Origin of the sequence: Flavobacterium piscinae, assembly GCF_004122145.1 — a bacterium.
Classification (GTDB): Bacteria; Bacteroidota; Bacteroidia; order Flavobacteriales; family Flavobacteriaceae; genus Flavobacterium; species Flavobacterium piscinae.
In genome coordinates, this window is sequence record NZ_SBKQ01000002.1 from 173014 (window position 1) to 288356 (window position 115343).

114 protein-coding genes and 1 tRNA gene (2 of these 115 only partly in view) are annotated in these 115343 nt (G+C 29.8%); 80 read left to right on the top strand and 35 right to left on the bottom strand.

Features of this window, described 5'->3' with window-relative positions:
• The 6 genes from EQG68_RS02280 to EQG68_RS02305 form a co-directional block, all read right to left on the bottom strand.
• A protein-coding gene (locus tag EQG68_RS02280; RefSeq protein WP_129463164.1) for a T9SS type B sorting domain-containing protein crosses the window boundary here: on the bottom strand, positions 1–2088 show its 5' portion. It extends 1392 nt beyond the left edge of the window; 2088 of the gene's 3480 nt are visible here — the first part of the coding sequence; its start codon is at positions 2086–2088; the stop codon falls past the left edge of the window.
• A gap of 64 nt (positions 2089–2152) precedes the next feature.
• Positions 2153–3547, bottom strand: coding sequence for a DUF389 domain-containing protein (locus EQG68_RS02285; protein WP_129463165.1), 1395 nt, complete (start codon positions 3545–3547; stop codon positions 2153–2155).
• A gap of 5 nt (positions 3548–3552) precedes the next feature.
• Positions 3553–4620 (bottom strand): mannose-1-phosphate guanylyltransferase, encoded by a 1068-nt coding sequence (locus EQG68_RS02290; protein WP_129463166.1) that lies wholly within the window; start codon positions 4618–4620, stop codon positions 3553–3555.
• A gap of 591 nt (positions 4621–5211) precedes the next feature.
• Complete coding sequence (locus tag EQG68_RS02295) at positions 5212–5814, bottom strand: SprT-like domain-containing protein (RefSeq protein WP_129463167.1); 603 nt, start codon at positions 5812–5814, stop codon at positions 5212–5214.
• 15 nt (positions 5815–5829) lie between these two features.
• The gene (locus tag EQG68_RS02300) at positions 5830–6507 is read right to left on the bottom strand and encodes an SDR family NAD(P)-dependent oxidoreductase (RefSeq protein WP_129463168.1); all 678 of its coding nucleotides are present in this window, start codon (positions 6505–6507) and stop codon (positions 5830–5832) included.
• Between the two features lie 85 nt (positions 6508–6592).
• On the bottom strand, positions 6593–7729 hold the full coding sequence (locus EQG68_RS02305) for an acyl-CoA dehydrogenase family protein (protein ID WP_129463169.1): 1137 nt from the start codon (positions 7727–7729) through the stop codon (positions 6593–6595).
• Between the two features lie 91 nt (positions 7730–7820).
• Here EQG68_RS02305 and EQG68_RS02310 point away from each other — a divergent pair, with 91 nt between their 5' ends.
• From EQG68_RS02310 to EQG68_RS02385, 16 genes are all read left to right on the top strand, one after another.
• Positions 7821–8894: an anhydro-N-acetylmuramic acid kinase gene (locus EQG68_RS02310; protein WP_129463170.1), complete on the top strand. Its 1074-nt coding sequence runs from the start codon at positions 7821–7823 to the stop codon at positions 8892–8894.
• Positions 8895–8974: 80 nt separating this feature from the next.
• On the top strand, positions 8975–10201 hold the full coding sequence (locus EQG68_RS02315) for a Glu/Leu/Phe/Val dehydrogenase dimerization domain-containing protein (protein ID WP_129463171.1): 1227 nt from the start codon (positions 8975–8977) through the stop codon (positions 10199–10201).
• Between the two features lie 10 nt (positions 10202–10211).
• Entirely contained in the window at positions 10212–11588 is a 1377-nt protein-coding gene (gene nhaD / locus EQG68_RS02320; RefSeq protein WP_129463172.1) for a sodium:proton antiporter NhaD, read from the top strand.
• A gap of 57 nt (positions 11589–11645) precedes the next feature.
• Complete coding sequence (locus tag EQG68_RS02325) at positions 11646–12341, top strand: MotA/TolQ/ExbB proton channel family protein (RefSeq protein ID WP_129463173.1); 696 nt, start codon at positions 11646–11648, stop codon at positions 12339–12341.
• A gap of 1 nt (position 12342) precedes the next feature.
• Positions 12343–12735: an ExbD/TolR family protein gene (locus tag EQG68_RS02330; protein WP_129463174.1), complete on the top strand. Its 393-nt coding sequence runs from the start codon at positions 12343–12345 to the stop codon at positions 12733–12735.
• 159 nt (positions 12736–12894) lie between these two features.
• Positions 12895–13731: an energy transducer TonB gene (locus tag EQG68_RS02335; protein ID WP_129463175.1), complete on the top strand. Its 837-nt coding sequence runs from the start codon at positions 12895–12897 to the stop codon at positions 13729–13731.
• A gap of 56 nt (positions 13732–13787) precedes the next feature.
• A complete protein-coding gene (locus EQG68_RS02340; RefSeq protein WP_129463176.1) occupies positions 13788–15008 on the top strand; it encodes a bifunctional folylpolyglutamate synthase/dihydrofolate synthase in 1221 nt (406 codons plus the stop codon).
• A gap of 69 nt (positions 15009–15077) precedes the next feature.
• A tRNA-Val gene (locus EQG68_RS02345) sits at positions 15078–15152 on the top strand.
• A gap of 272 nt (positions 15153–15424) precedes the next feature.
• Positions 15425–16660, top strand: a complete 1236-nt coding sequence (locus tag EQG68_RS02350) for a site-specific integrase (RefSeq protein WP_129463177.1) — start codon at positions 15425–15427, stop codon at positions 16658–16660.
• 216 nt (positions 16661–16876) lie between these two features.
• Positions 16877–17923: a helix-turn-helix domain-containing protein gene (locus EQG68_RS02355; RefSeq protein ID WP_129463178.1), complete on the top strand. Its 1047-nt coding sequence runs from the start codon at positions 16877–16879 to the stop codon at positions 17921–17923.
• Between the two features lie 90 nt (positions 17924–18013).
• Positions 18014–19009: a T9SS type A sorting domain-containing protein gene (locus tag EQG68_RS02360; protein ID WP_129463179.1), complete on the top strand. Its 996-nt coding sequence runs from the start codon at positions 18014–18016 to the stop codon at positions 19007–19009.
• 10 nt (positions 19010–19019) lie between these two features.
• Positions 19020–19433 carry a hypothetical protein gene (locus EQG68_RS02365; protein WP_129463180.1) on the top strand — a complete coding sequence of 138 codons (414 nt, stop codon included), beginning with the start codon at positions 19020–19022 and terminating at the stop codon, positions 19431–19433.
• 39 nt (positions 19434–19472) lie between these two features.
• The gene (locus EQG68_RS02370) at positions 19473–20411 is read left to right on the top strand and encodes a DUF2268 domain-containing putative Zn-dependent protease (protein ID WP_129463181.1); all 939 of its coding nucleotides are present in this window, start codon (positions 19473–19475) and stop codon (positions 20409–20411) included.
• Positions 20401–20814 carry a hypothetical protein gene (locus EQG68_RS02375; RefSeq protein WP_129463182.1) on the top strand — a complete coding sequence of 138 codons (414 nt, stop codon included), beginning with the start codon at positions 20401–20403 and terminating at the stop codon, positions 20812–20814. The genes EQG68_RS02370 and EQG68_RS02375 overlap by 11 nt, the downstream gene beginning before the upstream one ends.
• 15 nt (positions 20815–20829) lie before the next feature.
• On the top strand, positions 20830–21477 hold the full coding sequence (locus EQG68_RS02380; protein WP_129463183.1) for a hypothetical protein: 648 nt from the start codon (positions 20830–20832) through the stop codon (positions 21475–21477).
• A gap of 426 nt (positions 21478–21903) precedes the next feature.
• Entirely contained in the window at positions 21904–22971 is a 1068-nt protein-coding gene (locus tag EQG68_RS02385; protein WP_129463184.1) for a trypsin-like serine protease, read from the top strand.
• A 45-nt stretch (positions 22972–23016) separates the two neighbouring features.
• Here EQG68_RS02385 and EQG68_RS02390 read toward each other — a convergent pair whose 3' ends face one another.
• The 3 genes from EQG68_RS02390 to EQG68_RS02400 are packed head-to-tail and all read right to left on the bottom strand — an operon-like array spanning position 23017 to position 24992.
• Positions 23017–23373 carry an SdpI family protein gene (locus EQG68_RS02390; RefSeq protein ID WP_129463185.1) on the bottom strand — a complete coding sequence of 119 codons (357 nt, stop codon included), beginning with the start codon at positions 23371–23373 and terminating at the stop codon, positions 23017–23019.
• Between the two features lie 28 nt (positions 23374–23401).
• Entirely contained in the window at positions 23402–23938 is a 537-nt protein-coding gene (locus tag EQG68_RS02395; RefSeq protein WP_129463186.1) for a hypothetical protein, read from the bottom strand.
• Between the two features lie 16 nt (positions 23939–23954).
• Positions 23955–24992, bottom strand: a complete 1038-nt coding sequence (locus EQG68_RS02400; RefSeq protein ID WP_129463187.1) for a carboxypeptidase-like regulatory domain-containing protein — start codon at positions 24990–24992, stop codon at positions 23955–23957.
• A gap of 145 nt (positions 24993–25137) precedes the next feature.
• Here EQG68_RS02400 and EQG68_RS02405 point away from each other — a divergent pair, with 145 nt between their 5' ends.
• The 49 genes from EQG68_RS02405 to EQG68_RS02645 all read left to right on the top strand — a co-directional run bounded on the left by EQG68_RS02405 (position 25138) and on the right by EQG68_RS02645 (position 73808).
• Positions 25138–26454, top strand: a complete 1317-nt coding sequence (locus EQG68_RS02405) for a serine hydrolase domain-containing protein (RefSeq protein ID WP_129463188.1) — start codon at positions 25138–25140, stop codon at positions 26452–26454.
• A 5-nt stretch (positions 26455–26459) separates the two neighbouring features.
• Positions 26460–28718 carry a S41 family peptidase gene (locus tag EQG68_RS02410; protein ID WP_129463189.1) on the top strand — a complete coding sequence of 753 codons (2259 nt, stop codon included), beginning with the start codon at positions 26460–26462 and terminating at the stop codon, positions 28716–28718.
• A gap of 8 nt (positions 28719–28726) precedes the next feature.
• Positions 28727–29578: a carboxypeptidase-like regulatory domain-containing protein gene (locus EQG68_RS02415; RefSeq protein WP_129463190.1), complete on the top strand. Its 852-nt coding sequence runs from the start codon at positions 28727–28729 to the stop codon at positions 29576–29578.
• On the top strand, positions 29578–30288 hold the full coding sequence (locus EQG68_RS02420; RefSeq protein WP_246011615.1) for an SDR family NAD(P)-dependent oxidoreductase: 711 nt from the start codon (positions 29578–29580) through the stop codon (positions 30286–30288). Before EQG68_RS02415 ends, EQG68_RS02420 begins: the two co-directional genes overlap by 1 nt.
• Positions 30228–31235, top strand: a complete 1008-nt coding sequence (locus EQG68_RS02425; protein ID WP_164975369.1) for a hypothetical protein — start codon at positions 30228–30230, stop codon at positions 31233–31235. Before EQG68_RS02420 ends, EQG68_RS02425 begins: the two co-directional genes overlap by 61 nt.
• Positions 31236–31247: 12 nt before the next feature.
• Positions 31248–32501 (top strand): thioredoxin family protein, encoded by a 1254-nt coding sequence (locus tag EQG68_RS02430; RefSeq protein ID WP_129463193.1) that lies wholly within the window; start codon positions 31248–31250, stop codon positions 32499–32501.
• Positions 32502–32504: 3 nt separating this feature from the next.
• On the top strand, positions 32505–33242 hold the full coding sequence (locus EQG68_RS02435; RefSeq protein ID WP_129463194.1) for a TlpA family protein disulfide reductase: 738 nt from the start codon (positions 32505–32507) through the stop codon (positions 33240–33242).
• Between the two features lie 58 nt (positions 33243–33300).
• The gene (locus EQG68_RS02440; protein WP_164975370.1) at positions 33301–34416 is read left to right on the top strand and encodes a dienelactone hydrolase family protein; all 1116 of its coding nucleotides are present in this window, start codon (positions 33301–33303) and stop codon (positions 34414–34416) included.
• A 99-nt stretch (positions 34417–34515) separates the two neighbouring features.
• Positions 34516–35118, top strand: a complete 603-nt coding sequence (locus tag EQG68_RS02445; RefSeq protein WP_129463196.1) for a hypothetical protein — start codon at positions 34516–34518, stop codon at positions 35116–35118.
• A 7-nt stretch (positions 35119–35125) separates the two neighbouring features.
• The gene (locus EQG68_RS02450) at positions 35126–35764 is read left to right on the top strand and encodes a hypothetical protein (protein WP_129463197.1); all 639 of its coding nucleotides are present in this window, start codon (positions 35126–35128) and stop codon (positions 35762–35764) included.
• 8 nt (positions 35765–35772) lie between these two features.
• Complete coding sequence (locus EQG68_RS02455) at positions 35773–37515, top strand: CocE/NonD family hydrolase (protein ID WP_129463198.1); 1743 nt, start codon at positions 35773–35775, stop codon at positions 37513–37515.
• A 33-nt stretch (positions 37516–37548) separates the two neighbouring features.
• On the top strand, positions 37549–38196 hold the full coding sequence (locus tag EQG68_RS02460; protein ID WP_129463199.1) for an alpha/beta hydrolase: 648 nt from the start codon (positions 37549–37551) through the stop codon (positions 38194–38196).
• A 48-nt stretch (positions 38197–38244) separates the two neighbouring features.
• A complete protein-coding gene (locus EQG68_RS02465; RefSeq protein ID WP_129463200.1) occupies positions 38245–38931 on the top strand; it encodes a DUF6624 domain-containing protein in 687 nt (228 codons plus the stop codon).
• 49 nt (positions 38932–38980) lie between these two features.
• On the top strand, positions 38981–39580 hold the full coding sequence (locus EQG68_RS02470; protein WP_129463201.1) for a GNAT family N-acetyltransferase: 600 nt from the start codon (positions 38981–38983) through the stop codon (positions 39578–39580).
• A gap of 15 nt (positions 39581–39595) precedes the next feature.
• A complete protein-coding gene (locus EQG68_RS02475) occupies positions 39596–40270 on the top strand; it encodes an HAD family hydrolase (RefSeq protein ID WP_129463202.1) in 675 nt (224 codons plus the stop codon).
• Between the two features lie 2 nt (positions 40271–40272).
• Positions 40273–40614, top strand: a complete 342-nt coding sequence (locus tag EQG68_RS02480) for a n-acetylglutamate synthase (RefSeq protein WP_317125508.1) — start codon at positions 40273–40275, stop codon at positions 40612–40614.
• A 225-nt stretch (positions 40615–40839) separates the two neighbouring features.
• Positions 40840–41061: a hypothetical protein gene (locus EQG68_RS02485; RefSeq protein WP_129463203.1), complete on the top strand. Its 222-nt coding sequence runs from the start codon at positions 40840–40842 to the stop codon at positions 41059–41061.
• Positions 41062–41063: 2 nt separating this feature from the next.
• Complete coding sequence (locus tag EQG68_RS02490; RefSeq protein ID WP_129463204.1) at positions 41064–41846, top strand: helix-turn-helix transcriptional regulator; 783 nt, start codon at positions 41064–41066, stop codon at positions 41844–41846.
• A 74-nt stretch (positions 41847–41920) separates the two neighbouring features.
• Positions 41921–43639 carry a serine hydrolase domain-containing protein gene (locus EQG68_RS02495; RefSeq protein ID WP_129463205.1) on the top strand — a complete coding sequence of 573 codons (1719 nt, stop codon included), beginning with the start codon at positions 41921–41923 and terminating at the stop codon, positions 43637–43639.
• Positions 43640–43900: 261 nt separating this feature from the next.
• Positions 43901–45598, top strand: coding sequence for a serine hydrolase domain-containing protein (locus EQG68_RS02500; RefSeq protein ID WP_129463206.1), 1698 nt, complete (start codon positions 43901–43903; stop codon positions 45596–45598).
• Between the two features lie 131 nt (positions 45599–45729).
• Complete coding sequence (locus EQG68_RS02505) at positions 45730–46074, top strand: hypothetical protein (protein WP_129463207.1); 345 nt, start codon at positions 45730–45732, stop codon at positions 46072–46074.
• Between the two features lie 124 nt (positions 46075–46198).
• On the top strand, positions 46199–47551 hold the full coding sequence (locus tag EQG68_RS02510) for a serine hydrolase domain-containing protein (RefSeq protein WP_246011617.1): 1353 nt from the start codon (positions 46199–46201) through the stop codon (positions 47549–47551).
• 63 nt (positions 47552–47614) lie between these two features.
• The gene (locus EQG68_RS02515; protein ID WP_129463209.1) at positions 47615–48859 is read left to right on the top strand and encodes a hypothetical protein; all 1245 of its coding nucleotides are present in this window, start codon (positions 47615–47617) and stop codon (positions 48857–48859) included.
• A 6-nt stretch (positions 48860–48865) separates the two neighbouring features.
• A complete protein-coding gene (locus tag EQG68_RS14990) occupies positions 48866–49186 on the top strand; it encodes an alpha/beta fold hydrolase (protein WP_164975371.1) in 321 nt (106 codons plus the stop codon).
• 151 nt (positions 49187–49337) lie between these two features.
• A complete protein-coding gene (locus tag EQG68_RS02525; RefSeq protein WP_164975372.1) occupies positions 49338–49706 on the top strand; it encodes a MarR family winged helix-turn-helix transcriptional regulator in 369 nt (122 codons plus the stop codon).
• Positions 49703–51037 (top strand): serine hydrolase domain-containing protein, encoded by a 1335-nt coding sequence (locus EQG68_RS02530; RefSeq protein WP_129463211.1) that lies wholly within the window; start codon positions 49703–49705, stop codon positions 51035–51037. The genes EQG68_RS02525 and EQG68_RS02530 overlap by 4 nt, the downstream gene beginning before the upstream one ends.
• Before the next feature lie 105 nt (positions 51038–51142).
• Positions 51143–51511, top strand: coding sequence for a hypothetical protein (locus EQG68_RS02535; RefSeq protein ID WP_129463212.1), 369 nt, complete (start codon positions 51143–51145; stop codon positions 51509–51511).
• 6 nt (positions 51512–51517) lie between these two features.
• Entirely contained in the window at positions 51518–52012 is a 495-nt protein-coding gene (locus tag EQG68_RS02540) for a LysE family translocator (RefSeq protein ID WP_222845196.1), read from the top strand.
• A 323-nt stretch (positions 52013–52335) separates the two neighbouring features.
• Positions 52336–53739, top strand: a complete 1404-nt coding sequence (locus tag EQG68_RS02545; protein ID WP_129463213.1) for a DUF4932 domain-containing protein — start codon at positions 52336–52338, stop codon at positions 53737–53739.
• Between the two features lie 25 nt (positions 53740–53764).
• Positions 53765–54985 carry an aspartyl protease family protein gene (locus EQG68_RS02550; RefSeq protein ID WP_129463214.1) on the top strand — a complete coding sequence of 407 codons (1221 nt, stop codon included), beginning with the start codon at positions 53765–53767 and terminating at the stop codon, positions 54983–54985.
• A 46-nt stretch (positions 54986–55031) separates the two neighbouring features.
• Positions 55032–55508 (top strand): OsmC family protein, encoded by a 477-nt coding sequence (locus EQG68_RS02555; protein ID WP_129463306.1) that lies wholly within the window; start codon positions 55032–55034, stop codon positions 55506–55508.
• The gene (locus EQG68_RS02560; RefSeq protein ID WP_129463215.1) at positions 55501–55791 is read left to right on the top strand and encodes a DUF1272 domain-containing protein; all 291 of its coding nucleotides are present in this window, start codon (positions 55501–55503) and stop codon (positions 55789–55791) included. Before EQG68_RS02555 ends, EQG68_RS02560 begins: the two co-directional genes overlap by 8 nt.
• A 145-nt stretch (positions 55792–55936) precedes the next feature.
• Entirely contained in the window at positions 55937–57217 is a 1281-nt protein-coding gene (locus tag EQG68_RS02565; protein WP_129463216.1) for a M20 metallopeptidase family protein, read from the top strand.
• Positions 57218–57283: 66 nt separating this feature from the next.
• Positions 57284–57763: a helix-turn-helix transcriptional regulator gene (locus tag EQG68_RS02570; protein ID WP_129463217.1), complete on the top strand. Its 480-nt coding sequence runs from the start codon at positions 57284–57286 to the stop codon at positions 57761–57763.
• A gap of 88 nt (positions 57764–57851) precedes the next feature.
• Complete coding sequence (locus EQG68_RS02575) at positions 57852–59111, top strand: aspartyl protease family protein (RefSeq protein ID WP_129463218.1); 1260 nt, start codon at positions 57852–57854, stop codon at positions 59109–59111.
• A 192-nt stretch (positions 59112–59303) separates the two neighbouring features.
• The gene (locus EQG68_RS02580) at positions 59304–59849 is read left to right on the top strand and encodes a helix-turn-helix domain-containing protein (protein ID WP_129463219.1); all 546 of its coding nucleotides are present in this window, start codon (positions 59304–59306) and stop codon (positions 59847–59849) included.
• A gap of 88 nt (positions 59850–59937) precedes the next feature.
• Entirely contained in the window at positions 59938–61398 is a 1461-nt protein-coding gene (locus tag EQG68_RS02585; protein WP_129463220.1) for a serine hydrolase, read from the top strand.
• A 77-nt stretch (positions 61399–61475) separates the two neighbouring features.
• Positions 61476–61817: a YciI family protein gene (locus tag EQG68_RS02590; RefSeq protein ID WP_129463221.1), complete on the top strand. Its 342-nt coding sequence runs from the start codon at positions 61476–61478 to the stop codon at positions 61815–61817.
• A gap of 4 nt (positions 61818–61821) precedes the next feature.
• On the top strand, positions 61822–62280 hold the full coding sequence (locus tag EQG68_RS02595) for a DUF1569 domain-containing protein (protein ID WP_129463222.1): 459 nt from the start codon (positions 61822–61824) through the stop codon (positions 62278–62280).
• Position 62281: 1 nt separating this feature from the next.
• Positions 62282–63517, top strand: coding sequence for an RNA polymerase sigma factor (locus EQG68_RS02600; protein WP_129463223.1), 1236 nt, complete (start codon positions 62282–62284; stop codon positions 63515–63517).
• Between the two features lie 72 nt (positions 63518–63589).
• Entirely contained in the window at positions 63590–64975 is a 1386-nt protein-coding gene (locus EQG68_RS02605; protein WP_129463224.1) for a thioredoxin family protein, read from the top strand.
• Positions 64976–64994: 19 nt separating this feature from the next.
• Entirely contained in the window at positions 64995–66746 is a 1752-nt protein-coding gene (locus EQG68_RS02610; RefSeq protein ID WP_129463225.1) for a hypothetical protein, read from the top strand.
• A gap of 56 nt (positions 66747–66802) precedes the next feature.
• Complete coding sequence (locus EQG68_RS02615; protein WP_129463226.1) at positions 66803–67420, top strand: hypothetical protein; 618 nt, start codon at positions 66803–66805, stop codon at positions 67418–67420.
• Positions 67421–67438: 18 nt separating this feature from the next.
• A complete protein-coding gene (locus EQG68_RS02620) occupies positions 67439–69931 on the top strand; it encodes a hypothetical protein (protein WP_129463227.1) in 2493 nt (830 codons plus the stop codon).
• Complete coding sequence (locus EQG68_RS02625) at positions 69931–70779, top strand: RteC domain-containing protein (protein ID WP_129463228.1); 849 nt, start codon at positions 69931–69933, stop codon at positions 70777–70779. The genes EQG68_RS02620 and EQG68_RS02625 overlap by 1 nt, the downstream gene beginning before the upstream one ends.
• Before the next feature lie 89 nt (positions 70780–70868).
• Positions 70869–71156 (top strand): helix-turn-helix domain-containing protein, encoded by a 288-nt coding sequence (locus EQG68_RS02630; RefSeq protein WP_129463229.1) that lies wholly within the window; start codon positions 70869–70871, stop codon positions 71154–71156.
• An 11-nt stretch (positions 71157–71167) separates the two neighbouring features.
• Positions 71168–72094, top strand: coding sequence for a transcriptional regulator (locus EQG68_RS02635; protein WP_129463230.1), 927 nt, complete (start codon positions 71168–71170; stop codon positions 72092–72094).
• 482 nt (positions 72095–72576) lie between these two features.
• Positions 72577–72966 (top strand): P-loop NTPase family protein, encoded by a 390-nt coding sequence (locus tag EQG68_RS15335; protein WP_317125509.1) that lies wholly within the window; start codon positions 72577–72579, stop codon positions 72964–72966.
• A gap of 215 nt (positions 72967–73181) precedes the next feature.
• Complete coding sequence (locus tag EQG68_RS02645; RefSeq protein ID WP_164975373.1) at positions 73182–73808, top strand: hypothetical protein; 627 nt, start codon at positions 73182–73184, stop codon at positions 73806–73808.
• A 36-nt stretch (positions 73809–73844) separates the two neighbouring features.
• Here the strand turns inward: EQG68_RS02645 and EQG68_RS02650 are convergent, their stop codons facing one another.
• The 26 genes from EQG68_RS02650 to EQG68_RS02775 form a co-directional block, all read right to left on the bottom strand.
• Entirely contained in the window at positions 73845–75305 is a 1461-nt protein-coding gene (locus EQG68_RS02650) for an amidohydrolase family protein (RefSeq protein ID WP_129463232.1), read from the bottom strand.
• 10 nt (positions 75306–75315) lie between these two features.
• Positions 75316–76500 carry a hypothetical protein gene (locus EQG68_RS02655; RefSeq protein WP_129463233.1) on the bottom strand — a complete coding sequence of 395 codons (1185 nt, stop codon included), beginning with the start codon at positions 76498–76500 and terminating at the stop codon, positions 75316–75318.
• 7 nt (positions 76501–76507) lie between these two features.
• Positions 76508–77494 (bottom strand): SH3 domain-containing protein, encoded by a 987-nt coding sequence (locus EQG68_RS02660; protein WP_129463234.1) that lies wholly within the window; start codon positions 77492–77494, stop codon positions 76508–76510.
• A gap of 349 nt (positions 77495–77843) precedes the next feature.
• Positions 77844–78518, bottom strand: a complete 675-nt coding sequence (locus EQG68_RS02665) for a PoNe immunity protein domain-containing protein (RefSeq protein ID WP_129463235.1) — start codon at positions 78516–78518, stop codon at positions 77844–77846.
• 13 nt (positions 78519–78531) lie between these two features.
• The gene (locus tag EQG68_RS02670) at positions 78532–79476 is read right to left on the bottom strand and encodes a hypothetical protein (protein WP_164975374.1); all 945 of its coding nucleotides are present in this window, start codon (positions 79474–79476) and stop codon (positions 78532–78534) included.
• 103 nt (positions 79477–79579) lie between these two features.
• On the bottom strand, positions 79580–79987 hold the full coding sequence (locus tag EQG68_RS02675; RefSeq protein ID WP_129463237.1) for an SMI1/KNR4 family protein: 408 nt from the start codon (positions 79985–79987) through the stop codon (positions 79580–79582).
• A gap of 2 nt (positions 79988–79989) precedes the next feature.
• On the bottom strand, positions 79990–80859 hold the full coding sequence (locus EQG68_RS02680) for an HNH endonuclease signature motif containing protein (RefSeq protein ID WP_129463238.1): 870 nt from the start codon (positions 80857–80859) through the stop codon (positions 79990–79992).
• A gap of 42 nt (positions 80860–80901) precedes the next feature.
• Positions 80902–81318, bottom strand: a complete 417-nt coding sequence (locus tag EQG68_RS02685; RefSeq protein WP_129463239.1) for a hypothetical protein — start codon at positions 81316–81318, stop codon at positions 80902–80904.
• Positions 81319–81336: 18 nt separating this feature from the next.
• Positions 81337–82392: a polymorphic toxin-type HINT domain-containing protein gene (locus EQG68_RS02690; RefSeq protein ID WP_129463240.1), complete on the bottom strand. Its 1056-nt coding sequence runs from the start codon at positions 82390–82392 to the stop codon at positions 81337–81339.
• A gap of 135 nt (positions 82393–82527) precedes the next feature.
• Positions 82528–83202 (bottom strand): PoNe immunity protein domain-containing protein, encoded by a 675-nt coding sequence (locus EQG68_RS02695; protein ID WP_129463241.1) that lies wholly within the window; start codon positions 83200–83202, stop codon positions 82528–82530.
• Between the two features lie 14 nt (positions 83203–83216).
• On the bottom strand, positions 83217–83471 hold the full coding sequence (locus tag EQG68_RS02700) for a hypothetical protein (protein WP_129463242.1): 255 nt from the start codon (positions 83469–83471) through the stop codon (positions 83217–83219).
• Positions 83472–83521: 50 nt separating this feature from the next.
• Positions 83522–84139 carry a hypothetical protein gene (locus EQG68_RS02705; protein WP_129463243.1) on the bottom strand — a complete coding sequence of 206 codons (618 nt, stop codon included), beginning with the start codon at positions 84137–84139 and terminating at the stop codon, positions 83522–83524.
• A gap of 42 nt (positions 84140–84181) precedes the next feature.
• Entirely contained in the window at positions 84182–84610 is a 429-nt protein-coding gene (locus EQG68_RS02710; protein WP_129463244.1) for a hypothetical protein, read from the bottom strand.
• Between the two features lie 14 nt (positions 84611–84624).
• A complete protein-coding gene (locus EQG68_RS02715) occupies positions 84625–85800 on the bottom strand; it encodes a Hint domain-containing protein (protein WP_129463245.1) in 1176 nt (391 codons plus the stop codon).
• Positions 85801–85835: 35 nt separating this feature from the next.
• Positions 85836–86225 (bottom strand): hypothetical protein, encoded by a 390-nt coding sequence (locus EQG68_RS02720; protein WP_129463246.1) that lies wholly within the window; start codon positions 86223–86225, stop codon positions 85836–85838.
• Between the two features lie 18 nt (positions 86226–86243).
• The gene (locus EQG68_RS02725) at positions 86244–88511 is read right to left on the bottom strand and encodes a Hint domain-containing protein (RefSeq protein ID WP_129463247.1); all 2268 of its coding nucleotides are present in this window, start codon (positions 88509–88511) and stop codon (positions 86244–86246) included.
• A 133-nt stretch (positions 88512–88644) separates the two neighbouring features.
• Positions 88645–89115 (bottom strand): hypothetical protein, encoded by a 471-nt coding sequence (locus tag EQG68_RS02730; protein ID WP_129463248.1) that lies wholly within the window; start codon positions 89113–89115, stop codon positions 88645–88647.
• Positions 89112–89705 (bottom strand): hypothetical protein, encoded by a 594-nt coding sequence (locus EQG68_RS02735; RefSeq protein ID WP_129463249.1) that lies wholly within the window; start codon positions 89703–89705, stop codon positions 89112–89114. Before EQG68_RS02735 ends, EQG68_RS02730 begins: the two co-directional genes overlap by 4 nt.
• 258 nt (positions 89706–89963) lie before the next feature.
• Complete coding sequence (locus tag EQG68_RS02740) at positions 89964–90461, bottom strand: hypothetical protein (protein ID WP_129463250.1); 498 nt, start codon at positions 90459–90461, stop codon at positions 89964–89966.
• A gap of 340 nt (positions 90462–90801) precedes the next feature.
• The gene (locus tag EQG68_RS02745) at positions 90802–91005 is read right to left on the bottom strand and encodes a hypothetical protein (protein ID WP_129463251.1); all 204 of its coding nucleotides are present in this window, start codon (positions 91003–91005) and stop codon (positions 90802–90804) included.
• A 101-nt stretch (positions 91006–91106) separates the two neighbouring features.
• Entirely contained in the window at positions 91107–91829 is a 723-nt protein-coding gene (locus tag EQG68_RS02750; protein WP_129463252.1) for a hypothetical protein, read from the bottom strand.
• A 2-nt stretch (positions 91830–91831) separates the two neighbouring features.
• Positions 91832–93892 (bottom strand): hypothetical protein, encoded by a 2061-nt coding sequence (locus EQG68_RS02755; RefSeq protein ID WP_129463253.1) that lies wholly within the window; start codon positions 93890–93892, stop codon positions 91832–91834.
• Between the two features lie 58 nt (positions 93893–93950).
• Positions 93951–97658 (bottom strand): hypothetical protein, encoded by a 3708-nt coding sequence (locus EQG68_RS02760; protein ID WP_129463254.1) that lies wholly within the window; start codon positions 97656–97658, stop codon positions 93951–93953.
• Positions 97659–97959: 301 nt separating this feature from the next.
• Entirely contained in the window at positions 97960–98625 is a 666-nt protein-coding gene (locus EQG68_RS02765) for a response regulator transcription factor (protein WP_129463255.1), read from the bottom strand.
• Complete coding sequence (locus EQG68_RS02770; protein ID WP_164975375.1) at positions 98622–99275, bottom strand: sensor histidine kinase; 654 nt, start codon at positions 99273–99275, stop codon at positions 98622–98624. Before EQG68_RS02770 ends, EQG68_RS02765 begins: the two co-directional genes overlap by 4 nt.
• Positions 99276–100024: 749 nt before the next feature.
• The gene (locus EQG68_RS02775; RefSeq protein ID WP_129463257.1) at positions 100025–100336 is read right to left on the bottom strand and encodes a hypothetical protein; all 312 of its coding nucleotides are present in this window, start codon (positions 100334–100336) and stop codon (positions 100025–100027) included.
• 379 nt (positions 100337–100715) lie between these two features.
• On the opposite strand from EQG68_RS02775, the gene EQG68_RS02780 reads away from it, so the two are divergent.
• From EQG68_RS02780 to EQG68_RS02850, 15 genes are all read left to right on the top strand, one after another.
• Positions 100716–101087: a hypothetical protein gene (locus EQG68_RS02780; protein WP_129463258.1), complete on the top strand. Its 372-nt coding sequence runs from the start codon at positions 100716–100718 to the stop codon at positions 101085–101087.
• Between the two features lie 11 nt (positions 101088–101098).
• Entirely contained in the window at positions 101099–102346 is a 1248-nt protein-coding gene (locus tag EQG68_RS02785) for a hypothetical protein (protein ID WP_129463259.1), read from the top strand.
• Between the two features lie 9 nt (positions 102347–102355).
• Positions 102356–103171, top strand: a complete 816-nt coding sequence (locus tag EQG68_RS02790; protein ID WP_129463260.1) for a hypothetical protein — start codon at positions 102356–102358, stop codon at positions 103169–103171.
• A 35-nt stretch (positions 103172–103206) separates the two neighbouring features.
• Positions 103207–104307: an alpha/beta hydrolase gene (locus EQG68_RS02795; protein ID WP_129463261.1), complete on the top strand. Its 1101-nt coding sequence runs from the start codon at positions 103207–103209 to the stop codon at positions 104305–104307.
• Positions 104308–104319: 12 nt separating this feature from the next.
• The gene (locus EQG68_RS02800; RefSeq protein ID WP_129463262.1) at positions 104320–104508 is read left to right on the top strand and encodes a hypothetical protein; all 189 of its coding nucleotides are present in this window, start codon (positions 104320–104322) and stop codon (positions 104506–104508) included.
• Between the two features lie 50 nt (positions 104509–104558).
• Complete coding sequence (locus tag EQG68_RS02805) at positions 104559–105275, top strand: hypothetical protein (protein ID WP_129463263.1); 717 nt, start codon at positions 104559–104561, stop codon at positions 105273–105275.
• A gap of 103 nt (positions 105276–105378) precedes the next feature.
• Positions 105379–106341 (top strand): endonuclease/exonuclease/phosphatase family protein, encoded by a 963-nt coding sequence (locus EQG68_RS02810; protein ID WP_129463264.1) that lies wholly within the window; start codon positions 105379–105381, stop codon positions 106339–106341.
• A gap of 20 nt (positions 106342–106361) precedes the next feature.
• Positions 106362–106802 carry a hypothetical protein gene (locus EQG68_RS02815; protein WP_129463265.1) on the top strand — a complete coding sequence of 147 codons (441 nt, stop codon included), beginning with the start codon at positions 106362–106364 and terminating at the stop codon, positions 106800–106802.
• Positions 106803–106856: 54 nt separating this feature from the next.
• Positions 106857–107756, top strand: coding sequence for a DUF6731 family protein (locus EQG68_RS02820; protein WP_129463266.1), 900 nt, complete (start codon positions 106857–106859; stop codon positions 107754–107756).
• A gap of 845 nt (positions 107757–108601) precedes the next feature.
• Positions 108602–110140 (top strand): T9SS type A sorting domain-containing protein, encoded by a 1539-nt coding sequence (locus tag EQG68_RS02825; protein ID WP_129463267.1) that lies wholly within the window; start codon positions 108602–108604, stop codon positions 110138–110140.
• 592 nt (positions 110141–110732) lie between these two features.
• Positions 110733–111023, top strand: coding sequence for a helix-turn-helix domain-containing protein (locus EQG68_RS02830; RefSeq protein WP_129463268.1), 291 nt, complete (start codon positions 110733–110735; stop codon positions 111021–111023).
• 98 nt (positions 111024–111121) lie between these two features.
• A complete protein-coding gene (locus EQG68_RS02835; protein WP_129463269.1) occupies positions 111122–112369 on the top strand; it encodes a type II toxin-antitoxin system HipA family toxin in 1248 nt (415 codons plus the stop codon).
• A gap of 155 nt (positions 112370–112524) precedes the next feature.
• Positions 112525–114072 carry a type I restriction-modification system subunit M gene (locus EQG68_RS02840; RefSeq protein ID WP_129463270.1) on the top strand — a complete coding sequence of 516 codons (1548 nt, stop codon included), beginning with the start codon at positions 112525–112527 and terminating at the stop codon, positions 114070–114072.
• Positions 114073–114093: 21 nt separating this feature from the next.
• Positions 114094–114948 (top strand): DNA damage-inducible protein D, encoded by an 855-nt coding sequence (gene dinD, locus EQG68_RS02845; RefSeq protein ID WP_129463271.1) that lies wholly within the window; start codon positions 114094–114096, stop codon positions 114946–114948.
• Positions 114938–115343, top strand: the beginning of a protein-coding gene (locus EQG68_RS02850) for a restriction endonuclease subunit S (protein WP_129463272.1). Its footprint extends 788 nt past the window's final position; the window shows 406 of its 1194 coding nt (coding positions 1–406); it begins with the start codon at positions 114938–114940; its stop codon lies off the right edge, out of view. The genes dinD and EQG68_RS02850 overlap by 11 nt, the downstream gene beginning before the upstream one ends.

The window sequence follows — 115343 nt, forward strand, 5'->3', positions numbered from 1 at the left end:
GATAATTCTATACAACAAGGGTGGAACACCTGAGGCATCTACAATGACATCTCTCAAATTGTTACCACAAGAGAAGCTGTAAATATTGTTTATTCTTGGTAAACCGGTAAATTCGAACTCGTATAGAAACTCATTACAATATTGAGCTGTGCTTCCACTACTCACAACCTGATAGCGTTTCATAATTCTAAATTCGCCAAAAAAGGAAAAATTAAGATTAATTGTGTTGTTTGTCAAACCAATTGAATTAGTTGCCGAAAGTTGAGTGCCATCAACGTAAATAACTCCTGTAACAGGATGTCCCCAGTTTCCTGATTCAGGATAAAATTTTTGTAACCAAAATGATGGGGCTGCAAAATTATTGCTTGTGTGATACAATCCTATATCAAAGGATCCACAATTTTCAATTAACTCAACATTTGTGGTGAAAAAATATCCTTCAATTGTTACATTAGTAGTTGATTGAGCTCCACACTCGTCAATCCATTCAAAAACATAATTACCCGCTGGTAATCCTGTGAGAATTAAATCACCATTTGTATTAATATTGGAACTCACATCATACGGAAGAGGAAAAGTAAAACCCTGCGGAGCAGTAATTAAATCAACCGATTGAAACGCATTTAATCCATTCAAATTTAATGACCCAAAACCAACTTCGCAACCTTCAATAACAAAAATAATAGGAGTTTGTGCATTTGGGTTAGCAACAATAATTTGAATTTCAAATTCATTTTCGCACTCATCCAACGCTACGAGTATATACGTCCCAGGTGACAAAAATCCTGTTATTGGAAAACCATCTTCACCAATTGGCAAGATATAAGGGATTGTATTTGCTGTATAGGTATCAGGTGCACTTATTATCGTAGCACTAACTGCTCCGTCGATAGAATAATTTTCCCCTTGACATGCCTCATCAATCTTATTGGCAATTGGTGGTTCAGGCTCAGGGATTTCTACTTGAATTGTAAGTTGAAAATCATTTCCGCAAATATCTAAACCAGTTATAACATAATTGCCTTCTACTAAAAAACCGGTTACGGGAAAGCTATTGCCTCCTAATGGTAAAACATATGGGATAGCATTTGCTATAAAAGTGGCAGGAGCACTAATAATTGTTGCACTTTGAGCATTCGCTATATAATATGATATCTCTTCGCAATTTTTTTCAAGCTCCACAGCGGCCGGGAAAGGACTATAGTGCGTTAATGAACCATTTCCGGATAATTCATTTCCACAGCCATCCGAAATAATGTATGAAAAACTGTAGGTTTCGCCCTCAAAAATTTGATAGCCTTGAACAATAAAGAATTCTTCTCCCAGTGAATTAGTTGTTTGATTAATAATAATCTGATTGGCATTTGGAGGATTTAAAGTGAATTGAATTGTAAGCGGATATACAATCATTCCATTTCCCGGTAGAACAGACAGTGATACTATTGAAGTTGTACAGTTTAACAACTCAGCTTCGGCACTTACCTCTACCGTTAAGTTTACTTCTGATGATGTTAACACAAAAGTTTGTACATAGGCATCGCCGCAATTATCAAAAACTCTAACTACATAAATGCCCGCAGTTAATCCGGTAAACACATTACTTGTTTGCAAAGGAGCTGTTACGGGCCCGGAAATAATTTCATACGATTGTGCTGTTCCGGTGAGTACATTAACGTTCATAATTCCATCAGACCCACATAATTCATTTTGACCGATTATTTGATAGGTTAACTCAATTGTTAAATCCAGAATTACCGCATTTTGCTCTTGCGAATTACTTAAATCTCCAACAATTTGAGTTGCCACTACCACATAAGTTCCAGAAGTCAATCCATTTAAAGATGTTGTATTTATAACAGCTACCGGTGAAATTAAATCAGGCAATTTATAAACAGAATAAGTAACGGCTGCTCCATCAGTAATTCCCGAAACTGAGAAATTTAGTGTTCCATTTGCAGTACAGGTTTCATTTGTTGCTACTACTTGAAGAGTAAAATCATTGAGTTGAGCAAATGAAAAATTTATTATCGAAAGATAAATAAAAAGTGACAACAAAAAATTACATTTATTTGAAATTTTTCTATTCATCTTAATATATTTTAATATTTAATATGCTTATTTTGAATTAATTAATAAAAAATACTAAATTGAATTAATTTAATTTTTGTATCGTTAATTTTTCATTTTGAAGCTTGAGCCTTAACCATTTCTGAATTTTTTGTTCTTGGGATAAAATTTGATTTTGATTTAAATTGTTATTCCATTTTATATATATAATTGGAACTGTGTCTATTTTTGTAAAATTCGTTTTAAGTAATCTAGAATAAGCAACTTCAGCAACTTCATTATAATTTATTTTAATTTCATTTGCTATTTGATCGAATGGTATTTTACTTTTTTCAGACAAGTAAAGCTGTTTTTGTAAATCGATTATTTCTTTTTCTTGTTTTACTAATAGCTCTTCCTTTTTGTTCAAAATCTGTTGCGTAGTATAATAGGTTGACTCTAATTTTTCCAACATATTTTGTGTTTCCAAATTTTCAACACTTTGCGTTATTTCAAATTTAACACCCGAATAACCTTGTTTTTTTAATTTTTCACTCCATTCTTCGACATCCTGATTTGTAACGGATTTACCTACTGTAGCAAAAGAAACCGTTTTGTTTTGAAAATTTACTTTTTGATTAAGAATCACTACGTCTTTGTCAAGGCTAAAGGTTGTAATAATGGTGTTCACCTTTTGCTCAAAATCTGTCTTTTTGTATAAACCATAAAACATATAGATACTTGGAGTTAAAATAAGGAATGCAACCAAATATAGTATACGTGAAATTCGTTTACTTTTAGAAGAGTTCAAATACTCCTGCATTGGAAATTTTAATGATTTAACGATTATAAAGGTCGCTAAGGCAATAAAAATTGTATTAATGGTAAACAAAAACATTGCTCCTCCAAAAAATTCCCATTTTCTTGTTGCTAATCCAAAACCTGCGGTACAAAGCGGTGGCATTAAGGCAGTTGCAATCGCTACTCCTGCAATGGTATTAACTTGTTTATTTTTTCTGCTTAAGGCAACAATCAATGCAAAACCACCTGCAAAAGCAATAATTACATCTCTTACATCAGGGTAAGTTCTAGCGATAAGCTCTGGTGTTTCTTTTTGAAAAATCGGAATACTAAAAAATAAAAAAGACGTAAACAAAGCCAAGACAACCATTATCCCAAAATTCTTGATTGCTTTCCGCATTAAATCCACGTCGTTAATTCCTAGCGACAGGCCTATACCCACAATTGGTCCCATTAATGGTGAAATTAACATCGCACCAATTACAACTGCAGTTGAACTCGTGTTGAGTCCGGCAGAAGCGATAAGAATTGAAAAAATTAAAACCCAAGCTCCTTGTCCTTTTATTGAAATTCCGGCTTTTACCTCTTCAATAGTAGTATCATGATTGGTATCTTCACGAATGTCTAAAGTCGATTTTAATAAAAGTTTTATAGATAACCATAAGCTTTTAACTGGAGTATTGGGCGAAGTATTTTCCATATAATTTAGAGTTTTTCAGTAGGTAGTGAACCTACAACTTTTTTAATATCTTGCTCCTTCCCTTTAGGATAGATTAGTAAAACATCACCATGCTCTACCACAATGAAATCATTTAAACCATCGATAATAACTAATTTTTTATTCTTTGTTCGAATGATATTATTGGATGCGTTTTCTAAAACAACAGTAGCATTAACAACAGCATTATTTTGTACGTCTTTATCTAATTTTTCATGTAACGAACCCCATGTGCCTAAATCATTCCAATCGAAAGTAGCGGGTAAAACATACACATTATTTGCTTTCTCTAAAATAGCATAATCAATCGAGATATTTTCAGCTGCGGCATAATTTTCATTAATAAAATCTTTTTCTGTAAGAGTATTATATTTTTCAAATCCATCTAAAAACAATTGATTCATTTGCGGCTGAAAAACTGAAAAAGCTTCTGTTATCGATTTAACCGACCAAATAAAAATTCCGCCATTCCAAAGAAAATTGCCACTTTCTAAAAATGACTTAGCTGTTTCATAATCGGGTTTTTCTCGAAATTGATTTACTTTTTTTATCGAATTTGAATCGTTTTTATCAAATTCGATATAACCAAAACCGGTATTGGGAAAAGTAGGCTGAATGCCCAATGTCATTAAAGCATCATTTTTAAGACAATAATCAAAACAATGCTGCAAATTGTCGATAAAAGCGTTTTCATCTTCAATCCAATGATCACTTGGAGCGACCACCATCACAGCATCTGGATTCATTTTTTGAATTTTTAATGAAGCATACAAAATGCAAGGAGCTGTATTTCGCATCGCCGGTTCTAACAACACTTGTTCTTGCTTAACCATTGGCAATTGCTCAAGTACCAATTCATTGTACCGCTCATTAGTTAAAATCAAAATGTTTTGTGTCGGAATTAATTTTGACAAACGGCTAAACGTTTTTTGAATCAACGTTTCCCCCGAACCCAACATATCGTGAAATTGCTTTGGAAATTCAGTTGTAGAAACTGGCCAAAAACGCGAACCTACTCCGCCGGCCATGATTATTGCATAATAATTTTTATTCATTTTATTTTTTTCTGCAAATGTATTTGTGAAAATGTAGCTTTTTCAATTACATTCTATTAAATGTATGTTTCATTCGATGAAATATTTAAATGTAAAGATAAAGAGTTATTTCTATTTGGATATTGACTTTAAAAAAAAAGAACTCAATTTAAGTATTATATTGAAAACAAATAGCAATTGTAAGCCTGCAAAAATGAATAATGAAAATATGGTTCTTAAATTATAATCTACAGAATCAAAAAGTGGAAAATCTTCTACCGAATTGACCATATGTAAATAGTAAAAAAATAATTCTATGAAAATCAACGAACCATAAACATGAATTAATGAAAGAATAGAAATTAATAGAACTTTGAAAAAATCAAATACAAAGTAAAACAATCCTGCTGTTAGAAAAATTAGACACAATAAAATAAAACCATCACGAAATGTAATCACATAATAAGTGTCGTGAATATTTATATCCATCATTTCATTTTTATTGATGGTTAAAGACAATACCAAAAATAAAATTGAAGCTAGAAGCAACAAAAAATAAGATTTGTTTTTAAGCAATTTTAAAATCATCAATCGTTATTCTTAACCCGTTAATCAACCCGGAATAATCTCCACCTCAGCATTCGCATTAAACAAATATAACTTTCCTGTTTTTACTTCCAAGCATTCATAGCGTTTGACCCGCAGCCCTTTTTTTTGAAAAACTCTTCCGTTTTTAATTCTGAAAAAGCTTCCGGAAGGCACTTCATGAATAAAATGTATATCGGGTTTTCGTTCGTCAAATTGCTTTAATGCAAAAGCCAATCGAGCATCGGTATCGCTACTGGCCGTTGGATTTCGAAAATGATTGGCCACTAAAGGCAAAACCGAATTCGGAAAAATTTCCGGCCGAATAAACGGTATCATCAAACGTTGAAAGGTGATTTTCCATTCGTTGCCATGCGGTTTTATCATTCTCCCATATTTTTCAAAAGCAGCCAAATGAGCAATTTCATGCACCAGAGTAATTAAAAAACGGTATTTATTCAAATTGGCATTCACCGTAATTTGATGTTTCCCGGAGGGATGTCTTCTATAATCGCCATGCCGAGTGACTCGCTCATTCACAATTTTTAAATGAACAGAGTGGATTTTGATTAACTCAAAAACCGATTCAACGGCGTGTTCGGGGAGATATTTTAACAGGACTTCGCTCATTCAAATGATAAAGATTTAAGGCGTAGATGAACTTACTTGCAGCACTTTCCCATTATAATATTTATTTCCGTTTAACGAAAAATCATAAATGTAATCGGCCATATCTTTCGCAGAAAGTGGGGCTTGATAACCCGGGAAAGCTTCTTGTAACATCTCGGTTTGAACAGCACCTAAAGCTAAAACATTAAATGAAATACCATGTTCTTTGTATTCTTCTGCCAACAATTCAGACAACGTAATTACAGCTCCTTTACTGGAGGAATAAGCAGCTAATCCGGGAAATTTCATACTCCCTTGAACGCCACCCATTGAACTTATGGTCACCACATGACTTCCTTTTTGTAAAAAAGGCAAACAAATGCGAGTCAAATTAGCCACACCATATACATTGACTTTGTAAACCGATTCAAAATCAGCTTGTAATAATTGCGAAAAAGGTTTGAGCAACAAACTTCCCGCGTTGTGAATTAAAACATCAACATTTTTCCATGTTTGAGTAATAAATTCTGTGATCACATTCAATCCGGATTCTTCCGATAAATCAACAGAAAGGCAAGTTATGTTGGCATGTTCAATTAATTCTTTGGGCGTTTTTCGGGAAATGGCCAAAACCTGATGACCGGCATTGGCAAATTGTAAAGCCAATTCAAATCCAATGCCACGTGATGTTCCGGTAATAATGATGTTTTTCATACAATTTTTATATGTGCTAAAAATACAAAAACCCTTTAAGATAGTACTCAAAGGGTATTAAAATATGTTGATTTGTGAATAACTTCTAAACCAAACCTCTCGAAATCACAATACGTTGAATTTCAGAAGTTCCTTCATAAATCTGTGTGATTTTAGAATCACGCATCATTCTTTCCACGTGATATTCGGCTACATAACCATTTCCACCATGAATTTGAACGGCTTCATTTGCCACTTCAAGAGCAATTTCAGAAGCATACAATTTGGCCATTGCACCGGAATGTGCAATATCTTTTCCTTCATCTTTTTCACAGGCTGCTTTCATTACCAATAATTTGGCAGCTGTAATTTTTACATACATATCCGCCAATTTAAAAGCGATAGCTTGGTGTTTGAAAATTTCTTTGCCGAATGCTTTTCGCTCTTGTGAATATTTTAAAGCTAATTCATACGCTCCTGTTGCAATGCCTAGAGCTTGTGAAGCAATTCCAATCCGCCCACCATTTAACACATTCATCGCAAAAGAAAACCCAAAACCATCCGCTCCAATTCTGTTTTCTTTGGGTACTTTAACATCCGTAAACATTAAGGAATGTGTGTCACTACCACGAATTCCCATTTTCTTTTCTTTAGGACCAATTTCAAATCCGGCCCACCCTTTTTCAACAATAAAAGCATTAATTCCTTTATGTCCTTTTTCAATATCAGTTTGAGCAATTACTAAATAAGTGGAAGCAGTTCCTCCATTGGTTATCCAGTTTTTGGTTCCGTTTAGCAAATAATAATCGCCCTTGTCAATGGCAGTAGTTTTTTGCGAAGTGGCATCACTTCCCGCTTCAGGTTCAGACAAACAAAATGCACCAATCACTTCCCCTTTCGCTAATGGAACTAAATATTTCATTTTTTGTTCTTCCGAACAATATTTTTCCATTCCAGCACAAACCAACGAATTGTTCACCGACATGATTACCGCTGCCGAAGCATCAACCTTAGCAATTTCAGTCATCGCCAAAACATACGAAACACTATCCAGTCCGGCACCACCGTATTTTGGATCAACCATCATTCCCATGAATCCTAATTCGCCCATCATTTTCACCTGTTCGGTAGGAAATTTAGAATGTTCGTCGCGTTCAATAACGCCGGGTAATAATTCTTGTTGAGCAAAATCTCTGGCTGCTTGTTGAATCATCAAATGTTCTTCGGTAAGATTGAAATCCATATCTGTAATATTGAAGGTTTGTTTTCTTAAATTTGAGGGCAAAAATAGTACAATTACCACTAATTCTCAAACGTTTTCGTATTTTTAAGCCATGTTTAAAGAATCCTATCAAGTTATTGGTGTCATGAGCGGTACTTCGCTCGACGGAATTGATGTCGCTCACCTTTATTTTTCGGTTAAAAACGGCGTTTGGGACTACCAAATTGGAAATTGTGAAACCATTCCATATCCTTCTGAATGGTTAAACAAATTGAAGCATGCCTTACATTATTCGAATGAAGAATTGCTAAATCTCAATAATGATTACACCCAATATTTAGGTAAAATTATCCGCAATTTCATTAAAGTAAATGGAATTGAAACCCTCGATGCAGTATGTAGCCATGGTCACACGATTTTACATCAGCCACAAAACGGATTTACTTTACAAATTGGGAATTTACCTAAAATCGCCGAAATAATAGGTGAAACTGTTGTTTGTGATTTTCGAGTGCAAGATGTGGAATTGGGCGGTCAAGGTGCTCCGCTCGTTCCAATTGGAGACAGAATGTTATTTTCTAAATATGATTATTGTTTGAATTTAGGTGGATTCTCAAACATTTCCTTTGAGGAAAACGGAAAGCGAATAGCCTTTGATATTTCTCCGGTGAATACTGTTTTAAATTATTATGCCAATCAATTAGGTCTTGATTTTGATGATAGAGGCGAAATAGCTCGTTCGGGAAAAATAAATCAAACTTTACTCGTTGAATTAAATTCCATTGATTTTTATCAAAAAAAACACCCGAAATCATTGGGAATTGAATTTGTAAATTCAACAATTTTTCCATTAATCAATTGTTTTACCATAGCAATAGAGGATAAATTACACACATTTGTAGAACATATTTCAATCCAAATTGCCATGGCTTTATCAAAAAAAGAAGGAAAAATGTTGGTTAGCGGTGGTGGTGCTTATCATGTTTTTCTGTTAGAACGAATGAAATACTATTTACCAAAAATGGAAATCATTGTTCCTGATTCCAAAACTTTGGAATTTAAAGAGGCACTTATTTTTGGACTGTTAGGTGTTTTGCGATTGCGAAATGAAATCAATGTTTTAAGCAGTGTTACCGGAGCAAAACAAGACCATTGTTCGGGTTTTGTTAATAAACCTAAATTGTAAATAAAACTCTTGAAAACTTTAATGAAAAAATAAAATAAATCGAATTTGTTCAATTAAATTTGCATCACAAACAAACCAAAATGAAAGAATTACTCAAAAAATTTGAGAACAAAGAACCTGAAATAATTTTTAATTGGAAAGACCCTGAAACTGATGCAGAAGGTTGGACAGTGATTAACTCACTTCGTGGAGGAGCAGCAGGAGGAGGAACCAGAATGCGAAAAGGACTTGATATGAATGAAGTACTTTCGCTTGCCAAAACCATGGAAGTGAAATTTTCTGTTTCGGGCCCCGCTATAGGCGGTGCAAAATCAGGCATCAATTTTGACCCAACCGACCCAAGAAAAAAAGAAGTATTACAACGTTGGTATAAAGCCGTATCCCCTTTATTAAAAAGTTATTACGGAACCGGTGGCGATTTAAATGTGGATGAAATTCATGAAGTAATTCCCATAACAGAAGAATGTGGGGTTTGGCATCCGCAAGAAGGCGTTTTCAATGGCCATTTTAAACCCACCGAAGCCGATAAAATTAATAGAATTGGTCAACTCCGTCAAGGCGTGATTAAAGTAATTGAAAATCCTAAGTTTTCGCCGGATGTAAACCGAAAATATACCGTTGCCGATATGATTACCGGTTTTGGTGTTGCCGAAGCAGTTCGTCACTATTATGACATTTATGGTGGAAGTGTGATTGGCAAAAAAGCCGTCGTACAAGGTTTTGGAAATGTTGGTTCAGCTGCTGCCTTTTATTTAGCAGGTATGGGTGCAAAAATAGTCGGAATTATCGATAGAGAAGGCGGAATTATCAATGAAGATGGTTTTACTTTTGAAGAAATTAAACGTTTATTTTTGAATAAAGACGGGAATAAATTGGTTGCTCCAAACATGATTCCGTTTGAAAAAATAAATCAACAAATTTGGAATATTCAAGCAGAAATTTTTGCTCCATGTGCAGCCTCACGATTGGTCCAAAAAAGTCAGATAGATCAAATGATTGCTTCGGGATTGGAAGTAATTTCAAGCGGTGCCAATGTACCGTTTGCTGACAAAGAAATTTTCTTTGGCCCAATTATGGAAGAAACCGACTCTAAAGTAAGTTTAATTCCAGACTTTATAGCCAATTGTGGAATGGCTCGTGTTTTTGCCTATTTCATGGAAAAGAAAGTCCAAATGACGGATGAGGCGATTTTCTTTGATACTTCTGAAACCATTAAAAAAGCAATTGAAAAAACACATGCTTTAAATTCATCCAAATTAAATATTAGTGCAACTGCATTTGAAATAGCCCTAAAACAATTAACTTAAATCTAGAAAAATGGCAATATTAATAATACTTTTATTTGTTATCGGTTACATGTCGATAACGTTAGAACACCCTTTAAAATTGGACAAAACAGTTCCTGCTCTTTTAATGGCTGCTGTAATGTGGGCTTTTTTGTCTTTTGCTTTTAATAACGGATGGTTGTCTGTAATTGATGCTCACGGACATGTATTCAATATGAATGTGGGTGATGCAGAAGCTAATCATGAAGGTTTTCTGGAAAATTTAATGCATCATTTTGGAAAAACTGCTGAGATTTTGGTTTTTTTGATTGGGGCAATGACTATTGTTGAAATCATTGATCTACACAGAGGGTTTGATGTAATCAAAAACAGAATTAAAACAACCAACAAAGTTCGTTTACTGTGGACAATGGGTATAGTCGCTTTTATTCTTTCCGCAATTATTGACAACTTAACAGCTACAATTGTTTTAATTACTTTACTGCGTAAACTTATTCCTAAAAGAGAATATAGAATTTGGTACGCCTCCCTCATTGTTATTGCTGCCAATGCCGGTGGAGCTTGGTCTCCCATTGGCGACGTAACAACAACTATGCTTTGGATTGCAAATAAAGTAACGGCTATAGGTTTAGCTGAATATGTAATTGCACCATCAATTTTGTGTTTTATAGTTCCTTTTTTAATCGCTTCTCGATTAAAACCTTTTCAAGGTACAACTGAACGCAAAGCTTTTGGTATTAATGAAGAATCAGAACGACTTTTAAGCAGCAAAAAAATGCTTTACATTGGTTTAGGTGCTATTGTTTTTGTTCCGGTTTTTAAAATGATAACCGGTCTTCCACCTTATGTAGGCATGATGTTTAGTTTGGGTTTTGTGTGGTTAGCATCTGAATATGTAACGCCGTTTGATAATTTTAACAAAAACGATAAACATTTATATTCCGGTCACAAAGCATTAACAAAAATAGAATTTTCAAGTATTTTATTCTTCTTGGGAATTTTAATGGGTGTAGCGGCTTTAGAAAGTATGGTTTTTGGACAAATTAATGGAACTGATACAGGAACTTTGCGTTATGCAGCTGAATCTTTATCAAATGCTGTTCCTAATATGGATATAGTTGTTATTCTTCTTGGTATTTTATCTTCGATTATTGACAACGTACCGTTAGTTGCTGCTTCTATGGGAATGTATACCTATGAAGTGGATCATCCAATATGGCATTTTATTGCCTATTCGGCTGGTACGGGTGGTAGTATGTTAATTATCGGTTCAGCAGCCGGTGTAGCTGCCATGGGTATGGAAAAAATTGATTTCATTTGGTACCTCAAACGAATCACTTGGCTAGCCTTTGCAGGATTCATAGCAGGAGCTTTAACATTCATGTTTATTGAACATTTCATAAGATAAACAATTTAAAATAGTATTTTAGCGTTATCGTTTAATCAATCAAAAATAATTTAAAATATGCAACCAACAGATAGTTTAGCAACAGCACAAAATGCTTTATTAGAGGATCAACCCATCGAAAAAACACTATCCATTTGGGATTTAATCACCAGTGGTGGAATTGGAGGGCAACTCATCATGATTACATTGGGTTTGTTGCTTTTTTTCGCTTTGTATCTTTATTTTGAAAGATTAATGGCCATTAATGCCGCTTCTAAAATTGATGTGAATTTTATGAATAACATCAAAATGAATATCCTCAACGGAAAATTAGATGCCGCCAAAATGCTATGTGCTCAAACCAATTCGCCGGTTGCTCGTTTGACAGAAAAAGGAATTTCTCGGATCGGAAAACCATTAGAAGATATCAATACAGCCATAGAAAATGCCGGTAAACTGGAAATTTATAAACTAGAGAAAAACGTGAGTATGCTCGCCACCATCTCCGGTGCTGGCCCAATGATTGGTTTCTTAGGAACCGTAATTGGTATGATTCTTGCCTTCCATAAAATGGCTAGCGGTGGTGGACAAATTGAAGTAGGTGCTTTGGCAGAAGGAATTTACACTGCCATGACAACTACAGTTGCCGGATTAATAGTTGGAATTGTCGCTTTCATGGGCTACAACCATTTAGTGGTTAAAACCGACAAAGTAGTGCACCAAATGGAAGCCAATGCAACTGATTTCCTTGACCTTTTAAACGAACCTTCTTAATATGAATATCAGAGGTAGAAATAAAGTATCACCGGAATTCAACATGTCGTCTATGACAGACATAGTGTTTTTGTTGCTGATTTTTTTTATGTTAACTTCCACTATGGTCACCACCAATGCATTGGATCTAGTGTTACCAAAAGCAAAAGGTAAAACAGACAGCAATAAAAATATTTCGGTCAGTATCAATAAAGATTTAGAGTTTTTTATTGACAAAGACAAAGTGCAAGAAGCCGATTTGGAAGCTCGATTATTAGCTCTGTTTTCCAACCAAGAAGATAAAGCATTAATTCTTAGAGCCGAAGAAGGTGTGCCAATTGAAAAAGCAGTCAATGTGTTAGACATCGCCAACCGCAACCAAATAAAAGTAGTATTGGCCGTTCGACCAAAATAATTAGAAGCTAATCCTGCTGTCCGTTCTTAGTTTTTTTGAATAAACCCTTTTTTTGTAAGCCGTTTCAATAGCTTCTAAAGTCGCTTTGAAACAGCAACAAAAAATAGTGTTTCTTTCAAAAAAAGCTATCCACTACCATCAGGGCTAAAAAGAGAGACCATGAAATATTTAGAAACCGAACACGAAAAAAAATCATTTGCCATTACTACAGCAATTATGGCAGTGTTGCTTTTATTATGCATTTTTCTAGGGTTAACATACATGGATCCACCACCGGAAAACGGAATCGCTATTAACTTTGGAAACACTGACGCGGGTTCTGGAAACACCAACACCACAGAACCTGTAAAATCAGAACCAAGAGAGGTTAATGAACAACCGGTTGAAGAATCCACATCAGAACCGACTACACCAAGTAAAGCCTCAGAAAATGTCATAACTGCGGATAACGAAGCGGCCATTGCTTTAAAAAAACAAAAAGAAATAGCCGATGCAAAAGCGAAAGCAGAAGCCATAGCAAAAGCAGCCGAAGAGAAAAAAAAGAAAGAAGAAGCCGATAAAAAAGCAAAATTAGATGCTTTAATTGGTGGTGTTAAAAAATCAGAAGGAAAAACCACAGGAGGAGATGGAACATCCACCACACCGGGTAATCAAGGAAAAATTGACGGCAGCATCTATTCCAACAGCTATTATGGCAGTGGAAAAGGTGTTGGCACCGGAAATGGATCTTGGGGATTAAACGGAAGACGGCTTTCCAGCCCGGGAGCGGTTAAAGCGGACTGTAATGATGAAGGAACAATTGTAGTAGAAGTAAAAGTAAACAAAAACGGAGGGGTAACCAACGCAAAATACAGTCCGAGTGGCTCAAATACTACGAGTACTTGCCTTAAAGAAGCTGCCATTAAATCAGCCTACAAATACAAATGGAATAACGATGAAAATGCTCCGGATACTCAAATTGGATTTATCGTTTTTAATTTTAGTAATGGAGAGTAAAAAATTTAATTTACTACCTTTAAACCTCACATTTGTGGGGTTTGTTTTTTAAACCAATGAATTATCAAGAAACTGTCAATTGGCTTTTCAATCAGCTTCCAATGTACCAAAACCAAGGAGCATCGGCCTATAAACCGAACCTTGACAACACGATTTTATTAGCCAATTATTTAGACAATCCGGAAAAAAAACTCAAAACCATTCATGTTGCTGGAACTAATGGAAAAGGTTCAACTTCTTCCCTACTCGCTTCCGTTTTACAAGAAGCAGGTTATAAAGTAGGATTATATACATCCCCACATTTAATAGATTACAGAGAACGTATTAAAATAAACGGAAAAGAAATTTCAGAGATCTTTGTTATCGATTTTGTTTCAAAACACAAATCGTTCTTTGAATATCACCAATTGAGTTTCTTCGAGATGACTGTTGGATTAGCATTTGACTATTTTGTAAAAGAAAAAGTCGATATTGCAATTATTGAAGTAGGCATGGGGGGCCGATTGGATTCCACTAACATTATCACACCCTTAATTTCAGTAATCACAAACATTGGTTTAGACCATACTCAATTTCTGGGAAATACATTGGGAGCCATTGCCTTTGAAAAGGCTGGTATTATTAAATCCAAAATCCCAGTAGTGATAGGTGAATATACAGCCGAAACTAAAACTGTATTCAAAAAGAAAGCAACAGAAACAAATTCACAAATTTATTTTGCCTCTGAATTAGTAGAAGATCTTTATCCCACAGCATTATTGGGAGATTATCAAATTCAGAATAGAAAAACCGTGATGCAAAGCATTCGCATTTTACAACAGCAAAACGAATTGATCATTTCTGAAGAAAATATAAAAAATGGATTTTTAAACGTCGTTCAAAATACCGGTTTAGCAGGGAGATGGCAACAATTGGGCGAACACCCTAAAATAATTTGCGATACCGCTCATAACAAACACGGACTATCAATTGTGCTTAAACAATTGGAAAAGGAAATATTTGAACAACTTCACATCGTCTTAGGTGTTGTAAACGATAAAGATTTAACTGAAATTTTACCTTTATTTCCTAAAAATGCGTTGTATTATTTCTGCAGTCCAAAAAATTTACGGGGCTTACATCCAGAAATTCTAAAACAAAAAGCGGATGAATTTGGACTTAACGGAAAAGTATACAATTCTGTTTCAGAAGCTTATACGATGGCAAAGGAAAAATCAACTGCAAATGACTTAATTTACGTGGGTGGAAGCACTTTTGTTGTGGCAGAAATTTTGTAATTTTTTTTCCTTTTTGTTTGCAGATACCAAAAACTGTTCTATATTTGCACTCGCAATCAAGTACTAATCGGGCGATTAGCTCAGCTGGTTCAGAGCACCTCGTTTACACCGAGGGGGTCGGGGGTTCGAACCCCTCATCGCCCACACATTTAAAAACAAATGGTTACAAAAGCCGATAAATCTTAAGATTTATCGGCTTTTTGCTTTGGGACATATACCAAATTATTCATTCAATCTTAATGCGAAAGGGACAAAATCGAGACCCTAAAAATTTCTACAATTTTGGGTCTCGCTAAATTCTCTCAAGCACTGTAAATACTGTACTAACAACCTGTTTAATACTGGTTCAAAATATGTACATCTTGTTTGCTAAAAGTTTAAAAATTAAATTGAATACTAATTAAAAGGTCACCACCATGAAAGCAAAAATCACTGTGCATATTTATGCGAAATCTTCAAAAGCTAACAAAAACGGTCAATTACCAATTTATTTCAGGCTAACTGTAAACGGAGAACGTTTTGAATTCAGCACCAAGAAGTTCATTGAAAAATCAAAATGGTCTGCTACACAATCAAAAATGAAAGGCAACTCAGAAGAAGCCAGGTCATTAAATAATTATCTGGATTTACTCAAATCAAAGGTTTTTGACATTCAAATGGAATTAATTCATAAGAATGAAGAACTATTAATAGAAAATTTTAGATCAAGACTGACCGGAACACATGAACGTGAGCGAATGATTATTCCAATTTATCAAAGCCATAATGATAAAATTAAAGATTTGATTGGGAATGGTTATGCTTATGGAACTTTGGAGCGATTTAAAATTTCCTTGAAACACTTGCAGGAATTCATTCTTTGGAAATACAACGTGAATGATATTAGCATCAATAAAATTGACTATGCTTTTGTAACGGAATTCGAATTCTATTTGAGAAGTGTAAAAAAATGCAACAATAATACAGCTGTTAAATATGTTAGAAACTTTAGAAAAATCATCAAGATATGCCTAGATAATGACTGGCTGGATAAAGACCCAACTACTCGATATGAAGGCAAGATGAAAGAAGTAGAACGAGATTTTCTAACTGAAGAGGAATTATTGAAAATCTATAATAAAAAGATATCTTCCGAAAGACTGCAATTAGTGAGAGACATTTTCATTTTTTCATGCTATACCGGCTTAGCCTATATTGATGTAAAAGGATTGAAAAAGGATCATATTGGTATTGGCATTGATGGGGAGAAGTGGATTTTCAAAAAACGACAAAAAACAGATACAAAATCTAAAATTCCAATCTTACCAATAGCTGAAGAAATTATTGAAAAATACAGTAATCACCCTAAATGTTTAAATGATGATAGTATTTTACCAATTCTAACAAACCAAAAAATGAACGCTTATTTAAAAGAGATTAGCGATTTGTGTGACATACCAAAAGAAATAACCTTCCACATGGCTAGACACACATTTGCAACTTCGGTAACATTGACTAATGGTGTCCCTATTGAAACTGTTAGCAGAATGTTAGGACATAAAAATCTTCATACGACTCAACATTACGCAAAAGTTTTAGATAGAAAAGTTAGCGAAGATATGAAAGCTTTGAAAGATAAATTTAAATTAAAACAAAAATTAAAGTATCGATAATCAATCTTTTAATTAAAAAATAACTCTCGTAAGAAATTGCCTTATTACGATAAAAAATGTAAAATAACGCTTTATTAAAACTGTAGGTTATAGAATGAACTGTTAATTTTATAATATATATTAATTTATAATTAAATTAGATAAATGTTAATTTATATTTAAAACTATTAATTTTTTTTGGACTATTTTGTAGTTATTTAGATTTTTGAAATAAAAATGCTTTTAGACAGACCTGGAATTTTTATTTTATTTAGCAGTACTTTAATTTCATCTATATTCTTGTGTATTTATTTACTTTTTAAAAAAGGAATAAATAAAAGTTTGAAGTTATTTCTCTTTGCGATTTTATTTTTTTGTTTAGATAATCTAAGACAATTTTTATACATATATGGTACAAAATTAGATTTTAAGCCACATATAATACATTATTTTCATTTTACTTTATTAGTTCCAGTTCTAATTTTATTATCAATTGATTCAAAAATTGAAAAACGTAAAATCTTTTTATATGCTTTACCTTTTCTATTTGAATTTTTACTTTCATTTTTAATATTAAACAATGTTATTAATTACAATTCATATATAAATTGGTTTGCTCCTATTACAATTGATTTGACATTCTTTTTATTTATGATTTATATCTACTCTAAATACAAGAAAGTTTTAAACAATTCTTATGCATTAAAAATTATTATAACATTTCTTCTATTATCTCTTTTAACATCTTTTCTTAGAATATTTGAATTTATAGCAATAATTTCAAATTTTGAGTATTTTACAATTGCCTTTTATTTTGAATTAACTTTCAATTTTTTTGTCTTATTAATAATTACTTTCTATATAACTTCATATATAATAGAAAATCAAATAAAAATTAAAAAGAATAGTAATCAAATTAACCAAGTTAAAAAATATGATACTTTTTTTGACGATTCAGATATTCTAAATCTAATTGAAACTGAAGAAAAATTTTTAGACCCAGAATTAACTATTGAAAAACTTGCTGTAAGTTATAACATTGATTCAAAAACACTTTCAAATTTGATTCGTAAAAAACATGATTTAAATTTTAATGGTTATATTAATAAATTGCGAATAGATTTCTTTTTAAAATTAATAAGAAATGGAGAACATAATAAATTGACAATTTTTGCAATTGCAGAAAAGTCTGGATTTAAATCAAAATCTACTTTTAATAGGGTCTTTAAAGAGTATTACAATCAAACACCTAAAGAATATATTTCTGAAAATATAAAGTATTAAGTATCAAAAAAAAAAAATGATACTTATTATTTTAAAATTGAAAAGGAGATTATATTGATTATTATAAAATTTGCATAAATCAATTTAATCATGAAAAAACACTTTTTATTTATCTTACTTGCTACAAATTCTTTTTTTGCTCAAACCCAACTTCAAGCTTTAGATATAGCAATACTATTAAATCAAACTGATGCACCAGACGACTTCGCATTTGTAACTTTTGTTGATATAGCTCCTAATACTGTAATTTATTTTACAGATTGTGGTGCAGATTCTTCAGGCTTTGCTAATCCATGTGTTGAAGGAGCTTTGAAATATACAGTTCCAAGTAGCGGTTTAACTATGGGACAGATTATTAAATATTCTGATAATCTATCTAATTTTGTTGCCTATAATGATTCTAGGATAACCGGTTCATTTGCAACAAGTACAGCCGGAGACCAAATAATAGCTTTTCAGGATTCTAATTCGGCAATTGGTTCTAGTAATGCTGCAAATAATCCATTGTTTTTATTTGCATCAAGCACAGCATCTACAGTTTTTAGTGGTGATAAAAATAATAATAATGAAACTGGGTTACCATTAGGGCTTACTGAAACAGGACTTCCAAGAAGTGCCATGGGATTGGGTGTTAGCAATTTACCAAGCGACGAATTTGACAATGCAGTTTATATAGGTCCTTATTCTTTTAGTACCATTGCGGAAGCTAAAAGTACAATTACAAATCCTATAAATTATTTTCAAAACAATAATATTACTGAAACAGCTTACATGGATGCTTTTAATAATATTCCACTAACAATAACTATTGGAAGTTTAAGTTCTCAACAGTTTGACAAATATAATTTTAGAGTTTATCCTAACCCAGCCAAAAATTCTATTAATTTTGAGAATACTTCAGAAGTAATTATCGATAAAATTGAAATTTTTGATGTTAATGGCAAATTAGTTGAATCCTATAATAATTATAATAAATCTTACCTATTAAATAAAATAGAAATAAGTGACTTAAATTCAGGTTTTTATTTCTTAAAAATTTATGTTGAAAACAAAATTATTGATAAAAAAATTCAAATAATTAATTAAAAAAAATATTATGAAAAAAATTCTATTAAATTCATTTGTTTTAATTGCAACAATATTAATTATAAGTTGTAATTCTGAAGAAAATAATAATAACCCTAATAATGAGTTATTAGGAACTTGGAATCTGTATAGAACTACTGGAATGATTCCCAATGTACCTGTTTTTAATAATGGTCAAGTTATTTGGGTTTTTAACAGTAACAACACAGTAGATATAACTAATACAATAGTATCTACAGATCCTAACTATATTTACACTCTATTGCCTACAGGAAATTACAGTTATTCCATTGATATTTCAAATGGAAATTTATTAACTGTAAATGGACAAAATATTGGAAAAGTTGATATAAACGGTAACATAATGTTATTAAATGATAACGTTGAGTTAGATGGCTTTTTAACTGAGTTTCATAAGAACTAGTTTTAAAATTAATAGGTAAGATATTTAATTTTATATTTTATGAGAATATTCTTTTTTATAATATTTTTCAATTTTTCTTTTAGTTCTTATACTAACAATATACATAGGACAGATATAGATAATTTTTGGAAAACAGTAGATTTACTTAAAAATGCTGAAAATTATTCAGATAGTCTAAAAGTTATTGAAGATAATTATATAAATAAGGGGACATCACAATTGCAAAAGTTTTTTATTGAAAAAAAAATATTACCAAGTGAATTATTAAAGTCATTAAAAAATAAACCCTTATTTTGGGAATCTATAAGAAGAAAGACAACCAATTTAGATAAGTATTTTTATGAATTAGATAAACTATTTGAATCCTATAGTTCTAAAATATCTAATTTCAAACAGCCAAATATATATTTTATTATTGGTCCATTAAGGACAGGTGGTACAGTAATCAATGGTGAAATCGTTATTGCTACTGAAATGGTAATAATAGATGAAGAAGTTGTAAAGAGTGAAATAGATTCGAATTTATTATCCATAGTTAGTGGAAATATACTTATTGACTTAATATCTCATGAAATTGTTCATACTTTACAAAAAGGAAAGTTAAACAGTCTGTCAGATTTTGTTATAAACGAAGGAGTAGCTGATTTTATAAGTATAAAAATAATTGGGAGTAAAAACCTAAACCCTTCAACTTACAATTATGGATATGAAAATGATTGTTATTTAAAGAATAAATTTATCATTGCCTGTAATAATAAAAGTAAATCATTAAAAGATTGGCTATTTAACAGAAATTCTTTGTTAGAAATCCCACCAGATATTGGATATTATATTGGCTTTAGAATAGCTGAAGATTATTATTTAGAAAGCACCAATAAAGAGGAAGCAATAAAAAATCTGTTAAACAGAAAAACTTATAAATATATATATAAAAACAGTAACTATTTATTCACTAAATGTAATTACGATGAAGGATAAACTAAGTATTTTGTTAAGTATTATGTTATTTATGGCTTTAACTACATCATGTGAAAGGCCAAATTGTAAAACAGATAATATTATATTTAAGAATTTTAATCCCGAAGATATTGAGTACAAAAATGAACTTTTGAAACAAATAGAAAATTCTAATGAGGATGAAATTAGATTTTGGTTAAAAAAAATTGACCAAAATAATATAGAATTTTATATACAAGATGATAAGGATTTATGTGCTTGTCTTTCTGGAGAAATTGAAGAGAAATCAAAATTTAGAAACATTATTGAAAATGAAGGGAAAGGTTATATTGGTAGTGAATTTATCGGTTTGGAATATCACACTATTAAAAATGAAAATAACTTAAGTTTTTTTGTAGAAAATTATAGTTTTATCTCAGATTAATTTAAACTTTAATATATGATTAAAGTACTTTTTTTATTAATTATTGTTTTTCTTTATTGTCATTCTGTAAACAATATTTTTAAAGAACTTAAATATATTCTAGCAATTTCAATATTTATTTTTTTACAAATCATTTTATCTCTTTTAAATTTTTATTCAAATCTTGAATTCATACAATTAAAAATGATTCTGACATTATTGGTGCCAACTTTAATCATTATATTTCATTTTCAACATAACAAAAATTCATTTATTAAAATTAGCTATAAAAATTTAACATTAATCCATTTTGTACGAATTCCGATTGAATTTATTTTATATCACAACTATAAAGAAAAATTGATTCCAAAAATTATGACTTTTGAAGGATTAAATTTTGATTTGTTTTTTGCATTAACAACTTTATTAATTTACTATTTACTAAATAAAAATATTATACATAAAAAGATACTTTTAGCTTGGAATATATTTGGTTTAATATTTGTCTTAAATATAGTAATAATTGCAGTTTTATCTACTCCTACTCCTATTCAGAAATTTGGTTTTAATCAACCTAATTTAATGATATTTAATTTTCCATATATTCTTCTTCCTAGCTTTATAGTGCCTATAGTTATTTATTCTCATATTATATCAATTTTAAAAATTAAACACAAAATTTAAAGTGATGTTTAAAAAGTATAAAATTAATATAACAAAAGCTATTTTGCTATTATTTTATATATGTATGATGATAGAAAATGGCTATATAATTTTAGCAGACATTATAACTTTAGTAATTATATTCTCAACAATAGTTTACAGAAACTTAATATGGAATTTAATTATTTATCTTTTTGTATTTATTAATTTTTTATCTTTTATTTTAAATGAAGATATTAGAAATACTAAAATTTTTGCAATAAAACTTTGTCTTTTTATTATTTCTATTTTTCTTTTTTTGTATCAATTTGCTATCATAAAAAATACTAAACGTTAACAATTTTTCATAAAAATAAATAGTAGCAAAAAAAGAAAATAATACTTTTTCGTGTAAAAATTATAATAAACATCGATTAATGAAAATTAATTTTACACGAAAAAAACATCATGAAAAATTTTTTTTTACTCTTTATCATTTCACTTAATTTTTTTATTTCTTTTTCTCAAGTAGATAAGAATATTTTAGTAATTGGAGGACAAAATGCTAATGAAGGTCAGTTTCCTTGGATTGCTGATCTTTATGTTCAAGATTTTCATGCCTGTGGTGGTGTATTAATTGCCCCTCAATGGGTACTCACGGCTGCACATTGCATCGATGATTCATATCCTATAAACAAGATTAGATTAAACAGTATAAATACTTTAGGACCATTAAATCCATTAGGAGGAGAAGAAAGAAACGTTCTACAAACATATATACATCCACTGTGGGATCCTTTTGCTGATTTAGGCAGTGGTGTAGATCTCGCATTAATTAAATTATCTTCTCCAATAAATAACATAAATCCAGTAACATTGCCGACTACTCAAGAGAGTTCCACTTTATATAATAGTATATTAAACGCTTATATCTCTGGTTGGGGTCTCACTCAACAAAATAGCAATGGAAACTTATCTGATATACTACAATGGGCAAATGCAAATATTTATGAGTTTAATGCTTGTAATAATGTTACACCTTTTACAATAACCCAAAACTATTTTTGTATAGGATATACATTAGGAGAATCTCCCATAGGAGCCGCAGCAGGTGATAGTGGAAGTCCTTCATGGATCATAGATAATAATGGCAACATAAAAGTCATAGGAATTGTTCATGGTGGTGAGTTAGTCTATACAGATTTAGATAAACCTGGATTATTTGTTAGAATAGGTAACTTTAGAGATTGGATTGATTCAACCATCAATGGTCAATTGAGTTTAGAATCAATAAATGAATTGAATAATTGCTACACTTTAATCAAAGATGGAAAATTATATATTGAAAATTTAAAAAATGTTGAAAGTTTAGAAATCAATATTTTTGATTTAACGGGTAAAAAGATTTTTCATGAAAATAATAATATAATTGATAATTCAACTTCTGTGAATATCGAAGATTTAAAAAATGGGGTTTATATTATTAATTTAAGTGATAAAAATGGAAATTATCATAGTATGAAATTTTTAATTTAAAGAAATTACAAAAAAGAATGATTTATAAAAATCATTCTTTTTTAATTATTTATTCTTATATTTATTATGAATAGCTTTTTCAACTCTAATTATTACTAAAATAGCGGTTAAAATTACAAGACTTATCCCAAAAAAGACACCTTTAGTTTGACCATAATTAAATACAAGTCCAAATAAACTACTGAAAGTAAGTAAACTGCCAATTTTGATCATTTCTCTTGCGGAATATTTTTGAGCAAACTGCCATATCTCTTGGCTCTTCATTGAACTATTAGTCCTGTAACCATATAAAAAATTAATTTTATTGGGTGGAAATTTTAACATAATTAAACCTGCAACAATAAAAACAAATCCAGTTATTACTGGAATAATAAAAATTGGATTTTCGATAATTTTTCCCATTTTATTTTCGTGTTTTTTAAAAAATAATTTACTTTATAATATATATCTTATTTTTTTTTATATCTATAGAAAAATCTAATATTAAGTTCTCATTATTTTCGATTTTATTTAAATCAAAACTATAAACTTTGAAATTGTAAATATTATTATCCTTTTTTGAAAGCTTTATAAAATTTCCCAAGTTTTGATCTTTGAGTTTTAAATATAGTTTTGTTATCCTTTTATTTGATTTTGAAATCTCAATTGCTTTTTTTATTCGATTAATCTCAGCTTTTAATTCTAAATTATATTCTTCTTTTATATTATTATAACCTAATGAATCAATGTAATTCCAAACTTTACTATTATGCTTTTCAATTGATTCAATTGACTCTTCAGATAGAACATCACCAGAAACAGCTTTAATCTTAAAAGGAAATTTTCTTTCTATGATTTTTTCGGCGTTAAGGTTAACAAAATTACCTATACTATAAGTCCAAATTTCAAGTGAATCTTTTTGCTTTTGAGCATTGACATCTAAGATAATGCTAATAAATAAAATAAATATGTAAATATTACATTTCATATATTATATTTTATTGTCACATTCCATAATCAGCAGGAAGCATTTCACTAATTTTCTTTTTTGTCATATCTCCAGAAAAAATAATATTTTCAATTTCATTGTTTAATCCATAAAAGTCAATCAAAAAATTATTAGTGTAGAAAATGATTTTTGATTGATACTTTCTTCTATATAAAATATTCAATTCTGAAATAAAATTTTTAGGTTTTAAATCTTTCTCAATTTTAAAAACACTTACATTATAAAAATTATTTAAACTATTTATTTTTAAATAATTGTTAGGATCAATATTAAAAGAACCATCAAACAAAAGATAACTTTTATCAGACCAATCATTTTTTGAAATCCACCTAAAAAATTGAAGAGTTGAATTTTCATATGCTTTTTCTCTTCTTTTAATTATTCTTTTTTCATTGTTTATTTCAATAAATCTCGAAATCCCGGAGTAAAATGATTGTATTATTTGACTTTTTGAAAGAGATTTGGAAGTAAATTTGACTTCAAAATCTTCAAGTTTGTAAATAATTTTATAACCTAAATAGTCATTTCTTATAATTAAATCTTCATAACTTTTTGCATAAAAAGTATGTTTATTATAATCATAGTCAAAAATCAAATCATCCTCATTAACAATAATACATTCTTTCCAAAACTTCTTTTCACCTAAAAAATTTTCTTTAAAAGATTTTAAAAAATCTTTTCTTGAGAATAAATGGTTTTTAACAATTATTTCATTTAAAGACTCTATTTCAGGTTGTAAATAGACTTGGTGAATCTTATCTTTAAATATCGTATAATTTTTAAAATAAACTTCTTTATAACCAATATAACTAATTACAAAAATTGAATTTATTTGATTAGTAAGTTTTAATTCAAAATATCCTTTTTCATTTGACACAGTTCCTATTGTTGTGCCTTCAAAATAAATATTTGCACCATACAAAGGATTTTCATTCTCATCCAAAACGGTACCTTTAAGAATTATCTCTTGAGAAAAAGAAGAAAGATTTATTAGAAAAAAAAAGATATTAATTTTAAAAAAAAGATTTTTCATTTTAATTTTTATTCAAAAATAATATTGAAAACATTAAAACAGCTAATCTATATTGTAAAAAAGGTGTTATAAATGAGATTTGATACTTAATGCATTCAATAAAGTGGTTTTTATTTTTGTTTACGTGTTAACATTGCAATAAAAAATGTTGTCAACAAAAAAAATAATACACTTAGTTATAGCCCTAAATCTTTTTCAAGTGTTACAGGCTCAAGAATTAAATACAAATATTAATCAGTATCTTAATGAATACATTAAATGCAATGATTTTAGTGGTGCAATTTTAATATCAAAAAAAGGTAATATTATTTATGAGGACTCTTTTGGTTATGCCAATAAAGAACTACAGGTTAAGAATACTTTAAACACAAAGTTTAATCTCGCTTCAGTTTCAAAACAATTTACTGCTGTTGCAATCATGCAATTAATTCAAGATGAAAAATTAAAATTAGATCAGACTATTGATACATTTTTTCCTAAGATTCCTAAATCAAATTTAATAACCATTAAAATGCTTTTGAACCATAGTTCTGGTTTACAAATTGATTTTGATGAATTATATTTAAAGTATGCTGATATTGATAGTACGAATGTTTTTAAAACAATTGAAGAAAAAACATTACTCTTTCCTCCAGGTGAAAGTATAGCTTATAGTAATATTGGGTATTTCTTATTGGCAAAAATTGTTGAAAAAATATCAGGATTGGAATTTGAAGATTTCTTAAAAAAAAGAATCTTTAAATATGCAGATATGAATCATAGTGGTGTTTGCAATAACGATTCTATTATAAAAAACCTGGCATCATATTATTATAAAAGTGAAGATGGATTTAAAAAAAATCCATTTATAAATTGGAAATACAACATTGGTCATGATGGCATATATTCAACAATTGAAGATTTATATAGCTGGAACAATACTCTTTTTAAATCAGAGAAAATTCTATTAAATGATTTTAAAAACTTAATGATAGGTACTTACAATGATCAAAATTTTGGTTTTGGATATGTTATTAATCCTTTTTATAGTCACAATGAAAAATTTATAGGTCATGATGGTATGTTTTTTGGTTCAATAACTTCCTATAATTATTTCCCTGAAAAAGATATATTCATTGTTGTCCTTTCAAATAATCAATCTCCATCTTATTTATTAGCCTATGCGTTGTCTGCAATTATGTTAGGTAAGGATGTTAAAACTCCTTATAAACATAACAAGATTGAATTAGATTTTATCAGTATTAAGAAGTATGAAGGGAGTTATGGAAAAATAAAATTTTTTGAAGAAAACGGAGTATTATATTATCAAAATTCAAACATAAGATTAGTTCCAGAATCTAAAACTAAATTTTTTAGAGAAAGTGACCCTAATATAACCTATAAATTTGTAACTGATAAATATGGTGTAGTTAAAAAAGTTATAATCTCAAAATATGGAGTTGAAGAAATAATTAATAAATAACAAAGATGACAAGAATAATTATTTTGCTTATTATATTTTTTTACAAAGCTGCTTTTGCTCAAGAATCATTAAAAGAGTTTAAAGAAAAAGCAAATCTTAATTTTGAAAAAAATCTAGATGATGAGTCTAATTTAAACTGGAAAAGTTTTAAATTAGGTAACTATACTATTAAATTAGATAGTATTTACAAGATTGAAGGGAAATTTTCTCTCAAAATAGAGTCAAATAGTATAAAAAATGACAGTACAAATTATGCTTTAGTATATAATGATTTAATAAAAAGAGTCGTTGCAGATAGCATTGAGATTTCGGCAAATATTAAATATAAAGGAATAAATGATAAAGTTGGATTAACTTTAATACTTTTAAAGAATAATAAACCTATCATACAAAAAGATATACCAAGAAAATGCAAAACAGAAATTTCAGATTGGGAAAAAATAAATATTAAAATCCCATATAACTCTTATGACGTTGATTATATTCGATTTGGTTTTTATACTACTGGTCATGGTACACTTTGGGTAGATGATGTAAAATTAACCTTTGATGATAAAGAATTAAATCGTTTAGAGATTTTTACACCAGAAAAGCCAAAAGCTCAATTAGATACGGTTTTTAATAATGGAACTTCTATTAAAAATATTAAGTCTAATAAAACCGTAAATCAAAAACTTATTAAGCTATGTAAAATTTGGGGTTACTTAAAATATTATCACCCAAATGTCCATAATGGTAATCTGAATTGGGATGCAGAACTTATAGAAAAAATACCGCAAATTCTTGCAATTAAAGACAATAAAGCAGAAAGTGATTTTTACATTAAATGGATCAAATCTCTTGGTGAGTTTGAAATTGAAAATAAAGTTATTGATTCAAGCAATGTTATATTTTACCCATCGATTGACTTCATTCATAACTCTAAATTCTCAAAAGATCTAATTAATAAACTTGAAAAAATAAAAATCGCTAAAAGACAAATCAGCAATTACTATGTTGAATTTGCTGAGCGTGTGGGTAATCCAGTTTTTAAAAATGAAGTAGAATATTCTACATTTAATCATCCAGACCAAGGTATTTATCTAATCACATTGTTTAGATATTGGAATATGATAAATTATTTTTTTCCATATAAAGATATAATTAATCAAGACATTGAGAATAATGATTGGGAAAATTTTTTAAATGAATTTGTACCAAAATTTCTGAATATTAAAAATCAATTAGATTATCAATTAACATGTTTAGAATTAATTGAAAAAATTAAAGATTCACACGGCATAACCTATTTCAAAAAGAATGTCATAAATGAACATTTGGGTAAATACTTTTTAAATGAAAATGCCAACTTTATATTAAACAAACAATCTGGAACCAAACTAGTAGTTACAGGTTATTATAACAAAGATTTGGTATCAGAAAATAGTTTAAAAATCGGTGATGTGATAAAAAAAATAAATGGGAAAAAAATTAGCAAACTATTTTCAAAAAACTATAGATATACTCCAGCTTCAAATAATTCTGTAAAAGAAAGAGAAATGTCAATGAGTCTTTTAAGAAGTAAAGATAGTATTACAGATATAGAAATCGAAAGGGATAAAAAAAGAATGAAGTTTAAAATTAAAACTTTTAAAGGATTAGATAGAACTATTAAATTCACATACAACGATACTTGTTTCAAGTATATAAACAAAAATATTGCCTATTTAAATGTTGGTTCATTAAAGAAAGAATACCTACAATATATTTTTACAGAAATAAAAGACACAAAAGGATTAATAATTGATTTAAGATATTACCCAAAAGAATTTGTTGTTTACAATTTAGCAATGTACTTGGCTTCTAAACCCAATGAATTTGTAACACTTTCAAGAACAGAAAATAATTTACCTGGATTGTTCTTTTATGGAAACACTGTTAAAGTTGGTGAAATTAATAAAACACCATATAAAGGCAAAGTAATAGTTTTGGTCAATGAAAACACTCAAAGTCAAGGAGAATTTACAACAATGGCTCTTTCATCTATTGAAAATGTAAAAGTTCTCGGAAACATAACAGCGGGTGCCGATGGTAATTTATCTTCCATCCTACTTCCTGGTGAAGTTAGAACAATGATATCTGGTATTGGGATTTATTATCCAGATAAATCGCAAACACAAAGGGTTGGCATTAAAATAGATTATTTTGTACATCCAACAATTAATGGAATTAAGGAAGGTAAAGATGAACTACTAGAAAAAGCAATAGAATTAATAAATAATTAAAGTTTAAGATGAAAAGAATATTTTTTGGAATAATATTAATAACTCAAATCGTTACAAGTCAAAATATACTTAATGGGAAAATTTTAAGTAAAGACAATAATGAACCTATTTCTTATGTAAATATTGGTATTATTAATAAAGATGTAGGTACAGTTTCTGACGAAAATGGTGATTTTGAATTAATACTTGTCTTAGGTAATGAGTACTATGTAAATGAAACGAATGAAAAAGATTCAATATTAATTTCTTCCATTGGTTTCAAAAGCCAAAAGTTTACTGTTTTAGAATTACAAAAAAAATTAAAAGAAACAAAAAAAATTTATTTAGAAACCGATACTATTTTTCTTAATGAAGTGGTTATTTCTTCTTATAAAAATTTAAAAGAAGAAATCATTGGAAAAACTCATAAATCTAAAACAGAAGCAGTATTTAAAGATTGTCCTCTTGGTTATGAAATGGGAACTAAAATAAAAATTGGAAAAAGTCCAACAATAGTAAAATCATTTAATACATATATCATTAAAAACAATTTAGGTTTTAAAAAATTCAGGCTCAATTTTTATAGCATAAAAAAAGGGAAGCCTTCAACTAAATTATTTAATAAAGATATAATTTTCGAAATTCCGTTAAAAGAGGGAGATTTCAAGTTGGATTTAGAAGAATATGATATCATATTGAAAGAAGACTGTATTGTTACCATTGAAACATTAGATAATGACAAAAATGGAGACACATTGAATGAAATTTCATTTTCAGCAAAACTATTAGGTGGTAGTATATATTATCGAAAAACAAGCCAAGGCAAATGGAAAAAAACTAAAATGGCTTCTATAGGGTTTAACTTAAATGTTTTACAATAATGACTTCTTTAATCATTGGTTGTTCCTCAGGTATTGGATTTGAATTAGCAAAAAAGCTGATTGAAAGAAATAACAAAATAATTGGTGTTGCGAGAAGAGAAGAAAATTTATTAGCATTAAAGGGAATTAATCCTGAAAAGATTGTTGTTTATGCATTGGATATTACTGAAGAAAAAGGTGTTGATAAAATAAAATCAATACTAAAAAATAATAACGATTTTGACCAGATTATTTTTAGTGCAGGGTACGGTGATTTAAACGAAAAATTAAACGAAATAATAGAGTTAGAAACCATAAATCTGAATGTCACAGCTTTTACTCAAATCATGTGTCTTGGGTATGACTATTTTAAACAAAAAGGGAAAGGTCATTTAATCGCTATTACCTCTATTGCAGGAATAAGAGGGAATAAATTAGCTCCATCTTATAACGCAACAAAAGCCTATCAGCTAAATTACCTAGAAGGCCTTATGCAAAAAGCTTCAAATGAAAACAATAAAATTGCAATAACAGATGTAAGACCAGGTTTTGTAGATACAGCAATGGCTAAAGGAGACCATCTTTTTTGGGTAGCAAGTCCACAAAAAGCTGCAGAACAAATCCTGAATGCAATCTTGAAAAAAAATAAAATTGTTTACATAACTAAAAGATGGTTTCTGATAGCTTTGATTTTAAAGATTTTACCAAAATGGTTATATCTGAAATTATGAAAATAAGAACTATCCTTTATAATTTATTCAAAAGCTTAAGGCTAATAAAAATGAAATTTTTGTTTAAAATAATCACAATCCAAATTTTAATCTGTTGCAACAATTTAGTTGCTCAAAATAATAGCACATTAGTTTTAACAGAAGAAAATTATAGTGAAGCGATAGCTAATTATAAACCGTTAAAAAACGAATCAATTTCAGATAGTGAATTCGACTACGGCACAATGATTATTTTAGAAGTTCAAAAAACGAAAAGACTTGATTTATTGGAATATTCTAATCTACTAACTGCTTTCTTAACGTTAAAAGAATCCACAGAAAACATCCATTTTATACTAAAAAAGTTTATAGAATCAGATACTAATTGCGAATACACTTTAGCATTTGAAAGACAATTTTTGGAAAACAAGAAATATGAACCTATAAAAAAAGAGTTAAAAGAGCGAATAACATTATGTAAGGCAAAAAACGATAGTGAAACAAAATTCGATTTAGAAAAGTACTGCAAAGAATATAAGTTGGATTGCAAACTCGTTAAAATTATCCAATCAGTAAAAATAAATGATGAAAAATTTCGAAAAAGCACAGACAAAAATTGGGCAAAAAAACAAGTGGAATTGGATTTAAAAAATCAAAAAATTATAGACTCTCTTTACAAAATCCACAAAACTTATATTGGTAAAACATTAGTCGGAACGAAATTTGAGAATATCATGTGGAGTGTTGTGCAACATGGGAGCGTTGACTATATGGAAAAATACTTACCAATCATTCATAAAGAATATTTAAATAAAAATTTTTCAGCAACACCTTTAAAAATGCTGCTAGATAGGTTTTATGGTTTAAAATATGGTTATCAGTTTTTTGATACTCAACAAGGGTTTGGGTTTGAATCTTCAAATGAGGATGAAATAAAAAAAATAAAAAAGAAATATCAATTAAATTAAAAGTAAAAAATTATGACTTTATCAATATATTCAAGACAATGGAATATTTCATTTTTCCAATTTATTGGTGTAAAAAATATAATTGCTTTTTGTACTTCAAAGGTTATTATAATGATACTTTTATTTGGTTTTTGCCAACGATTAAAAGCACAAGAACTTGATATAATAGAACAAGATTATGAAAAGGCTTTAACTATCGCTAAAAAGGAAAATAAATTAATTTTTATAGATTTTTATACAACTTGGTGTGCACCATGTAAAAAACTTGAAAAATTGATATTTCAAAATGATTCTATTCAGAAAATTATAGGCAAAGATTTTGTTTTACTTAAATATGATGCTGAAAAAGATATAGCTTTCAATTTATCAAAGAAGCACCATGTATCGAGCTATCCTACAGCTATAATATTAAACCAAAATGGATATGTTATTAATAGAAAATATGGTTTTCCTGGTAAAGATCTTTCTGAACTAAGTAATATGGTTCTCGAATTCACAAACAAATCAATTGAATTAAATAATGAGAATTTTATTATAGAAGGCTATTCTAATACAATTGATATTTCAAATTATCCAAAGTTTTATATCGATTTCATTAATAGAACAAATACTAAATTAAATATTTCTGAGATAGACTATTATTTTAATAATACAAAAGATAAATTTTCAGAGGAGTACTTCTCTACATTAATCTATTTTGGCCGTGATGCGACTATAAATCTAGCTGATATTGTATTAAATAATAAGCAAAGATATATTGACCTTTATGGTGAAATGGATGTAGAAACATTATTATTCTTTCTAGCCTCTGCAAAATTTAAAAACGCAATTTCTGAGATTAATCAAGAAAAATATGATGAAGCTGTTATGTTTATTAAAAAAGCATTAAGTGAAGAATGGGTAAACGATATTCTTCCTATGTATAAATTAGATTTTTTAAAGGCTCAAAATAAATGGGAGGAAATACTCAAAATTAATGAAAAATTAAAAAATGATGGTGAATTTGATAATAGCTATATCAATGATTTTAGTTGGGAGGTTTATGAAAAATGTAACAATCAAGAGGTTATAAAAAAATGTATTGTTTGGATGAAAGAAGTAACAGATCAAGAACCCAATTATGCTTATTTAGACACATACGCTCATCTTTTGTATAAATCTGGAAATAAAACAGAGGCTAAAAAAATTACCAAATTAGCTATAGAGACAGCAAGTAAAGAGAATAAAGAGTTTAAAAGCATTGAAAAATTAATCAATAAACTTTAAATCATGAAAAATCTATTCAATCAAAAAACAACAATCATTTTGTCCATATGCTTTTTTTTAGCATGTCAGACTATTTTCTCACAAGATTATTATCAATCACCAAAAGGAGAACTTTACACAAAATCAAAGGTCGATTCCATTTGCAATGCAATGAATGATCGATTGAAGAAAAAGGGTGTTGATATGGTTTTTAAAGTTGATATTTTAGACACTATTAAACAAGGGGATAAAACCATTTATAAATATAAATTGAAAGGAGAAAGCCTAGCTGTTACTAAAAATACTAATGAATATGAAACCTTAATTAATAAACCTTTACCAGGATTTTCATTTAAAGATATTGATGGAAATGTTATAGAATCAAAAGAACTGATTGGAAAACCTTTGGTAATAAATATGTGGTTTACAACCTGTGCCCCATGTATTGCAGAAATGCCTGAACTAAATAGGATAAAAAACGAAAATCCAGATGTTTATTTTATTGCTATAACATTTGATAATAATGAAAAAGTAAAAAAATTTTTAAAGAGAAAAACCTTCAATTTTATACAAATAGCGAATCAAAAACAATATTGTGATTTATTTACAAAACAATTTCCAATAAGCATTTTTGTAGATAAAGAAGGAACAATAAAAAAGATTGAAGAAGGTATGCCCTTAGTTTACAATAGAGAATTAAAGGAAGTTACTGATAAGGTAAACCCAGCCAATTTTGAAAAGGCTCTTGAATTAATCAAATAAGACTTAACACTATTGATATTGTATTTTACATAGAAACAAAAACATTTTGATGAAAAAAATGAGCAACATTTTACAATCTATCTTTTCTTTTACCATAAATCTGATAAAAACGCAGGATAAAAAAAGAGAAACTAAATTTAGTCTAATTCGATATAATGAAAAAGGACACAGAATTGTTAAAAGTAATATACTAACATTACTAGTATTAATTATTTGTTCTATTTCTTTCGGACAAAGAGCACAAATTATAAAATCATTTAATCATCATTCGGTTGTACTAAAGAATGATACAATAAACTATCATACCTACTCCAAAATCAGTATCGACTCAACAAAAAATCTATTAGTATACCTTCAAGGCTCAAAAGCAAGCTCTCTATACCAAATAAAGGAAGAAGAAGGGAAAACCTATTTTGGAACAGTCATTCCTCTTGATTTTAAACTCCTACCTGATGATTATCTGCTTGTAGTGATTTCTAAAAAAGGGTTCCCTTTTTTAACTGAAATGGACAAAGAATTTCCCGTTCCGAAAATTTATTATGAGAATCAAACTCTAGCTTACAGAACGTTCCAAGCTGACCAAGTAATCAATGATATTGTTAAAAATCATAGAAATCAATTTAAAAAAATCATAGCACTTGGACATTCGGAAGGGAGTGATGTTGTTGCGAAAGTGGGAACGATAAATAAAAAAATAACTCATTTTGGATATTGGTCTGGAGGTGGAAACACTCAGTTTATAGACTTTATCACGTTTGTTAAAAACAAAGTAGATAAGGGATTTTTGAGTGAAGAAGAGGCTCAGACAGAAATCAATTCAATCCTTGCAGATTTGAAAAAAATAATGACAAATCCTAACTCGATAGATAATTTTTGGCAAGGATATACTAATAGTTACAAAAGATGGAGTAGTTTCTCAGAGCCACCAATTGATAATCTATTAAAAATCGATAAACCAATTTTTGCAGCTATTGGTTCAAAAGACCAGTCTGTAGCACTAGAATCTGCATACTTAATTCCTATAGAATTTATTAGACAAAAAAAAGAGAATTTAACTTTCAAAGTTTATCCAGGTTTGGATCACGGATTTGGAAAAGAATTGGAAAACGGAAAATTTGAAAAACATTTTAATGATGTATTTCAGGATTTCCTGAATTGGGTTAATGATAATTGAATAGAAAACATATGCTTACAAAATTTAAGATGATTCCTAAAAAACATAGACAAGTATATTTTAAAAATATAAAAAATTAAAAATCAAATGAAAGTACAAATGAAATCCATTTTAGCTATCTTACTATTACTAAGCATTAAATGCATATCTCAAGAAACCATAAAAACATCAGTTCAATATGGTGTAAAAGACATTGAGTTGCAACAAGTTCTTCTTTTTCAAAATATAACTATAGAAACATTCACTTTTGAACAAGAAAAGATTAAAAACAAAAGTTATCAAGTTTTTGTAAAAGAATATATTAAGGATAGTTTGGTTAGTAAATCCTTGTTGTTTGACGGTACAGAAACGGATTATTTTAAAATAAAAGACAACAAACTTACTTTTAAAATATTTGCCCAAGTTTTTGATGAAGAAATCAAATTACAATTAACAGCAAATGGCTTTTCCAGTGCTCAGAAAAAATTTGATCTTTTGCAAAATAGCCACAACTATGCAGTTAAAGACTTTTTTGGCTCAAACCAATTTGTAGAAAATCCATTAAATGAAGAGTTTGCTTTACTAGCTATAATCACTCCTACCATTCGACCTGATGGTTCCGGATCCTATTGCAATGTAGTTCAAGCCAATATTAAGCCAGAAGAGCTAGGAAAACATTTTAATATTCCTCATTATTTTTTGGTAACTATTAAGTTTATTTGATTTAAAAATGAAAAATAATTATAAATATATTTTTACATTTTTCCCTACGATTGGAATTCTAATTTTTATTTTGTTGTATTTATTTTCTTCTAAACTATATCCTGGTGGTTCTCAAAATGATTTAAACTCCATAGGGTTTGATTGGATAAATAACTATTGGTGCAATTTAATGAATGAAAATGCAATGAATGGTCAAGTAAATCCTGCAAGACCTTATGCGATAACTGCGATGATTATTCTATGTATCGCTTTATCACATTTCTTTATTTTATTTGCTCAAAAAATAGCACAAATCAAATTTTGGAAATTCACAATTCAAACTTTTGGAACAATTACAATGGTTTTTGCAGTTTTTATTTTCACGAGTTATCACGACTTAATGACAACTTTGTCAAGTGTTTTTGGAGTATTTGTAGTCGTTGGAATAATATGGGAGTTATATAAAAGTAATTTACATGCTTTTAAAATCAGTGGATTATTTTGTATTTTGTTATTAGGAATTAACAATTATATCTATTATACCGAACACTTAATCAAACACTTACCGTTAATTCAAAAAATTACATTTGCCATTGTTTTGACTTGGATAATGGGTTTAAATTATAATATCTATATTAATTCAAATCTATATTCAACTTCTAAATAGATAGCTAAATGAAAATATTTCTGAACTTTTTCGTATTCCTTCTAATCAGTTGTAATTCTTCAAGTCAAAAGAATAAATCTATACAATTTAAAAACTTAAACTCTCAATATAATATTCAAGATGTTTTAATCAAAACAAGAGATGGAGCAAAAATTTCAGCAATCATTTGCCGAAAAAATGGAGCAACAGAACCTAAAACTGTTATTCTACAAAGCACCATCTACGTGAGAGATAAAGGAAGAGATCTAAACACCATAAAAGAATCCGCGGATCGAGGCTTTATTGGAGTAATTGCTTATACAAGAGGAAAGCGTTTTAGTCCAAATGAAATTTTACCTTATGAAAATGATGCAAACGATACATATGATGTAATTGATTGGGTTAGCAAGCAAAAATGGTGTGATGGACGTGTTGGAATGTTTGGAGGTAGTTATAATGGATTTACACAATGGGCTTCTACTAAAAAATTACATCCCGCACTTAAAACAATTGTTCATTATGTCGCCAATAGACCTGGATTGGGTTTGCCCATGGAAAACAACGTTTTCATAAATCCAAATTACGAATGGTCATTCTATGTAGGAAATAATAAATATTTAGACACCGTAGCTGGAAATGATAGGCAACGCTTTAGAAATATGATGTTCAAATGGTGGGAAACAGGTGTAGCCTATAATAAAATGGATAGTATTGATGGCACACCCAACAGACTTTTTCAGCGATGGGTAAGCCATCCATCATTTGACGAATACTGGCAAAAAATGGCACCATACAAAGAAGATTTTTCCCAGATTAATATTCCTGTACTTTCAATTGATGGTTACTATAACGATTCCCAAAATTCAGGACTATACTATTTACGTGAACATTATAAATATAACCCTAATGCAGAACATTATTTAATTATTGGACCTTACAGTCATTTTGGAGCACAAAGAAATGGTTCAAAAGAAATTAATGGTTATAGAGTTGATAAAGATGCTTTGATAGATACAAATGAAATAACATATCAATGGTTTGATTATATTTTTAATAATGGTAAAAAACCAGTTCAATTAAAAGACAAAATTAACTATCAAGTTATGGGTGAAAATGAATGGCGAAGTGCTTCATCGATTGAAAAAATGAGTAATAACCGCTTAAGATTATATTTAACAGATAAAAAAAATGAGAAAATATACTCGTTAAGTCCTCAAAAGCCTTCAAAAAAGAATTTTCTATCTCAAAAAGTAGATTTTGCCAATAGAGAAATTGGAAACAACAATTATTATCCAGACCCAATAATTAGAGATGAAATGGACTTAAGTAATGGGTTTAACTTTATTAGTGAACCTTTTAAAGAATCTGTTTTAGTGAGCGGTTCATTTATAGGTGAACTTATGGTTAGTATCAACAAAAAAGATTTTGATTTTGGAGCTACACTTTATGAGGTATTGCCTGATGGGAAGTTATTTCATTTGTCATACATAATAGGTCGAGCAAGTTATTCAAAAGACATAGAAAATAGAGAATTGTTAAGACCAAACGAAATTACGAAAATCCCATTTTCAAACACTCATTTGGTAAGTAAGAAATTGAGCAAAGGAAGTCACTTGCTTATCTATCTAAATGTGAATAAAAATGCATTCTCTGAACTTAACTATGGAACTGGAAAAACAGTAAGCCAAGAAACCATAAAAGAAGCTAAAGAACCTCTAGAGATAAAATGGTATAATGATAGTTTTGTGGAAATACCTATTTGGAAAGATTAAATTAATATAAATACCATTACAAAAGAATATTCCATGTATAGACTTCAATTAATAATAACAATAATTCTACTTTACAACTCAACTATTTGTTGCCAGGTTAATAAAGACAACTATATTTTTTTTCTCCATAATAGATTTTTAGAAGAACATGAATTGAACGAAGCTCATCCTGAATTTGGAAGAGTTGAATACAAAGAAATAGTAGGCGAATTCGAGAAAAATGGATTTAAAGTGATTACTGAAAAGAGAAACGGTAATGTAAATGCTCGGGATTATGCCGTTGGTATCGTAAACCAAATTGATAGTTTATTGAAAAAAGGCGTTGAACCAAAAAGAATAACAATTGTTGGTACTTCTAAAGGAGGTTACATTGCCCAATACGTTTCAACTTTGGCAAATAATTCAGAGCTAAATTTTGTATTTGTAGCATGCTTCAGAAATAGCGATTTAATAGAAATTCCTGAAATAAATTTTTGTGGAAATATTTTGAACATTTATGAAAAAACCGATCCTTTTGGAGTATCTGCACTCAAAAGAAAAGAAAATTCCAGTTGTGAAATAAGACATTTTAAAGAAATAGAATTAAATACCAAAATGGGTCATGGATTCTTATTCAAACCCCTAAAAGAATGGATAAAACCCACCATAAAATGGGCAAATGGTAATTACTCACTTGAGTAAAAAATACAATTAAACTAAAATCATTGTTTCAAATAAAAACTACTAAACATGAAATTATTATCAAAAACTATTGTTGTACTACTTTTAATAACAAGCTGTGGAAAACAACAAGATGAAAAAGGTGTTTCAAAATTTAATGAAGATTTAGCAGATGAACTCCATAAAATGGCTGTTATAGACCAAGTAGCTGCTTATATTCCACAAGGCATATATAAAGAATGGCCAACCGAGAAGTGGGAAAAATTCAAAGACAGTGTTTTTAAAGCCCATGAAAAAAGAGTGGTTGAAATCTTTGACAAATATGGTTTTGTAGGTATTGATGTTGTTGGTGAAGAAGGTTCACAAAACTTTTGGCTATTGGTACAGCATTCAGACCAAAATACCGCATTCCAACAAAAAGTGTTAGAGAAAATGGAAATTGAAGTTAAAAAAAACAACGCCAATTCAAACAATTATGCCTTATTGGTTGATAGAGTAAATATAAATACAGGTAAAAAACAAATTTATGGCTCTCAATTATCATATGAAGTTGATGAAAAAAATGGCAATGTTCAGGCAGTTGTAAAAAATTTAGAAGACAGTTTAAATGTAAACAAAAGAAGAAAAGCTATTGGACTTGATCCTCTAGAAAAATATCTTAATCAAATGACAATAATGCACTATGATATGAATAAAGATGTCTATCTAAAAAAAGGAATTAGAGAACCTAAACTATACTTAGAAAAAGAAAATTAAAATTAGACACTTGAAAAAGGTTAGTTTAATTGACAGCATACAGAATAAAATGAATACAGAAATTTTAACTTCCGAAATAGTACTGGAGAATGAAATAGCTAAACTAATTCCATTAGACAATCCAAGAAACCAAGAGCTGAAAGAAATAATTTTTGATGATGATATTTGGAGATATATGGGAATATTTATTAGAACCGAAACTGACTTCAAGAATTATTTAACAAATACATTAAATGCACAAAAATTAGGAATTTGTTATCCCTTCCTAATTATAGATAAAGTCACTGGACGAGTAGCTGGAAGTAGTAGATATGGCTATTTGAATACAACAAGTGAAAAATGTGAAATAGGTTGGACTTGGTACGGAAAAGATTTTCAGGGCACAGGCTTAAATATTGCATGTAAATATGAATTGTTAAAGTTTGGATTTGAATCTATAGGTTTTCGAAGAATTCAATTTAGTGCAGATGAACAAAATATTCGTTCACAAAAGGCAATTGAAAAATTAGGAGCAACAAGAGAAGGTGTTTTTAGAAATAACTATATAGATTCAAATGGGCAAAGTAGAAATGATGTCTATTTCAGTATAATAAAAGAAGAATGGAATAATATTAAGCAGAATAATTTTAACAAGTTTGTTAATACTTGAGATGTTTTTCATACAATGAAAGCAATAATTTTTGATATTGATGGAACATTGACTAATACGACTGAAGTCGATGACAAATGTTTTAAAAATGCATTTAAAGATATTTTTGAAGTTGATATTTCAAATCAAAGCTGGGATTGTATAGAAAATGTCACTGATTTCGGAATAACCGAAGAAATTGTCCATAAACAATTGGGTAGACTACCAACTATTAATGAATACCAAAAAATGATTTCAAGATTTGTTGAACTTTTAAATAATGAGCTTAAATATGATAAATCACAATTTGATGAAATAGATGGAGCTACCCAGTTTTTGAGATTTATTAGCCAAAAATCAAATATTGCAATTGGAATAGCAACTGGTGGTTGGAAAAAATCAGCAAATTTAAAATTGAAGGCTATAGGTGTTAATTCGGAAAGCTACGCTTTTTCAAATAGTAATGATTTTAAAAAAAGAGAAGATATTCTACTAGAAACTATGAGACAATTAAATGCGAAAAATCATTTTAAAGAGATTGTTTACTTCGGAGATGGAATTTGGGACTATAAAACATGTAAAATATTGGGCATTAAGTTTGTAGGTATTGATAATAAAAGGAACAATAAATTAATTAACGCTGGTGCCGAAATAGTTTTTAAAAACTTTTCTAATCCGTTACAAATACTAAAACATCTAAACATAGAATAATTTTGAAAATCAACTATCATAACAAAAAATTTAAAATTCTAAGGAGTTCCAATAATTCAGAAACAAGTGAAGAGGTTATTTTTGAATATAGACAGCAAGGTAATATTTTATTATCTGAATATAATGGCGGACTTATTCAAAAAGGACAATTAATTGGATTGGTAAATGAAGAAGGAAATATTGAAATGAGGTATCATCAGATTAATTTAAAAGGAGAATTTATGACGGGTATTTGCTATTCCAAACCAGAAGTTCAATCTAACGGAAAAATTCGACTTCATGAGACTTGGAAATGGACTAGTGGCGACAAATCCAATGGAGAATCGATTTTAGAGGAAATATAGCTTATAAGCAATATGTCAATATTGTGTAAAATAGATAGAAAGCTTAGTGCTGTTTTGAAACGTAAAACAATAAATCAAAAACTTATACTATCTGAAAATTTAATATTTAAAAACCGCTACTCATTAAAGGATTTTTAGGGAAGAAATGGGATTAGATATTGATTTAATAAAAATAATAAAGAGCTTGCATTAACAAGAATACCTACTTTTGGCATTAAAAATAACATGAAAATTAGCTTAGGTTGGCATATTCCAAAATCAGAAAAGGATTTTAATCCGATCTGGGATAATGGTGGAATAAGAAGATATTCTTCAACTGTGGTTTTAAATTTTGGAAATAAATATGGAATAATCATTTTATCAAATGCTTCAGCATTCAACTTAAAAATAGAGAATATTGATAAATTATGTTTTGAATTAATGAATCAAGTAGAAAATTATAAATAACAATGAAGGTCTTAAATCACGAAATTAATGATTTCTACATCAAAGAATATTATTATCAATCTTTTGATGATAGTATCGAAAACACAGGAATTATTATAGATGACGGTTGCTTTGAGTATATTTTTATTGATAATCGAAAGAAAAATATTTATCTAATTCACAATAATAAAAAATACAACTTGCCTAACTGCTTTACTTTAAACCACATGTTGCCTCCATTTAAATTTCAATATGATAGGCAATTTACAACTATGGGTATAAAATTTCAGCCTTGGGTTAATAGCTTATTCGTTCCAGACAGCTTGAATTCGGGTGTTATAGATCTCACTTGCGTTTATGGCAAAGAATTAGAAAAAACAACAGTATCCATTCTAGAAAACTTTGATTTAAATTTGATGATAAGTGAATTTGATAAAGTTTTAAATCTAAAGTTCGAACGTGTTGACGATGAAACTAACCTAATTCAAAGTATTTGCTTTGAAATTCATCAAAAAAATGGGATTATATCAATTAATGAATTATCAAAAAAACATGGTATATCTAGGCAAACATTAAATAAATTATTTAAGAAAAAAGTAAAGTATCCAATAAAATACTATTCTAGGCTTGTAAGAACACGAGCAGCAATTGCCTATGCACGAAATAATCCAAATTTGACTCTTACAGATGTTTCTTATAAATATGGATATTTTGATCAGTCTCATTTTATCAATGATTGTAAAAATTTAATAGGTTACAACCCCTTATTACTTATAAAAAAAGAAGGTTATTCTTTAAATAAATAATTGAAGGTTACCATTTTTACAATTTTATATCGAAGTAGATTATCATCTTCGCAAATCAATTAAATCGTTATAACATGAATTCAACAAAAGCTTTTTGGATATGTATTCTATTACTATTTGTTAACACAAAATTTAGTTATGGGCAAGAAGAATTAATTCCTGAAGTTAAAAGAGAAAAAATACTTAAACCAAATTCAGAGCATGTTTTTACTCTTAATTTGAATAAAGGAGAATTAGTTATCTTTTACATAACCAACTATTCTTCAGATTTACAATTTCTTGCTTGGAATGAAAATAATGAAATTGTAGAACAAACAGAAACTTTTGATGGAACCGATATTCCTATTTTCCATGCTAGAGAAACAGGGAAATATAATATAAAAATAACTCCGTTACATCAATTAAAGGATGCTATCAAATATAATCTGCAACTTAAAGTGATAAAATCCAACACCAATGATAAAGCAGAAATTATTTCAAAACTATTAAAATCATTTTATCCGAAGAATGAACCAGGAAGTTGTGTAAGTATTATGTATGAAGGAAAAGTAATACTACAAGAATGTTATGGTTTGTCTAATATAAGTTATCAAAGTAAAAATAATGAACAAACATTATTTAATCTTGCTTCTGTTTCAAAACAATTTACTGCTTATGGAATTTCATTATTAAGTTCAAAAGGACTTATTTCATTAAACGATGACATTAGAAAATTTATTCCTGAATTGCCTGAATATTCCAAACCAATAAAAATTGAAAATTTACTCAATCATACTGGTGGGTTTTATGAAAATGATTTTCCTTTAGCTCTTGCTGGCTATGACAATTCATTTATTCCAAAAGAAAAAGAATTTCAATTTATTTACTCAAATAAAGATGTATTATTTAACTCTGGTGAACAGTTTCAATATAGTAACACAGGTTATGTATTGTTAGCTGAAATTATTAGTAGAGTAACAAAAATGAAGTTTAATCAATGGATGTCAGAAAATGTTTTTATTCCAATAGGAATGAGTAGCACTCTAGTTTTGGATGATATGAATACAGTTGTTATCAATAAAGCAGAATCTTATGTTAAGTCAAAAGATGGAGAGTATATAATCAGCCCTGTAAATTTTGATGCTCCTGGTCCAGGAAACATCCTCACAAATATTGATGATTTAACTAAATGGATTACACATATAGATTCCATATCAAAAGAAAGTACACTTTATAACAAAAAGACATTTCTCAATAATGGAGAAGAAGTAAACTACATTTTTGGCAATTTTTATTCTTCTTTCAAAGGCAATAAAATGATTAGCCATTTAGGATTAACTTCTGGTTACAGAACTTCATTGGCTAGATTCCCAGAAAAAAATATTTCTGTTGCACTTTTAGCCAATAATGGAATGTGGAAAACGTACGATTTAGCATCAGAAATTTTTGAAATCATGTTATCTGATGAAATTCAACTGGAAAAATTAAAAGCTACAATATTTGAAAAAGAATCCAATAAAAAAGTAACTTCTTCTGAAAAGAAACCTTTGCAGAATACTAATCTTGAAAAATTAACTGGGTTTTATTATTCAGATAAAATCCAAACTTATTTTCAGGTTACAATGGAGAATGGCAACTTATTTCTTTCTAACTTCTTCAATCCACAAATAAGATTAACCAATACAAATATTAATGAATTCTCAAGTGATGTTTGGTATCTAAATAAAATCAAGTTTAATGAGAATGATGACAAAACTTCTATGACAATTTTTAATGATAGAGATACAGCAGCAATCAAATTTTTTAAACAATAATATACATTTTTTTTAATCTTTTCTAAAATCTTATTATCTAAGTTTTTCAAAGTAATCATTTAAAATTTGTACCAATAAACTTATTTGATACTAATTTCAATATAGATAAGATTTAATCGGATTTATAACCATTTATTTTTGACAAGAAATATAAAGAAATACAGACAATATAGCTAGAAATGTATATTTCAAAAGAGAATAATATTAAGAGCTTAAAAAGTTAGTTATCATTAAAATTAATATAAAAGATTTAAAAAAAATATGGATAAATTGATTTACAAAATATTTTTCATCTTAATTATTGTTTTTTCAACAATTAAGATAAATGCTCAAAATGTACATATTAAATCAAATAAAGTTGATTCAATTTTTAATACTTACAATAATAACGAAGTACCTGGAGTTTCAATTGGATTTATAAAAGATAATAAGCTAGAATTTTTCAGGTCTTACGGAATGTCAAACCTTGAAAATGATATATCTATAAATGAAAATACCATATTTAATCTAGCTTCTGTTTCAAAACAATTTACTGCATTTGCTATCTTATTATTGGAGCAGGAAGGCAAACTATCATTAGAAGATGATGTGCATAAATATATTCCTGAACTTTATGATTATGGACAAAAAATTACTTTAAAGCAATTAGCAAATCATACCAGTGGTATACGAAGTCATCTTCAATTACTAGGTCTTAAAGGTTATATTTCTGATAATGTAATTACCAAAAAAGATGCTTTACAGATTATTTTTTCACAGCGAGAATTGAATTTTAAGCCAGGAGAAAAATATGGATATTCCAATTCTGGATATGTACTGTTGGCAGAAATTGTAGAACGTGTATCAGGTATGTCTTTTCCAGAATTTTTAAAGAAAAGGGTATTTGAGCCACTAGAAATGAATGATACTTTTGTCATGGATGACTATCACAAAGTGATTAAGAATAGGGCTGTATCTTACGAAATTGAAAATAGTATCTATGTTAATGCCCCTGCAAATTATTCTTATTATGGTTCAACAGGAATTTACACCAATATAAAAGATTTTAGTAAATGGGTGTTAAATTTTTTTAATCCAAAAGTAGGAAGCGATAAGCTATTCAAAAAGATGACAACCGAAACTTTCTTAAACAACGGCCAAACTACAGGATATGGTTTAGGTTTAAGAGTGGGTATCTACAATGGTCATACTTATATAAACCATCCTGGAGGTGATGCAGGTTATGTTGCTTTTATGGGGCTTTTTCCTCAGCATAAAGCAGCTGTTTTTTTATTAAGTAATAACAATACGGTTAATACTGAAGGTAAAGCTCTTGAACTTGCCGATATAATGATGACTTCTTCACAACAAAACAATTCACACAAACAAATTCTACCATTACCCGAAAATAATAGAAATACAAAAATTGAAATCAAAAATTCTGAACTTAAACAATTAGAAGGACATTACCTAAGTAACGAGAATTTTTTAATCAGAAATTTAATAATGAAAGATGGTAGTCTATACTTTTCAAGGCCGGAACAAAACCATCGAGAAACCAAATTAATTCCAATTGGAAAAGGAATATTTCAATTTGATGGAAATCCTACTGTTACAGCAGAGTTTAGAAAAGAACAAGAAAAAGTTACAATAAATATTTTGATGAATGGTACAATAGTAGAAACGTATGATAAATATAATAGAAAGACTTACACTAAAAAACAATTAAAAATATTCGAAGGTTCGTACTATAGTCCAGAATTGGATACAACCTATGAACTAAAAGTTATGGACGATTTGCTTTATGTTATCCATCCCAAAATGGGAAATATTGCTGTTGCATCGGTCAAAAAAAATGGTTTTATTGGAAGTAATTGGCAATTTAGATTTATTGAGTTCGAAGAAAACAATCAAGAACAAATTACTGGGCTTAGGGTCACATCCGATAGGGCTAGAAATGTATATTTCAAAAGAGAATAGTATTAAGAGCTTAAAAAAAGGTTGTTTTTAAAATTATTACTATGAATTATATATATTTTAAGTATAGAACGTAAAAGGAATGTTCTTTTAAAGATTTATTTGAAGAAGAAATGGGATTAGATATTTATTTGATGAAGATAATAAAAGAACCAAAACCAAAATTTGAATGGCTTTCTCACAAAGATAATCCTGAGTTAAAAACTGATTATTCAGAATTTTTAACGACACGAAAAATAGAATTGGAAAATGGAAAAATTGAAGTTGAAAAAGGATATTATTCTGTTTGTATTTCATATCAACGAAAAGGAGTAAAACCAAATTTTTATACAAAATTCAAAGCAGATGATTTCATTTTCACATTTGATGAATTGTTGGAATTGAAAAAATATATAAAAAAAGAATATCTAGATTCATTTGAATTTAGTTTTATACAGAAATTTACAGAAAAGGAGAATTTTATAGCGATTAGTTATTAAACTGTAAATTAATGAATTATAGAACAAATTATTAATTAATATCTACTTATAAAGATTGAACTTTAAAGTTTTATTTAAAATGGAAAAAACATATTTTCTAATTCTAATTTTTAGTTTCTTGAACATGTCTGCTCAAGAGGAAGTTAATCAATTACATATTTTTTTTAATGAACTTCATAAAGAAGGGAAATTCAATGGCAATGTTCTAATAGCGGAAAAAGGAGAAATTATTTTTAAAGAAAGCTATGGCCTAGCTAATGAGGAAACAAAACAAAAGTTGAATGAAGAAACTGTTTTTGAATTGGCATCATTATCAAAACAATTTACTGCCATGGGTATTGTTCAGTTAGAAAAAGAAGGTAGACTATCTTATAATGATACTATCTCAAAATACATTCCCGAACTTAAAATTTACAAGGGAGTTACCATTCATAATTTATTAACTCATACTGGTGGTTTACCCGATTATATGGGATTAGCAGAAGATTACTGGGACAAAACAAAAATTGCTACTAATGATGATATTATATCTCTTTTAGAAAAAATTAAGCCTAAAATGGAATTTGAGCCTAACAAAAAATGGGATTACAGCAATACTGGTTATTTGCTATTAGGAACAATAATTGAAAGAGTGAGTGGAAAATCATTTGAAGAATACCTAAAAGAGAAGATATTTTCCCCTATTGGAATGAACAATACAACTATTTACAGAAGAAGGTTTCTTCCTAAGAAAATGCAGAATTACGCATTGGGATATATTTTTTCAGATAGTCTCCAAAGAAAGATTTTACCAGATGAATTAGGAAATGATTTTTACGTAGTTTATTTAGATGGTATTGTTGGTGATGGAATGGTAAATTCCAATATACACGATCTACTTTTATGGGATAGAGCCCTTTATAATAATTCTTTTATAGATAATAACGACAGAAAATTAATATTCTCATCTTACAAAACAGATGAAAATGAAGAAACTGATTACGGTTATGGATGGTTTTTGGCGGACAATGATATTTATGGAAAAATAGCATATCACACTGGCAGTTGGGCTGGTTATTTAACATTTATTGATCGCCATTTAGATAACGATAAAACCATCATAATTCTTCAAAATAATTCCAATAAAGAAACCAAAATTCCAATCAAAAACGTTCGTCGCATTCTTTATGATTTACCTGTTGAAAAGCCAATCATATTGGAAGATGATTTATTATTAAAATACAAAGGAATTTATATAACAGATAAGGGGAAAGAAAAAGAAATAGTGTTTGAAGATAATAAACTATGGATTCCTATGAACCCACAAGTAAAATTGGAGTTAGTTCCTGTTAGTAAAACAAAATTTATAGTTAGTGGTTTCAGTCCAGAGGTCTCTTATACATTCATCTTAGATAAAAATAGTGAAGTAATTGGGTATAGAGTTCAACAACCTGAGCAAGGAGTAGATCAAATAACAAAACGAAAAATAACCCAATAAAGCTTGATTTTATCAGATCTTTAAGTTCTTGGGTATAGAAATTTAATAAAATAAGAATAAATTATGAATTTAAAAGTATTATTAATACTGCTATTCGGAGTTTACATAAGCTGTTTTTCAAACAATGAAAACAAAAAAAATGAAAATCAAGACAAAAAATCTTTAGCAGTCAAGGTTGAGATACTAATTACAAAAGAAGGTGTTTATAACGCCTTAAAATGGTTTCAATCCAATAAAAGGAATAGTGATTATACAATTAATGAAAATGAACTAAATAGACTAGGTTATAAGTTGCTTTATGAACTTAAAAAACCAGAAGCTGCAATTGAAATTTTCAAGTTCAATACGGAATCTTTTCCTAATTCTGGGAATGCTTTCGATAGTTTGGGGGAAGCTTATCTAAAAAATAATAATTATCAGCACGCTATTAAAAGTTATAAAAAAGCAGCAATGCTACTAAAACATAAACAACTTTATCATTATGGTTTTCTGGATGCTGAACCTTATAGTAAAACCGTTATTCCTTCAGATACCCTTAAGCTTTTTGAATCTCGTGGAGATTTTAATAAAAGCACAGCCTATGTTTATTTGCAAGGAGGTCCTGATACCGAACTGCACATCAATGCAAAAGACGCACTTCATTTAATGGATAAAGATTCAACAATTTTGAGGGTATATCCATTCCAAGCTCAAATGTTGAATCCGGAATTACTTATTACAAATCCTGTTTTGACCGAAGAACAAAGCCGTATGGAAAATGAAAAAAGTATCGAAATATTGCATAGAACTATCAATTACCTAAAGCAAAGAAATAAGAAAGTATATCTAATAGGTCATTCTTATGGTGCTTCAATATGCTTGGAATACATAGCATCTAGAAACAATTTGGCAGATAAAGTTGTGATAATGGGAACAGACCTTGACGACAATATAAGTAGTTGGTCACAATTAAAACCAGGAGAATATATAAGATGGGAAAAAGGTGTAGAACCAAAAGCAAAAAAAGTTTTTGGCTGGCTACCTGATGATTTTCCCATAAAGCTTTCTTTTGATAGGTTAGCTGATAATTTAACGGTATTGGTCAAGAATAACATCCAAAAACAGTATACCCAGTCCATAAAAGAGGAAGACTTTGAGAAACTGATAACAGTTTATGCAACAGAAGACGAAGCAAATGGTAGAAAATCCCAAAAAGAAATCAATTTTCTTTATTCTAAGGGTGTTGATGTCATAGAAGTAAAAGGGGATCATCATAGTATGCTAACAAAAGATTTTATGGGGTATATTTTTAGAAATAAACTCAATTGATTAATTATGTATGGAATAATAAATTTTGAATCTTTTTTATTAGCAGGAATACTTTTGAATCTAACACCAGGCACTGATACCATGTATATACTCGGTCAAAGTGTATCACAAGGAAAAAAGGCTGAAATATTACATAGAACTATCAATTACCTGAAGCAAAGAAATAAGAAAGTATATCTAGTAGGTCATTCTTATGGTGCTTCAATATGCTTAGAATACATAGCATCTAGAAACAATTTGGCAGATAAAGTTGTGATAATGGGAACAGACTTTGACGACGATATAAGTAGTTGGTCGCAATTAAAACCAGATAAATATATAAGTTAGTAAAAATAGTGGACAATCATTTCAAATAAAAAATTTTTACCATATATTTGATTTATCAATTATATTTGTATCAATGAATGAAATAGACTTTCAAAATCCCGAACAAACAATTTTCTACCAAATAGAAAAAGCCATAAAACAATATCGAACTATGGCACAAAACAATTTGAATGAACTTGGCTACTCTATTACTATCAACCAAATTTTAATGTTAATTCAAATCGAAAAAAGACCCGAAATAAGCCAAGTAGAGCTATCAGAATTGCTATTCAAAGACGTAGCTTCAATAACCCGAATGACAGAACTTTTGGTTAAAAGAGATTTTTTATTACGAGCAGAAAACAAGGATGACCGTAGAAAAAAAGATTTAAGAATCACAGACAAAGGGAAAACAATTATAGAATTAGCAATTCCAATCATCAAAAAAAATAGAAATATCGCCTTAGCGGGTTTAAACCAAGAAGAACAAGAAAATCTTTTCAAAGCACTAAATACAATAATTTTAAATACATCAAAATGAAAAAACTAATCATCGGCATAGTTTGCCTTGGAATTTTAAATTCCTGTAAAAACACAAAATACCCAATTTCCCAGTATTCGGAAAAAGCAACTAATGTTAAGTTACTTTTAGACAGTACAGATTTGGGTAAAAACTACAATGGAACAGTTTTAATATCAGACGGTAATGACATTTTGTTTCAAAGTGCTTATGGATTTAATCAACACGATAAGGAAACCAACAAAATTGAGACAAAATATGATATAGCCTCAATGGGAAAAATGTTTACAGCCGTTTCCATAATACAATTAAAAGAAAGAGGGAAACTTACACTCGAACAAACAATTGGCGAAATTTTACCTGATTATCCGAATAGCGAAGCTAAAGTGATTACAGTTCAGCAATTGTTATCACATACTTCAGGGTTGGGAGATTACTTTAGTCCCGAATTTGATATGCGTAAAGATTCGATTAATAATTTAGCCGACTTTTTACCCTTTTTTGTAAATGACCCTTTGGAATTTAAACCTGGAGAAAGAATGAGGTACAGCAATGCAGGTTATATCGTTTTAGGTCTAATGATAGAAAAAATAGTAGGTAAAAGTTATAATGAATATTTGACTGAAAACATATTCAACCCAGCGAATATGACTTCCACCGGACCATTGTCAGGTTCAGCAGGTGGTGGTAATTCGACAGTTGTAGATTTACAAAAATTCGCACTTGCCTTTCAAGGCCATAAACTAGTAAACGAAGAATCTTTTAAATTAATGACTACTGACCATTTTAACAATGGTTATGGGTATGGAATGAGTTTGAGAGATTTAAACGGAACAAAAATATACGGACATAACGGTGGAGCACCAGGAATTTCTGGGGAGTTGGATATGGTTGTTGGAGAACCTCTTATAATCATAACAATGTCGAACAGAAGTCCTAATGACGGTTGGGCTCAAGTAAGAACCAACATTAGAAAAGAGTTTTTTGGAAGTACGCCTGAAATAGAAAAGTTTTTAAATACGGAACAAGTAATTAAAACGTATCAAGACAAAGGATTTGATGAGGCAAGCAAAAAACTTACCGAACTTGGAAATAATATAATTGATAGAAATGCCTTTGAATATGCAGAAAAGTATGCTATGCAAGGACAATCAAATAAAGCCATTGATATTTTAAAACTGTTAGTTCAAGCATATCCTGACCAATGGTATCCTTACAGTTTTCTTGCAGATTTTCAACTACAAGCAGGACAGAATGAAGAAGCCATTAAAAACTTTAAAAAGAGCTTGGAATTAAATCCTGAAAACGAGCAGGCAATTGAGAAGCTGAAAATATTAGAATCACAAAAATAAAAAACTACGTTTGCTAAAAACGTGTATAAGCAATAGCGGTTTAGGTGTTAACCTGAACTGCTTTTTCGTTTAATTAAAGTATATTGTAATCCGAAAAGTAGTTAAGTGAAATCCTCTACTGCTCATACACACATCCTATGGGAAAAAGGTGTAGAACCAAAAGCAAAAAAAGTTTTTGGCTGGCTACCTGATGATTTTCCCATAAAGCATTCTTTTGATAAGTTAGCTGATAATTTAACGGTCTTGGTCAAGAATAACATCCAAAAACAGTATACCCAGTCCATAAAAGAGGAAGACTTTGAGAAACTGATAACAGTTTATGCAACAGAAGACGAAGCAAATGGTAGAAAATCCCAAAGAGAAATTAATTTTCTTTATTCTAAGGGTGTTGATGTCGTAGAAGTAAAAGGAGACCACCATAGTATGCTAACAAAAGATTTTATGGGGTATATTTTTAGAAATAAACTCAATTGATTAATTATGTATGGAATAATAAATTTTGAATCTTTTTTATTAGCAGGAATACTTTTGAATCTAACACCAGGCACTGATACCATGTATATACTCGGCCAGAGTGTATCACAAGGAAAAAAAGCAGGAATATTATCGGCTTTAGGTATTTCAACAGGTGCTATGTTTCATGTCCTTTTTTCAACGCTAGGCTTGTCTGTAATTTTATCAAAATCAGCCTTAGCTTTCGATATAGTAAAATATCTTGGAGCACTTTATATGATATTCTTAGGTGCGAAAATTTTATTTAAGAGAAATGATGAAAAATTTGAATTGCAGGATGGTTTTTATACAGTTAGTTACAAAAAAGTATATTTTTCAGGAATTTTAACCAATCTTTTAAATCCAAAAGTAGCTCTTTTTTTTCTAGCTTTTTTACCTCAATTTGTTGACTCCAATCATGCAAACAATGTATTTCCTCTTTTAATTCTTGGTATTACTTTTTTAATAACAGGTACTATATAGTGTTTAATATTGGCTTTGTTAGCTTCTAAGCTTTTTAATCAGATAAAAAAGAATTATAAAATAAAAAAAGCGATAGACAAAATAACAGGAACAATTTTTATTGCTTTAGGAATTAAAATCGCATTGACTTGAAAGTAATTCATAAATTAAGGATAACTTAAAGCAAAAAGAATTGGTACACATCAAAGCTTCATCTTACAAGAAAAGGAATAAATTAGTCCTATATAATTTATTTGATACCTTTTCATTAAAATATAAATCAAGCAAAAAATATTGTGCTATATTTTTGTAATTAAATCATCATCAATCAAAATCAATAAATTATGAATCAAAAATTTTTTTTAGTAACAGTATTCTTTTTAATTTCATTAGGATCATTTTCACAAAAGCAACAAAAACTTCAAAAACCATATGTCGACGAACGCGTTGAGCTCTTGAGTATCATTTTTAGATTAGCAGAAAGTGAAGAATATAGTTCAAATTTGTTTAAAAAATATACAGATAAAATTTATAACCATTATAATCTTTATAAAAATCATGAATTAATCGATTTTATAAAAAAGATAAGAAACGAAAATGGGGTAAGCTATGATGCTGTCATGTCAATGGCAATTCATTTAGATAAAAACTTCAATCCTATTGTCCCATTTTCAGATACCATACCAGATGTTCGTTGGGGCAAAGGAAATGCTTATAAATTTATTGAATTATTACATCTCTTTTATAAGGATAGCAATTCAAAAGATTTTTTTAAACAAAATGAGAATTTCTATGAAAACATAAGCGATAGCTTCTTGCCGATATTTAATAAATTAAATGCAGGATGGTATAAAAGTTTTTATGGTAAAGAAGCCAATGAAAGTTTTAAAATTATCATCGGATTAGGTATAGGAGGAGGTAATTATGGACCTTCAGTAACTTTAAAAAACGGTGAGAAAGAAGTTTATGCTATTATGGGTACATGGAACACAAACCATGAAGGTATGCCTGAATTTAAAATTTCTAGTTATTTTCCAACACTTGTTCATGAATTCAATCATTCTTTCATTAATTACATTCTTGAAAAGAATGAAAATCCTTTTAAAGAAAGCTGCCAAACTCTTTTTTTATCAGTAAAAGACAAAATGAATCAAGGAGGATACGGAGACTGGCAAACTTTGTTTAATGAAGCTTTAGTAAGAGCAGCTGTTATTAAATATATGAAGGATAATAATTTTACAATTGAAGAAATTAACCTTGAAATAAATGAACAATTGAATAGAGGATTTGTCTGGATTGAAGATTTGGTTTCTAAACTAGAAGAATATGATACTAATAGAAAACAATATCCTACACTAGAAAGTTATTATCCAATATTAGCAGATTCATATAAAGAATATGCTAAAAATATTGATAAAATGATTTTAAAAGTTGAAAAATTAAAACCTCGATTGGTTTCAATATCCGAGTTCAATAACGGAGATACTAATGTTAATTCTAATTTAAAACAAATTACATTAAATTTTGATAAACCTTTTAGCGAGGTAAATTTTTTAAGACCAACTGATGAGAATGCAGCATTTCCGGAATTTACAAACCTTACTTATTCTGAAAATAGAGAATCAATAACTTTAACTTGTAATTTAAATGCAAATACAGAATACAAGATGGTATTAGTAGGTCTTTCACCAAGAAGTATTAGCGAGATTCCTCAAGATTACATTATAAGTTTTAAAACTGAAAAATAGTTTAAAAACAGAAAACAATAAATTTATGAAAAAAACAATCATCTTACTATCCCTGATAGTTCTTTCTTGCACTCAAAAAGAAAAAGAAAAAGAACTTCCTATTTTAAAAACCAATTCAGAAACGTTAAGCATTCAAGAAGGCAATGTTCTTTTTCCAAGCATTTGGAAAGTAAGCCCAGAACTGGAATGGGATGAATATACCGTAAACAAGTTTACAGGAAATAAAAAAATAAGTTTTTGTTCGGATATTGATACGTTAACATTTGATGTAGTACCAAATAATAAGTATGAATTCATTGTAAGCTATAAAGACCAAAAAGCTAAAACAAGAATAATTACAGATACTTTGAATGCTGGAAATTTAGATATGTTGGCATTAAAATATAAACGATTGAATAAGGATGTTAATATTAAAAGTGATACCATACCGTTTAGTATTGGTGTCGATAATAGAATTTATATTGAAGGCAAAGTAAACAATTCAAAACCGTTAAAGTTAATATTCGATACTGGGGCTAATTCATTTGCAATAACTACTTCCTTAATAGGGGACAAAGTTGCTATGAAATTGGATGGTGAAACCTTAAATAATGGATCTGATGGCAGTTCAATAAAGCAGACGAGTTCTGGTAATACCGTGGAAGTTGGAAACCTTGTTTGGGATAACATAATTTTTACTTCTATTGATTATAAAAACCGTGATTTTGATATTGTTATGGGATGGACGGCATTTGCCGATAAAATCGTTGAAATAAATTATGATAAAAAAATTTTAGTAATTCACTCGTCTTTAAAAACGATAACAAAAGGTTATAAGAAGATGGAAACTATGATGATTGATGGCATACCATACATTAAAGGTGCTATTTCTGTTAATATTAAAAATCATTCTGGTTGGTTTGAATATGATACTGGAGGTAATGGCAGCTTTTATTTGAGTCAAAAATTCACTCAAACTAATAAACTCAATTTTAGTAATTTGGAGCTAAAAGGGACTGCTATCAGTTCGGGAAGTCAAGGGGCAAAATTTAAGAGTAATGTATATCATCTTCCAAAATTAAAAATGGGAGATTTAGAAACCTATGAAATACCTATTTATGTTGCAGAAAAAGATCCTGAGAATCTTGAATATAAAGATATTTTAGGCAATGATTTATTAAAACGATTTAATGCTATCATCGATTTTAAAAATTATGAAGTTTATTTAAAGCCCAATCAATTATTACATTCTAAATATGACTTATAAACCAGTTACGGGCAATGTTAAACGACCACCCAACAAAACAACAAAAATGACAGGACAACATCATTACAAAGTAACAATTAAATGGACAGGTAACAATGGACAAGGCACAAAGGACTATCGTTCTTATGAACGCAGCCACACTGTATTGATTGAAGGTAAACAAGACATTTTTTGCTCTTCTGACCCATCATTTCGTGGTGACAAAACCAAGCAAAATCCAGAAGAATTATTTTTAGCTTCTATTTCATCGTGCCATATGCTTTGGTATTTACATTTATGTGCAGTCAAAGGAATTGTTGTTATTGATTATTCCGACAACGCAATAGGAACAATGCAAGAAACCCAAAACGGTGGCGGAAACTTTACGGAAGTGACATTGCACCCTGTTGTTACAATAAGCGACAAAACAATGATTGAAACGGCAAACGAATTACATAAAAAAGCAAATGAACTTTGTTTTATAGCGAACTCATGCAACTTTCCTATTCATCACAATTCAACTTGTATAACTCAAAATGCTTGAAATTAGACCAAATTGCGAAAACTGCGGTAAAGCATTACCTAACAACAGCGTAGAAGCGATGATTTGCACTTTTGAATGCACGTTTTGCATTGACTGCGTAACAAATATTTTGCAAAACGTTTGTCCAAATTGTGGAGGTGGACTTGAAAAACGACCGTCAAGACCGACAAGACTTTTAGAAAAATATCCGGCGAATAACAACACTATTTTGCAACCGATAGACAAAGAAAAATTTAAAGAAACGCTTGATAAATATAAAGACGTGAAACCCAACGAAAGATAAACACTGCCTGTAACATTGTATAAGTGTAATGCGGGCGAAAGTACCAAATTGAAACGAATTGAATATTAACAAACATATCGCCAAACCGAAAGTGCAGTACTTCTAATCCCTCACTACGCTTATACTTGACCGATATAAATATAAAATGAAATTGAGTTACCATCTTACATTAATATTGCTTTTATCAAGTGTAATCCTCGGCTGTAAAACTTCCCAAGAGAAAAACATACACCAAAAAATTGAAAATGACACCGAAGAAATTTTCGATAAATTAGTAGAAATTAGAAGAGACTTTCACCAGAATCCTGAAATTGCTGGAGATGAATCCAGATCTTCTAAAATTATTGCTGAATACTTAATTAATTTAGGATTAGAAGTTAAAACAGGAATAGCTGGTAATGGAGTTATTGGCATCTTAAAAGGTAAAAAGGAAGGGAAAATTATAGCTTGGAGGGCTGATATGGATGCTTTACCTCATGATTTCCCTGATGAAGTATCCTATAAATCTAAAAATAAGGGAATACAACACGGTTGTGGCCATGATATCCATATGGCAATTGGGCTGGGAATAGCTGAAGTACTGTCAAAAAACAAAGAAGCAATTAATGGTACAGTATATTTTATATTTCAACCCGAAGAAGAAACCTTTGTAGGAGCAAAAAACATGGTAAATAGCAAATTGTTTTCAGAATTACATATTGATGAAATTTATGCACTACATGTAACAGCTTTGCCAGTTGGTCAAATAATAGTCAAATCAAATGAACTATTTGCCTATCAAAAGCGAGTTCAAATCAATTTTAATAGTAAAATGACAAAAGAAAATGCTGAAATATTATATCATCAAATAAGAAACGAAACCATCCGAAAGAAAAATGGAGTAAATCCATGGGAGATTCCAATGGCTTTTGACTCAATCGTTGGATTAAGCAATCCTAACACTACTTTTAAAGATTACTTTTTTATGGAGGAAAATTTTATAATCGAAAGAGATAAGGATCAACTTAGCCTTAAAGGCTATACTTATGAAACCAGTAAGTCAAATTTGCCAACTATTTTACCAAAAATTGAACAGATAATCAATAAATCAAAATACAAAGATCAATTCATCTCAGTATTATTTATCCAAGAAAATCCAACGGTATTGAATAATGATTTATTAACAAGAGAAGCAACAAATGTCCTAAACAACATTTTTGGTAACAAAACGGTTACACAAGCTCATGGGCAAATTCCTTATTTCAATGATGATTTCTGTTATTTTCAACAAAAAATGCCTGGAGTATATTTTTTATTAGGGGGTTCTAATCTTGCAAAAGGCATCTTTGCTATGAATCACGCACCCAATTTTAGGGTTGATGAAGAATGTATAAAAATAGGCGTGAAATCGTTTTCATCATTAATTTTTGAAAGAGTCAATAAATAAATCTCCTTTTCAGAATAACTATTATTAACCTTTGCTTATATCATATAAACTCTAAATTTATTTAAAATGATTTACAAACTATCTAATCAAATGCAATTAATGAAGAAAGACTATATAAATTTTGTTTTGTTATTTATTACAAGTGTTTTGTTATTGTCTATTTCTAGTGTCATAAACAAAATAAAATTATATAAAGTAAATGAAGATATTTATTCACCAATCACAGTTGTCGATTTATCTAAAATAAATAAAATAAATATCATTCTCTTCCTTTTAGGGATAATTCTCTTATTTACTGCATTACGTTATCTATATTGTTTTCTTAAAAAAAATAAACTAGAAAATAAATTTGCACAACTAACAAAATCCGAAAAGAGAATAGTATTATCAATCTGTGAGAATAAATTCAATAAAGAGATAGCTGCTGAATTCAACATTTCGATAAGCACACTTAAAACGCACATCAATAATATCAATAAAAAAATGGAAATTAATAGCCGAAGAGAATTAATAGAACTAAAAAATAAATTAAAAACTAAAAATTAATTTCTAGTACCTTTTTCAAACCTAAAAAAACAAAAGAATGAAAATCTAAGACTTAGTTTTGAAGCTTAAACTTTAAAACTTTTCAATTATGCTTAAGAAAATAATTTTATTCCATTTCTTGTTTTTATCAATTTCATTCAATGCCCAAGATATTGATTATTGTTCAAAAATAGTAGATAAAACCGTTGAAGCAATAAATTCTAAAAACACATCCAATCTTAAACCACATCTTGCTCCAGATTTTTCAATTGCTGGGCAAAAAGGCAATATAGCAATCATGGTTCTAGATCAACTCATTGCACAGTTAAATGAAACTGTTCTGAATAACAGTAAATCAAATTCAAGAGAATTACCCGACGGTCTAGAGTTGAAATATAATATCAACTACAAAAACATGGGAGAAAGAGAAGCTACTTTTCTATTTGATAAATCAAACAAGCTTAAAGAATTAAACTTATTTGAAATGCAAGTCAAAACAATGAGTAATGAAAATAACTTTATTTTTCCTGACAATGAGATTATTGAAATTCCATTTAAACAAGTTGGTAATTTAATAAGTGTAGAAGTTTCAATCAACAATCAAAATAAAACTTTTCTTGTAGACAGTGGAGCACCTAGAGTAATTATAAATAGTAAATATTATAAATCAAACCTTGGAGATAGGTCAATATCTTCTTCAAACCAAGGAGTTAACGGAGCTATCACTAATTTGGATATTGTAAAAATTGACGAAATCAATTTTAATGGAATACAATTAAAGAATCAAGATGTACTAGCTTCTGATATTTCGCATTTAGAAGAAGATTTAGATGTTGAAATACATGGATTAATAGGGTATGATATTTTAAGTAATTATGACATTTTATTTAATTACGAATCTAAAACCTTAACATTGATAAAACCTACTAGCTTTTTAAAATTTAAAAATAATTATTTTAAAAACTATTATGAAGAAAAAGTGGCAATTAAACTCAGTCAACATATTCCAATTATTAGTGCAATTATTGGTAAGAATCAATATGATTTTGGAGTAGACAGTGGAGCAGAAACTAATTTAATTGATGAGAAATATTATAAAAAAGTAAAAAAACACCTTTCAAACGAAAGCTCTGACTCGTTAATTGGAGCTGAAAATAAAGAGAAAATAGTTAAAACAGCCTCATTAACCGAACTTGTTATTGGTGGAAGTATTCCTTTTAAAAATACAAATATAGTTTTTAGTGATATTTCACATTTAAATCAGGCTTATCAATTAAATATTGATGGAATATTAGGATATGAAATTTTATCAAAGTATCCAACATTTCTCTCATATTCTAGAAAAGAGATAATCTTTTTTAAAAAATAGCATTCTGTGAGTGTCATATACAGAATTTAGGACTTTTTACTTTAAAAAAAGTACGTTTTCAACTAATAAATTGAAACATTTGCATAAGGTTATTTGTAAATTTTTTTCTTTAAAAAAATTTCCTAATTTAAATCCTCCTATTAATTGTTAGCAGTGTACAATTTATAAGGGGGATTTTTAATTTTAACAATTATGAATAAAGTGCAATTTCTTAGAAATAAACTTAATTATACGCAACAAGAATTAGCTGAAAAGACAGGTCTTTCATTAAGAACAATACAAAGAATTGAATCAGGTCAAAAACCCCAAGGGCATACATTAAAAGTTTTATTAAAAGCACTTGAAATAGAAGATTTAGATGAATTAAATAGCGATTCTAAAATTGTTATTGATGAGTATGACTACAATAATTTAAAATTAATTAATCTAATAGCAATAGTTGGTATTGTTTTACCACCAATAAATATAATCTTACCCATCATTTTGAAAAAAAAATATAAAGAAAATCATAACATGAGTAAACAAATAATAACCTTACAAATTATTTGGACAATCATGTCTTTTATAATTTTCATGCTTTGTTCATTTATAAAAAATTGGTTTAATCTTAGTAGCAAATTTATTTTAATAGTAATGATAACATTAGTTTTATCTAACGTGATAATTATCTTAACTAATAATTATTTCATAGATCAAAAACAAAAACTTTTTTTTAAGCTGAATTTCAATGTTTTATAATAATTGTCAGCTAATTGGCATACAAATGTCACATACAAAAATTTTAAAATTAAATAGAAAGCTAAATATTTGTCAAAAATTTAAAATCATGAGTAAAAACATTTTATTGACAAGTCTAATTATGGTTTTTTCTTTTATTTCAGAAGCTCAAATAAAGAAAGATGACCAACTTTTTATTGAATTAAAAAAACAAGATAGTATATTTTTTGAAAAAGCATTTAACCAATGTGATCTAGATTATTTAGAAAAGCACATTGCTAACGATTTAAAATTCTATCATGACCAAAGTGGATTCCAAGATAAAAAGTCTTTTTTAGAAAATACTAGGAAATATATCTGCTCTAATCAAATGCAAAAGCCAATAAGAAAAGTTAATGCAAATAGTTTAGAGCTTTTTAAATTATCTAATGATGGAGTTCTATATGGAGTAATTCAAAAAGGAGTTCACAATTTTTATTTAAGAGAGGCAAATAAAGACGACATGTGGACGAGTACAGCAAAATTTACTCATGTTTGGCTTAAAAAGAATGAAGATTGGGTTCTAGCAGAAGCTCTAAGTTATGATCATCAAAGCCCTGATATAAACTCAACAAATCTGAATAACATAGAAAAGTTACTTGAAAAAAGTAATGTGCCCGCAATGGGTTTAGGTATTATTGAAAACGGCAAATTAACAAAAGTTGAGGTATATGGCACCTTAGATAAAATTCAGAAAGCACCATACAATACTATTTTTAAAGTTGCTTCATTAACTAAACCTGTTTTCGCTCTTACCGTTTTAAAACTCATTGATGCAGGACTATTAAAAATGGATGAACCTTTACATCAATACTGGATTGATCCAGAAATTAAAAATGACAAAAGATATAAAAAATTAACACCATACTTGGTTTTAACACATCAAACAGGCTTTCCAAATTGGAGATACCTTACAAATGAAAAAAAATTACATTTTCAATTTGAACCAGGTACCAAATATCAATATTCTGGTGAAGGCTTTGAATACCTAAGAAAAGCCATTGAAATAAAACTCAATAAGACATTAGAAGAATTAGCCCAACAATATGTTTTTAAACCTATTGGAATGCATGATACGCATTTTTGGTGGGATAATAAGGTAGATGAAGAAAGATATGCTCAAAATTATGATGATAAAGGAAACACTATTGACAATAAAAAATACTTTGAAGCTAATGCAGCAGCTAATTTGTTAACTACTGTTGAAGACTATGGAAGTTTTATAGCCTACTTAACAAATGGAGCTCAATTATCATCTAGCCTTTTTAATGAAATAATTAAGCAACAAACCAAACTAAGAGATAATGATTTTTTTGGTCTTGGATGGGAAATTTTAACTGGTTTTTCTAATGACGAATATTGTTTAATTCACACAGGTAAAGATCCAGGAGTAAGTACTCTAGCTGTATTTTTTCCAAAAACCAAAAATGGGTATTTAATTTTTTTAAACGGTGATAATGTAAATGAAATTTATGAAAATGTTTTAAATAATAAAGTATATCTAGGTAATGAACTTTGGGATAAAAGATAATTTTTTTTGTTTGTTGTCCTATTTTTTAAAACTCATTCGTATCAATAGAAAATAATATTAACTTAAATTTTAAAATTATGAATGAATTTATGATGCTATTCAGACACACTCCAAATCCTGACTTTAAAATGTCACCAGAACAAATGCAAGAAAACATCAAGTATTGGCAAGATTGGATTGGAAGTATTGCAGCTCAAGGAAAATTTGTGGCAACAAATCAATTAAGTTTTGAAGGAAAAACTTTAAAACCAAATAACATTGTTACAGACGGACCATATGCTGAAGTAAAAGAAATTATTGGAGGTTATGTAATTTGTAAAGCTGAAAATTTAGATGAGGCATTAAAACTAGCCCAAGGTTGTCCAATTTTAAATATTGGTGGACACGTTGAAGTAAGGAGTTTTATGAAAATTAATTAATTTTATGAGCTTACCTAATATATTTACAGAAAAGGTTGTTAATGAAACAATTGATAGGATTAATTCATTGAAAGCCAATAATGTTGCTTTATGGGGAACCATGAATACCGGTCAAATGCTGGCACATTGTAATGTTATGTATGAAATGGTTTATACAGATATTCATAAAAAACCTAATCCATTCATGAAACTCATTTTTAAAGCTTTCATTAAAAAGATTGTTGTAAGTGAAATGCCTTATAAAAAAAATAGTAAAACAGCACCAGCATTTATCATTAAACAACCTAAAGATTTTGAACACGAAAAAGAAAGACTAATAGAGTTTTTAAAAAAAACTCAAAACTTAGGTGAAAACTTTTTCGATCAATCAGAATCTTTAAATTTTGGAAAATTATCAAAAGAAGAATGGAATAACATGTTTTATAAACATTTAGATCATCATCTTAACCAATTTGGAGTTTAAAATGTATGATAATTTAATTCCTAATTTATTTAAAACAGAGTACAGTAAAATTATCACTGTACTCTGTAATTATTTTAGCATAAGGGATATTGAAATTGCAGAAGATATTGCAGCAGAAACTTTTCTACTTGCTTCAGAAACTTGGGGATTAAAAGGGATTCCACCTAACCCAAAAGCTTGGCTTTATACTGTAGCCAAAAATAAAACAATAGACTATATCAGAAAAAATAATGTTTACGACAAAATAATCTCAAACAAACAAAGTAAATCCCTCGACAATTATTACGAAATAGAATGGTCTGATGAAAAAATTAAAGACAGCCAATTAAAAATGATTTTTATCCTTTGTAATCCAATAAATGCAATTGAATCTCAAATCATATTAGTTTTAAAAATTTTAGGTGGTTTTGGCATAGAAGAAATTGCCACAACATTTCTAACCACAAAAGAGAATATTAATAAAAAGATATTTAGAGCAAAAAAAAGAATTAAAGAAGCTAAAATTGATTTAGAGCATATTGACAGTAAATTAATTACAGAAAGGTTAAATTCAGTTTTGATTTCAATATATCTTCTTTTTAATGAAGGATATTATTCAAAAACGAAAGATTTTGAAATTCAAAAAAGTCTTTGTTTGGAAGCAATGAGGTTATGCATACTTTTAATAGAAAACAAATCAACAAATGAACCTGAAACAAATGCTTTATTATCGCTTATGTGCTTTCATTCATCAAGATTTGAAGCACGACAAAATGAATTGAATGAGATAATTTTATATGAGAATCAAAATAAAAATCTTTGGAATAAAGAACTTATTGATAAAGGAAATTACTATTTAATTGAAAGTGCCAAAGGAAATCAAATAACAAAATTTCACTTAGAAGCTTCAATTGCGTACTGGCATTGTACTAAATTAGAATCTTCTAATAAGTGGGAAAACATACTCACGCTTTATAATAAATTATTGCAAATAGAATATTCTCCTGTTGCAGCCTTGAATAGAACTTTTGCCCTTTTTAAAGTTAAAGGAGCTAAAGAAGCCATAGTAGAAGCTGAAAAACTTAAGCTTTCCGATTATTTATATTTTTCTTTACTAGGTTATTTATATTCATTTGATAATAAAGAAAAAGCAATTTTTAATTATAAATTAGCATTAAATATTGCCAAAAAAGAAAACGATAGACAAGTAATAAAAAAATATTTAACCGTTTTAAATAGTACCAAAAATGAAAATTAGTACTTAATCAAATATATTAAGTTGATTTTTATACCATGTAAGCACTAATTTTGTTGTTCAAAATTGCTAAAAATGAAAATATTTAAATTACTATTCTTTTCCCTATTACATACCTACTTTTTTGCACAAAATGACTTAAACTTTATTGATAATAATATTAATAGTGCATTAGAAAAATCTCAAATCGAAAATAAGCTTATATTCATCGATTTTTACACTACTTGGTGTGCTCCTTGTAAAAGAATGGACAAAGAGGTATTTACAGACTATACTATACAAACTTTTTTCAATGAAAATTTTATTAATCTTAAAATTAATGCTGAGACTGAATTAGGTAAAAAAATTTCTCCTAAATATGAAGTAGAAGCTTTCCCTACATTTGTATTTATTGATTCCGAAGAGAAAATGATTTATAAAATAGTAGGATATCAAAAAATAGATGAATTATTAAATCATGCAAAAAAAGCAATTTCAGAATTCGAAAAAGGTGAAAGTATCGAAATTTGGGAACAAAAATATCTATCTAATAAAAGAAACAAAGATTTTTTAAAGAAATATATTGAAAAACTGAATTCTTTAAACAAAGAAGTACTAGAACCGTTTAATGATTACTACAAACTTTTAAGTCAGGAAGAATTGGTTGACAAACAAAATATATCTTTTTTCATAAAAAACCCTTATCTGCATAAAGATTTAAATAAGTTTAGATTTCTAATAACAAAATACCATGAAATTAATAACGAACAATCTTCATATTATTTTCCGGGTTCATTTCATGACACTTTGTATGAATCTCTACTAAGTTATTTTAATCAAATTGTTGAAAGTAAAGACGAAACACAATTAAATAAATTTGAAGAATTATTAACTGTTTTTCCAAAAGAAAAAGAAGCTAAACCTTGGTTTGAATTAAATGATTTTTCTTATTGGAAGGCAAAATATTATTTAAATACTAACAATATAATTGATTATTTAAATACGATAAAATCATATGAAAAAGACTTATTAAATATTGATATTCAAGAATTAAAATTACTAGATTCTTTAAACCTTGATAGAACAAATAAATATATTCAAAATTCTACTTTTTTCAAATCACAAGAAAATAAAGATCAGATCATAAAAATGAATAATGACTTTTTGAAGAATCATCTTTCTAACAATTTTTATGCTGAATTAATTGAAATTGCAAAAAATATCATTTATTATGACGATAATAAAGATCAGATTAGATATGCAATAAGTTTATTAAAAAAAGCTAGAGAAATCAAAACTCTTGCGTTCAATTTATATTTAGAAGCTATTGGAGAATATAAATTAAATAACATAAAGAAAGCAAAACAAACTATTGAATTAGCAAAAAAGAAAGCAGGAGAACCAAATCTTTTAAAACTTATTGACGATACTAGTATAATCATTTATAAAAAACTACCTTTTCAAAATATTCAGAAAATTTAAACCAACTAATTCATTTAAAATGACAACTAATTATAAAAGAACTTTAAGAACTATTTTTATATTTACTTTGATATTTCATAAATCGATTGCTTGCTCAATTTTTAGTGGTATTGATAAGTATAACAACGTGTGGTTTGGAAACAACGAAGATTTTGCTTTCTCATTCAAAAACTACATTAATATTTTTCCTAAAAGTTCTCAAAATAAATACGGGTACTTTACATTTTCAAGAGATACTCCAGAAAATGGAAATAATGCATTTATAGCTGGTGGATTAAACGAAGCTGGATTAGCGTTTGATTTTAATTCAACAGAAAATATTTTTCCAGTTAAAAATATGTATAGAAAAGTAGCCTTCCCTCAAGGAGACAATGCAATACTTCCATACATTTTAGGGAATCTATCTACAACACAAGAAGTAATTGATTTTTTTGAAAAATATTGGTTTCAATTTGGATTTAGAAGCTCACAGATGCATGTAGCAGACAAATACGGAAATCTAGCTATTATTAGTCCAAATGGAGTAATTAAAAACAATCAGATGCTAATCTCTACAAACTTTGATCTTTGTGTGAATAATAATAATAATAATAATGATTGTTGGAGGTATAACAAAGCCAACGATATCCTAAAAAATAATGAGATTAATTATGATTCAATGGTATTAGCATGTTCCCAAACTGCTGAAAAAGGAGCAAATACTACTGTTTATTCAAGTATTTATAACTTAAATAAAAAAGAAATAACTCTTTTTTTTGCCGGAGATTATAAAAATAAATACAAAATATCATTAAAAAAATTATTAAAAAAAGGTAGAAAATCTATAACCTTAACAAATCTTTTTAAAAAAAATAATACTTCAATAATTCACCAATACATAGAAAGTAATAATTCTACCGCTGCAATACAACATTACTTTAAAAATGTTAAGGATAACAAAGAAAAAGATTTCTTATTACCTAATGTTGTTTATTATTATACCAGAGAAACGAACAACTTTTTAATTTATGATTTCTTAAAAGAACTACAAAAAAATTATGCTGAAGATATTGATATTTGGTTATTAAAAGCAATTTATGAGTATCAAAAAGGAGAGGAAAGCCTTGCTTTATCCACATTAATTGAATTTGAAAATAAATTTCCAGATTACAAATATTTTTCTGAAGAAATACGAACCAAATTCCAAGATAAAAATAATACAAATGAAGTTTCAAACTTTAAACTTAAAGGATATCACAATGCAAAGTCAGTATTCTTAAAGTATAAACCATTTAGTAGTTCGTTTCACCCAATAAACAATATTGTTTTTTTGCAAAAAAGTAATGAAGGTTGGAGTACAAATTTAAAATTAGAAAAAGGTATCTATAATTATTCTTTTATTGTAGATGGTGAAGAAATATTAGACAATAGTATTGAAATTTATGACATTCAAAACCTTATTAGACAAAAAATAAAATGCCATCAAAAAACAGTAGGTTTTACCAAAGAGCAAAATAAAATAAAATTGACAATTCAAGTTCCTAATGAGGAAGATGTAGTCTATATAACGGGTAATCAAGAAGCTGCATTTCAAGCTCCTTTAATAATGTTACAAAATATTGGTGGAAAGAAAAGAGAAATTGAAATAAATGCACACTTACCTTTAGAATTTTCAATAGTTACTGGTGGTGCAGTAAAAAAGGGTCAATTTGAAAATAACAAAGAAGTAATTAAGATTGATACTATTTCTGACCATGAAAGCTTTTCATATAAGATAATTAAGTGGAATTGATTCAAAACGTTTCTTAAAATATATTACAGCAGATAGAATTCAAAAATATACTTGTTATGAAGATACAAAAAATTTTCACTCTATTATTTATTGTTTTTATATGCAAAACAAATGTTGCACAATCAATCAATAATGACACAATTAGTAAAAAATATTTTATAGGAAGTAGTTTATTTATGTTAGGTAACTTTGATAAAAAGAATACACCTGATTTTGTTCAACTCAATCTAGGATATAGAATAACAAAAAAAGATGTTATTTCTTTAGAATTTAAAACTTGGAAATATGCATGGCCACTTGGTATTCCTTACGGCGATAATTTTGAGGCAGAAAATGAAAAATTTCCCGGATATATTAGAGAAAAAGGAGTAGCACTTGTTTACCAAAGATTTTGGTGGAAAGGATTATATACAAGCATACACTCGATGAGTGCCTGGCAAAATTTTATAGATGAAAATGATAGAAAATTAGATAAGGGTTTTCAAATCTTTAATACCTATCGAATAGGTTACCAAATAAAACTATTTAAAAATAAATTTTTTATAGAACCTTCTATTGCAGTAACTCATAGACCATATCATACAAAAATGCCAGAATCATTTAAACAATTAGACGATAAATGGTCAAAATTCTTTTGGGGAGAACCAGGATTACACTTTGGCTTTAATTTCTAATTAATTTAAATTTATTAAATGAACAAAAAAATCAATTTTATATTTTTTTTTGCCTGCATATTCAATGCTTTTAGTCAAGAGAGTCTTAGCTCCACAGAATATGAAAAAATTATAAAACCTATAGAGCATGTAGAAAAAAATATGGCTCAAGAAGTTTTATATGTACAAACAGATAAAGATATTTATGAAACTGGTGAAGAAATTTGGTTCAATGCAACTATTTTTCAAACTATAAACAACCAGCCATTTTCAAATAGTCAAATTGTTTATTTTAATCTATTGAACCAAGAAAGAAAAAAAATTCATTCTGCTAAATATGCTATAAATGATTCATCTTCAAATGGCAATTTTTATGTTTCTGATACCATAACCCCAGGAAAATATTATTTATCGGCATATACCAAAAATTCAATTGCTAATATTTTGAATAGTAATAATTCAGTTAAAGAAATTGAAATTAGAAAAACTATTTCACCTAAAATATTAATAAGTGAAGAGGTAGATAACAGTGATGAAAAAACAATTAAAATCAAAATTAAATTGTTTTTAAGAAATGGAGAAACAGCCAATGATGCTAGTGTGAAATTACAAGCTACAAACAACAAAAAATCAAAAACAATTACTAAAAATATTACTGACTCTAATGGGTTTACTGAACTATATATTGAAAGAAATAAAATTGATGAATTCAAAAATTTTAATCTAATTATAAAGACAAACGAAAGATTAATTGAAAATAAAAGTATAAATCTATCGACGCTTTCAAACAAAATAAATGTTGAATTCTATCCCGAAGGTGGAAACTTAATAGAGGGTATAAATCAAAAAATTGCTATTAAATTTAAAAATAGAATTTATAAAAATTCTAATTCAAAAGCATATATAATTAAGAATAATAAAATAATTGATTCTATTGATATAGATAAAAATGGAATTGGTATATACAATTTTAAACCAATGAAATTAGAAAAATATTTTGTCAAAATTGATAATAATTCTTTTGAATTTCCAAAACCAAAAATAGAAAGTACAAAACTAGAATTAGTTTCTCAAAATAAATCAAATTACAACTTTGAAATAATTAATAAAAGTGAAAATCTGCATAACAAACAAATTTATATAAGAGCACAAGCAAAAGGAATAATATTTTGGTTAGCTAAAATTAAATTGAATAAAGAAAGAATAAATTTTAAAATTCCTAAACATATTCTACCAAATCATATTACAGAAATTTCATTAATTGGAATTGATGAAGATATAATCTGTACTCGATATATTTACTCAAATTTTGAACAAAGATTAAATTGTAAACTTTTAAATTATGAAGAAGAAAAAAGTATAAATAATAAATCAAAAGTAAAATTAAAAATCCAAATTTTAGATAATGATAAAAATCCTGTTGAAGCAAGAGCAAACATAACAGTATTTGATAATTTATTTAAAATTGAAACATATGAACGTTCAATGCAATCATTTTTAAAAATTGAAAATGATATAACTCCAAAATTAAACTATCCTACAGAGTATTTTAGAAAAAATGATATTGATAATTTAATGTTAACATTAGATAAAAAAAGTTACAAATGGAGTCATGACAATATAGAAGATAACTTAAAAAAAGTTAATATTCTTGAAGACTTAAAAGGAAGCGTATATTTAAAAAACAAATCAGGTCAATTAGAAAACCCAGGAAATACAGAAATATATATTACCACCTCCAGTGGCATTTTCATGACAGAAACAAATGAAAATGGCTTTTTTTCTATAGATGCAAAACTGTTAGAATTATTTCAAAATGAAAAGATTATTCTTAATACTTCAAATGAAAATTTATTTATTAATCTTTTAAAAAATAAAGAGGAAGATATAGAACAATTTTATAGCTCAGATTTATTTAATAGGTTTAGTGATATTAGTCTGAAAGATACAATTGTAATTAAAAATAAGATAAAAAATTTTAGTTTTAACTCAGTTAATTTTCTAGACGAAGTAGTTTTAACAAAAAAACTACCTGAAAAACCAAAATATTCTGCCAACTTTTTAGAATATATTGGTGGAAATAATGACCATGTTTGTTTTCAATTTAACGTTTTAAACTGTAAAAATCATAGAATAGGTTTCAAACCAAGACATGGTGAATATTATTATGTTGTTGAGGAAAATAGCTTTTTTCCTCCAACTTTAAAAAAATACATTGACCCTCTAGTTCTTGAAAAAGAAGCAAAATTGGAAGAAAAAAAATTAAAAAGCTATGTATTTATTGAAACCTTAAAAGCTAACAAAAATTTTCCACATCCAAATTATGAATTAGATAAAGAAAGCTTAGAATTTCCTGATTATAGAAAAACACTTTTTTGGTCAAATAATTTAAAATCAAATTCTAACGGAATAATTGAGGTTGAATTTTTCACTTCAGATATAACAGGTTTATTCAGAGGAGAAATTGATGTATTTGATGAAAACGGAAATTTTGGAAGTTTAATTTTTAATTTAAGTGTAAATAAAAATTAGTGATTCAACAAGTAAATAGTATTCTAGAAAAACTAAATGAACAGCTCAATTTCATTGACTTAGAGATAGATGATGAAATTAAGCGTTGTGAAAAGGCTATTGAAATAACGTTAAAAGCTAAAGATAATTTAAAAAAAATAGTTCTTAAAAATCAATTCAAAAGCCAAAATGAAGAAATTCATTTCTTTAAAGATTTAAAACCACAATTCACATCAAAACTGATCTATTATAATATGATATATAAAATAGAAATGAAAAGACCTAATGGAGGTAATCGAGTTTTAAAAAAATATTATAATAACGAATTACAAAAATTAAAAGCTTATTTTGATAACGAACTTGATTTTTACAAATATTATAGATCGGGAAGTTCCTATTTAGATTACAAATATTTCCTTAGAGGAGAATACGATATCAAATTGGCATTAGATAGTTATTATTTTGAAGCTGATAGCTCATTTTCTACTTCATGCGATTTTAAAGTGGCACGGATTTTAGCTAACGATTTAATACAATTATATCTAGAAGATAAGTTAATTATGATTGAAAATAAAGACTTTAGTGACAAATCACAACGCAAACCCAACACAAAATTAATGTGGACTAGCTCAAAAGTGGCATTAATTGAATTAATATATGCATTACATACGGAGGGGGTTCTCAATAATGGAGTAGCAGATTTAAAAGATATTGCAGAATATTTTGAACATATTTTTGAAATAGATTTAGGTCAATATCGTCGTGTATTCCTTGAAATTAGAGCAAGAAAGGCTGATAAAACAAAATTCATTTCCGCATTAAATGAAGCTCTATTAAAAAGAATGGAAAACTATGATGAGTTGATTTAAATAAAAATCATTCACAACATAAACTCCGTTGTGAAATAAAACAAATCAATCTTCACAATTTTGTACCATAACAATCTAAAACATACGTTATGGCAATCGAAGTTATCACTCGCGAAGACTTAAACGAATTCAGAAGTCTTCTTTTGAACGATTTAAAAGAAATCATTCAAACCAAACCCCAACAAACAAAACAGTGGCTCAAATCCAATGAAGTCCGTAAACTGTTAAACATCTCTCCAGGTACATTGCAAAATCTCCGCATCAACGGAACACTAACCTATACCAAAATAGGCGGTATTATGTATTATGACAATTCAGATATTGATAAATTATTAAATGGAAACAAGGTAAATGCTATACCTACTCTGCTTAAGTAATTACAATCCAAATGAATTACATAAAACATCTAACAGGTTTCTTTGAGAAAGTAGCCATTGATAAAAAGCTAAATCCAACACACATTAGCTTATACATTGCTTTATTCCAATTTTGGAACTGCAACCGTTTTAAAAATCCAATAAGTATCAATCGTGATGAGGTAATGCGAATAAGTAAAATCAGTTCCAAAGCAACCTATCACAAATGCCTCAAGAACTTGCATAATTTGGGGTATATCAACTACGAACCATCATACAATCCATTCAAAGGAAGTCATGTCATTTTATTCAACTTTTCAGATGATTTAAAACCAGCTCCAAAATCCGAAAGGAAACCAAAAAATGAACCACTTAATGAACTTGTTTCTGAACAAGCTTTGAACAAGTCTTGTACTAGTAGTGAAACAGGTACTGAACAAGCAGTAATACCTTCTATAAACTATATAAACAATACAAACATTTTAAACGATAAAAACGTTTCAAACTTGGAAAAGCAAACAAAAAATTTTGAAAAAATAAATAATTCAGATTTAAAAAATGAAAATTCAGAAAAAGAAAAAAATTCCGCAAAAAAAGAAAAAGAAGAAATGCAGAATGAAAATTCTGCATTCGCCAACTCCGATGAAAATCAAATAAAAAACAATTGGCAAAAAAGTTCCGATAAAAAAGAAGAAAAGTTACAGCCATCAAACGAAGAAGTCAAAACTTATTTCCAAAAAAATAACTTCCCCGAACTCGAAGCCCAAAAATTCTTCAATTATTTCACCAGTGTCGGTTGGTTAGTCGGTGGCAAAACCCCAATGGTTGATTGGCAAGCAGCAGCACAAAACTGGATAATCAACAGCGTAAATTTCAATAACAATAACGACACAACACCAACAAACCGACCAAAACACCTCAACACTTCAACCGATAAAAACTATGCCGAACCTTTATAACACTACTGTCATACTGAACTTGTTTCAGTATCTCAACCTTTGCGTCCAGAAATATTTGCGAACCTTGCGTAAAACCTTTGCGGCCTTTGCGGTTAAACCTTAGCTAACCTATGTAAGGCGAAGCGTCTTAACAAAAAAAAACTATAAAAACTATGTTTCTATGTGGTTCAATAAAATCCGTGTAAATCTGTTCAATCTGTGCAATCCGTGTTCCAAAACCTTCGCTTTAGCGAACAAAAAGCAACCCAATGAATGAAAATATAAAATCCCACTACAGCTACCCAGAAGTAATCAATTGGCTCGAACAAAAAGGCATCGAAATATACGGCAATCATTTCAAAATCCTTGAAACCGATCATCCAATCGTGTGCAAGCTAATCGCGTACTTCCTGAAAGACGAGCAAACTTGCTTTCAATATAACATAAATTTAAACAAAGGAATACTACTAACCGGCCCAATCGGCTGCGGCAAAACATCACTCATGAACCTAATGAAATACCTAACCCCCACCGAACACAAATTCTCCGTAAAGCCCTGCCGAGACATCAGCTTTGAATTCATCCAAGACGGTTACCAAATCATACACAAATACAGCATCGGTAAACTCTATCAATCCGAACCAAGAACCTATTGCTTTGACGATTTAGGAACAGAAAACAACCTAAAATACTTCGGCAACGAATGCAACGTAATGGCTGAAATTCTATTAAGCCGATATGATCTATTCATTTCTAAAAAACTTCAAACCCACATCACCACAAACCTATCAGCCACAGAAATAGAAAAACATTACGGCAACCGAGTTAGAAGTCGTTTACGTGAGATGGTAAACCTTATTGCTTACGATAAAACTACACCAGATAAACGATAAAATAACTTAGCGAACCTAGCGTAAAATCTTTGTGCCCTTTGCGGTTAAAAAAATCCGAGTTCCAAAAACCTCAGAACCTTAGTAACTAAAAACCTTAGCACCTTTGCTTTAAAAAAAATCCGTATAAATCCAAGTTTCGCCCTGGAGAATCCGTTTCATCCGTGTTCCAAAAACCTCAGAACCTTAATAACTCAGAACCTTAGCACCTCAAAAAAATGAACCCAATAACCTCCTTCTGGCACCACTTCCAACAAAACAACTTCGTTTTCCTGCTCCTAAACGAAATCCCTCAAGAAGAACTAAAAACCCATTTCGATAAACTAATCGAAGTTCTCCATCAATACAACAAAGACCTGAACCTCATCATCAAAAACAAAAAAAACGGTGCAGAATTAATCATCACCGCAAATGGTAACCCCTACCTTTTCAAAGAAGTAGAATTACTAGTTCATCACGCACCACTTATAGAACGTTGGAAAATAACCGCATTCCTTCAACCCGAGTTAAACATTGAAAAATATGAAAACGGAACCGACAAACCATTGGAATATTACGGCATTACTTTGCGAATAAGCGAAATGTATTTCATCCCACTAGAAAACCCTAACAAACCAACTGATTTGGGAATAAAAGTACTACTCAAAAACTACATAGTCCACAAGGACAACCCAAGACTACGCGAAGCTGTTTACATTCACATCGAGCACTTAATTGGTGAAAAATCATTTGCGAATGACTTAACCTTTATAGAAATTGACCAATTAACAGCGGAAGATCTGGAAGACGACTGCACCATTGAATTATATTATTTGAAATTTTTCATCGATACATTAGAATGGTAATCAATTTATAACTTTAATCTAGCTAATTACCGTTAATCAATACTGCTTAAACTTCGTACTCAAAAATCGTCTCGGATTATCACTCGCAATCAGTTCAAATAACTCATTACCTAAGTAACCGCGTAAGTTCAAATGCAAATCCTTTTCAGTGTTTTTCTGGCTCACAACATAGTAATCCGAACCAAATAAAATTTTGTGCCTTACTTTTTCATCCTCTAATAAAAACCGTAACAAAGGAAATAAATCTTGATCATGCAAAATAAACGAGATATCCGCATATACATTTTCATAAGCAATCATCAAATCATAAATAACAGACAACCAACTGGCATTCCACCAAATAGTTCTGGGGTTTCCGTGAGTGAGGGTGTTTTTATACCTCAAGTAAGCATCCTTGCTATCGTGATTAATATTTTTATTATAAGTATTCCAACCATCTTTCATATATTTTTTCCATTCTTCTTCCCCACCAAAGTGAGCTAAACAAATTTTCAATTTACTCAAATCCGGAGTATTTTCTATAGATGTACCAAGAAAATCTTTAAGCAATTCCCGATTCATCAAACAATGATAATTCAAAGGATGCGTAAAATTGGTGGTGAATTGAAACCCATTCTTTTGAGGTAGAGGAATGGGTTCTAATTGTCCACCTTTTTTATTGTATTTCAAAATAGGATGACTCGACCACTCTGGCTTCTTATCTCCTCTGTAAAAAACAGTACCTTCTATACAATGAGTGATGATAGGAATTTCGTTTTCCTGAGCAAATTTATACATTTCGATGAGGTGCTTGTCAAAAGGATAATAACCCAAAGCGGGGTAAAGCTTTATACCGTCAAACTGTTGCGTGTGCAACAAATGTTTGGCATAATTTTTATAATTTTGATTTTTAAGTTGATTTTGCGTGGCTTCTATCCTTCTCGGGTCCAGAAATAAAAAAGGTAGAAACGTATCTTTTTTACGCTGCTTGATAATTCGCAATTCTTCCAACTGCTCTAAATAAGAAACCGTTGGCTTTCCGGCTTCCATAAAATCCATATCCATGGAGAGTACCACAAAACGGGTGTTGGAATCATAACTCTTAGTCAACAAGTCAAAAATTTTAGATTGATTCTGGTACAAAGAATAGCGACCTAAAGTCAAAAAACGTTTCACGGTTTCGCGAGTAGCTTTACTAAAAACAAAATCAACCCTAAAAAAATTAGTCAAAATCTTGAATACCCAACGAAACAAAAAAAGCACCAACTTATTAATCAACTGAAGCACAACAGTCCACTTCATGAAATCAAGTAGCTTATATCGTAAGGCAGTAATCCTATTTTTAAAAACTTTAAATTTATAATTACCTCTGGAGGTGAAAGTTTGATAATACCATTTAACAAACCGCATCGTAATAAGATGATGAAGCCCCAAAGGCATCAAACGCCTCCCAAACTTATTGGGCACATGGTCAATGGTAAAAATATGCGTGTGGATATTATAGATTGGTTTTCTCATCTTCAAGCTGTTATATAGTTTTTAATTTAAAAAGAATCAATCGAATACAGCTATGTCCATTCGTGTCAAAATCCCAGTAAAGCTTATGCATTCTGATTCCATCCATCGTGATAAAATTGTAAAAATGCTGCGATTTGTCCGCCGTTATTTCATAATTAATGTTTTCGGGCTTAATTGAAGAATCTTTAAAACCATACTCAGACTCACCGCGTGTAGCATCTTTTCTAAAGTTGGAAGACAAAGCATCTGAAAGTGAATATACATTTAGCCATTGAATTTTATTCTCCATCAATAAATTTCGATTTAAAAAATACTTGCTGTAATATGAGTTTACAAATTCATATGGATTACCAATTGTGATCAATACTTCTGAATGTTGCTGCGTATTGTTTGAGGGTATGGTACCTAATGGAAATAGGAAATCCATTGCAATGAGGGAGCCAAAACTATAACAATGATATTGAATTTTCGAATCGGGTTCATGTTCTGTGATATAATCAACCAGCAAATCTAAATTACCCATGATTACTTGACTTTGAATACCATCATTCAAATAACGGTCAGCACAGGCAAACTCTGTGGCAATTGAAGTCACAATAGTTTTAGATTCAGGAACCAATAATAGAATAAAAGTTGTCAGAGGAACAGATAACTTATATAGACTGACTAAAAAAGTACATTTTTTTAAAAAGTCTAAATGAAGGCCATTCAAAATAGCCTTTCCTCCGGTAAAACCACTTACCATGTCTAACGTGGCCGGAATTAGAAAAATAATTGCGAGAGATATGATAATGAGAATAAAAAAAGCATAAAAAGATAAATAGGGACGGTTATAATGATCAGGAATAAAAAGGCGTTTAATTAACTGAGGTGATTTTTTTAAAACTAATCCACATAAAATTAAATTTTTAACTAAAATATTTTGCTTCTTAAAACGTTCAGTCAAGAGTTCATGGTAGGCAAATTCATAAAATGTGTAGGCAACTTGATTGGTATTGGTAGAACCCTCCTTAACTAATCGAACCACTTTTGCTGATTGCTTATCTGTGTAGGTGATAATTTCACTTTTTAAAGCATAAGTTGTTCCTTTCTCATTTACATGAAGTTCATTTCTAAAACGCTCAGCATACTTTTCTACATTTTCATTGTGAAAAGATTGACCTAATCCGGATATATAAATACCTACTTTATGCATATTTAAATCAAAAAGTAAGATACGATTTACTCACCCATTTGTCATCCAAACCTATCTTACACCAGTCATTACTCTCCTCATGAACAAAAATTTCCTCGTCTTTCAACACACTGGATGTTTTTGGAAAATGAGTTCCGGGTCCGGTTCTTACATTCAAAACGGTTGTATTCACAGTTGCTCGTTTTACCTCTTGAGTAAACCTACCGGAAACCCAATGTTCCATGGAATGGGATATTTTGTACCAATTATCTTTTTCCGCATAAACCCTTAAAACAGCTCCCATCTCAATACTTGAACGCTCTTTTGCTCTGGCACTGCTTGCCTTAGGTGCAGTTCGTATATTCAACACACTTGCGGTTACACAAACATACTTTAAAACAGAGGTAGTATCCGTTTTTATGAGATGTCCAAGTAACTTGGCAGTAACCAAAGGAGCAAAATTATTTTCAAAATCACGGACTTTATTACCACCAAAAAAATTGGTGCCCGGACAGGATTTATTTCCCCCTGTTCCATTATTTCTAAATCCATTGTCCAATCGAAACCAATGATGATAAACAATCGTATTAGAATGTACAAGTAAATTAAATTTTTTACATAAAACAGCTGTTACTGTGATAATAGATTCTTTTTGTAGCGTAGTCATCACATCGCCATTCAAATCAAAATTTCCAAAGTTTTCAATACAAATGGAATTCGCATTTTGATTAGTGATACAAGCGGGTGATAATTCCAAACTCCTTCCTGTCAAAACTGTTCCATCAGGAAAAACAGTAAAGTGTTGTCCAATATCTCGCCATCCATTTTCATTCACATGATGATTTTTCATGGCCAATTGCCTTTCAAAATGATTAGTACCTGTAAAATGAATATAGCTGGGAATATAAGTATGATGCTGTTGAATTTTTAAAATAGTCCGCCCAACTCTCAAGCGTGACATCCAATTTTCAAATTCGGATAGAGTCATTTTTGTAAATCCATATTTTGTTTCCATAGTATTGATTTTAAATCTGATAAGATTTATAAATGTAAATACTAAATTTTAAGGAGACAATACGTAGAAATACGTAATTTAAATAAAAAACAAATTATTTTTACTATAATGTAAATCCATCCAATCATCAACCGTTGCTTTTGGGTTTTTGAGTAATTGTTCTAAACCTTCTGCAATTTTTTTTTGTTGCTGATACACCTAATGATACATACAACGAAAATAATTCTATGGCAATACCTGTGACTTCTTCTACAAAGATTTTGATGAAATCTACAGGGTTTTGGGCATCGGTGAACTTTTTGAAATAAGCTGCTATTAACGTTTTTAGGGTTGACCAACAAGGGTTAGATTACCAATGCACAGCGTCGTAAGGATAATATTTTTGAGTTTTGAGTGATGAATCCTCAATCCCTTTTATCTTGGCTATAGCAGCGGCTTCCCAAGCCCAATAACCTGAATAGCAATTCACTTTTGTGTTTTTATGGGTGTCATGCCAAGCTGCATCGCTATGACCTTGATACCAAACTTTGTCAAGATAATTTTTGATGTCTTGAGATGAATTTAAATTTGTTGCTTTGGCATAAGGATGTACTTGAATTACTTTTGAATTACTCTCCTCCCATGTGATTTCTTTAGATTTAATGATAAAACTAAGTAATTGATCATTAACTCCATCGCGATTTAAAATGGCAGTTATCCTTTGGAAATCTTCTAGCGAAACATCGCATAAAATAGCCATTGATATAAGCCAAATCATTTCATCATATTGACCAAAACCACTTACAAATTGGAAACTGTCTTCAAATGCGGGGATACATTCTAAAACTGCTTGTTTTACAACCTCTTTGTCTGCTCCATTTGAATAGTTGGCTTGTGCAATGTCTAAATAACTTTCAAATATAGCAGACTTCAAATCATTAAACCTATCAGGTTTAGCTTCTCCTGAGATTATTGCTTTTTGATAATATTGAATATCTTCTTTCAAAATATTGATTAACTCTGAAAAATTTCCTTTATCTCTCATACTTTTAAAATTTTTATTGTGTTACTTTACCTCCCCAAGCACTACTTTTAGTTGCATCTGTAAGAGTTTGATTTATTGTATTTACGGTTACTTTACCTTGCTTAGATACAGTACATAATAAGGGTTCATAACCCTGAACCAAAATTTCCCTTCTAATTTCAGCAGAAACAGCACCTTTTCTTAAATCATGGCGTACCCATCTTTCACTCATTTGTGCACCTCCACTTTTAGTTTTAGTTTTTGATAATGTTGCTGTATTATATTTTACCTCAGCTATAACATACTTGGGTGGTGGCGTTGAAAATTCATATATTCCATCTATACCTTTTTTAATTGTGTCATCTAATGTACTTACTGTATTTTCAGAGACTCGTTTTAAAGTGCCTTTATTTTTTCCAATTACAAATTTTTGGGTTTCAAAATAATCATCAACCTTCATTTCTGCATAGTTGCTTGAGCGGGTTTCATCTCCTTTTTTGCGTTTATTTCCGTTGGCATCTTCATCCAATTTTATTTTACCTGACTCAACATCATCTAGTGTCTTTTTCCTATTTCCAATAATATCATCAACCTCATCTAATATATTGGGAGTGTTTTCGGGTGAGTCATCCTTCTTCCTCTTCTTAAAATAATCCATCCAATCCTCAACCGTTGTTTTTGGGTTTTTGAGTAATCGTTCTAAAACCTCTGCAATTTTTTTTGTTGCCGATGCACCTACCGATACATACAACAAAAACAACTCTATCGCAATGCCTGTGACTTCTTCTACAAAGATTTTGATGAAATCAACAGGGTTTTGGGCTGCGGTGAACTTTTTGAAATAATCAGTAATTAATGTTTTTAGGGTTGACCAAATTTCACTAAAAAACTTCTTGAATCCTTCAACAAAGCTTTCCCAATTACCGGGATTGGCTAAGGAAACAAAAAAGTTAAACCTTCTAGAAGAATAAAACCACAAGAAGTTAATGCTTTGAAAAAAATAGTTTTCTAAAGCACTAATATATTTAAACAAAAGTCTAATAAATTATTAATATTCAAATAGTTATTTTCTTTTGATAGAGTTAAATCTCGTCTATACTTTTCACCTCCAATAGCTCTTCAAGTGAATTAGCAACAATTTCAGGTTCCTGATCTGTATCAAAATAAAATTTCACAATTTTACCGTTATCTGCTCCTTCATTTAAATTAATGGTAATAGGATTATCTGACCAATCCAAAGCAATTGGTAAATAATTATTTGGAATGTTTTTTTCTATTACTTGGTGACTTTCAATTATTAATGCTACTGTAACAATACCATATTGAATACTTAAGAATTTATCTACTATTTCTGAATCTTCTGTAAAACCTCCGTTATATTTTTTTATAAAAGTTTTGTAATTGTTAGGTATTGAAACATTATACTTATTCTCAAATTCTAACAATTCAATGTCATTTATTTTTTTTTCCGAGTCTAAAATTTTTAACATATTTAATATTTTTCAAGGTTAAAAAAACGCTTAATTAATTCAACGCTACCAAAATGAGGATATGTTTTTACATGAATTTCTAAATTTACTAACTGCATTGAACATGTATTTGTCATTGGGTCGTAATCATCTAAATGATGCCATGTATAATTTTTATCTTTTTTAATTCCAGATAATTCATAAGCTAATTTATCATCCAATCTTCTACTCCCTGTCATTTTGATTTTTACAATATTTTTTTGGTTTCCTGTGGAAGGATAAAGATAAGAAGTATTTTCAAAATCAACACTTACACCGTTTTTAGATTTTGGTAACTTTATGCCTAACTTTTTTAATGCTTCTTTATTGGGATCAAATATTTTTGGTGGTTTTTTATTCTTTAATTTCAATAAAATACTTTCAATTTTCTTTAAACTTTCTAGAGCATTGAGAGTGTTTTTTGGTACAGAAATAGTAATATTTAATTTCTCAATTGCATCATCAATTCTTTTTAATTCTTCTATTTCAGAAAGTTTTCGCAAAACATCTTCCGTCGCATCATCCTCCTTCTTCCTCTTCTTAAAATAATCCATCCAATCATCAACCGTTGTTTTTGGGTTTTTGAGTAATCGTTCTAAAACCTCTGCAATTTTTTTTGTTGCCGATGCACCTACCGATACATACAACAAAAACAACTCTATCGCAATGCCTGTGACTTCTTCTACAAAGATTTTGATGAAATCTACAGGGTTTTGGGCAACGGTGAACTTTTTGAAATAATCAGTAATTAATGTTTTTAGGGTTGACCAAATTTCACTAAAAAACTTTTTAAATCCTTCTACAAAGCTTTCCCAATTACCGGGATTGGCTAAGGAAACAAAAAAACCAACCATTTCAATCAAACTTGCTAAAAAGCAATCCGCTTGAGGCCAGAGTTAACTGCCTAAGTCAACAAAATATACTGGAAAGCCTTTATAATTTGGATCGTTATCTGTAGAAAATGTTAACCCTTCAAAATAATGATGGTCTTCATTTTCTATTTCATTTCTAATAGAATTATGTATCTTGAACAACAATTCTTTTGGAGTGAATGAAATGCCATTGTCTGCTAAAATTTCAACTTGTGGTTCAATTATTTCATCTTTTTCAGTTTTTGGAAAAATGACGTATTGTAAAATTACTTTTGGAGCTTTTAAACACACTTCATTCCATTTGATGGGTGGATATTTACCTTTATAGCCAATGCTTTTATGATATTCTTTAAAAGCATTTTCAAATTCATCTTTATCGCTGTAAATTGGTTCTAAAAATGTCCAATAAATGTCTTTAAATAATAGTTCAGGATAATTCATTTTGATTTATTTTAAAGATTATACATAAAAACGACAAGGATTGAAACTAGGAAAATCCTTTTTTATACGTTCAAATGAACGTTCAGAAACAGGATTCTTCTTATTAAACAATCCTTTATTGTCAACTCTTTTTCCTCCTCTAACGTTTAATTCATACATCTCAGTCAATGCAGATTCAAATGGAGTCATTTTGTGAGGTCCTTTTATTCCATTAATTCTTATTTCTTTGGGTAATGTTTCACTAACCCCAATAAACTGCTTTTTTTGAGGATGTTTTTTATAATCTTGAGTATGCTGGTCTGCTCTTTTTGTTAATTCTTGAGTAGTTTGTCCAACGTAGGTAGGCTTATTGTCAACATCATAATATTCATAAAAATTAAATTGGTAAATAATTTCACTTGTAAACTTTAATTTTTTACTATCATTATGAGTTAAAATACTTTGTTGTTCCCCTACGTAGTAATTATGGTTTTGAGCTACTTCTAGATTATAGGTTTGTACTTTTTCCTTAATGATTTCTAATTTTTTAATAGCTACTAGATTTTGCTTTGAATCTATAAGTTGCATATCTAATTTTAATTGGCTTGCAGCAATCCATTTTTTATCACTAGGAATGTAAAATAAATGAGCTCCTGTTACTTTCAACTGTTCAGTTTCAGTGTGTATTTCTATATATTTTTCTGCATAATTAGAAAAAGTCTGCAAAACAGTTTGGTACTCTGTTTTTTGGTTTTCAAAATTATAGGATAGTACCTTCAATCCTTGTTCTATTTTTTCTATTGCTACTAATCCCTTCTCTGTTTTAACCATTGTACCAGCTAGAAAACAAGGTTTCTTGCTTGGTGGTATTTCCAATAAATATTTATATTCAAATTCGTCCCACATTTTTTGTGCTATTTTTAATTTTTCTACATCATCTAATGCTTTGTTTACTGGTTTCTCATCAAAATCCTCCTTCTTCCTCTTCTTAAAATAATCCATCCAATCATCAACCGTTGCTTTTGGGTTTTTGAGTAATCGTTCTAAACCTTCTGCAATTTTTTTTGTTGCTGATACACCTACCGATACATACAACAAAAACAACTCTATCGCAATGCCTGTGACTTCTTCTACAAAGATTTTGATGAAATCTACAGGGTTTTGGGCTGCGGTGAACTTTTTGAAATAAGCTGCTATTAATGTTTTTAGGGTTGACCAACAAGGGTTAGATTACCAATGCACAGCATCATAAGGATAATATTTTTGAGTTTTGAGCGATGAATCCTCAATGCCTTTTATCTTGGCTATCGCAGCGGCTTCCCAAGCCCAATAACCTGAGTAGCAATTCACTTTAGTGTTTTTATGCGTATCATGCCAAGCTGCATCGCTATGACCTTGATACCAAACTTTGTCAAGATAATTTTTGATGTCTTGAGATGAATTTAAATTTGTTGCTTTGGCATAAGGATGTTCTTGAATTACTTTTGAATTACTCTCCTCCCATGTGATTTCTTTAGATTTAATGATAAAACTAAGTAATTGATCATTAACTCCATCGCGATTTAAAATGGCAGTTATCCTTTGAAAATCTTCTAATGAAACATCGCATAAAATAGCCATTGATACAAGCCAAATCATTTCATCATATTGACCAAAACCACTTACAAATTGGAAACTGTCTTCAAATGCCGAAATGCAATCTAAAACAGCTTTTTTTACATCTTCTTTATTAGCTCCGTTTGAATAGTGGGCTTGTGCAATGTCTAAATAACTTTCAAATATTGCTGACTTCAAATCATTAAACCTATCAGGTTTTGCCTCTCCTGAGATTATTGCTTGTTTAAATTTTTGAATTCTATTTTGTAATTGATTAATTAATTCTGAAAAATTTCCTTTATCTCTCATAATTTCAAATTATATTAGTTTGTTATTTTACCTCCCCAAACACTACTTTTAGTAGCTTCTGTGAGAGTTTGATTTATTGTATTTACAGTTACTTTGCCTTGCTTAGAAACATTGCACAATAAAGGCTGATAACCCTGAATTAAAATATCATCTGCAATTTCAGCAGAAACAGCACCTTTTCTTAAATCATGGCGTACCCACCTTTCACTCATTTGTGCCCCACCACTTTTAGTGGTGGTTTTTGATAATGTTGCTGTATTGTATTTCACCTCAGCTATAACATACTTGGGTGGTGGCGTTGAAAATTCATATATTCCATCTATACTTTTTTAATTGTGTCATCTAATGTACTTACTGTATTTTCAGAGACTCGTTTTAAAGTGCCTTTATTTTTTCCAATTACAAATTTTTGGGTTTCAAAATAATCATCAACCTTCATTTCTGCATAGTTGCTTGAGCGGGTTTCATCTCCTTTTTTGCGTTTATTTCCGTTGGCATCTTCATCCAATTTTATTTTACCTGACTCAACATCATCTAGTGTCTTTTTCCTATTTCCAATAATATCATCAACCTCATCTAATATATTGGGAGTGTTTTCGGGTGAGTCATCCTTCTTCCTCTTCTTAAAATAATCCATCCAATCATCAACCGTTGTTTTTGGGTTTTTGAGTAATCGTTCTAAAACCTCTGCAATTTTTTTTGTTGCCGATGCACCTACCGATACATACAACAAAAACAACTCTATCGCAATGCCTGTGACTTCTTCTACAAAGATTTTGATGAAATCTACAGGGTTTTGGGCAACGGTGAACTTTTTGAAATAATCAGTAATTAATGTTTTTAGGGTTGACCAAATTTCACTAAAAAACTTCTTAAATCCTTCAACAAAGCTTTCCCAATTGCCGGGATTGGCTAAGGAAACAAAAAAGCCAACCATTTCAATCAAACTTGCTAAAAAACGTAAAACGAAAGGTAAAGTTTAGCTTCCCAAAATCATATAATAAACTTTAGTTTGAGTATAATCAGGGTCATCATCTGTGAGGTATTCTAACCCCTCAAAGAATACTGCATCTTGTTCTGAAATATCAATATTATCTTCTTCATTTTCAACAACTTTATTGTTAATCTGAAACATCAATTCACTTATGGTGAATCCACTAATGTTATTTGTCTCCAATAAAATTTGCCTCTCTTCATCATAATCAGATTCGTTATCATCACTATCTTGATATACCATAAATTGAATTACGATTTTATTTTCAGGATAGATGATTCTATCCAATTTAGGTTTAGGTTTTAGCAATCGTGTATTATATTCTATTAATTCTTTTTCAAATTTTTCTTTATCACTAAACACTTGATAAAAAGACCAATACAATTCTTTTAATATTTCTTTTGGTGCGTCCATAATAATTACTTTTTTTAAATGAAAAACATACAGATATTTCCGTGTTTTCCACTATCTTTTAGTGCTTTAAATCTTGATTTACTTATAGGGTTTTGAATGTTTCGTAATTTTCTACCAGTAGAATTTCTATACTCTTCCAAATAATACTTCTCCCAAACAGCACTTTGAATTTCAGTCATTTCTACAAATTCTAATACTCCTTTGTTTAAGTTGGCTATTTGTGGTTTTTCTGAAAATTTCCAATAATGTTTGGAAGACGCACCTTTTTTCTGAGCATGATACTTGTGTTCTGAATTCCTTAAATCTAAATCTTCCCTTGTCGTTTTACCAATATATTGTGTTTCTGCAATTCTACCATTTAAAGTAAATAACTCATAAAACGCATATTTCCGTGTTGTTACATCATTAATGCTTGAAAACTTGTTTGCATTGTGAGCCAAAATACCAAATGAACCAACTAAATAATTATGGTAAATAGGTACTTCAAAGTTATAAGTATCAACAATATGATCTATAATCTCTAAAGAAGTGATGACTTCTAAAGTTCCATTTTGTGGATTATAGAGATGCATACCCACTTTAAGTTGGTGAGATTTTATCCAAGTTTGACTTTTCTTTTGATAAAACAAATGTTGTCCGGTGACCTCTACTATTTCACCGTTTTGAATTGATATTCTAAGAAATTTCTCAGCTTTATTTTGGAAAATTTCACTTACTATTTGTGTTTTAAGCAACTGATTAACCTCATCATAACATATGACTTCTGTTCCTTTTGTAATGTTTTCAATAAGTTCTAAACCGGATGTTGTATGAACAAAAGTTCCAGCCAAAAAACATGGCTTTTTTGGTGGTTTAGCTAGAAAATCTTTATATTCAAATTCTTTCCACATTTTTTGTGCTATTTTTAATTTTTCTACATCATCTAATGCTTTGTCAATTGGTTTTTCATCAACATCCTCCTTCTTCCTCTTCTTAAAATAATCCATCCAATCATCAACCGTTGTTTTTGGGTTTTTGAGTAATCGTTCTAAAACCTCTGCAATTTTTTTTGTTGCCGATGCACCTACCGATACATACAACAAAAACAACTCTATCGCAATGCCTGTGACTTCTTCTACAAAGATTTTGATGAAATCTACAGGGTTTTGGGCAACGGTGAACTTTTTGAATCTTAATAAAAAACTCCACAAACAAAAAGTAAAGTGGAGCTTTTTATAAAAATGTTTTAACTACCCGTTCTTAAAAAATAAATAGGTACATTTTCATTTTCATCATTTGAATAAAGCAATCCTTCAAAATAACAATTATCGTCATTTTCTAAGTTTACACCAACTTGATGAACCTTATAGAAAAGTTCTTTCACTGTAAAATTTAAACCATTATCTGCCTCAACAAGTTCATAAGGCTCTTCAAAATCATCATCTGTGTATTTTAAATATTGTAATTCCAGTTTAGGAAAATCAAATACTACTTCATCCCATTTTAAAGGAAAATTTTTTCCTGAAATAGTTTTGTAATACTTTTCCATTTCTACAACAAACTGTTCAATTGTATCAATAGCTCCAATTGAAAATGACCAATAAATGTCTTTAAATAGGTATTTTGGATAACTCATTTTTATTTTATTTTTTATTTAAACATAAAATTTACACGGATTAAATCCTAACTCTTTAAAATGCTCAAATTTCTTCTTCCCAATTGGTTTCTGTTTATTAAATAATTTTCCTTTCTCTTTTTGCATTCCTCCATTTTTATTTATTTCATATAATTCCGTAACTGCTGCTTCATAAGGGGTCATTTTAAATGGCCCTGGATTTCCATTAATTCTTACATAACCATTATCAGGTTTTTTACTCATCCAAGACTTTTTTGCATTGTCCCTTTCAAAATCCCTTTTATGTTGTTCATATCTTGTACCTATACCTTGTTGGGTTTGACCTATATAAAAAATTTCTTCACCTATAAAATGTCTATAAAACTCGACATCAATCAAATCGGTATTTGCAAAAATAGAAGTTCGGGTTTTATTATGAGTAAGTACCTCATCAATACCAACAAAATAATTATGATGGTCTTCAACTTCTAAATTGTATGTATCAACAACCTCTGAAAGAACTCCAATTGATGAAATAATAACAATTTTACCTCCTGAATTTAGCAGTTTCATCCCAGACTTTAAACCATTGGCCATTTCCCATCTCTTTTCTTCCGGTAGCAAAAAACGATGTTGTCCGGTTGCTTCAATAAAGCTATCTTTAATTCCAACTCGAACAAACTTTTCTGCTTTATTTCTAAAAATTTGAGTTACAGATTTTAATTCTGTTCTTTTAATTTCAAAATTATAAGCAAAAACCTTTTGACCAACTAAAATATCTTCAATAGGAACTAATCCCTTCTCTGTTTTAACCATTGTACCAGCTAGAAAACAAGGTTTCTTGCTTGGTGGTATTTCCAATAAATATTTATATTCAAATTCGTCCCACATTTTTTGTGCTATTTTTAATTTTTCTACATCATCTAATGCTTTGTTTACTGGTTTCTCATCAAAATCCTCCTTCTTCCTCTTCTTAAAATAATCCATCCAATCATCAACCGTTGTTTTTGGGTTTTTGAGTAATCGCTCTAAAGCTTCTGCAATTTTTTTTGTTGCTGATACACCTACCGATACATACAACAAAAACAACTCTATCGCAATGCCTGTGACTTCTTCTACAAAGATTTTGATGAAATCTACAGGGTTTTGGGCTGCGGTGAACTTTTTGAAATAAGCTGCTATTAATGTTTTTAGGGTTGACCAAATTTCACTAAAAAACTTCTTAAATCCTTCAACAAAGCTTTCCCAATTGCCGGGATTGGCTAAGGAAACAAAAAAGCCAACCATTTCAATCAAACTTGCTAAAAAACGAATCAATCCGTTATACAAACCTACTAAAAAAGCGTTATACATTTCCGGTAAGTCGGCAAATGTTTGCAACATCGCTTTGGCATCTTGATACATTTCTATAAATGCGTCTTTCACGTATTTATAAATTGCACTGAGTAAGGAACGAATTTCTAAGGGAATTTTTGTTTGAAGAGCAGAAATTAAAAGTACATCCAGATCTGATAGGTCTAATAATCCTTCAAATTGTTGAACCGCATCCTCTATTCTAATTTTTTCAGCATTGATATTGGTAATAAAATAAGGATCATAATCCGGATTTCGTTCTTGATTTGCCAAATAAGGATTCCATCGATTCGGGTCGGTAATCATAGCGTTATTTTTAAATTCCAACGCTATCTGTTGCAAAAATTTGGCAACATAATCTTCATTAAAGTAGTATTGTAAATCTTTTCGCAATGCCTCCAGAAGCATAATCAAGATTTTATTGGTCACGGGTTGGGTTAAAATGGTGAATTTGTTGTTTTCATAGTAGTTAACCGCTTCTTTAAAAATAAAATCCAATTGCTCACTACTAAAAAAACCGGATGGATTCATCCATTTGTCATATTCGTTTACCCATTTTTGAATGGTTTCTTTTGAAAGGCTACTCCCTAATAAATTATAGCCTAATTCTACGGCTCTGATTTCAATTATATTTTCAATTTTTAATCCTGTAAATTCACTTGCCTCTTTTGTCGTACCGGAAAAGTTTTTAATTGTGCCTGATTTGGCTACAATAAATACGGTAAAATTGTCAATCCCGTTAATTTTTGAAACTTTTTTATCAATTGTGGGTGTATCGGTTGCTAAGGCTAAACTAAAACTAACGGCAAGATTGTTTTGTTTGATTGTTGAATTGTCGGTTAGCAACTTAAAATTCAATTTCTGTGCTTCTTCTTTTTCCCAAAAAGCACCAAAAGGGCTGTTGTTAAAACCGCTAAAGTCTTCAAAGGATGGAAAAGTGGATGATAAACTCATAGGTATGTTTTACAAAACAATTACATAAATTGTTAAGATATTAAAAACATAAAACTAATTGTTCAAAATCAGATGGTCAATACGTAAAAACACGTAATTTTTATAATAAATAGAAAAATAGGTGGAATAGAATTCAAATGAAGTTAGTGTCTGAATGCTTGAACTCGATAAGCAATCCATTCTGAAAGTAAAAATCCATATTTTTATTTTCAAAAAAAATCGTGATTTGTTCAAATTCTTCATTTTCGAAAAGGATATAATGTATATTCTTGGGTGAATCCATAGTAAGGTCTCTTGGAAGTACTATATCATTTTTAAATTTACTTTTATGCGTTAAAATTGAAATGTGATGGTGATAATCTGTATTAAGCTTTTTTACATTAATTTCAATTGTATAATAGTGATTTCTCAAACTTAAATCATAAAAATTAACTTTTTTCTTTAAATTTTTTGATGAATTAATCATTTTTAAAGAATATTCTAAACTATAGTTTGAATGAGTTGTTATCTTTTTATATTCTCGAATTGAAGCTTCGTAATTTGCTTCAAAATCAGCATGACATGATGACAAAATCAATACAATAAATAAAAATGTTTTTTTCATTCGATTAATTTTAATTTTTGTGTAATTATAATCGGTGATTTCAATCCAATAATAAGCGTATCATTTTTCACTTTATCAACTAAATAAAGTGAACTAATAATCTTAGGTTGATTTCTTAATTTAAAAGATTCTGTTTTTATTGGTTTATAACTTGAATTAATTTTAGAAAGCTCTTCTAAAATCAAATTCGATATATAATACGGATTAGTTCTTTTTTCTTTCAAATAAAAATACAATATCCTATCAACAGTTTGATCAGAATTAATAGTATAAACTAAATGCTTGGAATATAATTTCTTATGAATAAATAACTCTTTGTTAATTTCTTTAAATTCTACTAACCTTTGATCATTTTCATTCTTACAAAAGCCCTCACAAAAATCAATAATAGGAAGATTTGTAAATTGGGTTTTACTTGAAATTTTCAGATTATTACACTCTCTTTGAATAGTTTCTATTGATATTTCCTCGTTGGGATATATAATTTCAACATTAATATATTTTTCTTGACATGAAAGAAAAAATAGTAATGTGCATATTATCAACAAATTACATTTTGGATTTATAAATCGCATTATTAAATTCTTCATAATTTAAAAAACTTGACAACTATTATTTTTACCTTTTAAAGTAGAATGCTGTTCAATTCATCAATCGGATTCCCATCTGCTTTTTCAGATTTTGATAACGTTTTTTATTAATTCATACATGCTTTGGTTCACGCATTTTTTTATTAAAAATCCATTTTACATCTCCCAACTTATCCATTTTCCCAAGGTCTTTTGTTAGTTGGCTTTTTATGGTTTCGCCCCAAAAGCCCGTCCAGTTTTTGAGTTCGAGGTTTAGGATTACTTTACAATATCCTCCAAATGAGTCAGTATTTTTGGCACAAACCAGTTTTTCAAATCTCTATATTTTTCTTCTGATTTTCTTATTTCTTCAATACGTTTGTCTTCTATTGCCATTAGTTTATCAGCGAATTTTTTATATTCTTCTGCTGATTTTACAAGTTTTGCAATAACTATTCTTCTAACGTCAAATCTGAAAATTCCATAATTTTTATTATCATTAAACCAAAAATTATCACCTTCTCCATTGATTTCAGCATCAACATTTTTCAAATCGTCTAAGAAATCAAAAAGAGAAAAAGCATAAACTTCTGTAAAGCTCTTAATTGTTGTAACAGCATCAAAAATATCTTTTTCTTCTTTTATTTCTTTTTCTTTTTTATCGTTAAGTATCCTGCGAGGTGAAAAAGCATATGTTATTGAGTCCTTCTTTAAATAGAAAAAATTATGTTCAAAGCATTTTTCCAATTCCATCATCACCTCTTCAATTTTATTCACTCTTTTCCCATAGGCAAAAGAAAGATAATGTGTGTCATAATAATTGGTTGATGTGATAGCAATATCCTGAAAACCAATATCAATTTTTTTTCTGAAACATATTACTTCACTTGTTTTTTTTTAATTTGTATTCTTTAGAGTCAAAATAATCTTGTAGATGAAAGATGATTCTTTCGTTCATTTCTTTTTTAAACGTAATCTTATTCTTATTTGATTTTTTCAACAGTAAATTTAGTTAAATCTGATGGAGAACCACCATCACCCATAGTTTTCATATAAGTTTTTACTTTGATTTCTGTATTTTGTTCTATGTTTAAGTTCTTCTCAAACTTTGTATTTCTCAAATCAAAATAGCTGTCTGTATTTCCAGAGCCTTTTCAGATTCAAATTGCCTGTTGCTGAAAGGTGCATCTTTTGAGAGTTTACAGTCATTTACTATGGCTTCCAGATATTCTTTTCCGGTAACAGGGTCGGTCATTTTCTTTACCCAGACATCATCCATTGTAGTAAATCCGCCTTTGGTGTTAGGGATACGTATTTGCACTTGATGAAGCGGTATATAGCTTTTCAACTCTTCGAGTGAAAGACCTGCTTCCTGAGCCACTTTGCTTAAGTATTCTGGATTTCCTTCATCTTTTGGAATTCTTAACTTATGAAGTATGTGTCTTGAAGTAACTTGACTGTATAAGGAATTTTCTTAGTTAAATCATTTCTGTCATATACAAAAGGATGACCATTTTTTGTAGATTCAGATTCTATAGATTTATAAACTTTATCAACCAATTCCTCAAAATCTTTTCTTCCACTCAATTTAGCAATGATTAGTCTTCTCACATCAAAAAAATTTGCACCTCCAAGATTAAAGGTATTCTTATCAGTTGAGTTCCAAAAATTTTTATCATCACCATTTATTAATTTATCTATTTCACTCAAATCATTTAATTTCTCTAAAAAAGGGAGTGCTTCTTTTTCTGTAAAATCAATAATTTTTTCGACAATATTCTTTACGTCTTGCTCAGTTTCCATATAGTCAGGAAGACCATCTTGATTAATACCGTAATATGAATTATAGCCAAAACCCAGTGTATTCGCATCTTTTTTATAAGGAGGATTACTAAACGGAATTACTTCATTAATTTTTGTTATTACTTCTTCCACAACACTAATACGTTTTCCAAATCCAAAACGTAACCGATGCGAATCATAATAGTTTATTGTACTCAGACTAAATTTTTCAAAACTATTATTGTCAAATTTTCGATAATATTCAATTTGTGTTTTTTGAGATTTCTTATGTTTGAAACCTTTAGTTGTTAAATATCCATCAAGGTATTTTATTATATAATCTTCTGTTTCCTTTTTATTCATAATTATTTTATTTTTTCAAAATCCAAATTGTTGGTCAAATCGTTACTGTCTTTAGAATATGTCTTTATATAGGTTTTTATATTTAATTCTGTTCCTTGAGGTAAATCATATTCTTCTGTAAATTTTGTATTTCTTAATTTAAATTTACTATCCTGTTTTCCTATCGCTTCAATAAATTCATTTTGTCGCTTAGTAAAGTCAGTAGCTTTTGATAACTTGACTTCGTTTACAATCACATCATATCTAATTTCGTCACCTACTTTAACTGTCTTTATCCAAACATTATCAGCTATAGTAAATCCACCTGTTGGAAGATTAATTTGTACCTGTTGCAAAGGTATATAATTAGCAATTTCTTCAATTGTTATACCAGCTTTTTCTGCTATTTTACTTAAGAAATTTGAATCATTTGATTGAATTAGTCTTTCCACATTCTTTTCAAGATTTTTTCCTAATATAAAATTTTTAGGAGCCTTCTTTAGATTGTCCAACATACCAACATCTTCTGCCAGTTCTTCTCCCAACTCATTTAGTGCATCATCATCCAGTTTTTTCAGATAATCGTTTACTTCAATACCGCCATCTTTTGGCTTTTTGAGGAAGAAGTTTCTTATATCTTCATATACCTTAACAACTTTAGGATTGGTTATTCTCTTTATAAAACCAGAAACTGAGTCAAGAACCTCACCTAATTTACCTGCTTTTGTAAACAACCCAATTCCTCCCAAAAACATAGAACCTACAGCAACTGTAGTTTTCCCTACAAAGTGTTCGCTTCTTTCAGTATCTTTATATATTTCTTCTGCTTCTTGCTTCAATCCTGCATACATTTGCTCCATACCTTGGGCAGTAAATACTTGGGAAAAAGCATTTCTTTTTTCTTCATCGGTGGCTATGTCATAAACAGTGGTTATGGCCATCTTGATACCTATAATCTCATCTATAGCTCCATCTGTAACACCTCCCACAATTGGCTCAAACTGCATGTATTCGGGCCAATTTTTATGATCATCATCTTTGGAGTGCCAGTTACTCTTATATACTGTGCCCTCGGCCCATACATTCTTAGCGACTTTTTGAGTAGCTTGTATAGCTTCTACATATCCACCTATTTTATCATTAAATAGTGCTTTAGATTGTTGTATAAACTTCTGATAAAAGTTGTATTCGGTCTCTTTTTTTTCAAATTCCTCGTTTGATTCTTTCCGCATTTGGGATATATCTACATCCAGTCCTCTTGCTCTAGCTTCTTTTTTCCATTTATCTTCATATTCTTTAAGAAAATTGGGGTGTACAACGTGTTTTATTTCTATTTTTTCTCCAGGCTTTATGGTAATGTTGAGTCGAACCTCACATTCCTTTGTCTTATAATCAGTTTTTAGTAGGTTTTCACCAATTACATTTCCTTGGGCATCTACTTGTTTAATATATACACAAAGTTTTACGGTTTGGTAAAAAGGGTTTTCCAGTTGCTTTTGAATAACTTTTGAAAGTTCCTTAATCCTATTTTCTTTATTGCCAATTGCTAAATGCTCCCTTTTGGCCATCATTTCTTCATAAATTTGCATAAGTTCTTGATAATTCAAGGTTAAATTGTTTGAAGAAATTCTTTCTAAATAATTATTAGTTTCAAAAGGAAGTGATTCAAAGTTGTTTCCTGTTGAAATAAGTTTCCACTTTGTGTTTTCTCCTTTCAAAAGTAAATTTCCTTTTGAATGGGTAGTTATTTTAAAATCTGTTTTATCCTCTAAAACTTCATAAACAAATTTTTCATTATTTATTGAAAGCCTTGTAGGTACAATGCTCACAATAAGTCTGCCTTGTTGAATTTTTCCATAAAACAGAATACCTGTATTAGCATTGTTGACAGGCAAATGAGTGTAATAGAATTGAGAGATTCCATTTTTTTGCATTAATGAAAGTATGTCTCTCAAATATTTTTCTACTAGTTGATTATCATCAAATTTTTTGTTAAAAATGCTTTCATCTCCAAATGGAGAGTCTTGAAACGAAGGTATTGTAGGAAATTCTGAATTTTCAGGAAAAGTATCATCTAAACTCATAGGTCTGTTTTTAAACCCAACACTTTTTTCAAAGTGTCGGGTTGTATTAAAAAATCAATTAATTGGATGGTTCTTCCTCTTCCGGTGTTGGTTCCGTTGCGTCTCCTCCAATCAACGTATCAGTTAGTTCAAAAACTTTTACATTTTGACCATCACTAGAAAACAATAAATTATCACTACAAGCATCATCACATGGAAGAGCATTAACCACATTAAGTCCTGCTGCTCCGGCTTGAATAATGGTTAAGGAAGTTGGAACTCGACTTTGCCATACTTCTTCTACTTCTCCTGCCGGTTTTCTTAACTCATCCACAATCGATAGAAACATTGGGTCGTTGGGTGTTGGCACTTGTCCGCCATTCCAAATTTCTCCGGTGGCCATATACCAGTTTACAGCTTCTTCAAATCCTGGTCGAACGGTTACAATTACCCTTGCCATTCCACTTTGTAAAAACGAACGGAAAAGTGGATCATCGTTTTCAATGAGGTACATATCTACCCATTCTGATTTTTTTGCCCAATAGAACGGATAAAAATAGTAGCTCATAATATCCCATTCAAAGGCCTGCTCGAAAAATTTAATTCTATCGGCATAATTTCCTAAAGTGGAAGATGTGTATGCAGCTCTTACTTCTGCTGTATCTCTTTGAGAAAGATAATCCATTCCACCCATTGAAGCTTGACTGGCTAAATATTCGATACAATTTTTTCGTAAAACTGTATTTTCAATTTGTCGATAAAAACCTGGATTCAATTTTACCTTTTCGGCCGCAAGAGCTTTTAATTCGGCTTTGCGTTGCAAATACGCTGCTTTTTTTGCTTCATAAGCTGCAATAATTTTATTGAAAGTCGAGATTTTCCATTCAGTTTCGGCTTGAACAGTTCTCTGACAACTAACTGAAAAATTAATACTTCCGGAAAAATAATTTGAAAAGGTAACTGAAATAGGTAATTTAAAAAGAAACTCTTTGTCAAAATCAACATATGGCGAATTATTCGAATTTGTAGAATAAGATATTGGTGCTCCACTACCAGATTCAAATTTTTTATCTCCAATTTGTATTAATATTCTTTGATGACTTGCGGATCCATTATGACTTGCACATGCAATAGCTCTTCCACTAATTGCCACATAACCCTCAGGAATGTCTATTTCATCATGAAATGAAAAAAATTCAACATGTGAATTACTACCGGAATAATTACCGCCTAATGATTTACCTATAGATATTGTGGATCGTAAAGAAGGCTCTATTTCAACATTATAATAACTAGCCCAAAAAGCTGCTTTTATTTCATCTATTGAATCATAAGTGGCAATAGTACTATTTAATGCAAGTCTGGGGTCTGGGGGAGATATTAATTCTTCTAAATCAGAAGAATAATTTTTAACGGCATGTTTATGAAAAGCGGCTGGTTCAGGTATGGCAAACTCATACATTAATCGTTTACCGTAATTGATAATTTTATTTTCATAAATTTTATCCACCCAACGATAAACGCCAGAAACATGTTTTTCTCCTTCTCTATTATCGAAGCCATGTTTGTTACTTTCTGTAAATTCTTCTACGATTTTGGTGATCCTTTCTTCTTTAATTTTATTAACTACACGATCCAAAGCTCGTTCAGTAATTTCTTTAGCCTGAGTGATTGCTTGAATATTAGAAGTTTCTTGCGATGTATTTTGAGCAAAATTTGCACCTATTCCCAAAGAATATCCACCTCCTGAGTAACTGGCATTTGCTGATACTCCAAAAGAAGTTTGTTCAGATAAAACCTCAGCAATTTCTTGATTCATCTCAAAACGATCGGTTGTTGTAGTGTCAGAAAGTTTTTCTCTTTCTTGTTCTTTGGTTGTTGTATATGTTTCTTCTTTTTTGGTAGAACGAACGGTCGATTTTTCTTTGTACTCCCGAGCCATTATGTTTTCAATATGTGAGACCTCACCCGGTACATAGCAACATACCTCCTGTTCTACTTTACGGTAATCGGCAATTCCTATTTGATTGATACCAAAACCTAAAGGAATATAAGTACTAGATGTGTCTGGAATTTGATTGTTAATATCTCCAACAATTTCTTCAGATTCTGCATATAATTCGTAAGTTCCAGAACCAAAAACATAAAAATCGTCTTCTGGTAACCTTTCTGTTTCATTAGTTGATATTGTTCCAAATGGTTTTAATCTTGCAAACGTGATTTCAGACCATGTATCATAGATCGATGAAATCGGAGAGGTATCTCCAGGTTCTTGAGTGTAATAATCTGTTAAACCTCCCGTACCATGATCATCCCCTGGTTCGTCAGTAGGCGGAGACAATGTAAGAATATTTGCAGAACCCTCTAAAATAAGTGTTTGACCATCATTAGTAACAAAATTTCCAGTAAAAGTAAAATTTGTATTTAAACCTGGATCAAATTCAATTTCATTTTGTCTAAACACATCAAATACATATAAATTATGAATCAGACCGGTACTACGATTCGAAAATTGGTAATTCAAAGTAGTATTGTCTCCAAACAAAACATTAAAAGTACCAGAAGTAAAAGTCAAATTTGTTTTTAATCCCGAAAAGGTTAACCTTAATCGTTTTCTCGGATCATCTCCATGTCCAATAGAGCTTATATTTAATTGCTGAGTAAATCGGTAAGTTGAAGCCTCATCAACACGGAGCAACATTCCTTCAGTGACTAAACTTTTTTGAGTTGATAATGAATTTTCAAATAAAATGGTGGATAATTTTTCTTTATCTCCTTTTAGTAATTGAATAACATCATTTATAGTCTCAGTAAAATAAGTTTCTTTGGCATATTTTACAATTTCTGTTGTAATTGTAGAAATATTATCGTTTAAATAGCTTAAATCTAATTGATCAATTGGGCTAAATTTAAATTCAGGTAAAGTTAAATTCTCATAAACAAAATAGGACATTTCCATATTGGTATCTGAATCAATATACCTCTTTTCTACTTTTGTTGCAGAATTATATGCTTCTTTAACCAAATTATCAAACTCGATTTGATATTTTGAAAGATTAAAATTGTTTATCCTTTCAAAACTTTTTTCAGCAAATGTTAATTCTCTTAGAATTGAATCGACTCTATTTAAATGTGCTTTAGCATAAATAACTTTCATTTGTTGTGATAAAGCATTCTGAAAACTTTGAGATGCAGTCTCTTTCACTTTTGTATTTTGATTAGATGGTAATACAAATTTACCAAACAAGCGTTCGGGCAAAACAATTCTTGATTGTGCTAAAATGCGTTGTTGCTCCAAAGTCAGATTACTACCATTTTTAGAATCAAAGAAATAGGCAACTAACACTGACATGATAGCCTCTCTTATATAAACATCTTTCTTGGAAATAATTTGATAAAATAAATTATCCCACAACGATTTTAAGATAGTTGAATTAACATTAGGAGTAGCTTGTCTTTCAACTAAAGCATCATTTGTAACAATAGAACGATTAGAGGTTAACCAAACGGAATAAGAATAGTAATCTTCGGTAACTAAAGTTTTTAAATCATCCTTTGAGTTTAAGAATTTGGCATTTGACTCAAATTCGATAGCTTTACTACGTAGTGCAGTTCTTCTTTGAGCAGCATTTGTAATTTCTGAAGTTAATGCTGCATAAAAAAAGCTATCAACTTCAAATTCACTTGGAAAAGTTACAAAAGATTCGATCACTTCCTCTTTTTCAATTAATCCCGGTGCCCTCATAGATACAAATCGAAAGAGCGTGTTTTTAATTTCATTTGACATAATTACTATTTTTAAGATTCTTTATAAAAATAGATAGATCATATACTTGAATCAATGAGTGAAAATACGTAATTTAGTACTTGTATTTCACACAAAAAGACTATTTTTCAGTAGTTTTGAGTAAAAAAGATACAATACTTGTTGATTTAAAAAATCAAATCACAAACTTTATCATGAGATTTTTTTTAAATAAAAATAAAATATAAAAAAACCGCCTCATAGGGCGGTTGAAGGGTATAATTGTTTTTGTTTAGTAGCATAACTTTCCACAAATATAAGATTTTTTTGAATAAATGAAATACTAAATATTGTCCAAATGAATGGCATTGGTTTTCAAAGCATACAAAACAACCCCGATAAAATTTTTAGATTCTGTTTTTTCCATAATCCTTTTGCGGTGTTTCTCAACGGTTCGGGTACTAATGCAAAGCTTATCCCCTATTTCAATACTACTTAATTCTTTACAAGCCATCAAAATAATTTCTATTTCGCGAGTGGTTAAACTTACTTTTTGTGTAAAATTAAAATTGGCATAGACTTTTTTCTCCCACAAAATAGCCTCCCTAACAACAGCAGCCAACTCCATATCAAAATAATAATCTTTATAGATAACATTTTTGATAGCTTGTTCTAACAGTTCTGGAGGTGAATTTTTGGTAAAAAAACCATTTGCACCACAATCCATTATTTTATGAACCGCCTCTTTAGTAGTCAATTGCGAAACAATTAATATCTTGACATCCGGATAATTTTTCTTCAATAATTTACAAATCTCAAAACCATCCAAAATAGGCATTTGAATGTCTAATAATACAACATCAATGGGCTCGCCACTGTCTAATTTTTCTAATAAAATTGTACCATTATCAGTATCAAAAACAACTTCTACCCCTTCAAAAGTTGAAAGTAATAAAGTTAAACTCTTTCGAAACAATTGATGATCATCCACCAAGGCGATACGTATCATAAACTCAATTTTAAATAAATAACAAAATGATTGCCAACCGTTACTTCTCGTTGCACTAACTCAGCTTTCATACTCTTAATCCTGGATTGTATATTGTGTAACCCACTCCCTTTAGATTGTTGATAAGCACTTTTAAAATCAAATGCTACCCCATCATCAATAATCTCTAAACTTATTCCCTCAGTAGTCGCATACAAAGCAAATAGAGCTTGCGTGATGTGACCATGTTTCAACATATTTTGGCAAAATTCCTGAGCAACTCGAAAAAGCTCATATGAAAAAGTGGCGGGTAGTTGAACTGCTACTAAATCTGTTTTAAAAAGAAATTCCTTTCCACTAAGTACACTTAATTGTGTTAAATAATCCTTTAAAGCTGCACTAAAACCGGCTGTTTCCAGTAAAGGAGGCATTAACTTACTTGATATTGTTCTTGTATTTTCAATAGCTTTTTCTATTGCATTTTTTGTCTCCAAAACAAGAGAATGAGTAGGCTGATCCTTTGTTTGTTTTTCCAGAATAACCATGAAATTTCGAATCGCACTCAAATCGCCTTGAACACTGTCATGCAAATCTTTAGCAATGCGTTGACGCTCCTCTTTCTCACTGTCTAATGCAGTCTTTAAAAGCGTCTCAGCCTCATTTCGTTTCATTTTGATAAAATGATTCTGATAAAACAAAACCAAAAAAACCAATGCAAATGCTAAAAAAAGCATCACAGAAGTGCCTAACCAAAAAACAGATTTTATGTCGCTCGTCCCTTCCAAATGGATACAATTAAAAGTATTCTGAAAAACAAAACTAAAATAAGATTTACTACCCAGTATTCATATAAACTCAATCCCTCTTGAATTATTTCTTCACTAAATAAAAATAAAAAAATAGTTCCTGAAAAGTATACTAACAAACCTACTATAAAATAAAAGAAAGGTAGTTTCAATAGAGAATCCTCCTCTGTTCTTTTAAATACTGAAACAAACCAAAAAAGAGAAAAAAGAATAACATACAGAAATTCAATAAGTGATAAGTAACCATCAGACTGTAGAGTATAAATCTCTGTTTTAATTACCTTAAAATGGTAAAAGAAACCAATAAATACAATGAAAAAAATAAAACTTATAATCCTAAAAAATTTCTGTGAATTTTTTGTGAAAACATAAAGCAAGGTAGAAAATTCTAATAAAAGATAGACCATTGACCAATCATCAGAATCTGATTTTAAAAAATAAATAAAAATAATTTCATAGAGAGATGATAAAGCTACCAAAAGTACAAATGGATAAATGCTTTTGATAGCTTTATTATTCACTCCCCTTATATGATAAAGTAGTAAAGCAGAAATACCTATCGAAATAATTATGTAAATTAAAATATCTATAATGCTGTACTTTTATTAATACAATTAATCTAAAATTACTGTACCACTGCAATGTGGTGGACATTTAACCAATCTATCAACTATTACTCCTTCTTTCATATCATTTTCATTTCCATCCACACCGATTAATACTAATGTATGGGTTTTACTTTCTTCTTCATAGGCATTGTAAATACGAACTCCAATACAACGCTCCTGATTCAAAATCGCCTTTAAATGGTTGGCTCCAATAAAAAAGCCTTTTACTTCCTCTGGATTGCTGGTTTGATAGGTCCTAACCAAATCCTGTGCTTCTTTCAGTGTAATTACTCCGCCTGAGTTTTCATCTAGTCTCATAAGTATAAATTTTTATAAATTATGTCAACAAGATAATATTCCTACAGACTGTTAAAAATAAGTATTTTTACGTAATTAGATACGTATTTTCACTCAAATTAAAATGAAATTAACCTTGTGTTAATCTGAAATAATAGAAATACTTAGAAAAAAGAAAGAAATAAAAAGGGATTAGGTAGTAGAAATACGTAATAAATTGTTATTCATTCAAACGTAACTTATATAAAAAGTCAGAGATTAGTAGCGGGTGCAGAAGTAAAAGGCAAATACCCTACAAAGAAAATTACACAATTATACCTATATAAATTACGTGTTTTTACTGAAACTGTTAAATTATTCTTTTACATAAATTTAACATCTAACCAAATTCAACTATTTTATGTCTTCAAAAACAACTTTAGATACGTTGTACCTCATTAATTCATCTACCAGAAAAGTGTATCTTGATATTACGGTGGGCGATGAAGGGCAAACTTCTTTACTTACTGTCAGATTGAATAAAGAGATTGTAGAAGAAAATCATTCAGGCAACCTAACAAAATGCACTATTGGTAAAAACAATGAGCTGAATGATACTATTTTAAAAATTGAGGTAACCATTGCTGATACGTCAAGAAAAACAAACCTCACTTTTGTAAATATAAAACTTAGCGGTGGTGTACTAACGCGAAATTACCCACTCTATAAAACAGTTAGCAAGGAAGGTGACTCGGCAGATTACTATTGCCATATTAAATTTTTTAAACCTTAAATCGCTTTAGCATGAAAAAGATACTATGGTTTACTTCATTTCTAATGGTGTTCATATCAACTACTAGAGCACAAGAGGTAGAACTTGATTTATTAAAAGCTCCGGTTTCTCCGGCTTCCAGTCTCTTGGGATTCGCTCAAAGTGAGATTGATAAACCTACAGATGTATCCGATTTCATGGCTACCATTCAATCGGCTTCTGATAATTTTAGTAAACTACCTTCCAACTTTGCAATAGATATTGCTCCTTTTTGGCTTACAAAAAGTAACTCACTTAATGATATTTCAACAACCGGATTAGCAAATTCGTATGGTGGAAATGTCATACCACAAACGTTAGTGCTATCATTTGCTGTAAAAAATGTTGATTCTACCACCATAAACTACAACGCAAATAGCACATATGCCGGTTTTGGTTTTAAATTTTATCTCTACAGAGGAAATTATGACACCAATACGCAGGAAAAACTAAATCAAATTGCGAAGCTCCAACAAAAGAAATTGGAACTGATGAAAAATAATGCCGACCAAGTGTATGAGAATCTTTCTTCCGAAATTATAGAACTTAAAGAAAAAAGAGAACAATTGTTCCAAGGAATTGATACAGAAGACGATTCACCCGAGAATATTCAATTAATTGAACTTCTTACCTTAAGAGCAGAAAAAATTAATGCCGAAATTGAAGAAAAAATTGAAATTCTACTAGAGCAAAATAAATCAACCGAAGAGGTTTCTAATCTTGATGAAAAAATAAAAGCAATTGCAGCTGATTTTCAATTAACCCGAATTGGTTTTACGTGGGATTTTGCCGGAGGAATCAGCGGAGAATTTCAAAATAAAAGTTTTAACCAAGGCAAAATATACAATGCCGGTATTTGGACAACGTTAGGCTATACCACTGAAAAGGCAGGAGCCTTCTTAGGCTTAATAAGATACCTTCATAATCCGGAGAGAATATTTGCACTAGATAATACGATTAACGAATTGAATAGTGTCTCCACATTCGATATGGGCTTTCGATATATTGTCGGTGGCACTCAATCCAAATTCAATGCAAGTATTGAAGCAGTGTACAGAAGCTACCTCTCCGATTTTGAAGCAGATAATTCCTGGAGACTGATGCTGAATTTAGACTATGCCATTCTCAAAAACCAAAAAATTACTTTCTCATTCGGTAAAAACTACGATGGTACTACAACAAAAGACGGCAACTTAGTCGCTGCGTTAGGCACTGTCTTTGGTTTTGGGAATAAAAGATAAAACAGTAATATGATTAACCTAAAAGAAAAAATAGATTTAATTGCATCCTACACCATCTTACTAATGATAGTAGGGATTCTTTTCTATTTATACCCAAAAAACCCAAATTCTTGGATCGTAATTGTACTTATTGCATTTGCTGCCACTATTGTTTTTTACAGAATTCTTGGCGGTATTTCCGAAGGGAGCTCATTAACCCTAAACGGAATGAAAATTGGCGGAAGTGTAGCCATATTTAGCATCGTGCTTTATCTTTTGAGTAACCTGATTCAAGACCATGGAAAACTATCAAGTGTAAAGGCTTTTCCATCGGAAGACAAATGGATTGCTATTGACCGTAAAAATGGTAGTCCAATAAATTTTATCGATTTAAAACAAGACACCACCATTTGCGGAAAAATTAATCCAAATAATAATGAATTAAACCTGAGACTAAACATTGATGCAGAAAATAATGTAGTAACCGATGGTAATCTAAAATTGGGGGTTTTAAAAATTCCTAAAAACACTTCGCAAGAGAAAGTTTGCCACTTTTCAACAACCGAATACATTGAACCGGCACCGGTTCCCCATTTTGAAGTAGAAAACAAGATTTATGAGTTATCGCTCAAATTTGGTTTTTGCATTCAAAAGCCGGGTACACTTTTCTTTAAAATAAAAAACCTCAACGATGTGGAAGCTAAATATGAAGGAACAGATGGACAAATCATTCAACCACGTGGTATCAAAACATTTTATTTGAACAAGAAAAAGTACTTCATAACATGTACAGAATATGATAGTTATAATGGAAATTCAAAATTCTTACTTGGACTCCTGAATTAAATCTAAAAAAAATTAATCAATTAAAAAATAAGAGTATGGGCATTTTTATCATTAGTAACAGACACATCACAACCGTAAAAGGAAAAGAACAATTCAGTAATGACAGCAAACAAAATGCATTGCCAACCTTTAGAGTAGCAGAATGCAAGGTATCAGCCGATAACAAAAAAATAACGTATGATATCATCAAAGACATTGAAGACCCGGATTATAATAAAATTTATGCCGCTTTGAACGACAAGACCAAAATAAAAGAACTGGGCGGCACAGAATATATGTTTTATGATTTGTATAAAACAATGAGCAATGACACGAAACCCAATTCAGATGTGCTTTTTTTTATCCATGGATTTGCCACCAGTCATGAAGATGAACTGCAACATATTCTCAAACTGAAAGAACTATACATCGATAGTGATTCGCCAATTGAAAACCTGATTTATTTAAGTTGGCCAACGTCCAATTCGTATGCATTAACTTATTGGAGTGACAAAGAAGATTCAATAGTGACAGGCCAAACATTAGCTAGAATTTATGTAAAAATGAACAAGTTTTTTTACACGATGTTCAAAAAATATGAACAGGATAATTGTAAACAAAAAATCCACATCATGGCTCACTCCATGGGAAATCAAGTACTCAAACAAATGATGGGCAATCTGAACGAAAAATACATAGTACCGTTCATAGGCGAAATAATTTTAGCCCATGCCGATGTCTCTTCTAATTCTTTTGAGAACGAACAACCATTAACTAAACTACATAAACTAGGACAAAGAACACACATCTACATTCATAAAAGTGATGATGCTTTAACCATTTCTACCACTACCAAAAACTTTTCAAAACGCTTGGGCAAAGCCGGTCCGTCAAATGTTAAAGAGCTTAGCCAATCTACTTTCATCGTAGATGTAACCGGAGTAAAATATGATAAACGTAAAAGAACCGGTTTCCTATCCGGATTAAAAGATAATCTCATTGACCATTGGGGATACATGACCAGCACGCAACAAGTAAATGATATCATTGCAATTCTAAAAGGTGAAGACGAAAGAAGGGTAAAAAACAGAATGCGACACGATATCTATACCAATTATTTTTATTTGAGTTCAGCTAACATAGTAGATAAAATTTAATTCATATTAAAAATGAAAAAACTTATAACAACACTAATTTGTTTAGGAATGACTGCAACAATTAATGCACAGGAAAAAAAATCTAAACAAAATACGTATGAACAACACCGTAGTGCAAAAACGGGTAGATATGTAACAAAATCTGAAACGAAGAAAAGTCCTAGTACAACCTATACAACTAAAAGGAAAAAAAGGGAATAAATAATGTCTAAAAGATTGTTGATTATTAAATAATTTGATGCTTTAACAAAATGGAAATTATTAGTAATATTTCAAAAAACACCTCTTTGTGGGAAATTGTAGCATTGTTAGTAGTTATCTATTTAATATGCCGTCCAAACTTAATAAATAGAATAACAAAATTTAAAGTTGGAGATTTTGAATTGGAGATTAGTGAACTCAAAAAAGAAATTGAAAATGGAAAAGAAAAGATCAATGAACTTCAAGAGGAGATTGAAAGTGAAAAAAGATTATTTGAGGAAGTATTGAACAAGTTTGATGCTAATGACTCTTTAGATAACTTGGCATCAATAAGACAAATAGTAAAATCTGAGTCGCGAAATAGTTCAGATATAAATTCATTTAAAAAAGCATTAAGTAAAAACGCATCGCCAGAGGAACTTTATGCTGTAGCAGTAGGCATAAGAGAAAAAAGACCGCTGGAAATTCTACCAGATTTAATTTCTTTATTAGATGAGTTAACTGAGGATAAAAACTTAGGCGGGTATAGACTGAACACCATTTGGACACTCACAAGCTCCGTCCATAAAATACTTATTGCATGTATAAGAGATGGTCAAAAACCATTTCCCTCAATTGAACTTTTAAATAATATAGAAACAACACTAAAAAAATTGGAAAAGCATCCCAAAGTTCAAGCAGATAGACCCGATGACCCTTCAAAAGGAATAAGAGGACCAATTAAGCATAGTTTGAGTTGGCTACAAAAAGCAAGAGAAAAAAAGTAAGAATAAAAAAAATCATCTGTAATTAATCAGTTAATGTATGTAAATAATAGATTTTTTTTAATTACAATTCCATTTTAACAAGTCCTGTACCAATCATTAAATTATGAAAAATATTCTAGACACTCCATCACAAAATACAACTGAAAATCTAAAAGCAGTAAAGGATGATCTTGACCTAAAAATTCCATCCAAAAAACTGGAAAAAAACCTATTGATAGCAACATGGAATATTCGAAGCTTTGGTGATATAACCCGTAAAGAATTATCCGAACCAAAAGATAGCCCAAAAAGAGATTTTCATTCAGTTCTTTGCATCGCAGAAATAATAAAACGGTTTGATATTATTGCTATTCAGGAAATAAAGTCAAATCTAAAAGGCCTCAGAGATACCTTAAAAGTGTTAGGAAACGACTGGTCGCTGATTCTCACAGATGTCAATAAAGGAGACGATGGTAACGGAGAAAGAATGGGCTACATTTTCGATAACAGAAGAGTACAATTATCCGGCTTAGCATGCGAATTAGTGGTGCCGCAAGAATGGATAAATACCGTTTCAAACGAAGCACTTACTGAACAGTTTGTGCGTTCACCTTATGCTGTTAGTTTTAGAGCAATGAATCAAACATTCATTTTAGTAACACTCCACATCAAATACGGAAAATCATCTGCAGATAGAATAAAAGAAGTAAAAGGAATTGCAAGATGGATGGCAGATTGGGCAAAAGATGTAAATGCCTATCATCAAAACTTAATTTGCTTAGGAGATTTCAACATTGATAAAAGAGGAGACCTACTCAACCAAACATTTATTGCAGAAGGACTTTACATTCCGGAGGCTTTACAAAGCAATGAAGTAACCAGATCAATCTTTGATGAAACCAAATATTACGACCAAATTGCCTGGTTCAACAATGCCCAAAAAATACCTAACCTATCTCTAAAGTTTCTAAACGGAGGTAATTATAATTTCCTCGACAAAGCCCTCATAAACAGAAATATCCCCAAACAAACCCTCTCATTTATGCTCTCAGACCACTACCCTATCTGGGCTGAATTTGAATTGTAACTTTAAAATTAAGTAATTATATGAAAACAATACTAGCAATTTGGAACGCCTCTTCAAAAGGAAAATCCTCCACCATTTTAGAAATAGCAAAACATTTACTCATTCAATTTCCGAACCACAATATAATCTTTTGTGACAAAGATGTAAATAATTTAACAGTTGATTTCAGACTAGTCATTGAAATCAATGGAAAAATAATAGTATTAGAAAGTCAAGGTGATCCGGGGACAAGACTAGAAGCTAGATTAACGGGAATTGTGAATCAATATAATCCGGATTTAATTTTTTGCACGTGCAGAACTAGAGGTGAAACGGTTAACTCAGTCGAAAATACAGCCAATAATTTTGAATACTTAACTATTTGGTCATCAACTTATCAAACAACACACAATCACAGTACTGTAAATCAAGTTAAAGCAGAGCATTTATTAGATTTAATCAAAAAATTAGGTTTAATTTAAATGTTAATTTATGTAAGATAAAAATACAAGAGATCATAATAAAAAAAATCAATCATGGCTGTAAAAAAGACTAATGTTTATTTCTACCAAATAGTAGCTTTAGTGGAACAAAAACAAAAGGAAAAAATGAATAAATTATTTTCGGAAGTATTCAAATTCAAGAAAAAAAGTTTTAACAAAATCGACTTTTCAGATGGTGAAATTTTAATTTCAAATATAAAAAGTATGCACTCAGATAGATACTGTTTAGGTACCTTCATTTATAATCAGAAAAGTAATGTTCCACCAAAATTCGATGGTGTAAATACAGAGCCATTAGAATTGAATCATAATCAAGGTTTAGGTTATGATTGTAGTTTTATTTTCGATTCAAAAACAAATATAATTGGGTTAGAATCCAGAAGACCCGGAGTTAATTTAAATGCTTTAACAGAATTTATTCATAATAATTATGATGTGCCACAATTTGATTTTTCAATGGTTATAATACCATCTGAATATCAAAAATTTTTAGATTCTCCTAGCTATTATAGAATTGAATATGATATTGCTAAACCAACTAATTCAACTGGCATAAAAGGTAATAGTTCTTCATCTTTAGATAGCACTATTGATGCAATGGATGAAATAAATGCTTTGAAAGGTTCTATCATCTATTCAGTAGGCAATTATAAAACTAGATCACTAAACTTAAAAGAAATAAGATTATTTGTTCAAGGGTTACTAAAACTTAATAAAAGAGAAGATTTTGTAAAAATATTAAAAATAACAGGAACTGACATTGATTCAGAAAAATCTAAAGTTTTTGACTTAGTTGCAAATCGTTTGGTTGAAAATATTGAAATAGAAAAACAAAGAATTAATAGTAAATTTTTTATAAAAGAAAAATATAGGCAATTAGAAGCACTTTATTTGAGACATCAACCTTTACTATTGAAACAGTATAAAATTTAATGAGTTTATTTTTAGAAAAATATTACCCATTTATCATTTCTTTAGCCCTAAGCATTTTTAGCTTTGTTTATGGTGAAATTCTGTGTCTAAATTTTGAAAACTTTTATAATACTTCTTTATCAATTTTTAGCATATTAATAGGTTTCCTTCTTACTGTTTCAACCATTATTAATACTCTCGACAATGACGTAATCATGTTCATTAAAAAATCTGAAAAGTTTTATTTGTTTATTGACTATCTTAAAAAGTCAATATATGCTAGCTTATATTCTTTATTATTAATAGTCTTTTACATTCTTTTCAAAGAGTGTTTATGTAAATTCAATAATTATACCAATACTTTACTCATATTTCAAATAACTTTATCATTATTATACTGTTACAGATTTATAAAAATTTTTATAAAGATAGTAGTAAGGTAAAAAAATTTATTTTCTTAAAAAATATTTAAAATTAAAATAGTTTATGAAAACAAAGCTAACCCCCACTGCACGAAGTCCATCTCATAATACTTATATCATTCCGCTAAAGAGACACGACTTCGAAGTAAATTAATTTCAATTACTCTTAAAAATCTCTTAAAACCCTACTTTCTTAAGTATTCTTTGATTGTCATCTGAATAGTAGTAATTAAATAAATCAATTTTATAAAATGGTAAATAAATTTTCACACTTTCCATTCAATAAAAATACCATAAATTTAAATACACAGACGCTGCCTTTTAATGGATTAGATTGTACAAACAAAAATTTGATAAACGAAAAAAAATTAGAGAAAAAACTAATAACACAAAAAAATATAAAAAAAATATTACATTTGAAAAATTAAATTAAACAAGAAAATTATGAAAAAACTATTACAAGTAGGAGTTATTCTTATTACCGCAAATTATGGCTATTCTCAAGATGGAAGTTTAGACTCAAGTTTTGGAACAGGAGGAAAAGTTGTTACCTCAATCAACAGCGGTGCTGATATAGCGTATGCAGTGGCACTTCAAAATGACGGTAAAATTGTTGTGGCAGGAATGACCACAAATTCATCAACAGGTAAAGATTTTGCTTGTTTACGATACAATTCAGATGGAACTTTAGATACTTCCTTTGGCACAAATGGAATAGTTACCAATGATGTACAAATCGGTAGTGATGATGTTGCCCATTCAATGGTTATTCAAAGTGATGGAAAAATTATTTTAGCCGGTTACTCCGATGATGGCAGTAATAAAAATGCAGCTCTAATCAGACTAAACACAGATGGTTCTCTGGATTCTTCGTTCGGAACGTCAGGGAAAGTTTTAACCGATTTTATGACAAATAGAGCTGATGAGATTAAAACGGTTAAAATTCATGCTTTAACCGGTAATATTGTTGTAGGTGGAACTTCGGCTCAAACTTCAACCAACTCACGTGCTATTATTGCAAGATATACTCCCGCCGGTATATTAGATACTACGTTTAACACAACAGGTATTTTATTACTTGATGATGCTTCCGGTTCTGGTACATATTTTAATGTGATAGAAGATTTAGCAATACGATCAAATGGAAGAATTTCAGCTATTGGCTGGATAAATCAACAAGGACTACAATGGAGTTCTAATTATTATGGGTGCAGAGTGAATAGTAATGGAACAATGGATACATCTTTCTCATCAGACGGTTACATTGTTACCAATGGTGGATTTAATGGAGATGATAAAGCTTTTTCAATAATTTTAAATGCTGATGACAGTATTTTATACAGTGGTGGTGGTCATTTAACTACGCTTCAGTATGATTATTTTTTAGGACTGTATAATGCTTCCGGTTCAACAGCAGCAGGACAGGCATTTTTTGATTATGGTTCGCTTTTGCGAGATATAGCTTACGGTATGGGAATTGACAGTACCGGTAAAGTTGTTTTAGCAGGCTCAAGTGTTGCGACAAATTTAAATTCTACTTTTGGTGTGGCGAGAGTGAATGCAAACTATACCGTAGACAATACATTTGGAACGTCCGGAAAAGTAACTACTACTTTCGGAACAAACGTTAGAAATGAGGCATTTGATATGGTTATCCAAACTGATGATAAAATTATTGCGGTAGGTTACACCGGTAATGATATTGCATTAGCCAGATACAATGGAAATACTTTATCAACAGGTGAGTTCGATTTAAATTACAAAATTACATTATACCCAAATCCAACTAAAGAGGTCGTAAACATTGATTTACAAAATAACCTTTCTGATCAAGAAGAGTTTAAAATTTTTGACATCAATGGGAGAACTATTTTGAACGGAAAGGTATCAAACGGATTAAACCAAATTAATGTTGAAAGTTTAGCAAAGGGATTATACATTTTTAATTTAGGTAACATTAATCAAAAATTTATAAAAGAATAACTACATTCAAAAGCGAACGTTCTTTTCAATTAAGGCTTTTGATTTTTAATCAAAAGCCTTTCTTTTACATTTGAAGTCAGTAAAAGTCCTCTTTACTGAAATAATCATAAACTTTCATATACTTAAACTAACTGATCTCGATTTTTAATGCAAAGAATTAATCTAGTAAATACTTAAAAAAACATATTGCATTTTGTCCCAATTATTGACCAAATTTGGGACAAAAAAATAGATTAACTTTTGGCAGTAAAACGAATTTATTGCCAAAGTTTAATTAATATTCTATTAACGTTCGACTACTCTATTTGTAATAAATCGAAAACGAATTACAAAAATGATGTTTCGTAGTAAAACAATCAGGTTTAACCTGATAAAGTAACTATAAATGATAAGAATTATATTGTATACCATGATATGAGATAATTGTCCCAAATTTTGTCAATAATTGGGACATTTTAATTGGATGAAACTATATAATGAATTAATAGCAAATAAAACAGAGGGTAATAGCTTAGATAAAAACATTGAACAAAATGTTTGTTATTATGAACAAAAAAACTATTTTTGTTCATATTAATGAACATTATGAAAAATGACTAGAAAAAAACAAATAGTATTTCCTAAGCATCTAATGTTATTAGAACAGATGGGAGAAAATATAAAGTTAGCTAGAAAAAGAAGAAAATTAACAGCGATACAAGTAGCTGAAAGAGCAGATATTGTTAGAACTACTTTATACCAAATTGAAAAAGGAAATCCAAGTGTAGCAATTGGTGCTTATTTTAATGTATTAAGAGTATTAGGTCTTCAAGATGATTTCCTAAAACTAGCTGCAGATGATGAACTAGGTAGAAAACTCCAAGACCTGGAACTACTCAAATAGAATAAATTAAAAAAGTTAAAATAAAGCACTTAAAATATCAAAAGTCATCCCTTTTAAACTTTTAAACTTTTAAACTTTCAAACAAAAACAATCCCAAAATGTCTACAAAAACCGATATATACGTTTACGCTCATTGGACTGGAATGCAAGAACCAAAATTGATTGGAATTTTGTCTGCACAACAAGGCAAAGGCAAGAAAGCATTTAGCTTTGAGTATGATAAGGACTGGCTCAAATCAGGACAACAATTCTTACTCGACCCCGACATACAATTATTTGGTGGACCACAATATCCAAATCAAAAAGAAAACTTCGGGATCTTTCTCGACAGTATGCCCGATACTTGGGGACGAACACTAATGAAACGTAGAGAAGCACAACAGGCAAAAGAGAAAAACGAAAAACCTAGAACTCTCTATGACATTGAATACTTGTTAGGAGTTTACGATGAAAGTCGTATGGGAGCTTTGCGTTTTAAAACAGATCCGGATGGAGACTTCTTAGACAATAACAAAACAGCTCCTACACCTCCTTGGTCATCCATTAGAGAATTGCAGAACGCAGCACATATCTTTGAAAATGATACGGATAATGAAGAAGTAAATAGATGGCTATCTGTATTGATGGCACCCGGCTCATCATTAGGGGGTGCACGTCCCAAAGCCAATATTTTAGATGCAGATAAAAGTCTTTGGATTGCCAAATTTCCCTCCAAAACAGATACCATTGACAAAGCAGCTTGGGAATTTTTAGCCTATCAATTGGCAACTAAGGCTGGAATTGAAATGGCACCTTGTCGTATGGATAGAATTTTAGGAAAACACCATACTTTTTTCACAAAACGCTTCGACCGTGAAAACGGTGAACGAATCCACTTTGCATCAGCAATGACAATGACAGGAAATAACGAAGACACCATTCGAGACAACCAAGCAAGCTACTTAGATATAGCAGAATTCATCAGTAATCACGGAGCAAACATCGAAGCCAACCTACACCAATTATGGCGAAGAATAATCTTTAACATAGCCATTTCCAATACCGATGACCACCTAAGAAACCACGGATTTATACTAACCAAAGAAGGATGGATTTTATCTCCGGCTTATGACCTTAACCCTTCTATCGACAAAGACGGCTTAGCCTTAAATATTGATACTAACAACAATGAATTGGATTTCGATTTGGCAAAAAGCGTGGGGGAATATTTTCGTTTAAACAAGAATCAAATGGAGGAAATTATCCAGCAAGTCTTAGGAGTTACAACCAAATGGAAAACAATGGCAACTGAAATCGGAATTTCCCGAAGCGAACAAGAATTGATGGAAAAGGCATTCAACTCCTAAAAATAAAGAACGATCTAATTTATTTTAGTTTTTTTTAATGAATTTTACTACTTTAGAAAGCTAAAAAAATGCCATACTTCAAACAAGTGGAAAGAGAAATGAGTAGGAAAATTAAAAGTTTTATGAAATAACTATTAAATTATCAAAAACAAACAATGACAAGTACAGCACAAAGAGCAGAATTACTAGCCAAAATATGGAAAATAGCCAATGAAGTTCGAGGGGCAGTAGATGGATGGGATTTCAAACAATTTGTATTAGGAACACTTTTCTATCGCTACATTAGTGAGAATTTTACAAATTACATTGAGGCTGGTGATGAAAGCATAGATTACGCTAGCCTATCCGATGATGTTATTACACCTGATATAAAAGACGATGCAATCAAAACAAAAGGATATTTCATTTATCCAACTCAACTATTTGTAAATGTTGCTAAAACGGCCAATACAAATCCGAACCTAAATACCGATTTAAAAGCCATTTTCAATGCCATTGAGAGTTCAGCCAATGGTTATCCATCAGAAGAAGATATAAAAGGCTTATTTGCCGATTTTGACACTACAAGTACACGATTAGGTAATACGGTTGAAAATAAAAACTTAAGATTAGCTGCTGTTTTGAAAGGAGTGGAAGAGCTAAATTTTGGAAATTTTGAAGACAATCAAATTGACCTTTTTGGTGATGCCTACGAAATTCTTATTGGTAATTATGCCGCCAACGCGGGAAAATCAGGCGGTGAGTTTTTTACACCGGTACACGTTTCAAAACTAATTGCACAATTGGCAATGCACAAACAAGAAAAAGTGAATAAAATATATGACCCGGCAGCTGGTTCGGGCTCACTTTTGCTACAAGCCAAAAAACACTTTGATGACCATATCATAGAAGAAGGGTTCTATGGCCAAGAAATCAACCACACTACCTATAACTTGGCTCGTATGAATATGTTTTTACACAACATCAATTACGATAAGTTTAATATTGCATTAGGAGATACATTACATCATCCGCATTTTATTGATGATAAACCTTTTGATGCCATTGTTTCTAATCCGCCTTATTCAGTAAAATGGATTGGTGATGACGACCCAACACTGATTAATGACGACCGTTTTGCTCCTGCTGGGGTTTTGGCCCCTAAATCAAAAGCCGATTTTGCTTTTGTTCTACATGCTCTTAGCTATCTATCAAGTAAAGGAAGAGCGGCCATTGTTTGCTTTCCTGGAATTTTTTACCGTGGCGGTGCCGAGCAAAAAATCAGAAAGTATTTAGTAGATAACAATTTTGTTGAAACCATCATCTCTGTAGCTCCTAATTTGTTTTATGGTACTTCAATTGCAGTGACTATTCTAGTACTTTCAAAACATAAAACCGATACAAAAACGCAGTTTATTGATGCCAGTGGCGAAGATTTCTTCAAAAAGGTTACCAATAATAATATAATGACCGATGATCATATTGATAAAATAATGGAGTTATTTGATAGCAAAGCCGATGTTCCTCATGTGGCTATTTCTATTGAGAATGACAAAATAGCCTCAAACGACTATAATTTATCGGTTAGTTCGTATGTTGCTCCAAAAGATAATCGAAAGCAAATAAACATTGAAGAATTAAACAATGAAGTAGCTGAAACAGTAAAAAAAATTGATAAACTTCGAACAGATATTAATACTATTATTAATGAAATTGAAGGATAATCTTTTAAAAGAATTCTTAGCATGGAAAAAAATACAATTACAAAACTAAACAAACGTTTCGAAGAATATGCCTACGAACAAGACGGTATAGAATATTGGTTGGCTCGCGAACTACAAGAACTCTTAGGATATGCCGATTGGCGAAATTTTGTAAACGCAATAAATAAAGCAAAAGAAAGTTGCGAAACTACTGGCGAAGAGGTTTCAGACCATTTCGTTGACGTCAACAAAATGGTCAAAATTGGTTCAGGTGCAGAACGCAAGCAAGAGGATATAATGCTAACTCGTTACGCTTGTTACCTAATAGCTCAAAACGGAGACCCTAAAAAAGAACAAATTGCATTTGCTCAAAGTTATTTTGCCATTCAAACTCGCAAACAAGAATTATTAGAAGAGCGTATTCAACTCATGGAACGCTTGCAAGCTCGTGAAAAACTAGCGGCTACTGAAACCGAATTGTCTAAAAATATTTACGAAAGAGGCGTTGACAACTCAGGTTTTGCTAGAATTAGAAGCAAAGGTGATTGGGCCATGTTTGGAGGATATAACACCAGCGACATGAAACGCAAGTTAGGTATAAAAGAAAACAGACCGTTAGCCGATTTCTTACCAACTATTACCATAACAGCTAAACAATTAGCAACAGAGATCACCAATTTTAATGTAAAGAAAAACAACCTGAAAGGCGAAAATACGATTACAACCGAACACGTTAAAAACAATAAAGACGTAAGATCTTTACTTGGAAAAAGCGGCATTAAACCCGAAGAATTACCGGCAGAAGAAGACATTAAAAAATTGGAACGCAGAGTAAAAACCTTAGACAAACAAATAGCCAAAAAAAATCTAAAAGGCAAAAAAAATAATGAAGAATAAAAAAAACTTTTTAGAAAAATTATTAAATGATGTTACTGTGGAATGGCTACCACTCGGTGACTTTGCCGATTATGAGCAACCAACAAGATATTTAGTTGAATCAAATAATTATAATAATAATTTTAAAACCCCAGTACTGACAGCGGGTAAAACTTTTATTTTAGGATATACTGATGAAACTGATGGGATTTATAAAGCATCCGAAAGGCCGGTAATAATTTTCGATGATTTTACAACGGCAAATAAGTGGGTTGATTTTGATTTTAAAGCTAAATCATCAGCAATGAAAATGATTACTTCTAAAGACGAATCAAAAGCTTCATTAAAATATATTTACTATTGGATGAATACTTTGCCTAGTGATTTAGTGGATGGCGACCATAAAAGACAATGGA

Excerpts from the sequence above, each read along its gene's own strand:
- EQG68_RS02285 (WP_129463165.1), bottom strand. The coding sequence starts at position 3,547 with ATGGAAAATACTTCGCCCAATACTCCAGTTAAAAGCTTATGGTTATCT.
- EQG68_RS02290 (WP_129463166.1), bottom strand. The coding sequence starts at position 4,620 with ATGAATAAAAATTATTATGCAATAATCATGGCCGGCGGAGTAGGTTCG.
- EQG68_RS02295 (WP_129463167.1), bottom strand. The coding sequence starts at position 5,814 with ATGAGCGAAGTCCTGTTAAAATATCTCCCCGAACACGCCGTTGAATCG.
- EQG68_RS02300 (WP_129463168.1), bottom strand. The coding sequence starts at position 6,507 with ATGAAAAACATCATTATTACCGGAACATCACGTGGCATTGGATTTGAA.
- EQG68_RS02305 (WP_129463169.1), bottom strand. The coding sequence starts at position 7,729 with ATGGATTTCAATCTTACCGAAGAACATTTGATGATTCAACAAGCAGCC.
- EQG68_RS02310 (WP_129463170.1), top strand. The coding sequence starts at position 7,821 with ATGTTTAAAGAATCCTATCAAGTTATTGGTGTCATGAGCGGTACTTCG.
- EQG68_RS02315 (WP_129463171.1), top strand. The coding sequence starts at position 8,975 with ATGAAAGAATTACTCAAAAAATTTGAGAACAAAGAACCTGAAATAATT.
- nhaD (WP_129463172.1), top strand. The coding sequence starts at position 10,212 with ATGGCAATATTAATAATACTTTTATTTGTTATCGGTTACATGTCGATA.
- EQG68_RS02325 (WP_129463173.1), top strand. The coding sequence starts at position 11,646 with ATGCAACCAACAGATAGTTTAGCAACAGCACAAAATGCTTTATTAGAG.
- EQG68_RS02330 (WP_129463174.1), top strand. The coding sequence starts at position 12,343 with ATGAATATCAGAGGTAGAAATAAAGTATCACCGGAATTCAACATGTCG.
- EQG68_RS02335 (WP_129463175.1), top strand. The coding sequence starts at position 12,895 with ATGAAATATTTAGAAACCGAACACGAAAAAAAATCATTTGCCATTACT.
- EQG68_RS02340 (WP_129463176.1), top strand. The coding sequence starts at position 13,788 with ATGAATTATCAAGAAACTGTCAATTGGCTTTTCAATCAGCTTCCAATG.
- EQG68_RS02350 (WP_129463177.1), top strand. The coding sequence starts at position 15,425 with ATGAAAGCAAAAATCACTGTGCATATTTATGCGAAATCTTCAAAAGCT.
- EQG68_RS02355 (WP_129463178.1), top strand. The coding sequence starts at position 16,877 with ATGCTTTTAGACAGACCTGGAATTTTTATTTTATTTAGCAGTACTTTA.
- EQG68_RS02360 (WP_129463179.1), top strand. The coding sequence starts at position 18,014 with ATGAAAAAACACTTTTTATTTATCTTACTTGCTACAAATTCTTTTTTT.
- EQG68_RS02365 (WP_129463180.1), top strand. The coding sequence starts at position 19,020 with ATGAAAAAAATTCTATTAAATTCATTTGTTTTAATTGCAACAATATTA.
- EQG68_RS02370 (WP_129463181.1), top strand. The coding sequence starts at position 19,473 with ATGAGAATATTCTTTTTTATAATATTTTTCAATTTTTCTTTTAGTTCT.
- EQG68_RS02375 (WP_129463182.1), top strand. The coding sequence starts at position 20,401 with ATGAAGGATAAACTAAGTATTTTGTTAAGTATTATGTTATTTATGGCT.
- EQG68_RS02380 (WP_129463183.1), top strand. The coding sequence starts at position 20,830 with ATGATTAAAGTACTTTTTTTATTAATTATTGTTTTTCTTTATTGTCAT.
- EQG68_RS02385 (WP_129463184.1), top strand. The coding sequence starts at position 21,904 with ATGAAAAATTTTTTTTTACTCTTTATCATTTCACTTAATTTTTTTATT.
- EQG68_RS02390 (WP_129463185.1), bottom strand. The coding sequence starts at position 23,373 with ATGGGAAAAATTATCGAAAATCCAATTTTTATTATTCCAGTAATAACT.
- EQG68_RS02395 (WP_129463186.1), bottom strand. The coding sequence starts at position 23,938 with ATGAAATGTAATATTTACATATTTATTTTATTTATTAGCATTATCTTA.
- EQG68_RS02400 (WP_129463187.1), bottom strand. The coding sequence starts at position 24,992 with ATGAAAAATCTTTTTTTTAAAATTAATATCTTTTTTTTTCTAATAAAT.
- EQG68_RS02405 (WP_129463188.1), top strand. The coding sequence starts at position 25,138 with ATGTTGTCAACAAAAAAAATAATACACTTAGTTATAGCCCTAAATCTT.
- EQG68_RS02410 (WP_129463189.1), top strand. The coding sequence starts at position 26,460 with ATGACAAGAATAATTATTTTGCTTATTATATTTTTTTACAAAGCTGCT.
- EQG68_RS02415 (WP_129463190.1), top strand. The coding sequence starts at position 28,727 with ATGAAAAGAATATTTTTTGGAATAATATTAATAACTCAAATCGTTACA.
- EQG68_RS02420 (WP_246011615.1), top strand. The coding sequence starts at position 29,578 with ATGACTTCTTTAATCATTGGTTGTTCCTCAGGTATTGGATTTGAATTA.
- EQG68_RS02425 (WP_164975369.1), top strand. The coding sequence starts at position 30,228 with ATGGTTTCTGATAGCTTTGATTTTAAAGATTTTACCAAAATGGTTATA.
- EQG68_RS02430 (WP_129463193.1), top strand. The coding sequence starts at position 31,248 with ATGACTTTATCAATATATTCAAGACAATGGAATATTTCATTTTTCCAA.
- EQG68_RS02435 (WP_129463194.1), top strand. The coding sequence starts at position 32,505 with ATGAAAAATCTATTCAATCAAAAAACAACAATCATTTTGTCCATATGC.
- EQG68_RS02440 (WP_164975370.1), top strand. The coding sequence starts at position 33,301 with ATGAGCAACATTTTACAATCTATCTTTTCTTTTACCATAAATCTGATA.
- EQG68_RS02445 (WP_129463196.1), top strand. The coding sequence starts at position 34,516 with ATGAAATCCATTTTAGCTATCTTACTATTACTAAGCATTAAATGCATA.
- EQG68_RS02450 (WP_129463197.1), top strand. The coding sequence starts at position 35,126 with ATGAAAAATAATTATAAATATATTTTTACATTTTTCCCTACGATTGGA.
- EQG68_RS02455 (WP_129463198.1), top strand. The coding sequence starts at position 35,773 with ATGAAAATATTTCTGAACTTTTTCGTATTCCTTCTAATCAGTTGTAAT.
- EQG68_RS02460 (WP_129463199.1), top strand. The coding sequence starts at position 37,549 with ATGTATAGACTTCAATTAATAATAACAATAATTCTACTTTACAACTCA.
- EQG68_RS02465 (WP_129463200.1), top strand. The coding sequence starts at position 38,245 with ATGAAATTATTATCAAAAACTATTGTTGTACTACTTTTAATAACAAGC.
- EQG68_RS02470 (WP_129463201.1), top strand. The coding sequence starts at position 38,981 with ATGAATACAGAAATTTTAACTTCCGAAATAGTACTGGAGAATGAAATA.
- EQG68_RS02475 (WP_129463202.1), top strand. The coding sequence starts at position 39,596 with ATGAAAGCAATAATTTTTGATATTGATGGAACATTGACTAATACGACT.
- EQG68_RS02485 (WP_129463203.1), top strand. The coding sequence starts at position 40,840 with ATGAAAATTAGCTTAGGTTGGCATATTCCAAAATCAGAAAAGGATTTT.
- EQG68_RS02490 (WP_129463204.1), top strand. The coding sequence starts at position 41,064 with ATGAAGGTCTTAAATCACGAAATTAATGATTTCTACATCAAAGAATAT.
- EQG68_RS02495 (WP_129463205.1), top strand. The coding sequence starts at position 41,921 with ATGAATTCAACAAAAGCTTTTTGGATATGTATTCTATTACTATTTGTT.
- EQG68_RS02500 (WP_129463206.1), top strand. The coding sequence starts at position 43,901 with ATGGATAAATTGATTTACAAAATATTTTTCATCTTAATTATTGTTTTT.
- EQG68_RS02505 (WP_129463207.1), top strand. The coding sequence starts at position 45,730 with ATGAAGATAATAAAAGAACCAAAACCAAAATTTGAATGGCTTTCTCAC.
- EQG68_RS02510 (WP_246011617.1), top strand. The coding sequence starts at position 46,199 with ATGTCTGCTCAAGAGGAAGTTAATCAATTACATATTTTTTTTAATGAA.
- EQG68_RS02515 (WP_129463209.1), top strand. The coding sequence starts at position 47,615 with ATGAATTTAAAAGTATTATTAATACTGCTATTCGGAGTTTACATAAGC.
- EQG68_RS14990 (WP_164975371.1), top strand. The coding sequence starts at position 48,866 with ATGTATGGAATAATAAATTTTGAATCTTTTTTATTAGCAGGAATACTT.
- EQG68_RS02525 (WP_164975372.1), top strand. The coding sequence starts at position 49,338 with ATGGCACAAAACAATTTGAATGAACTTGGCTACTCTATTACTATCAAC.
- EQG68_RS02530 (WP_129463211.1), top strand. The coding sequence starts at position 49,703 with ATGAAAAAACTAATCATCGGCATAGTTTGCCTTGGAATTTTAAATTCC.
- EQG68_RS02540 (WP_222845196.1), top strand. The coding sequence starts at position 51,518 with ATGTATGGAATAATAAATTTTGAATCTTTTTTATTAGCAGGAATACTT.
- EQG68_RS02545 (WP_129463213.1), top strand. The coding sequence starts at position 52,336 with ATGAATCAAAAATTTTTTTTAGTAACAGTATTCTTTTTAATTTCATTA.
- EQG68_RS02550 (WP_129463214.1), top strand. The coding sequence starts at position 53,765 with ATGAAAAAAACAATCATCTTACTATCCCTGATAGTTCTTTCTTGCACT.
- EQG68_RS02555 (WP_129463306.1), top strand. The coding sequence starts at position 55,032 with ATGACAGGACAACATCATTACAAAGTAACAATTAAATGGACAGGTAAC.
- EQG68_RS02560 (WP_129463215.1), top strand. The coding sequence starts at position 55,501 with ATGCTTGAAATTAGACCAAATTGCGAAAACTGCGGTAAAGCATTACCT.
- EQG68_RS02565 (WP_129463216.1), top strand. The coding sequence starts at position 55,937 with ATGAAATTGAGTTACCATCTTACATTAATATTGCTTTTATCAAGTGTA.
- EQG68_RS02570 (WP_129463217.1), top strand. The coding sequence starts at position 57,284 with ATGATTTACAAACTATCTAATCAAATGCAATTAATGAAGAAAGACTAT.
- EQG68_RS02575 (WP_129463218.1), top strand. The coding sequence starts at position 57,852 with ATGCTTAAGAAAATAATTTTATTCCATTTCTTGTTTTTATCAATTTCA.
- EQG68_RS02580 (WP_129463219.1), top strand. The coding sequence starts at position 59,304 with ATGAATAAAGTGCAATTTCTTAGAAATAAACTTAATTATACGCAACAA.
- EQG68_RS02585 (WP_129463220.1), top strand. The coding sequence starts at position 59,938 with ATGAGTAAAAACATTTTATTGACAAGTCTAATTATGGTTTTTTCTTTT.
- EQG68_RS02590 (WP_129463221.1), top strand. The coding sequence starts at position 61,476 with ATGAATGAATTTATGATGCTATTCAGACACACTCCAAATCCTGACTTT.
- EQG68_RS02595 (WP_129463222.1), top strand. The coding sequence starts at position 61,822 with ATGAGCTTACCTAATATATTTACAGAAAAGGTTGTTAATGAAACAATT.
- EQG68_RS02600 (WP_129463223.1), top strand. The coding sequence starts at position 62,282 with ATGTATGATAATTTAATTCCTAATTTATTTAAAACAGAGTACAGTAAA.
- EQG68_RS02605 (WP_129463224.1), top strand. The coding sequence starts at position 63,590 with ATGAAAATATTTAAATTACTATTCTTTTCCCTATTACATACCTACTTT.
- EQG68_RS02610 (WP_129463225.1), top strand. The coding sequence starts at position 64,995 with ATGACAACTAATTATAAAAGAACTTTAAGAACTATTTTTATATTTACT.
- EQG68_RS02615 (WP_129463226.1), top strand. The coding sequence starts at position 66,803 with ATGAAGATACAAAAAATTTTCACTCTATTATTTATTGTTTTTATATGC.
- EQG68_RS02620 (WP_129463227.1), top strand. The coding sequence starts at position 67,439 with ATGAACAAAAAAATCAATTTTATATTTTTTTTTGCCTGCATATTCAAT.
- EQG68_RS02630 (WP_129463229.1), top strand. The coding sequence starts at position 70,869 with ATGGCAATCGAAGTTATCACTCGCGAAGACTTAAACGAATTCAGAAGT.
- EQG68_RS02635 (WP_129463230.1), top strand. The coding sequence starts at position 71,168 with ATGAATTACATAAAACATCTAACAGGTTTCTTTGAGAAAGTAGCCATT.
- EQG68_RS15335 (WP_317125509.1), top strand. The coding sequence starts at position 72,577 with ATGAACCTAATGAAATACCTAACCCCCACCGAACACAAATTCTCCGTA.
- EQG68_RS02645 (WP_164975373.1), top strand. The coding sequence starts at position 73,182 with ATGAACCCAATAACCTCCTTCTGGCACCACTTCCAACAAAACAACTTC.
- EQG68_RS02650 (WP_129463232.1), bottom strand. The coding sequence starts at position 75,305 with ATGAGAAAACCAATCTATAATATCCACACGCATATTTTTACCATTGAC.
- EQG68_RS02655 (WP_129463233.1), bottom strand. The coding sequence starts at position 76,500 with ATGCATAAAGTAGGTATTTATATATCCGGATTAGGTCAATCTTTTCAC.
- EQG68_RS02660 (WP_129463234.1), bottom strand. The coding sequence starts at position 77,494 with ATGGAAACAAAATATGGATTTACAAAAATGACTCTATCCGAATTTGAA.
- EQG68_RS02665 (WP_129463235.1), bottom strand. The coding sequence starts at position 78,518 with ATGAGAGATAAAGGAAATTTTTCAGAGTTAATCAATATTTTGAAAGAA.
- EQG68_RS02675 (WP_129463237.1), bottom strand. The coding sequence starts at position 79,987 with ATGTTAAAAATTTTAGACTCGGAAAAAAAAATAAATGACATTGAATTG.
- EQG68_RS02680 (WP_129463238.1), bottom strand. The coding sequence starts at position 80,859 with ATGGTTGGTTTTTTTGTTTCCTTAGCCAATCCCGGTAATTGGGAAAGC.
- EQG68_RS02685 (WP_129463239.1), bottom strand. The coding sequence starts at position 81,318 with ATGAATTATCCTGAACTATTATTTAAAGACATTTATTGGACATTTTTA.
- EQG68_RS02695 (WP_129463241.1), bottom strand. The coding sequence starts at position 83,202 with ATGAGAGATAAAGGAAATTTTTCAGAATTAATTAATCAATTACAAAAT.
- EQG68_RS02705 (WP_129463243.1), bottom strand. The coding sequence starts at position 84,139 with ATGGTTGGCTTTTTTGTTTCCTTAGCCAATCCCGGCAATTGGGAAAGC.
- EQG68_RS02710 (WP_129463244.1), bottom strand. The coding sequence starts at position 84,610 with ATGGACGCACCAAAAGAAATATTAAAAGAATTGTATTGGTCTTTTTAT.
- EQG68_RS02720 (WP_129463246.1), bottom strand. The coding sequence starts at position 86,225 with ATGAGTTATCCAAAATACCTATTTAAAGACATTTATTGGTCATTTTCA.
- EQG68_RS02725 (WP_129463247.1), bottom strand. The coding sequence starts at position 88,511 with ATGAGTTTATCATCCACTTTTCCATCCTTTGAAGACTTTAGCGGTTTT.
- EQG68_RS02730 (WP_129463248.1), bottom strand. The coding sequence starts at position 89,115 with ATGAAAAAAACATTTTTATTTATTGTATTGATTTTGTCATCATGTCAT.
- EQG68_RS02735 (WP_129463249.1), bottom strand. The coding sequence starts at position 89,705 with ATGAAGAATTTAATAATGCGATTTATAAATCCAAAATGTAATTTGTTG.
- EQG68_RS02750 (WP_129463252.1), bottom strand. The coding sequence starts at position 91,829 with ATGAATAAAAAGGAAACAGAAGATTATATAATAAAATACCTTGATGGA.
- EQG68_RS02755 (WP_129463253.1), bottom strand. The coding sequence starts at position 93,892 with ATGAGTTTAGATGATACTTTTCCTGAAAATTCAGAATTTCCTACAATA.
- EQG68_RS02760 (WP_129463254.1), bottom strand. The coding sequence starts at position 97,658 with ATGTCAAATGAAATTAAAAACACGCTCTTTCGATTTGTATCTATGAGG.
- EQG68_RS02765 (WP_129463255.1), bottom strand. The coding sequence starts at position 98,625 with ATGATACGTATCGCCTTGGTGGATGATCATCAATTGTTTCGAAAGAGT.
- EQG68_RS02770 (WP_164975375.1), bottom strand. The coding sequence starts at position 99,275 with ATGAAACGAAATGAGGCTGAGACGCTTTTAAAGACTGCATTAGACAGT.
- EQG68_RS02775 (WP_129463257.1), bottom strand. The coding sequence starts at position 100,336 with ATGAGACTAGATGAAAACTCAGGCGGAGTAATTACACTGAAAGAAGCA.
- EQG68_RS02780 (WP_129463258.1), top strand. The coding sequence starts at position 100,716 with ATGTCTTCAAAAACAACTTTAGATACGTTGTACCTCATTAATTCATCT.
- EQG68_RS02785 (WP_129463259.1), top strand. The coding sequence starts at position 101,099 with ATGAAAAAGATACTATGGTTTACTTCATTTCTAATGGTGTTCATATCA.
- EQG68_RS02790 (WP_129463260.1), top strand. The coding sequence starts at position 102,356 with ATGATTAACCTAAAAGAAAAAATAGATTTAATTGCATCCTACACCATC.
- EQG68_RS02795 (WP_129463261.1), top strand. The coding sequence starts at position 103,207 with ATGGGCATTTTTATCATTAGTAACAGACACATCACAACCGTAAAAGGA.
- EQG68_RS02800 (WP_129463262.1), top strand. The coding sequence starts at position 104,320 with ATGAAAAAACTTATAACAACACTAATTTGTTTAGGAATGACTGCAACA.
- EQG68_RS02805 (WP_129463263.1), top strand. The coding sequence starts at position 104,559 with ATGGAAATTATTAGTAATATTTCAAAAAACACCTCTTTGTGGGAAATT.
- EQG68_RS02810 (WP_129463264.1), top strand. The coding sequence starts at position 105,379 with ATGAAAAATATTCTAGACACTCCATCACAAAATACAACTGAAAATCTA.
- EQG68_RS02815 (WP_129463265.1), top strand. The coding sequence starts at position 106,362 with ATGAAAACAATACTAGCAATTTGGAACGCCTCTTCAAAAGGAAAATCC.
- EQG68_RS02820 (WP_129463266.1), top strand. The coding sequence starts at position 106,857 with ATGGCTGTAAAAAAGACTAATGTTTATTTCTACCAAATAGTAGCTTTA.
- EQG68_RS02825 (WP_129463267.1), top strand. The coding sequence starts at position 108,602 with ATGAAAAAACTATTACAAGTAGGAGTTATTCTTATTACCGCAAATTAT.
- EQG68_RS02830 (WP_129463268.1), top strand. The coding sequence starts at position 110,733 with ATGACTAGAAAAAAACAAATAGTATTTCCTAAGCATCTAATGTTATTA.
- EQG68_RS02835 (WP_129463269.1), top strand. The coding sequence starts at position 111,122 with ATGTCTACAAAAACCGATATATACGTTTACGCTCATTGGACTGGAATG.
- EQG68_RS02840 (WP_129463270.1), top strand. The coding sequence starts at position 112,525 with ATGACAAGTACAGCACAAAGAGCAGAATTACTAGCCAAAATATGGAAA.
- dinD (WP_129463271.1), top strand. The coding sequence starts at position 114,094 with ATGGAAAAAAATACAATTACAAAACTAAACAAACGTTTCGAAGAATAT.